The following is a 113,483-nucleotide window of genomic DNA, read 5'->3' as shown; positions in this document are numbered from 1 at the left end:
GACCCAAATCGGCCGCCATGGCGATAACTTCGTAGCCGTAGTTTTCTTTCAGCCAGGGAATGATGATGGACGTGTCCAATCCTCCAGAGTAAGCCAGAACAACTTTCTTAGACATTCCAAGTGCTCCTTTCAATTCTGAAACGATACCATCGATTATCTTATTAAAGCCGATTTGCCCTTATGGAATCAGCAGATGGACCAATAGAAACTGTATTAAAATAACGTTATAAAAGGAGTCCATTATGGTTCAAAAACGTCTCATATTAGATAAAGCTGGGGGTGCATTGGCACAGCGAGCGTTTTGGGCGGAGCGGCGTCGTGAGCGACGGTTGCTAAGCGGAAAAGCGCGCCACGGTTAACATGCAGAAAAGCCCAGAGGTTTGGCGCGCCCGCGAAGCAACCAAGCGAACAGCCGCGGAGCCTTTAGCGAGCGGAGCCAATGCACCCCCGCTTTCAGCACAACGTCACGCTAAAGACTTTTCGCTTATTCCAACACCAACATGAATACTAATTTCGCAAAAGAACACTTACAATAACGGATTACATATCGAAGGCTAGTCGCTACATCACAACCGCCATAATCGCCTTCTGTGCATGAAGCCGGTTCTCGGCCTCATCAAAAACGACCGAGTTCGGTCCCTCGATCACCTCATCGGTGATCTCCTCGCCTCGGTGCGCCGGTAGGCAGTGCAGGACGATCGTATCGGGCTTGGCTACCTTCATGATTGTACCATTGATCTGAAAACCTTGGAAGGCGTTAGCCCGCACATTGGCCTCCCCTTCTTGACCCATGGAAGCCCAAACGTCCGTATAGAGCACGTCTGCGTCTTTCGATGCTTCCACAGGATCGTTCATCAGCGTGATGGAGCCGCCGTTTGCATTCGCATCCTCTGTAGACAGGCGAACCACTTCCGGATCGGGCTCATAGCCTTCGGGCGTGCAGATGACCACATGCATGCCGGCTTTAGCGCCGCCGTACATGAGCTCATGGGCCATGTTGTTGCCGTCGCCGATGTAGGTCATCTTCAGGCCGTCCGTCTTGCCTTTATGTTCTACGATCGTCAGCAGATCGGCCAGCACCTGGCAGGGGTGCAGCAGGTCCGTCAGGCCGTTGATGACAGGGATATCGGCATACTTGGCCAGTTCGACTACGTCTTCATGGGCGAAGGTGCGGATCATGATGCCGTCCACATAGCGCGAGAGCACCCGGGCCGTATCCTTGATCGGTTCGCCCCGGCCCAACTGGATGTCAGCGGAGCTCAAAAAGAGCGCCGAGCCGCCAAGCTGGTACATGCCCACTTCAAAGGACACGCGGGTCCGGGTAGAGCTTTTTGTAAAGATCATGCCGAGCGTCTTGCCTTCGAGCAGGCGGTGCGGCTTGCCCGCTTTTTGCAGGGCTTTCAATTCCTTCGCCACGTCAAGCAGGTAGAAGATCTCATCACGGGTGAAGTCGTGGAGGGAAAGAAAATCCCGCCCCCGCATCCGTTCATCCAGTTCAACCAGGTTAGTTTCCGTTGTCATTGGTAAAAAACCCTCTTTCTTTTTTGCAGTGTCGATATGTTCGATGGCAAGGGTTCTTAATGTAGCCGGGGCAATATTGGGGGTATCCCCTGCCCCGGCGATTATGCGGAATCGGCGATGATTTTCCCGGCTGGAATACTTCGCCCCTTACCCGGCCAGTTCCTTTAGCTTATCCCACCAGGCCGCTGAATTTCCGTCCTGGTAGCTTCCCATTGCCTGGTAGCTCGGCGGGTTGCCATCGCGAATCATGCGGATGGCCTCTAAGAGCGCCCCAGCGGTGTCGAGGGAAGTCAAGCAGGGCACGCGGTATTCCGAGGCAGCCCGGCGAATGCGGAAGCCGGGACGGCCGGCCACCTTGCCCCGGGTCGGCGTGTTGATCACCAGTTGAATGGCGCCGTCTTTGATCTGATCCAGGAGCAGTTGCAGCGAGTGGTCTGCCGTATTGACAGTGGTGACGGTGATGCCTGCCCGTTTCAAGGCTGATGCGGTCTGCTGCGTGGCGATGATCTTGAAGCCGAGGTCGGCATAGTCCCGGATGAGGCCGGCCACTTCTTCCTTATCGCGCTCAGCGACGGAGACAAGCAGCGTGCCGCTCGTGGGGATCTTCATGCCGGCGCCGGTCATGGCTTTGTACAGGGCCGACGACAGTTCGAAGTCGACGCCCATCACTTCACCGGTGGACTTCATTTCCGGTCCTAAGGAAATATCTACATCGGTCAGCTTTTCAAAGGAGAAGACCGGTGCTTTGACGATCGTATAAGCCGTTTCAGGCCAGAGGCCGGTGCCGTAGCCCAGTTCAGCCAGGCTCTTGCCGAGCATGATCTGCACGGCCACTTTGATCATCGGTACGCCGGTGACTTTCGAGAGGATGGGTACCGTCCGGGAAGCCCGGGGGTTCACTTCCAGCACGTACACTTTGCCCTGGTTGTCCACGACGTACTGGATGTTTAAGAGGCCCACCACCTGCAAGGCCTTGGCGATGCGCAAGGTGTAGTCGACGATGGTCTCTCGCTCGGCCGTGGTGAGCGTCTGCGGCGGGTAAACGGCCATGGAGTCGCCCGAGTGAACGCCGGCCCGCTCGATGTGTTCGAAGATGCCGGGGATGAGGGTATCGGTGCCGTCGCTGATGGCGTCCACTTCCACCTCTTTGCCCCGGATGTACTTGTCGACTAAGATGGGGTGTTTCGGGCTGATGCGGACAGCCGTCTCCATGTAGGACTCTAAGTCTTTGACATTTTCCACGACTTCCATGGCCCGGCCGCCGATGACATAGCTCGGGCGGACGAGGACCGGGAAGCCCAGTTCTTCGGCGATGGCTTTCGCTTCGGCGGCGCTCGTCGCCGTTTTTCCTTCCGACTGGGGAATGCCTAGGCTTTTTAGGAGCGCTTCAAACTTCTTGCGGTCTTCGGCGGCGTCGATGCCCTCTAAGGACGTGCCCAGGATCTTCACGCCGTGCTCGCGGAGGCCTGCTGCCAGGTTGATGGCCGTCTGTCCGCCGAACTGGACGACGACGCCTTCGGGCTTTTCCTTCTCGACGATGTTCAAGACGTCTTCCAAAGCCAGTGGCTCGAAGAAGAGCTTGTCGGCCGTATCGAAGTCGGTTGAGACCGTCTCGGGGTTGTTATTGATGATGATTGATTCGACACCGCAGTCGCGCAGCGCCCAGGCGGCGTGAACCGAGCAGTAGTCAAATTCAATGCCCTGGCCGATGCGGATCGGGCCGGAGCCGAGGACGATGACTTTTTGGCCCTCCGTTTGACGGACCTCGTCTTCTTCCTCGTAGGTGGAATAGTAATAAGGGGTGGCCGCTTCAAACTCGGCGGCGCAGGTGTCGACCATCTTGTAGGTCGGCAGGATGTCATAGGTCTTCCGGGCTTCCCGGACGAGTTGCGTGGAGATATTGGCGATTTTAGCGATCTGGTAGTCGGAGAAGCCGAGCACCTTCGCCTCGCGGAGCACCTCTTCGTCGACAGGCCACTTTTCGAGCTGGGCTTCGAAATCGACGAGGCCTTTGATCTTGACCAAAAACCAGGGGTCGATCTGGGAGATTTGGTGGATCTCCCGGACGGACCAGTCCCGGCGGAACGCTTGGGCGACGGCAAAGAGGCGCTCGTCGTCGGCTTTTTTCAGCTTGTTTTCGATCTCGATGTCGGTCCAGGTGGCCGCGCCGGGCAGGCGCAGGCCGTAGACGCCCGTCTCTAGAGAACGGACCGCTTTTTGCAGCGCCCCTTCGAAGGTGCGGTCGATGGCCATGACTTCGCCGGTCGCTTTCATCTGGGTGGTCAGCGTCCGGTCGGCCGTGACGAACTTGTCAAAGGGCCAGCGGGGGATTTTGACGACGCAGTAGTCCAAGGTAGGCTCAAAGCAGGCCGTCGTCTTGCCGGTGACGGGGTTGGTGATCTCATCGAGGGTGAGGCCGATGGCGATCTTGGCGGCCATCTTGGCGATGGGGTAGCCTGTCGCTTTGGAGGCCAACGCCGATGAGCGGCTCACCCGGGGGTTGACCTCGATGACGATGTATTCACATTTGAAGGGATGGAGGGCGAACTGGACGTTGCAGCCCCCTTCCACTTTCAGTTCCCGGATGATCTTCAAGGCCGCCGTCCGCAGCATCTGGTACTCTTTATCGGTGAGCGTCTGTGACGGCGCCACGACGATGGAGTCGCCTGTGTGGATGCCGACAGGGTCGAAGTTTTCCATGTTACAGATGGTGATGCAGTTGTGGTTGGCGTCGCGCATCACTTCGTATTCGATCTCTTTCCAGCCGGCGACGCTCTGCTCTAAGAGGACTTGGCCGATCATGGACTTCTTGAGGCCCATGTCGCAGATGGTGAGCAGTTCCGTTTCGTTGTGGGCGATGCCGCCACCGGTGCCGCCTAAGGTGTAGGCGGGGCGGATGATCAATGGGTAGCCGGTCTTGTTGGCGAAGGCGACCGCCTGGTCTAAGTTGGAGACGATGTCCGAGAGCGGGATCGGCTCATTGAGGTCCTGCATCGTCTGCTTGAACAGTTCCCGGTCTTCAGCCTTTTTGATGGCTTCGATGGAGGTGCCCAAGAGGCGCACCTGATATTTTTCCAAGACGCCCGCTTGGCTTAAGGCCACCGCCAGGTTCAGGCCGGTCTGGCCGCCGAGGGTGGGCAGCAGGCCGTCGGGACGCTCTTGGTCGATGATGCGGGTCAGCGAGGGCACGTTGAGCGGTTCAATATAGACATGATCGGCGATGTTCGCATCGGTCATGATGGTCGCCGGGTTGGAGTTGACGAGAACGACTTCCAGGCCTTCTTCTTTCAAGGCTTTGCACGCCTGGGTGCCGGCATAGTCGAATTCCGCCGCCTGCCCGATGATGATGGGTCCCGACCCGATGACGAGGACTTTTTTCAGTGTAGGGTCTTTCGGCAAGGGGTGTTCCTCCTCTTTCGTTACGCCAGGGCCTTCTGGGTGCGCTGGGCCATGTTGGCGATAAATTCGTCAAACAAGTAGGCCGAGTCTTCCGGGCCCGGGGCCGCTTCGGGGTGGTACTGCACCGAGTAGACAGGCAGATGGATGTGGCGCAAGCCTTCGACCGTGCCGTCGTTGGCGTTGCGGTGGCTGACGACGAGTTCTTTCGGTAAGGTAGCCTCGTCAATGGCATAGCCGTGGTTTTGGGACGTGATGAAGACCCGGCCCGTGCGCAGGTCCTTGACGGGGTGGTTGGCACCCCGGTGGCCGAACTTGAGCTTGTAGGCGTCAGCGCCGGCGGCGAGGGCCGTGAGCTGGTGGCCGAGGCAGATGCCGAAGATGGGCAGCGGCGCTGCCGTCCCGTTTAAGAAGGCCCGGACGGTTTCGATTGCTTCGGGCACGTCTGTCGGGTCTCCCGGGCCGTTGCTTAAAAAGAGGCCCTCCGGGGCGGCGCTGGCGATCTCTTCAGCCGGTGTATCGGCCGGGAAGACCATCAGGTGGCAGTCGAGCGCTTTGAGCATGCGCAAGATGTTTTCTTTGATGCCGAAGTCGAGGACGGCGACGCGGTAGCCGTCGCCGGGGATGACGTAGGCTTGCGGTGTCGTGACAGATCGAACCAGGTGGGGTCCGGCGACGAGGAGCTTTTGGACCGATTTCAGTTGTTCCGTCCAGTACTCCCGGGCAGACGCTTCCATCTGTTCCTGCAGTTCTACGAGGTTCACCCGGCCGCCGCGGCGGAGCGTTTGCAGGGCTTCCCCTTCCCAGCCTTCCTCACGGGCGGCTTGGTTGATGATGGCGCCTCGCAAGGTGCCGTACTCGCGGATGCGGCGGGTCAAGGACCGGGTATCGATGCCGGCGATGCCGGGAATCCCATACTGGGCTAAGTAATGGTCCAGCGTTTTTTCGGACCGGTAGTTCGACGGGCGGGCGCAAGCCTCCCGGACGATAAAGCCCCGCACCTGCGGGCGGACCGATTCGGCATCGCCTGAGTTGATGCCGTAGTTGCCGATGAGGGGATAGGTCATGGTGACGATCTGTCCGGCGTAGGACGGGTCCGTGAGGACCTCCTGGTAGCCCGTCATGCCTGTATTGAAGACGACTTCGCCGGAGTTGCTGCCGCCCCGGTAGCCAAAGGGAAGGCCTTTGTACAAGGTGCCGTCTTCAAGCAGCAGGTAGGCGGCGGGACCTTTGCCTTTCGTTCCGACGCCATGGGTCATGCCGGGGTCCCTCCTGCATTGGCCTCGACAGCGGCAAGGACTTCTTCTAAGATGCCTACCGCTTGGTCGATATCCTCTTTGGTGATGATCAGCGGCGGCAGGAAGCGCAGCACGTTGACAGCGGTGCAGTTGATGATCAAGCCTTTTTCCAGGCAAGCAGCGACGATGTCGGCGCCGGGGCGGTCGAGCTCACAGGCTAAGATAAGGCCAAGGCCGCGCACTTCCTGGATGAAGGTGTATTTTTCCGCGAGGCGGTTTAAGTGCCCTCTGAAGTAGGCGCCCATTTCGAGGCAGTGCGCCAGGAGGCCGCCCTGGACGAGCAGATCCATCGTGGCTACACCGGCAGCGGTGACGAGGGGGTTGCCGCCGAAGGTGGAGGCGTGGTCTCCCGGCTCAAAGGCGCTGGCCACTTCGTCCGTGGCCAGCAAGGCGCCGATGGGGGTGCCGCCGCCGAGGGCTTTGGCCAAGGTCATGATGTGGGGTGTGATGCCGTAGTGTTCGTGGGCGAAGAGTTTGCCTGTCCGGCCGAGGCCTGACTGGACTTCGTCAAAGATGAGGAGCAGATTCTTCTCTTTGGCCAGTTTGGCCAACCCTTCCCAGAAGGCCGGTTCGGCCAGGTTGACACCGCCTTCGCCCTGCACCGGTTCGACCATGATGGCGCAGGTGTGCGGGCCGATCGCTTTTTCCAGAGCTTTCAAATCGCCGAAGGGCACGTAGCGGAAGCCTTCCGGCAGGGGGGTAAAGGCTTTTTGGTATTTCGGCTGGGCCGTGGCGGTCACTGTGGCCAAGGTGCGGCCATGAAAGGATTTTTCCATGGTGATGATCTCGTATTTATCGGGGCCCATGTGCAGTTTGGCGTACTTGCGGGCCAGTTTGATGGCGCCTTCGTTCGCTTCGGCGCCGGAGTTGCAGAAGAAGACTTTGTCGGCAAAGCTGTTTTCGACGAGGCGCTGGGCCAGTTCAATCTGGGGCTCGATCCAGTAGAGGTTGGACACGTGGATCAATTGATCGACTTGGGCTTTGACAGCTTCCGTCACTTTGGGATGGCAGTGTCCCAGGGAATTGACGGCCAGACCGGCCAGGAAGTCCAGGTATTCCCGTCCGTCGGCGTCCCAGACTTTGGCTCCTTCCCCTTTGACGAAGGCGATTGGGAGCCGGCCGTAGGTGTTCATCACATATTTCTTGCCCAGTTCGACCAGTTGGGCGTTGCTTTTTTCAGTCATGGCTCGTTCCTCCCGTATGGATGATTTTATCTCTTTCGAATAGGTGCTATGAAGCTGCATTTAACGAAAACTGGGGTGGAATGACAGAGTGAGCGATTTGGGCGAAGAGGCGGAACTACTTAACAACCATAGTCCCGACACCCTTGTCCGTAAAGACTTCCAAGAGCAGCGAGTGGGGGATGCGCCCGTCGATGATGTGGGTCTGTCCCACGCCGCCTTGGAGGGCGTCGACGCAGCACTGCACTTTGGGAATCATGCCGCTGGCGATGACGCCCGATTCGACGAGGTTGGGCACTTCGTCGATCTGCAGCGATGAGATGATGCTCGATTTATCGTGAAAATCTTTGAGAATGCCTTCCACATCGGTGAGCAGGACCAGTTTGTCAGCTTCTAAAGCTTGGGCCAGTTCGCCGGCAGCCGTGTCGGCGTTGATGTTGTAAGCTTCGCCTTTTTCCCCAGCGCCGATAGGAGCGATGACGGGGATATAGCCTTGGTCAGACAGTTCCCGCACCAGTTCCGGGTTGATTTTGACGACGTCGCCTACAAAGCCGATGTCGGTGGGAACCCGTTCGCCAGCTTCGTTTTTGACGAGTTCAAAGCGCTTCTTCGCTTGCATGAGGCCGCCGTCTTTACCGCAGAGACCGACGGCGCGGCCGCCGAAGCGCTGGATCAGGGCGACAATCTCTTTATTGAGCTTGCCGGCGAGGACCATTTCAACGATCTCCATGGTCGCTTCGTCGGTGACGCGCAAGCCCTGGATGAAGTGGGACTGGATGCCGAGGCGCTTGAGCATGTTGTTGATTTCCGGTCCGCCGCCGTGGACGAGGACGGGATGGATGCCGACGAACTTCATCAGAACGATGTCCATGATGACGGCTTCTTTGAGCTGGTCGTTGACCATGGCGGCGCCGCCGTATTTGATGACAACGGTCTTACCGTTGAACTTTTTGATGTAGGGCAGGGCTTCGACGAGGATGCCCGCTTTTTCCAGGGCTTTCAGCAAGTGGCTCTCTCCTTCTATCTCTCTAGCTCCGGTAGTCGGCGTTGATCTTTACATAATCATAGGTGAGGTCGCAGCCCCAGGCGGCGGCGGAAAAGTCGCCGTCGTTCAGTTGGACCGTGACGACCACTTCTTTTTGTTTGAGCGCTTCTGTCGCTTCCGCTTCGGAGAAGTTCAGGGCCATGCCCTGCTTTGCCGTCTGGATGGATCCGAGGTAAACGTCCACCTTGTTCGGGTCAAAATTGGCTCCCGAATAGCCGATGGCACACATGACCCGGCCCCAGTTGGCGTCGTTGCCGAAGACGGCCGACTTAAAGAGGCTCGATTTGACGACAGACATGGCGGCTTTTTTCGCATCCGCTTCGGTGGCGGCGCCTTCGATGCGCACTTCGATGAGCTTCGTCGCCCCTTCGCCGTCCCGGGCGATGGCTTTGGCCAGCTCGATGGAGAGAGCCGTCAAGGCAGCCGTGAAGGCTTCATAGTCGGCGCCTTCACTGTCGATGGACGGTGCGCCGGCGCAGCCGTTGGCCAGGATGAGGGCCATGTCGTTCGTGGAGGTGTCGCCGTCGACAGAGATCATGTTATACGAAACCTGGACCGAGCGGGTCAAGGCTTTTTGCAGCAGTTCCGGAGCGATGGCGGCATCGGTCGTGTAGAAGGCCAGCATGGTGGCCATGTTGGGATGGATCATGCCAGAGCCTTTGGCCATGCCGCCGATGGTGACGGTCTTGCCGCCGATGACCACTTCCACCTTCCCTGTCTTGGGGACGAGGTCTGTCGTCATGATGGCCCGGGAGGCCACTTCGCCGCCGTCCGGCGACAGGGCGCTGCCGAGGCTGTCGATGCCGGCCAAGATCTTTTCCATAGGCATGGGCTGGCCGATGACACCGGTTGAGGCAACGGCGACGGCTTGAGCGTCGATGCCGAGGACTTCCGCTGTCTTGGCGGTCATCTGGCGGGCGTCAACGAGGCCCCGCTCGCCGTTACAGGCGTTGGCGTTGCCCGCGTTGACGACGACCGCTGTTAAGGGGCCGGCGGCGATATGTTCTTTCGTCACTTGCAGCGGCGCCGCTTGGACTTTGTTCGTCGTATAGACGGCAGCGGCAGCAGCAGGCACGTCGCTGACGATGAGGGCCATGTCAAGGATGCCGGGCTTTTTGATGCCGGCGGCGATACCGGCTGCTTGAAATCCCGCAGGGGATGTGACGTTGCCTTGCAGTACAGGCGGAAGTTGCATCGGGGTTCGCTCCTATCTATCGGTTCAATGAAGTTGGTTGCACGGCTGAATGGGTAAAGGAGTGACTCGGTTTCTTGTTTTCTGACTGCCTTTTCGGGAAGGGACGTTCCCTGTCTGCGGGCCCCCCCGCCTTAGGGGAACATCCCGGGAGCTTCAATGGCCGTTTTTTCAGGCAGTCCGAAGAGGATGTTCATATTCTGAATGGCCTGGCCGGAGGCGCCTTTGACCAGGTTGTCGATGGCGGTGGAGACGATGATGCGGCCGGTGCGCTCTTCGACGGTGACACCGATAAAGGCGTGGTTCGAGCCGTAGCTCCATTTGGTGTGGGGCCAGACGCCTTCTTTCATCACGTGGACGAAGAATTCGCCGGCGTAAAATTCCTGGTACATCTGCCGCAGTTCATCGGTGGTGATCTTGACCCCTGCTTGGATATCGGCATAGACCGTGGCCAAAATGCCCCGGGTCATGGGGGTCAGGTGCGGTGTGAAGGAGATCGCCATTTGGTCGGCCTGCAGGCCGGCCCGCTCGGCGATCTCTTGCTCGATCTCGGGGATGTGGCGGTGTTTGCCCACGTTGTAGGCGTTGATATTTTCATTCGCTTCCGCATAGAGGGAAGGCGTGTTCAATTTTCGTCCCGCTCCCGATACACCCGATTTGGCGTCGATGATCAGGCGGCCTTCGTTGATGATGCCTTTGCCCAGGATCGGCGCTACACTCAGGACGGATGCCGTCGGGTAGCAACCGGGGTTGGCGACGACGCGGGCTTTCGCCACGGCTTCCCGTTTGAGTTCCGGCAAACCGTAGACGGCTTCGGCCAACAGTTCCGGTGCGTCATGGTGCGTGCTGTACCACTTTTCATAGACATCGGCCCGGCGAAAGCGGAAGTCTGCGCCTAAGTCGATCACCTTTTTGCCTTGGCGTAGGCTTTCGACGACCCAGGGAACAGACAAGCCGTGTGGGACAGCTAAAAAGAGCACATCGGCATCCGCGACGATTTCCTCGATATGTTGAGGGCTGCAATGTAAATCGACCTGATCGGCAAAGTGATGAAAGACGTTTTCATAGGGTTGACCGGCATATTGCTGGGAGGTCAAGCCGACAAGCTTTACTTCCGGATGCCGGGAGAGCAGGCGGACCAGTTCGGCCCCTGTATACCCGGTCGCGCCAACGATGGCTGCACGTATCATATCTGCTAGACCTCCTCATACTTCTGTATAACGATAGAATAATTATACGTTATACTGTATATTCATTCAATCATTTTTTAGTTCCCGTCCGCTTTTTCCTAAAGCCCCTGTTCTCCTTCGAAAAGGGCTTCGCCTTCGGCTGGCTCCACCTGCTCCTCCTGGCTTCCGACGAGTTCCGCCGTCACGATGCCGGCCAGCACGAGCAGGCAGCCGATACCGCCGCGGAAGGTCAGCATTTCACCGGCCAAGAGGATGGCAAAGATTAGCGAAAAGACAGGCTCGGTGGCAAAGATCAGGGCCGTTCGCGTCGCCGTCGTGTACTTTTGCAGGTGCATCTGCGCTAAGAAGGCCAGCGACGTGGCCGGGATGGCCGTCAGCGCCAAGGCCAGCCAGACATCATATTGGAAGTTTCCCGCCGCCAGGGGCGGCTCCCAGATGGAGGAAAAGACGGAACAGGCGATGGCGACGACGATGAGCTGGCTTAGGGTGAGCAGGATCGGATCATGGCGGCGGGTCACTTGACCGGCCAGGTAAATATGTAGTCCGAAACAGACGGAACAGCCCAGGACGAGCAAGTCGCCGGGGTTGATCTGCAGGGTATCGGTGAGAGTGAGAAAACCGAGTCCTGCGATGGATAGGGCCACCCCGGCGAGTACCCCACTCCGTGGTCTTTCCTTTAAGATCACCCAGGTGATGAGCGGGACCATGACCACAGACAAGCCGGTGATAAAACCGGCGTTGGAAGAGGTCGTGTACTGTAAGCCGATCGTCTGCAGCGCATAGCCGCCGAAGAGGCAGCCGCCTAAGAGAAATCCGTCCCGGCCGGTAGCCCGGGTCATCCGGGACCACCGGCCGGCTGTAAAGATCGCGAGAAAGAGGGCGGCGATGAAAAAGCGGATCGCTAAAAAGGCGTAGGGCGGGATGACGGCGATGGCGTTTTTCACAGCCACAAAGGTTCCGCCCCAGATCGCTGCGACGGAGAGCAATACGATGTCAGCGGCAAGGGGAGAGATTCGCCAAGATTTCTGGTGCATTCCGTTTTTCTATCCTTTCAACGGGTCCTGGTTCGGTTCCTGGTTCGATTCATGATTCACTGTTCTATTTCGAATTCGCGCTTACATTTGCGTGGTAAAGCGTGGTAAAGTTCATGGCTGCAGTCCGTCCTGGTATCTATGGATTAGTCAGCCCTAGATAATATTCCTAATCTACGGTAAAGGGCAATTGAAGATCAAAGGAAAATCGGGGCTGTAATGACAGAACGCTTTCGCTGTGGCGTCATTAAAGCCTATTTGAGCACATGGTTTCACTTAATAAGACTGTGTAACCTGAGGTTTCACTTAATTTTCGCTTCGGGGGATACGCGAAAAGCTCAAGTGTACGCCCTTTAGATATTGCCCAAATAAACATAGTCCAGCCGCTCCCGTGCCAGCTCACCGGCCCGCAGCATCGTCTCCCGCGGTGTCGGCTGTTCCTTGAATTTGTACTGGGGGAAATAGCGGCTCAGGTGAATCGGTGTGTCCCTGCCCAGTTCCCGGGCAACCCAGTCGAAGAGTTCCACCAGTTCCTCTTCTCGGTCGTTGTGTCCGGGCACAACGAGGGTGGTCACTTCCAGGTGGCAGGCTGACTTGTATAGCTTAGCCGCCGTCAGCACCGGTTCTAGGCGGCCTTTGCACACGCCATGGTAGTAGTCTTCGGTGAAGCCTTTGATATCCAAGTTGACCGCATCGATATAGGGAAGCATGTCCTTGATCGGTTCGGCCTCCAGGTAGCCGTTCGTCACGAGGACGTTTTTCATCCCCGCCTCATGAATGAGCGGCGCCGTATCGATGATGTATTCATACCACACACTCGGTTCCGAATAGGTGTAGGCGATGCCGATATTTCCGTAGCCTTTCGTCTCCTCAGCGAGCCGGAGGGCTTCCTTCGGCGGAATCATCCGAAATTCGGCGTCGTCACGATGGGCGATGTGATAGTTCTGGCAGAATCCGCAGTCAAAGTTACAGCCGAGGCTGCCGAAAGAGAGGATCTGGCTGCCTGGTTGAAAACGCCGGAGCGGTTTTTTCTCGATCGGATCGATGCTGAGGCCAGTCACTTTGCCGTAGTTCAGGCTGTAAAGGGTCCCCTTCTCGTTCATCCGTACCCGGCAGACGCCGACCTTTCCTTCTGGGATATGGCAGTGCCAGGGACAGAGACGACAGTGTACCTTCGGCGGATCGGGGTCATAGAACAGGGCTTCCCGCAAGGGGCCCGCTTCCTCCATGACCAAACTCATTCCCCCTTTGGACGTATTTCGACGGTACCGTGTCGACGGCATTCGACACCTCTATCCTATTGATACCTTTTCCATCTAAAATATGCAACCTTTTTGGCAAAAAAAGAACCCGGTTTTGACCGGGCACTATGAAACGTCTGTTGAACTTATGAGAAAGGACCTTAGTGATGACGAATCACTTCAAAGCGAGACAGTCTCATGGGAGCGCCCTCAGCGATACCGGCCTTCTGCCGGGCGATGTCCACCTGCTCTTCTACCGTGTCGACGCCATCGAGCATGGGAAGCAGCAGCCCTTGGCGGCCCTGGTAACGGACGATGACCCCGTAACGCTGGGGATCGAGGGCATTCAGGCTGTCGATCGGTTCTTCCGGCGAGAGCACATCGACCGAATAGACCAGATCGTCGAGCTCTTCCGCCTCGACCGGGAAAAAACGGGGATCGTTGACGCCGGCACTGATGGCGTTGTTCCGGATCTCTTCGCCTAAATTATCCTGGGTCGGGGCGATCGTGCCGATGCAGCCCCGCAGCTGGCCTTTTTTCTTGATGGAGACGAAAGCGCCGGCCGGGGACGATGCGCTCAGTTCGGCCGGGATGGGCGGCAGCTCTTCCTCTCGGACGTAGGCTTCTAAAGTCTGCCGGGCGAACCGGACATAGATCGATTCATTTTGACGAACTTGTTGCAAATGACCTTGCTGCTGGCGGCGGTACTTGGTCAGCCGGTCTTCCGACGGGGGCTGCTTCTCCCCCTCGCCGGTGATGGAGGCGACCATGTAACCGACGCCGAAGGGGCCTTCATAGCTGTAAACATGGCTCTTGACCCCAGAGGTATCGAAGGCACCGGCGAGCATGAGCAGCGGCCGAAAGCCGCATTCCCCTGCCGTTTCACAGAGGTTTTCGTCCATGTTCAACATGGCGTCGATATCCCACCGGGCGAAGGCCTGCTCCACCGCGGCGTCAAATTCCCGCCCCAATGGATTGTATCCTGCCGGCGCATCGGGGCTAAGGCGGTGAGACAGATCTCCCGACGCCACCAGCGCGACGGCCTGTTCCACTTTCCCCATGGCCTCGCGAAGTGCCATGCCGAAGGCGTAGAGCTGATCCCGAGGGAGGAGGCCCATGGCGATGGGCAGCACTTTTCCCTGAAAACCCGCTTCGCTGAGAAAGTACAACGGGACCATGGAGCCATGATCGAGGGTCAGGGGGATGTCAAACTCTTTCGCCAGATCCTGGTCAAGGACGCCGATGCTGATGTCCCGCCGGCGAGCCTCCTCGGCGATCGCCTGGACGAGGGACAAGTCGTTTTCGGTGTCGACACGGACATCAGGTGCGCCGAAACCGCTCAAGCTTCCCGAAATGCGCCGATAAGCGGTGATCATGATGGCATCTTGAAAGACCGGTCCATGCGGGCTGATGATGACGATGGTGTCAGGCTTATGGGCCACACACTCCCGGGCCCAGGCCCGCATCCCTTCCACGGTGTTCTTCGCTTTAGCCAGGTTGTTTTTGCCGACAGCCGGCACGATAATCGGAGGATGAGGGACGAATCCACCAAATACGACGCCCATAGACGACCTCCAACCATACGAAACTATATTCCATCGAGTTCATTTATATTTTCAGCCATGATCATACTGTTCGATGCACTTGCCTATCGGGAGTTATTTCCTGTATTCCCTTGTCTCCATTTTAAAGGCAGCGGAAGATCCCGACAAGGGGATCTAGTGCCGTCGACGTCGGCAAAAGGACACTTCGGAGAGTGCCGCTACATAGGTAACCGTAAACAGGAACAGCAAAAGATACGGGAAAGAATAGTTTAGGATGAACTCACCGACTCGATCTTGTAGATCTTCCACTCCCCGCCTTGGATCCGCAGGGAGTAAATGAGCGTGCCGTCGACAACATTCTGTTTCTCCAGGTCGGGGGCCGTCACTGTGATTTCATAGGTGAAGTGATAGCGCACTTGAGCCGTTCGCTGTCGTTTTTGCGAGACCACAGCATTCTGGGTTTGGGGAACGATGTTCAATCGGGCGCCGCTCGCTCCATAGGCCGCCAGGTCGTCGGCTTGGCTGATGGTCATCGCCCGGGCTTGCCCGATCGTGTACTGCAACGATTTCGTCATGCTGTAGTCTTGATGGTTCATCTCGTCGATCCCGGCCCCTTCCGAGGCGATCACTTGGGCCGTCAACTGTTGATCATCGGGCTGCTTTTCCGGAACCTGCATGGCATATAAGGCGCGCAGCATGACAACAGCCGCTTCGGCCCGGCTCGCCTGTTTATCCGGGTAAAAACGCCCGTCGGCATACCCACCGACGATGCCGGACTGAAGCGCCTGTCGTACCGGTTCGGTCATCCAACCGTCAGGCACATCGGGGAATGTGGAGCCCGCCCGTAACGGAGACAAATCCTGCCGGGCCGCTCGGACGACCATGGCTACCATTTCGGCCCGGCTGACACCCTTAGTAGGGCGAAAAGTGCCATCGGGATATCCTCCGGCGATCCCTGCCTTTTGCGCCGCCTCTAGTTCCGGCAAGAACCAATCTCCCTTTTTCACGTCAGGAAAGGTTACTTCCTCTGTCCCCGCCGGGATGTCAAAGGCACGGACCACCAGGGCGAGAAATTCGGCGCGGCTGATAGTGGCGTTCGGCCGGAAAGTGCCGTCGGGATTTCCCCGGACAATAGCCATATCGACACACTCCTGAATGGCTGGTGCGGCCCAGTGACCTTGGATGTCGGTCATCGATACATACGGTGCTTCTGCGGCCATGACTTGTCCAGCAAAGAGGAACAAAGAAAATAGGGACAAAGCAGGAAAGAGCCTTAGCCACAGAGGGCTTTTTTTCTTCACAACTCTGGCTGGGACTTTTCTATCTACGAAGTTAGCTCGAGGTTCCCGATCTTTCCGTGGGTCATTATTTATACGTGGGTGATTATTTTTACTCGGGTCATCATTTATGCGTGAGTGACTATTTTTACGTAACTCATTATTTTCACAAGAAAAATTCTCTTCCTTGGAAAAGTGATTAGATTGTAGTGAACTATCTTCCTCTATAGCCAACGACGGCTGTGGAAGACGTCCTTGCAAAGGGTTGCTGCGAAAAAATCTGCATTTTAGTGGCATGTCGATCAGACACTCCTCCACATTTTCTTTCTATCGTACCAGAAAGTGCAAAAGAGCGTCTATCGACAATATTTTACTCAACCCTCTGCGGAGCGTCCGCCTTCTCTTCCGTCGTTTCGGAAGGATTCAGGCCGGGGACTTTTCCTTTTTGTTGCGGCGCTGCTTCCGGCTTTGTGTTTCCCTTATCGCCGGGGGCCGGTTCTCCCGACATGTAACGGACGAGACCGACGTAGATCCCGTCAGCCACTTTTTCCTGATAATCTTCCGTCTTCAACAGCGCTTCTTCGGCCGCATTGGAGAGAAATCCGACTTCCACCATCACCGCCGGACAAGCGGTCGTGCGCATGACAAAATAATCTTCTGCTTTGGCCTGCCGTCCGTCCCGGTTTCCGAGCCGCGTATCCAACTCGTGTTGAATATGAAGGGCCATCCGTTTCCCTTCCTCCGATCCGTACTGGTAAAAGGTTTGATGCCCTGTTGACGGTGCGTAGGGGAAACTATTGGCGTGAATCGAGACGTAGGCCTGAGCCTTCGCCTCCTTGGCGAGTTCGACCCGTTTCGATAGTTCTGCTCGCTGGCTCCATTCTCCCTCATAGATATTCTGGTCTGTCTCCCGGGTGAGTACTGCTTTCGCTCCTACTTTTTGCAGTCGCTCTGCCACTTTTTTGGCGATCTGCAGGTTGAGCTCTTTCTCCAGGGTTCCTCGGACACCGACGGCGCCGCCGTCCTCTCCCCCATGGCCGGGATCGATGGCGATCACTTTTTCGTGCATCGTCGATGCGGCCATCGCTAATACGGCTCGCTCCTCTAAGAGGTCTCGTACGCCCGTGTAGATCAATCCCAGCGTGGCCAGCATGAACATGGTCATCCACATGCGCTGCTGTTTGCCGAAGACAAACACAAATGAACGCAAACCCTATCCCCCCTCCTGCCAAAATCCTATGCAGGAAGGCGAGAAAAAAGAGGCTGCTGACGTCGATATGTCAGCAGCCTCTTTGCACTTTTTGCTTGAAGCGTTCTAGGGCCAGTGGGCTTACATGCCCATGTCCATGCCGCCCATGCCAGGCATTCCGCCGGGCATTCCGGGAGCTTCTTTTTTCTCGGGCTTGTCGGCCACGATAGCTTCGGTCGTCAACAGCATGGCTGCGATGGAAGCCGCGTTTTGCAGTGCCGAACGAGTCACTTTCGCAGGGTCGACGATACCGGCAGCGATCATGTCTTCGTAGACTTCGGTGGCAGCGTTGAAGCCTTGGCCTTTCGGCAGGTTCTTCACTTTTTCTACGACGACAGAGCCTTCGTAACCGGCGTTGTTGGCGATTTGACGGAGCGGTTCTTCCAGGGACCGTTTGATGATGGCCACACCGGTGGCTTCATCGCCGGCAGGAACTTCCACTTCATCGAGAGCTTTCTGAATGCTGACGAGAGCGGTGCCGCCGCCAGGGACGATACCTTCTTCTACAGCAGCACGGGTAGCGTTCAGAGCGTCTTCGATGCGCAGTTTCTTCTCTTTGAGTTCGGTTTCGGTGGCCGCACCGACTTGAATCACAGCGACACCGCCAGCCAGTTTGGCCAGGCGCTCTTGCAGTTTTTCTTTGTCGAACTCAGAGGTGGATTCTTCGTATTGACGACGGATTTGAGCGATCCGTGCTTTGATGTCGTCTTGGGAACCAGCACCGTCGACGATAATGGTTTCTTCTTTGCTGATGCGGACTTGACGGGCACGGCCCAGCATATCCATGGTGGCGTTTTCGAGCTTGAGGCCCACTTCTTCGGAGACGACACGGCCGCCGGTGAGGATGGCGATGTCTTCCAGCATGGCTTTGCGGCGGTCGCCGAAGCCAGGAGCTTTTACGCCGACGCAGGTGAAGGTACCGCGCAGTTTGTTGACGACGAGGGTCGCCAGGGCTTCGCCTTCGATATCTTCGGAGATGATCATCAGCTGCTTGCCGCTTTGAACGATGCGCTCGAGGACAGGCAGGATGTCTTTGATGGCGGAGATTTTCTTATCGGTGATCAAGATGTAAGGATCGTTGAGGACAGCTTCCATCTTGTCAGGGTCGGTGATCATGTAGGGGGAGATGTAGCCACGGTCGAAGTTCATACCTTCGACAACTTCCAGTTCGGTGGAGAAGCCTTTGGACTCTTCGACGGTGATGACGCCGTCTTTGCCGACTTTCTCCATCGCTTCGGCGATCAGGCTGCCGATGGTAGCATCAGCGGCGGAGATGGAAGCAACTTGAGCGATCGCTTCTTTGCTTTCGACAGGCTTGGAGAGGTTTTTGATTTCCTCAACGCAAGTGGCGACAGCTTTTTCGATACCGCGCTTGAGCACCATGGGGTTAGCGCCGGCAGCGACGTTTTTCATGCCTTCGCGGATGATGGCTTGAGCCAGGATGGTGGCGGTGGTGGTACCGTCGCCAGCGACATCGTTGGTCTTGGTAGCGACTTCTTTGACGAGTTGGGCGCCCATGTTTTCAATGGGGTTTTCCAGCTCGATTTCTTTGGCGATGGTAACACCGTCGTTGGTGATCAGGGGAGAACCGAATTTCTTTTCCAGAACGACGTTACGGCCTTTGGGTCCTAAGGTCACACGAACGGCTTCCGCCAGGGTGTTGACGCCTTTTTCCAGGGCACGGCGGGCTTCTTCGTTAAACACGGTCATTTTAGCCATAAGGTATGGAATACCTCCTTACATCTTCCTAAGGTTCCTTCCCCCTTGAAACCGCTATGTTTGAAGCCGAAAGGATTCACATCACAGTCCGGGAAGGATTGATATATAAGTAGGGATGCTATCTAGGGATAAATCTTGCCGACGGGTTCGGCTTAGAGTTTCGCCAGGATGTCCCGTTCGTTCAGGATCAGGTACTCGGTGCCATCCAGTTTGATTTCAGTGCCGGAGTATTTGCTGTAGATGATTTTGTCACCGACAGCGACTTCCATAGCAGCGCGCTCGCCATTGTCCAGCAGGCGGCCAATGCCGACAGCAACGACTTCACCTTGTTGGGGTTTTTCTTTGGCGGTATCCGGTACGATGATACCGCTAGCGGTTTTGGCTTCCGCTTCGATGGGCTTCACGACGATCCGATCAGCTAGAGGTTTGATGTTCATACGAAACGGTACCCTCCTTAAAGTATTTTGTTTTTTACTTATATTCGCTTGGATGTTTGTTAGCACTCACTATGATTGAGTGCTAACACCCAAGTAATATAATAGGGAGCGGCCCAATAGGATGCAACCGCCCTCACGGTCGTTCTCGGCCGATTATCTCCCGAAAATAAATATTTCCCGTACTTCTTGCCAATATACACCTTCAAACATTTTTTTTGGGCCTGATTCCATTCTTGTCCCCCAGGAAGTTTGAAATTGCCTGAAGCCGGTGACTTTACCCATTCGGGAACTGTTTTTTTACGAATCGAGGAACTGTTTTTAACTTGCTCCTCTATTTCTGAAGGATTCGACGAACAGGGGAAGAAATTAGAAGATAAACTACAGAGGATCCTTTGACTAATCGGAGGGAACGGGATGGAGACAGAACTTTTTCCTCAGTTTGATTCGGTAAAAAACTGCCAGCCTTACTGTAACGTGTTCTTTGATCTCGTCGACTCGGCACTGTTGAAAAAGCTGTTAGGGGCGATGGAAGGTGTGTCGGTCGCCCTGCGTCACAATGAACTCTGTGCGCGAGTCGTTCAAAAATACGGCGGCCAGGTGGTAAAGCATATTGGCGATGCCATCTATGCGGTCTTTCCCAACCCGCTTCCCGCAGCGTTAGCGGCGCTGGAAGTCAAGCACATGATCCATAAACAAAATTTGACCTACCGGACGAAAATCGGCATCAGTTTTGGTCTCGTCATACCGGTCTGGACACCGGCGGCAGACTATTTAGGCGCCTCGGTGGACTTGGCGGCACGGCTTTGCGGTTATGCCGGCCCCTCTCAGATCGTGCTCGACGAAGCCACCTTTTCGATTCTAAAACCTCTGTTTAAAAGCTTTGATAATATCATCTACCAGTTTCTTGGACTCCGAGAACTGAAAGGTTTCTCGACGATGGCGCTTTACGAGCTTTCCCTCGGCGCTCTCGGTTTCGCTGACGAGTTACCTTCTGAATCGCCGCAGAAATCGCCGTCCCCGTCGATCCCTTCCATCTCTCCCATCGCATTGTCACCGTTGGTCAAGACCTATCTCGAACCGATGCAGTCGTCCGATGAGCTCTTTGAGCGCTTTCTCCGCCGTATCGCCTTAAAGTCGGAAGAGGTCGAGAGAAACTACGCCACACTGCAGAATGTGTCCAATGCGCTGCAGGATACCTACGATTTTCCCTTTAAACGGGTTACCTTTAGCGGTTCTTTCGCCCGTGGGACCATGATCCGCCCGCAAAAGGCGATCGATATTCTGCTCTTTATCCCGGGACAAGAGCCCAAAGTCCCCCCGGTGACCGATTTGCTGTTAAAGGTGCAAAATGCACTAGCGGAAACGGGCTTTAAGGAACTGCAGATGCACCGGTTGTACCTCTCCATCGGTGCGGAAGAAGAGTACCGGATCCACCCTGTGTTGATATCGACCGTCGACGATCGCGATAGCTATTATGTTCCCCTCGGACCGGATATGTGGGTGCCGCGAGATCCGACCGCCTCCGATAAGTGGATGGAAGGGGCGCTGCAGCGAAACGGCAGCAGCTTTTTGGCCCTGATCCGGCTCTTGAAGGCATGGCAGCGAACGAACTGCCGGATCCTTCACGCCCTCCACCTGGAAATGCTGACCGATCTACTATTGCGAAAAGTCCAGTTGGAACCGACCCCGGAAGGGGTATATACCTGGTTCCGTTATGTCCACCAGATCTTCAGTCAACATAAAAAACCCTTTATTCCCGATCCGGGCGATCCCGTCTCCTACCTAGACGGTTACCTCTGGACGAATCCGACCTCCTTCAATCAGTTTGGACGCTTGCTCACATCATCGCTGCAAACGGCTACCGAGGCGGTGACGCTAGCCCAGCAAAACCAGCCCTTCCAATCGAGGGCGAAGTGGCGGGCGCTGCTCGGCACGAGTTTCGGCAATTAGTCTGCTCCTGCCTATCCATCCAGAAAAGGAATCATAGTTATTCCCCGATGGTGCCGGTACAGCGGCATAAGCGTCTATATCGGTAAAAAAACCAATCTCATTCCCGGTAAAAGCCCCAGTGCTCTCGCCCGGCCTGCCGACAGTTCGAGACAGTGATCGCAACCTTCCCGAAGGCGTCCCCATTTGCCCGGTACCATCTGGATGTCCATGTCGAGAATGTAGCCTTCCGAGGTAAGATAGATAACATCGATGGGAAAGGCCATTCCAACGGTGTGGATCTGACTGCAAGGGGTCAGCAACAGTCCCCGCTCCGGGGGAAGGGCCCACTCTCCCAGCAGTCCCTTTTGCCGTTCCTCTACTGAAGTAGCATGAGTGACCCATATGTCAAGTTCTCGATAGCCGTGGACCCCTAGAAAGACGGCGGCACGGTACGTCGGTCCCATGCCCATGGGCTTCTCCCCCAATTCAATAGCGATTTGCGTAGCATAAGAAAAAAGCATGCCCCTCGGCATGCTTTTTTCTTATGCTTAAACTCTGTATTTTGCTGCTGCAGACTGCAAATCGGTAGCCAACTGGGCCATCGACTGAATCGCGCTGGCCGTCTCCTGGGCACCGGCCGAGGACTGCTCGGCGATGGCGGCCACGTTTTGGACAGCCCGGGAGGCCTGGTCTGTCGTCGCCGCCTGTTCTTCGGAGGCGGCAGCGATTTCGCCGACTTCCACGGCCGTCCGTTTGACTTGATCCTCAATTCGCTGGAACGCCTCTCCGGCGGCACCAGTCAATTCCCGGCCGCTGTTGGCCGCATCGACGGCTTTCCCGGTGACTGCCTGGATCGTTTTGATCAATGCAGCAATCTCTTTGGTCGCCGTGCCGGACCGTTCGGCCAGTTTGCGCACTTCATCGGCGACGACGGCGAAGCCTTTGCCGGCGTCACCGGCCCGGGCCGCTTCGATCGCTGCGTTGAGGGCTAAGAGATTCGTCTGGGCGGCGATATCATCGATCATCTCAACGATTTCGCCGATTTTTTCGGAGTTTTGACCGAGCAGCAAGACGTTATCAGAGATCTGATCCATCCCTTTCACGGTCTGTTCGATGATCTTACCGCCGTCCAAGGTGGCCTGGGCAGCTCCTTCTGACGACTGGGCCGCTTTTTGCGCCGAATTGGCCACCTGTGTGGCCGCTCCGGACATGTCATTCATCATGGCGGTCAGGGACTGGGCTTCCTGGGCTTGGGCTTGAGCGCCGCTGGCCACTTCCTGGGACGATGCAGAGATCTGCTGGCTGGAAGCGGCGACCGTTTCGGCGCCCTGTTGCACATGGCGGACGAAAGCCCGCAAGTTTTCAGCCATCTGCTGGATCGACCGGGACAGGGAAGAGATCTCGTCCGAACCGTCTCGTTTTGCAACCTCGTTCGTCAGATCGCCTTTGGCGATTTGGCTGGCCACATGCTCCAATTCACCGAGGGGACGCGATAAGCTGCGAGACAGAAGGACTCCGATGCCCAGGGAGAGGGCGAAGGCGGCCAGAATGACTACAATCGTTGTCGTCCGTGCCGACGCATATTGTTCATCCGTTGCTTTTTTTGTCTTGTCAGCGAGTTTTAGTTGAAAGTCGACGAGTTGTTCCACTTTTTCATCTAAGGCGAGCGCTTTCGTTCGTCCTTCGTTACGGGCTAAGGAGAGTGCCTGAGCGTTAGCTTCATTCGTGCCGATAAAACTCGTCTGAAATATTCGTTCGCAAACTTCCATATATGAGGCCCACGTATTGTTTACGTCATTGAGCATCCGCTTTTCGTCATCAGTCAAATCGGTCTTACCGTACGCAGCCAGGTTATTTTCCACGTTTTTGGAGTACTGTTTCGAGCGGGCATACCAATCGTCCATTTCCCGCTTGTCTGTGGAGATGATGTGGTTGTAGACGGAGACACGGAACTGCTGGATGCTGGACTTCGCTTCCCCTAAATATCGAACCGGCAACAGGGAGTTTGCATACATATCATTGAGTTGATCGTTGATTTTCCCAAGATTTGAAAGTCCATAGGCTCCGACAGCCATCGTAATGAAACAGACAAAAACGATGACACTGAGAATCCGCGTTCCTACCTTCATGCGTGAAAGGGCGTTCATACGCTTACCCCCCTGACGATTTGTTCCGGTACTATATTTTTTCGGTTAACATAGCAATCGCTGCTTCCTCCGAATCGACGAGGGGAAGCAATTTATCGAGTCGGGTGATTTCCAACACTTGGCGTACCGATTGGGAAAGGTTGCAGAGTACCATTTTCCCCCCTTTTTCTCGATAGCGCTTGTAGATGTAAATGAGATGACCAATGGCCTCACTGGTGATAAAGCTGACGCCCAGATTGATCACCAATTGTGTATTTCCCACAGGAAGCTGAAAGAGCGCTTCTTTGATCCGGTGGGCATCACCGACACCGATACTGCCAAAAAACCGGATGACCTGCACAGAACCGCGCTCTTTGATCTCATACTCTAACATTCATTAGTCACCTCGATTTATTTCCCCTCGACGAAACAAGCTGCCGATATTCAAAATCAGACTTACCCGTCCATCTCCAAGAATCGTCGCTCCGGCGAACTTATCGAGATTGAGCCAAGGGGCATGAATGGCCTTGATGACGATTTCTTTTTTCCCCAGCAAGGCGTCCACTTCCAGCCCGAGGCGCCGTTCGGCCAAACCGACCATGACGACGGACCGGTATTTTCGCCGCATTTTCTCACTATCGCGCGGTATCTGCATGGCCGACTGGAGGCGAAGGAGCGGCACTACGCGGCCTCGAACCGTAAAGACCTCCTTACCGCCGATCGACTCCACTTCACCTTCCCGCAATTGAAAGCTTTCCAGCACATTGTCGAGAGGGATGATCATCGTCTCCCCTTCCACTTTCACCAGTAAGCCTTGGATGATGGCTAAGGTGATCGGCAGTTGCAGGGAGAAGGTCGTCCCTTGCCCTACTTCCGATTGGGTCTCAATGATGCCGTTCAGCCCCGATATGGCCCGCTTGACCACATCCATGCCGACACCGCGGCCCGATACATCGGTCACTTTCTCGGCCGTGCTAAAACCGGGTGCAAAAAGCAGATCGAAGATCTCTTGGCGGGAAAGGGATTGGTCGTCCCGGACCAGTCCCAGCTTGCGCGCTTTGGCCAGAACTTTTTGTTCGTCAATCCCTTTACCGTCGTCGGCGACTTGGATCACGATGCGGCTTCCTTCATGAGTGGCTCGCAGCCGGACCGTGCCTTCCTCCGGCTTTCCGGCCTGAATGCGCTCCTCTGGCGTTTCAATCCCATGATCGACAGCGTTGCGGATGAGGTGCATCAGTGGATCACCGATCAGGTCGAGGACCGACTTGTCCATCTCCGTATCCTGACCTTCCATGACCAGGGTGATCTTTTTGTTCTCCTTTTTCGCCAAGTCACGAACGATGCGCGGATAGCGGCTGAAGACGCCGCCGATGGGCATCATGCGGGCTTTCATCAAGCCGTCCTGCAACTGTGTCGTCACCCGGCTGAGTTGGTGCGTCTCTTCAGCCATTTCAATCGCAAATGGGGTGTGCCCATGCTCCTCGACATAAGTCTCCTGCAGGCGAGAAAAACGGGCCTGGCTGATGAGCAGTTCTCCGATGAGGTTCATCAGCAGGTCTAATCGCTTAGCCTCAATCTTTATGTACTCGGCGCCTTTCGCTTCGGCCGTCTCTGGGTGATGCGGCTGAACCGGAGTGGACTCCGGGCGATGGGCCTGCTGTCGTTCTGTCTGTGGCTGTTGTTCTTGGGCATGGTCCTGTTCTTTGGCAGGTTGCCCTTCCGAATGGGACTCTTCGGGAACTGATCGCGACACTGCTTTTTGAATCGTCACCGTCTGGATATCGGTGATATTGAGGGCTCGTTCCAATTCGTCCCGGCTGCCCCGCTGCCATTCGAAAAAGATGATAACCTCGCCGTAGGCGGTTTCATTCTGCTCAAGCTCTTGCCACGTCGGCACGGTTTCGAGGACTTCCCCGAATTCTTTGAGGTTGTTCGTAAGGAGAAACGCTCGCACTGATTTCATAAAGCAGTCCGGCGTAAAGACCGCTTGGATTTCTGTCACCTTTTGGGAAAGAGCGCTTATCCGCTGACGGGCTTCCTCGATCCGCTCTGCCGTATCGGGAACGACCGGTTGTTCTGCGGGCTGCTTCATCGCTGTTTCCAGCGCGGCCGACAGCTCCGCCATTTTGGCCGGATCGATGCCATCGGGCTCAAAGATGGATGTTTGAATGAAATCGAGGGCGCTAAAAATCGTATCGATGTCTTTCGCGCCGAGAACTCGCTCCCCTTCCCGGACTTTTCCCAGCAGATCCTCTACTTTGTGGGTGATCTCCGTGACGTTGTTCAACCCTACCATCGCGCTGGCACCTTTTAAGGTATGGGCGGCTCGAAACATCTCGTGGATCATTTCCTGGTTCGATGCTCCCGATTCGATCGACAAGAGATCCCTCGAAAGAATATCCAATTGTTCCTTAGCTTCGGAATAGAACAAGTCCATGTACTCGTCCATAAAGTTATCGCCGCTCAACAGATCCTCCCCCCCAACAACGGTCAGCTTATCCGGCTTTTGGGTAGACCATGGCCTGTAGATTGAGAAGCACGGTCAAGCGCCGATCCGTTTTGATGACCTTATTGATAAATTCATCATCGATTTCACAGAGCATATCGGGAGTGTCGGTCAGCATATCCTCCTGGACCGTCATCACGGCGGAGACGGCATCGACCATCATACCGACGACCACCCCGTCGATGTCGACGACGATGATCCGGTTGTTTTTCGCCTCACCTTCTGGCGTGATGTGAAGTCGAAGGCGAAGGTCGATGACCGGTATGACATTGCCCCGCAAATTTAGCAGGCCTAACACATATGGGGGGGTATGTGGGATGAGCGTGATCGGCGTAGGGCGGATGATCTCGCGAACTCGTTCGATCGGTATGCCGTAGGATTCTCTACCGAGAGAAAAAGTGACGATTTGAAAGGGATCCAATGGGTCTCCTCCTTCCAACAGGCGCTTTTTATCCGACTAGTCGCTGGAGTACGGCTTTGACTCTTTCTTCTTCAAATGGTTTGATCACATAATCTTTCGCTCCAGCTCGGATTGCATCCATCACATACACCTCTTGCCCCATGGCCGTAACCATCACCACGGAAGCAGTCGAGTCGGAGGTGCGTATGGTTTTTAATGCCGCGATACCATCCATGTCCGGCATGGTAATGTCCATTAGAACGAGGTCTGGTCGTATACTCAGAAACTGCTCCACCGCATCTCGACCGTTAGCTGCCTCTCCGACGACCTGGTGGCCTAATCCTTCTACGATCCTTTTAAGCTTCATTCGCATGAATAAGGCGTCATCGGCAATGAGCACACGCTTAGCCAAAGTGTACTCCCCCTATGTTAAAGATATCGTTAATTTCAAGAAACAACAAGATCTAACTGTTCAGTTTTTTTCTTGTACGATGATTCCTACTCTTCTAACCCGAGGCGAACTTCGACCATACCCACAGAGGTCGCAATTTCCGTCATGAGCACGTTGTCCGATCCGGCCATGATGGCCAGCTTGCTGCCCGTGATCAGCGTTGGCGGCGTAATGTCGGCGGTGAGACCGGGGAGGTTACAGACGGAGGAACCAGCACACATATTGCCCAATTCACAGACAGCGCTTTTCACCATCTCGTCGAGGCCGGGAAGAGACATTCCTCCCATCATCTGACCGGCTAGGGCCAGCGCCGTCTCAGTGGCCATGCTGTAGACGACAGAACCGCGCAGATCCCGGGCCAACCCGACGATGATTGCCAGGTCATAGCGGCTAAAAAAAGAATCGGGCAGCGCCAAGGGAGCCTGGTGGACCGCCTGCACGCCTAAACTCGCTAAAACATCGCTCGATGCTTTGGCAAACACTTGCAGGTGTTCTCGGATCATAGGGTGGCGCCTCCTTCCGTGCTCAGGTGTATGTAGATAAGGCCGCCTTCCCAGAAGACAGAGGCCGTCTCGAGGTGGGCTCGTTCCCCGAATATCTCCAAGCCTTCGCCGACGAGAATGTTGGGCGGTGTGAGCCGGAGGCCAGGACGCCGAGGGCCGTTGTTGATCTGCGTGATCGCAGCACCGCAGAAGATATTGCTCAACTCCGATAGCGCATAAAAAATCATCTTGTCGAAGGGCCCCAGCTCCTCTTGGTTTAAGGCCTCCCCTACTTTTTGCGCTGTTTCAATATCCATCTCCATGACGACGCGACCCTTCTCTGCACCAGTGAAACCGAGCAGAGACACGACGGTGACCCCTTCGGTGATCGCCGGCAGTTGGGGCGCCTTTTCACTCCATTCACAGGTTAAACCGGCCATTTTATCCATCACGTTCACCAAGCTGTCCGCCAGATTGGCTAGGTATTCCCCTCCCATGATTCCGTTCCCCCTTGTGATATTGTTGTTTTACGTTGTGGTTTACTTGGTCAAATAATCGCTCACCGCAGCTAAGAGCTCTTCGTTGGCAAAGGGTTTTGTCATGAAGCCGAGCGCCCCTGCTTCTTTCGCCTCCGTGAGAATGTCTTCATCGCCCATGGCGCTCAACATGGCGATTTTCGCGCCGGGGTAGCGCGCCGTGATTTCCCGGGCCGCTTGGACTCCGTCCATGACCGGCATGGTGATATCCATGATCAACAGGTCGGGAAGCAGATTTCCGTATGCCTCTACTGCCTGTAGACCGTTGCGGAAGGTCCCACAGATTTCGTATCCCGCTGGAACTAAGGCCTTGGAGAGCGCTTTATGGATAAATGGGGAATCGTCCACCAGCATGATTCGCTTTTGTGTTTGATTTTCAGCCATCATTTTCGTCACCTTTCAGTATGTTTTTATGGATGGTTCCTGTCGCCATTTTGATCAGTTCGATGGGGTTCATGACCAAAGCGACTCGACCGTCGCCCATGATGGTGCCGCCGCCCATGCCGGGGAGCGACGACAGGTAATCGGGCAGCGGCTTGACCAGCACATCTTGTTCGCCGATCAACCGGTTCACGATCAATCCCACTTTCACATGTCCATCGGTCACGATGACAACGGGCGTTCGTTCGGTCAATTCTTCCTGCCCCATCCCGATAACCTCGGCTAGAGAGACGACGCCAAGGACTTCTCCCCGGTGATGAAGCAATTTACGACCTCGATACATCAGTAGGCGTTCGCCGGGCACTTTTAACGTTTCCAGTACGTTGTCTAAAGGCAAAATGAGCATTTGATCAGCAACTTCCACCATGAGGCCCCGCGATACGACCAAGGTCAAAGGAAGCTGCATGACTAACTTCGTCCCTTTTCCCAGTTGGCTCGATATGGAGATGGTTCCCCGCAGTGCGGTGATGTTGTTGCGGACGACATCCATACCGACGCCGCGGCCCGAAATCTCTGAAACGGCCTTGGCAGTGCTGAACCCGGGAAGGAAAATGAGCTGATAGGCTTGGGTCTCGTTCATGTCCTCAGCCTGGGCTGCCGTGATGAATCCCTTTTCGACGGCTTTTTCTTTTAAGGCCTGCGGATTCAACCCTTTGCCGTCGTCTTCGATCTCGATAAAGACGTATTTTCCACGGCTGTAGGCTCGCAACCAGACCCGCCCTTGCGGGTCTTTGCCCTTGGCGATGCGCTCTGATTCGGGCTCGATGCCATGGTCGGCAGCGTTCCGGACCAGATGCATGAGAGGGTCGCCGATCTGATCGATGATGGTCTTATCGAGCTCCGTGTCTTCCCCTTCCATTATCAGGCTGATGCGCTTGCCTGTCTGTAAGGCGATATCCCGGATCACGCGGGGGAACTTCTGAAAGACGGTGCGAACTTCTGTCATCCTCATCGCCATAATCGCGTCTTCCAGTTCGGCCGATATGCGGCTCACCCATTGACCGGCGTCTTTGACCTCCCGGGAAATGACAGGCAGGTTATGCTCCATCATCAGCTTGCGCGCAATCTGGCTGAAGGCGTTCTTGGTGACGGCCAGTTCGGCGATGGCGTTCATGAGGCGATTGATTTTTTCTTCACTCACCCGGATGGAATGACCCGTCGTGCCGTGGATGCTGTCGGAACCGGTCCGTTTTGAAGGACAACTCGGAGAACCGTCCTTGGCATTGTTTCTGCCGCCGCTGTCCCCTTGCGTTTTTTCAGAGGCGCGATTGCTCTTATCTTCGCCGGGGGTAGTGTTTAGGCTCCTATCACCACGATCTCCTGCGGATACCTGTTCAGAGGGAGATTTGTCAGTTTTATGGTCCGTACTATTCGTCATACCAATCGGTGATAGCTCCCGATCATTCTGCTTCGACTTTTCAGGTTCCCCAGGCGCCGCCAGGGTTGACTCGTTCTGCAAGGGGACCGTCGACGTTTCCGCGTCGAGACGTTCTCGGGCTGCGGCTAGTTCTTTCAGCAAGGGCGGGTTAGCTGGGTCCGCTTCCATCTGACCACTTCGCATCATCGCCATCAACCGTTGTAACGCATCCATACAGGCAAAGCAGATGTCGGTAACCCAAACCGGGACAGGGAGACGGAGGGTGCGCATCTTCTCTAGCAATTCTTCCATGCGTTGGAACACTTCCATCGTTTCTTTTGCTGCCGTCCGCAAGGGAGCATCGGGCCCTTGAAAACTGAGCAATAAGCCTAAGTTTCCCTTGAGGGTATGTACTCGTCGGAATAGATCGGCCAGGGCCGCCATGTCACCGGGGTTGCCGTCTAAGTCGATCAGCAGTTTGCCGCAAATGATCTCCGAATGTTCGTCGGCATCGGTGAGAAAGTTCTCTGCCGCCGCTGCGCTCGCCTGGCCCTTCACCAGCGCCATGAGTTCCCGATCTATATGGGTGTCTTGGTTCACGGTCACTAGGTTCCTATCGGAAGCGACTGGGAGATCTGATCCTTCTTGTACCACCGCTACATTCGGAGCATTGGGAGCATTAGATGCTTGTCCCACTGACGCTTCCGTTTCCGTCCCCTTTTCGGCATTCTCACGGTCAGAGGGCGTTCCCCCTTCAGGTTCTGAGGAATCCTGAACCGTTGTGGAAGCTGTTGCTCCACCGGAGGCGGAAGGTTTCGGCGGTATGATCGATTCTAAATCTTGGATCAGCTTCTCCACGTCTTGACTGCAGGTCAATTCAATCTCCAAGACGGTGCCGGCATTCCACTTTTCGCAGGATTCCTGCAGCAAGCGGATCATTTCCCCCAAAGCATCGCCGGCGTTCAACAGCAGTTCCACGATGGAACTATTCAGTTGAATCCGGTCTGACCGCAATGCGTCGAGTACATATTCGGCCTGGTGGCTGAGTCGAGTGATCTCGGCAAACCCAAAAAAGGATGCCAGCCCCTTGAGCGTATGAACCTGGCGGAATATATCGTTAAGTACCCCCGGTGTCCCATCGGACACTTCCAATTTCAGCAGTTCTTCTTCCACACGCTGCAGGTATTCGCCCGCTTCTTCGATAAAGGCTTGCAGCATTTCTACGTCATCCGCGCTAAAGCGATACTGCATCGTCTAGGCCTCCTTTCCGGACTTCCCATCCAGCAGGCGTCGAACCGAATCGACCAACTTTTCCGGTTCTGTCGGTTTGATGAAATAGACGTTTGCTCCCACTTTTACCCCACGATCGGCATCTTCTTGATGGTCCTGGGTGGTCACAATGATGACGGGTGTTTCCCGGTACGCGGGCATGCTCCGGATCTCTGCGATAAACTGAAACCCGTCCATACGGGGCATGTTGATGTCTGTGATGATCAGGTCTAAGGACTCTTTCAACATCGTTTCCAGAGCCAAACAGCCGTCTTCCGACTGGAAAACCTCGAATCCTAAAGAAGTGAGGACAAAAGCATGGTATTTTCTGACCATCGCGGAATCGTCCACCACAAGTATTCGCGCCACATCGTCACCCCCTACGGTTTGTAGTAAACGATGTTCCCATCGATACGCCGCATCTTAAAGGCTTCTGTGATTCGACCAACAGACTCCGAATGTCCTAAGTAGACATATCCCCCGCTGCGAAGGGAGCGGTAATAACTCTCCAGCACTTTCAGCCGTGATTCATTGCTGAAGTAGATGAGGACATTGCGGCAAAATATAAAATCAAACCCCACCTGGTCCTTCATCTCCTTTTGGTCCATGAGATTCAGGTATTTGAAGTTCACCATGCTCCGCACATTGAGGTTGAGCAGATACATGTCCAGGCGACGGGTGAAATATCGTTCCAGGTATTCCGGTGGCACATCTTTGACAGAACGGGAATTGTAGTAGCCTCGCCTTGCTGCCGCGAGGACCCGCGTATTGATATCGGTCGCTTGGATCTCAATCTTCCATTCATTCGGTTCTGGCAGCATCTCCAGCAAAATGATGGCCAGTGTGTACGGTTCTTCTCCGGTGGAGCAACCGGCGCTCCAGATCTTCAACTTTTTTTCACCGGAGGCAAGTTTTTCTCTTACCATCAGGGGCAGCACCGCTTCGGCAAATCCAGCCAGTTGGGGAAAATCACGAAAAAAGTAGGTTTCGTTGACGGTGATCCGGTTGATCAGCAGTTCCATCTCCGCCGGGTCGTTCGAGAACTTAAGAAATTGATAGTAATCGCGGTAACAGGTCATATTCAATTCTTCCATCCGCTCGCTGAGCCGCTTTTCGACATAATAGAGCTTATGGTTTTCAAACCACATTCCCGTCTTTTTGTAGATCAACTCTACATAGCGCCCATAAAGCTCAGCTGTTAGCGTCAAGGGTATAACCCCCGTTTCTGTCCAATTCCTGTCCGATGATTTGTTTCAATTCCTCCTCATCATTCGGCAGTGAATCGAGGAGCGCTTCTAAATAGTCCCGTCCTGCTGCCCCCATTTTCGTCATGCCGCGGACGGCAGCCAGTTGCAGCAATCGATCCGGTTGTTCCAGATTCTCTACCAGCCAGTCGAAGGTCTCTCGATGACGGTAGATCTCGGAACAGGTGAAGATGTAGTAGCGGTGGCTGGTACAAGGATCGTGTTCGTAGAGGTAGGCCAAGATCCGGTAGACCCCGTCACCGCTCCGGGCGGCCAAACTGGTGATGGCCATGCGGCGCACTTCTGGCTCGGGATCATTGGCCAGGGTCTCCATAACCGATAAAAAGGCATCGTCCCTGCGGATGAGCCGGCAAATGCGGGCTACCTGGGAGCGGATTTCCCGGTCTGCAACCAAAGAGGCCCGTAAAAAGGCTTCCGCTAGGGGAGCCTCTTCTTGCGCCGTCATCACTTCCAAGATGTCCGGCCAGAACTTTTCGGGACAATGATCCATTTGCCGCTTCAGTTCCTGATGTAAACCCGGCGTCCCGATCATCGTCAGCGTATCGACGGCTTGGCGCCGGATCCGGCTGTCGGAGTGTTCCAAAGCTTTCAGCAACAAGGGGTTCGCTTTTTCACCGCCGAGCAAGCCCAGACCGGATAAGGCTGATAAAACCGTTTCGGGGTCCCGATGGTGCGTCATTTCAGCCAGAAATTCCTCAGCTTCGCTGCCGCAGCGCCAAGCCTGCGCGACCGCTAACCGGACGATGGACAAGTCGGAATCTCCTGCAAAGGCTCTGAGCCGTTCTAGAGGAAGAATCAGCATCGACTTCTCCGCCACAGACAGGAGCAGTCGTTTCATCGACGAGTCTGCTCCGTCGAGCAGGGCCGTCACCCGGGATGCCGAAGGTCCTGCCTTCAACAGCGGAACAATCAGCTCATTGAGACCCTCTTCTTCTTTCCCGATACGCTCGCTTAACAGGGGTAAGTGTATGTACAACAGATGGGGGAGGTTCTGCGCAGCCAAGTGAGCCGCTGCGAGGCTTTCCTCCCGCCCGCCTTGTTCCAACTGCTGGGCGATAAGCGTCTCCATAGGCCCGTGGGACGGTCCGACATCGATCCCTCGCAGTTGCCATTGAGACATCAGCATGATCATCTCCCGGGAGGTCAGTTCCCCGCTGAGATACAACTCCCAGGCTTGCGGCAATTGCTCCCGAAAGCCCAATTTTCCGGCAGCAACCGCCCAAATCCCCGCTAAGGCGGCCCGCTCACGACTCGTACCGCCGCTCTGCCGCAGATAGCGATCGATATCTTCCATGGCTGCTGCGTCCCCTAACTGGGTCAGCGCTTCGATGACAGCAAAGGCCAGCCAGGCACTGATGCTTCTTTGGAGCAACGCTTGCAGGTACGGAACGGCTCGTCCATCGCCATGGCGTCCCAAAGACTCAACGGCGCTGGCCGCTACATTCGGATCGTCATCGCTCAGGGCCGTCACCAACAACGGAAAGGCTTCTTCGCAGGCAATCGCCCCTAAGGCCTCGACAGCCATCTTCCGTAGATCCCGCGATTCCTCTGTCATCAATTCCGCCAGGACCGGCAGTGCCACCTTTTGCAAGGAACAGAGAATTTCTAAGGCGCCGTTGCGTACCGCCGCTTCCGATGAGGACAGTAACCGACTCACCATCAACGCCGTCCGGTGGTTTCGCATTTCTCCCAGGGTGCGAATGATTCTGCGGCGCACATAGGCCGAAGTTTCCCTCTCTAGCTGCTGTACCAGCAGTTCAGTCCCGCTGACATGTCCCATTTGAGACAGCAGTTCTACGGCTTCACAGCGTTCCGATTCCCGCTCACTCTTGAGCCGCCGTTTCGCTTCTCGGATCACATGAACCACCCCATCCCTAGGCAAAGTTTCCCCGCATGCTTTCCCACCAGCGCCGCAGCTTCGCTTCGGACAACCGAACTGCTTCCATCACCCGGTCTAAGTCGGGGAAGGGTTTAAGCAGGTAATCATTCGCCCCTTTTTCAAGACATCGGACGGTCTTATCCATCGTGGAGTAGCCCGTCATCATGATGACCTGAACGAGCGGATCATAGGCCTTTAGGGCCGCCAGCAATTCAATCCCGTCCATCTCCGGCATGACGATATCGGCCAATACGATGTGGTATTTTTTTTCTTTAATCTTCTCAATCGCCGTCAAGGGCGACGTGGTGTAATCGGCCGAATAGCCTTCCAATTGGAGTATCCGTTGCAAACTCAGGACCAGCTCTTCTTCATCGTCCACCAATAGGATTTGGATCTCTGGATACATCCTGAACCCTCCTTACCGTTTCACCGTCTTTTCCAGGCTGCAGCAAGCTTCATAGGGATGTTTGAACAGGCAAAGTCCCTCAGCCAGTTCACCGGCCGCATCGAGAATGTTGTTATGGCGAGAGGAATAGAGGCCTTGGGAAAGAAGGACCATTTGCCCGCCTCGTGCGACAATCTGTCCCTGAAGCTGACGGAGCCAGTGAATATCCTTCCCTTCCAGGATTTCCTTCTCACTGATGTCCACGATGACCCGGCGCATCGTCCCCTCGTCGATCTTCCGGCAGACGTCATCGGCGATACCCTCTACGAGGGTCCCCTTCTCTAACGGCAGGCTGTAGAAATACCTTTGATTACAGAGCGCACCATATAGGCCGTCCCATAGGGTCTTTAAGTTGTTCCGGGCCATTCGGCAAAAACGCTCCCGATTTTTATCGGTCAACTCCACGGGGATCGTGTCCATCAACAGGTAGAGGCGAATTTTCCACTGCCGCTCCCCGCCTGGGTACCACTCATCGCCCTGAGAAAATCCATCCCACTGGGAAAGCCGGCCTACATCTTCCCGAAACCGGCTGGCCGTTCCGTCCGTCCGGGTAAGTTCTCGCCCCGCTTCCATCATCCAATGAACGAGCTGATCGATCTGCTCCAACGATGGATAGGGGGTGACCGCAGCAAGTTGTTCATTGAGTTCGGTCAAATAAATTTCGAGCACATCTCCCACATCACAAGCTTTGCGGACGTCATCGCGATGAGCCTTCGTTTGGATGAGGACCGACAAGGGGATTTCCCCATGGAAGCCCTCTTCCCAGTGCTTGGGATCGGGATGGCAGTGCAAGACGGCACCTAATTCCTTCAACCGTTCGACGATCAGGTAGTGGCGAACCTGCGGCATCGGTGTCTCTGTATCCACTTTCACCTGTAGGTAGAATAAAGGACCGCCGTCCACGATGCCTGCCGGGAGTTTACTTGGCGGTATTTCCTCTCCTCGGCTCAAAATGGCCACATCGACCATCACCTTATGGCTGCCCCATGCCCTTGTAGGCTTGACCGCTTCCAGCCGTGGCAGTTCCGATAAGAATTGCCTCTGTCGTTCCGCTACTGTGTCCCAGGAGCCACCGTGCTGATAGATATCCAGGTACGATTCCATTAAATCAGTTGCTTGTAAGACCCCGTTGACCATAGTGGTATCGGCATCGCCGATTCCTTGCCGGACCGGTTCCAGCCAATCTTCCATGCGATGAGCCAGTTCAGCCATTTGGGTCATCTCCAGCGATTGGGCACCGCCTTTGATGCTGTGAAAAGCTCGAAACAAGGCCGGTACGGCCTGAACAGGCGCCCCTGTTTTTTCGGCAGCGAGCAGTTGATCGACCGCATCGACCAACATCTCACGGGTCTCGGCAAAGAATACTTCGATGAACTCCGCTTCTCCTGGAGGAAAGTTCACGGTGAATCCCCCTCAGCCAGTCTTCCTGCTGGCAATCGAATCGTAAAGGTCGTACCGCTGTCCCCGTCGCTGGACACGGTGATCGTCCCCCCATGTTCCGTGATAATGCCCTGCACGATGGACAGCCCTAAGCCGGTTCCTTTGTTATCATTGGTGTAAAAGGGCTCAAACACTTTCGACAGTTCGGCTGCACCGATACCGCAGCCGTTATCACTGACTTCTATGATTACCCGGTCGTTCCGGTCTTCGTCATAACCGGCTCTTACGGTCAGTTCTCCCGCTCTTTGATCTCCCCGCTGAATCGCTTTCAGGCTGTTATGCATCAGATTGATCAGCACTTGCTCTAACTGCTGGGCGTTTCCCCGAACGATGAGTTCATCGGGGATATCCCCAATCAACCGGACATGCCTAGAAAGGGAACTATCACTGGATACAAGCATCCACGCATCCTGTAAGCACGAGGCCAATCGGACAGGCCCTTTTTCGCCTCGCTCTTGGCGGGAAAAATATTTTAAGCCGCTCACGATAGCGGCGATGCGATCGACACCTCGAAAAATGGCCTGGTTGGCCCGAAGAATTTCCTCTTCCAAGGGATCTCCTGTGCGTTGTTTGGCAAGATACCGGCGCAGTAATTCCGAGTTGACCTTGATGAAGGTCAGGGGATTGTTGATCTCATGAGCCACACCGGCCACCAGGCGACCGATCGTAGCGAGACGGTCGGCCTGCTGTAAAGCCTTCTCTTTTTCCTGGAGCCGTCGCACCAGTTCCTTATTCGCTTTTACCCGCTCTTCAAAAGTAGAACCGTCGGGGTTGCACTGCATCTCTTGAACCAGCGCAATCACTCCCTGGCTGGTGAGCAGCAGTTCTTGCGTTAAGTCGGCTACTTCTTTTTGCATCTGGTTCATGCGGCCGATCATCTGCTGCAGCACATCGACGATAATCGGCCAGCCTTCCGGTTCGCTTTTTTCTTCCCTGATCAGATTCCGCCTGTCCTCAGTCCCAAGGGAGATCTGCAGCTCCCAACTCCCTGTTTCGACGATGGAAGTGACTCCATTGGGACAACAGCTGTCGAATATCGGCGCTGATAGAGGCGGAAGGGAGCCCCTTTCCATATCGACGCGGCTCGTCAACAACAGCCGGTGTTGTTCTTTGCTGATTCTTCCTCGCCACGGCTCTTGCTTTTTTACCCCGGCCATGCTGAGCTGCCACAATACGATGACCGAACAGCGAAAGATCACCTCTGCCTCTATGCCGGAGTGCTGCAGCAGTTTCACCAGCTCGGGCATCACATCGCCGGCCTGGGCGGGCATTTTCAGATCCATACTGGTCATCATCGTTCATCCCGGGCGATCAATATGGTCGCCTCGTCATCATCTCGGCCCCACCGTTCCACCCATTGACGGCATAGCTGCCCCGGCTTGCCCCCTTGGATCGACCTATAGTGAACCTGCTCCCAATCGACCACCGCCCCTGCTGTGGTAACAGCCAAAATGGATTCGGCAGTCCACCTTTCTTGGTTGAGAGTCAGCGACAGCACATCCAGTCCCTTCCATCTTTCCGTTCGCTTCAGGGGTACGTGCCCATCTGGGGTCAGCAATTGAGCCTGTATCGGCCCCACCCCCACATAATTCAGGGTTTCCTGTCTGTAATCCACCTGGGCGAGGAAGAGAGCCCTCTCCGCTGCCCCCATCATTTGCCGGTGCGTCTCCCCCATGATCTCCAGCAAGGAAAGGCCTTGCAGGTCCCAAAGGGTTCGTTCCATCCGCAGCCTGTTCTGGTAAGCAGTCGTGCCGCGACCGCTTGCATCAAAAAGGGCTATCGTCGGCCGGTGGGCATCTTGCCGGACGAAAAATCCCTCCCCGCTGACGCCGTACTCCGGGTGGGGTCGAGAATAGACACCTACAGTCAGCCGCTGCGTGGGGATTCCTTCAACCCACTTTTTCACCGTGACGACCGTTCCCGATGGTTCGCTTTGGATCGAAAACTGGTCTGACAGACGCCGCATGGCGCCCAGGCCGCCGCCTAAACTGGCGGTTGACGGTGTCCCATCGAGAAGGGCCAGCGAAACATCTGGAATTCCCGGTCCCTGATCGCTCGATTGCAGGATCAACCCTTTTCGATCGCCGATCGTTTCTAAGCGAATGACCCCGCCGCCAGAGGCATGTTTGGCCAAGTTGGTCGCCAATTCGGTCACGATGATAGCGAGTTGCCCGAGTTCCTGCATGGTAAAGGGTAAAGAGCGGCAGTACTCGAGAACTTGGCGCCGGGCTGTGCCGACATCATCGGCACCGTGAACCCTAATCTCCGGCATCGTCCCCTCACCCCAGTTCGTTGTTTTACCCCAGCCATTTGACGATCCGAATGGTCGTTCCCTCGCCCAGGCGGGATTGAATCTCGAATTCGTCCATGAGACGTTGGCTGCCGCTCAGTCCCATGCCCAAGCCGCCGCCGCTGGTGTAGCCCACCGTCATGGCCAGATCGATGTCAGCGATGCCAGGACCTTCATCTTGAAAAAGAAACTCCAGTCCTTTCCCTTGATCGCTGCGCGCGACTTGCCGGTACTCCATCCAACCACGACCGGCATAGAGAAAGATATTGCGGGCGAGTTCACTGACGGCGGTGGTAATCCGGGTCTGATCAACCAGCGAGTAGCCCATTTCGATCGCCGCTCGCCGGGCCGCTTGGCGAGCCAGGACCACATCTGGCTCCCTCTGAATATCTACCCGGTTGGTCATCAACCATCCCTCCCCAAGGATGGAGCAGCGGCTCGTCCCCCCTTGAGTACCTCCAGCGCATCCTCCAGATTGAGTGCTGTTTTGACCCCTTCAATACTCAAACCCATCTCGACGATGGTGATCGCCACCATCGGGCGGAGTCCCACCAACAAGGTTTCCGCTCCCATCAGCCGGATCATCCGGGCCGTGTCCGACAGGATTCGTCCCATATATGAATCGACAAGCTTTAATTGAGAGACTTCAATGACGACTCCACTCACTTGGTGGTGAATGACCGATTGAAGGATTTCCTGCTGTAATTCCTGGGCGGAATGATCGTCAATATCTCCTTGCAGCGTCACGATGAGCACGTTTTGAATTTTTACAATCGATGTTTTTTCCACGTTACCCTCCTGCCGGCTCACCCCGCTGTGCTGTGGCTTTTCAGAACGATTTCCTTATCCAGCATGTCGAGCGCTAGGGCAATCCCGTCTTGCATCACCGCGCGAGTGATGACGGAGCTTAAATCGACTCCCATATAGACCATCGTCTGGGCGATGGCGGGACTGATGCCGGTGATGATCAGGCTGCCGCCGAGCAGGCGTACCGCTGCCGCTGTTTTCAAAATGTGATTGGCCACCAAGGTATCTACGGTCGGCACGCCGGTGATATCGAGGATGGTGACGCGAGCACCTGTATCGACAATCATATTGAGCAATTTCTCCATGATCTGCTGGGTCCGTTTGCTGTCCATGGTGCCGATGAGGGGAACAGCCAAAATCCCATCCCAGAGGCGGATGACCGGTGTGGAAAGTTCCAGCAGGTCTTGGCGCTGGTTGAGGATGACTGCTTCCCGGCTCTTTAAATACACTTCAAAAACATACAAGCCGGCTTCATCAAGCAGGGTCATGAATAGGTTGTCGCCTTGACCGCGAACCATATCCTCGATATAGGGGCGCATGGAAAAAACGAACTGGGCGGTTTCTGTGGGAGTCAAATGATTTCGGCTTCCCATCACCGAGATTTCTTGCAGCGTTTTTTGCAGCACTTCTGGGAGACAGCCTGTAGAGGCGGCCAGGAACATCCCTTCCCAAAGAGCGCGGCCCAACCGTTCCGTCTCTTCAATAGAGACCACACCCCGGGTGACCCAAGGGGTTTTTTGGACTGTCGATAACCAAAGGGTAAAGGCTTCTTGGCCTTTTACGCTCATCAATTTGCCTCCTATATTCGGTTTACGGCTTTGACAATCTCTTTGGCGATGTTGTAGGAAGGGGCGACGATTTCCGCTCCTCCCCGCTCAATCGCTTCGCGGGGCATACCGTAGACGACAGCCGTAGAACGATCCTCGGCGATGGTAATCCCACCGGCCTGCCGGATCCGAACCATCGCCTCGGCGCCGTCGGAGCCCATGCCAGTGAGCAGCACGCCGACGGTGCGCCGGCCAAAGAGCTCCAAGACAGAGTTCATGGTCACATCGACCGACGGGATAAAGAGGCTCTTTTCTGGCTGAGATGTGAGCCGGACCATGACATCATCCCGCAAGGCGTTTTTTTTAAGGACGAGATGGTAGCCCCCCGGGGCTACCATCCCCTCTCCCCGCGCTAGCTTGTCTCCCGCCTTGGCCTCCCGAAAGGACAAGGGGCAATAATCATCAAGTCGTTTGGCGAAGGAAGCCGTAAAGGTGGGCGGCATATGCTGGACGACGATGAGGGCGGCGTCTAAGTTCGCCGGAAGCTGTGGCAGGATTTCCATCAACGTACCCGGTCCCCCCGTCGAAACGCCGATGACGACGACTTTCCGAAAGGATGTTTCCCGATTTTCGCCGATAGGTACCGATTTTTTCACTGCCGGAGCAGGTCGGGTCAAGCCTAGAGCCGTTCGCCGCCGTCTGCGCTTCTGTTGCGCTGCTCCCTTTACCTTGGCGATCAGTTCCCGGCCTACTACGTGAAGGTTCGATGATACGGTACCGGACGGTTTGGCCACGTAATCGAATGCCCCCAGTTCCATCGCTTCAAAGGTCGTGATCGCCCCCTCTTGGGTCAGAGAACTGACCATGACCACTTGCACCTCGGGGTGCTGTTCGAGAAGAAGCGTTAACGAGGTGAGTCCGTCCATAACAGGCATGTTGATATCTAAGGTGATCACATCGGGGTGCAGTTCCTGGTCCTTGCGCAGGGCGTCCTCCCCGTCCCGGGCCGTTCCGATCACTTCGATATCGGGATCTGTCTCTAAGATTTGCCGGACTGCTTTGCGCATCATGGCTGAGTCGTCTACTACGAGAACTTTTATTCTATTCACTGTTCATCCCTGCCGCTGATCAATTCTCCAGTTGCAGCACCCGATCCAGTTCCAGAATCATGACCATGCGCTTGCCGTCATTGAGTTTCGCCACGCCGCGGATATACTCTGTATCAATCGCTTCGGAAAGGATGCGAGGCGTTGTCTCTACAAGGCTTCGATCAAAGCGCAGCACTTCTGAAACGGAATCGACGATGATCCCTGTTTTCCGGTTGTTGACGTCGACGATGACGATCCGTGAAGCGTCATCGCGGGTTCGCTCTTCCATATGGAATCGACGCCGAAGATTGAGGGCGGGAATGATGTTTCCCCGCAGATTGACGAGACCTTCGATATAGTGAGGAGCTCCCGGCATTTGGGTCACCTGGGTCATCCGGTTGATCTCTTGAACGTCTGTAATTTGAATCGCAAACTCTTCGTTTCCCAGGCGAAACGCCACCAACTGCTCTTCTTCAATCGCTCTGGCGAGGTTGCCCGCTTCGACGACTTCCCTGGCTTCTTCGCTGTCTTCCATCAGTTCTCTGACCATATCTGTCGATAAGAGGTTTGACGCGTTAAGGCACATCAACAGACGAGTCCCCTTGTTCAGCTTGGCCACACCGCGAATTTGTTCGGCTTCTCCGCTGAGGAAGATCGGCGGCGGCGGTTCGATGATGCTCCGGGGAACGCGAATGACTTCTTGCACCCGGTCCACCCGAAAGCCTGCCGTCAGGTGACCTAGATCGACGATGATGACCCTCGATTGATCCGTCAGCGCTTTATCCTGCATATGAAAAAAGCTCCGCATGTTGACGATGGGCAGGAGTTGGTTGCGAATCGATACAACTCCTTCAAGGTAAGGGGTCAAATTCGGCACTGCCGTGATCTCAGGCACACGGATGATCTCCTTGACATGCATGATGTCAAAGGCGTACTCTTCCCGACCGAGCAGGAATGTGACCAGTTGGTCTTCTTCCAATTCGGCTTTGATTCCAGTGCCACCGACCGCTGCGGCCGAGGCCGCAGCATGAGCTTCTTCAATGAGCTCGTCGGCTTGTTCCACCGTGAGCACTTGTTCTAAGTTCAAAGCCATAATCAGCCGTTTGCCTTGATTGAGTTTGACGACACCGTCTAAGTATTTTACGGCTTCACTGCGAATCACCGGCGGAGGCGGTTCAATATCGGAAGCGGCTACCCGAAGAACTTCCGATACTCGATCGACGACGATCCCTGTGACGCGACCGCTCACATCGACAACGAGTACTCGTGTGTTTTCGTCGCGCTGCCGCTTGTCCATGCCAAAGCGGCAACGCCCGTCAATGATGGGAAGAATGGTGCCCCGTAAGTTGCAGACGCCTTCCACGTAATCAGGGGCTTGCGGGATTTTCGTCACTTCGGTGAAGCGGATGATCTCCCGGACATTCATGATGTCGGCCCCGAATTCTTCATGGCCTAGATGGAAGGTGACTAACTGCCGCTCCGATAGGCCTCCTGCCCTCGTGGTATCGGCGATGGTCATTGCTTTGTGCTCCTTCCCTCCAGTTACATCGTTTGCAATTCGTCGGCGAGACCGGAGATCTCTTCGATGGCTTCGGCCAGTTCTTGCATCCCTTTGGCTTGTTCCTGGGCGGCTAGAGACGCTTCCCCGCTCGCCTTCTCTGCTTCTTGCGCAGCCGCGGCGATTTGTTCGACACCTTTTCTCGCTTGTTCCAAGGCGATAAGCGATTCTTCCGCACCCTTGAGTACTTCGCGAACACCGCCGAGGATAACGAGCATAGCTTCTTCCATCTCATTTATGTTGTGAGTAGACTTTTTCGCTTTTTCCACCTCTTGCGTTGCTTTTTTGGCAGACAGCTCGATATCCTCGGTGACTTTCTGGATTTGTCCTTGAATATTACGAACAAGGTCCTTAATTTTGTCGGCATTTTCAGCCGACTCATTGGCCAGGGTACGAATGTCACTGGCGACCACTGAGAAGCCTCGACCATACTCACCGGCCCGTGCTGCTTCGATAGAGCCGTTCACAGCCAGCATGTTGGTCTGAATGGTGACGTTGACGATAGCGTCGACGATCTTGTCGATTTTTCGGGTCGTCTCTTCGAGAATTTTGATATTTCGGGCTGATGTTAAGCTAGCTTCCGAAGCGGTGGCGATCCCTATGATCAGGCCATCGATGCCTTTTTTGTTCCCATCGAGCACTTTGCGCAGCTCGTCAACTTTTTCATCCGACTCAGAACTGCGTCTACGCATCTGATTTGCGGCGACAACAAGTTGCTCAGCGACGGCGGCGCCCTTCTGAGTTAACTCTCCCTGCGCCCGGGACCCTTGGGACAATTGTTCCATGGCCGTCATGATTTGGCGGGAAGCGCTGTTCGCTTCTTCTACGTTTGCCGACAGCTCTTCTGCTGCAGAAGCTAGTTCTTCTGACGATTTCTGGGCATCGGTAGATACTTTCAAGGTTTCGGCCAATTGGGCCAGTTCATTGGCGGCCATGCCCATTTCATTGAAGGCTTTGTTTTGTTCCGCTACAGCCCGATTCACTTCTTCGGCAGCGCTGCTTTGTTCTTCAGCGGCTGCGGCAATCTGTTCCGCCATGGTGAGAAACTCACCGGCCCCTTTGTTGGATTCCCGGGCACTTTGTGAGACCTCTGTAACGCCCGCTTGTACGGAGGCCATATCCCGTTCGATCCTTAACAAGTCCTCCGTGATTTTTTTTGCTTTATCGACTTCTGCGTTGGCGGCTACACCAGCTTCTTCCACGTCTTTGACGACGACCTTGACGTTTTCTTGGATTTCAGAGACAAGGTTGCGGATGTCTCGGGCCGACTTTTCTGAGATTTCCGCCAGATTGCGAACTTCGTCGGCCACCACGGCAAACCCGCGTCCATGTTCTCCTGCCCGGGCCGCTTCAATGGCTGCGTTTAAGGCCAGTAAGTTGGTCTGGTCGGCGATGCGAACGACGGCTTCGACGATATTACCGATCTCGATAGACTGCGTTTCCAACTCGTTGACTAGCTTGCTTGATTCCATATTTGTATTGGCCGTTTCCTTGATTCCGTCAATCAACTGGTCAATATCTGCAGTCGTAGTCCGGACTAATATTTGAGTGGCATTAACTTTCTCCAGGGATTCCTTGGCCCGGCTCTCTGCGATGACTGATGCTTTATCTATTTGGTTGATGGCGGCTCTGGACTCTTCGGCGGCAGAAGCGGCCTCGTCAGCGCCGGTAGCGATTTGAGCCATCGTCGATCCCAGTTCAATAGCGGCATTGCTGGCCTGTTCAATACCGGAGGCAAGTTGTTCCGTCGCGGTGGCGATTCGTTCGGCCAGTTGTTGCTGTTTGGCCAGGGTGCGAGCACGGACTTTCTCCATCGCTTTTCGTTTGGCTAAGTCCCGTTTCTGAGCGATATCTTCGGCCGTACCGGAATGATCATATTTGCTGTTGGCAACAGCGGCACCGTTTTTCGGTTCGGCAGAGGGCCGAGCCAGCTTCTTTTCCAAAGTAGTCTCCTCCTTTAATCTTCACGCAGGTGAGTTCCGCTTTTGACCGATGAGGACTTTGGTCCTACGCTAGGTACTAATGCAATATCCATGCCAACAGGGTGGACCCAATGTGGTTATACAAAGGTTAAACATTCATTTTTATAGTTTTTAACGGAACTTGCGAGTGTGAATGCCTTGTACTTCTGCGTACAGGGCGATTTGGGGAGACTGAATATGTGTACGTTTCCGTACACGAAGAGGTACAAGGTCCCTTTCATGGGTTAGTACTCGAAAAATGTAGTGAAGTAAGAGATAGTAAGAAGTAAGAGGTAAGAGGTAGCAAAAGGTAGCGATACAAAACATGTAGTAGTAAGTAGTAGCAAACGGAAATGAGTGGAATCAAGCGGTAGTCGAGATACGGGACATGTTTGGCCTCACAAAGCCTGCTGTAATGAGCTTTGTGAGAAAATAAGAGAGCGTACCAAGGTCGGTACGCTCTGCTTTTTAAAATACTTATTTATTTCGTTTCGTCCTTCCCTCGGATACGTTCCAAGCGGCAGTAGAGTGAGCGGCGGGAAATGCCCAGATAGCGGGCTGTTTCTGTCTTATTGCCCTTATGCATCGTCAAGGCCTGTAACACAATATTGTCTACGTATTCTTCCAGCATGATGCCTTTTTCCGGTAAGGTGAAGTGTTCTGGGCTGATCAGATTGACAGAACTTGGTTTGGTATGACTGGAATCAACTGAATTGCCGAGATCGCTGACAATGGTAGGATTGTTGGGAGTGCTGGGAGTTATGGGATTACTGGGATTACTGGGATTGGCGAGATCGAAGGGATTGCCGTGATTAATGGCTTTGCTGATTTTGCTTATTTTGCTTATTTTGCTGGGCTTTGGAGGTTGACTTGCACCGGCGGTTGTAATGGTCTTTTCGAGATGATCGGTTTTTCCAGGAATGGAGATATGCAACAGATGCTCCGGCTGCAGCTCTGCATCGTCATACATGAAAGCCACCCATTCCATGGTGTTTTGCAGTTCCCGCACGTTGCCTGGCCAAGTGTATTGTATTAAGATCCGAGCCGCTTCTTCTGTAATGCCTTTGAATCGCTTTTTCTTCTGTTTGGCTGCCCGTTGCAGCAGCATCCGGGCGAGGGGAACGACATCATCGGTTCGCTGTCGCAACGGAGGCAGCAATAAGGTTCCTACGTTCAAGCGGTAGTACAGATCTTTGCGAAACTTTCCTGCGGCTACCCGTTCATCCAAGTTCACGTTTGTCGCACCGATGATGCGGATGTCCGTGTGAATTTTTTTTAATCCGCCTACACGGTAATATTCCTTCTCTTGCAGCACCCGCAAAAGTTTACTTTGAAGTTCCAGAGGAAGTTCCCCCACTTCGTCCAAAAACAGCGTCCCGCCTTGAGCCAGATCTAATTTCCCCTTCTGTCCTTTGGTCAAGCCGCCCGTAAAGGCTCCACCTTCATAACCAAAAAGTTCACTTTCGAAAAGACTCGGCGTCAGTGCGGCACAGTTGATATCAATAAAGGGCGCCGACTCTTCGATGCTTCCGAAGTGAATAAGCCGTGCAATCATCTCTTTTCCGGTGCCCGTCTCTCCTTCGATCAGCACAGGAATAGTCCGGTCCGTATGGAATTTGAGGGCCGACTGGACGATCGTGCGCATGCTCTCGGAGAACACACCGATGCCACTGATCGCTGCAGAATGAACGGTCATGCGGTGATTCGTGGAGGGATCACTCCCCGTCTCGATGGCTTCCTTAACGGTTTGATCCGAGTTGTCCTCGAAAACCCGCCTTCCCTTCGGCTTGTCTCGTTTTAAGGCAATCCGTTCTGTAATGGCGGCTAGTTGTTCTATATCGATCGGCTTGAGCAAGTAATCGGTGGCTCCGGCTCGCAGGGCGGCTATAGCTGTTTCCATATCACCGTTTCCGGTGAACAGGATAATATCGGTACTTCTATGAACATCGACCTGGGACATGATCGTCTGGAGGAGATCGATTCCCGATAATTTGGGCATACAGATATCCGATAATACCATCGAATAGTTCCCTCGAAAAAAGAGCGTGATGGCGTCCTGCCCATTACCACATTCGTCGACTTCGTGTCCCAATTCCCGTAAAAACTCTCCGACACAAGTTCGGCTGTCGCTGTCATCGTCGACGAGCAGAATGTTCATCGGTCAAGCACCACCGTTTCCTCCATAGACGGAAATATCACCGTAAATGTAGCTCCATTCTCATCGTTCGTTTTCACCTGAATATGTCCCCGGAAAGAAGTGACGATGGAATGAGCTATCGACAGACCAAGTCCCATACCCTCACCGGCAGGTTTTGTCGTAAAAAAAGGTTCAAAAACTCTCCCATGGAGTTCCTCGGGGATACCGCTTCCGTTATCACCGATGTCTAGTTCGACCGTATTCCTTTTCGTTTCGCCGTCTCTCAACGTCGCCCCAGCACGTGTAGAAATCCGGACAATCTTGCTTTTTCGGTCGCTCACATCTAAGGCATGCATGGCATTGACCAGCAGGTTGATGATCAGTTCCTCCAGGCGGTTCGCTACCGCCTGGAGGGGCGGAAGTTGCGGGGCGAGCACAATCTGCACTTCGATGCCATGAGAAGAGAGTTGACTGCCCAGAAGGCTCAAGGCTCCCTCGACGGCCCTGTTGAGATCGCAAGCTACGAGTTGTTCTTTTTGCTCTGAATGTACGAAGGAACGGATGTGGGTGATGATGTCGTTAATCCGTCCTGCTTGCGAAGATATCTTTTGAATGTTATCGATTAGTTTGCTGACTTCAACTGTTTTCCCTTTCTTGTGCCAATAAAGCATGCTGTCAGCAGTCACTTTTAGGGAGTTGAGCGGCTGATTGATTTCATGGGCGATCCCTGCTGCCATTGTCCCTAGAGAAGCCATTCGTTCGGCCCGGTTAGCCCGCTCCCGTGCTTCAACCATTCGAGCATCCGCCTGTTTCCGCTCGGTCAGATCTCGAACGACGCTGAAGACCATCTTTTCCTCACCGATGATGGCACTGACTGTATTCACTTCCACCGGAAACAGGCTGCCATCCTTTCGCCGGTGAATAGTCTCGAATAAGCACCCCTTTGCCATGGCCTCTTCCAGTTGTCTCTGAATCAGTTCATGCTCACCGGGTTGCCGCAGTTGATGTATGTACAGCTCTAAAAATTCACTTCTATCGTATCCGTAGACTTTTTCGGCGGCACGGTTAACGTCAATAATTTTCCCGTCACTGTTCACAAACAACAGGATATCCCTTGCCCGTTCTGACAGCAGTTGATATCGTTGAAGCACTACTTCGGCCTCTTTGCGCTCCGTGATATCAAAACAATACCCGATGTACCCGGCAAATTGACCGTCAAAATCGCAAAAGGGCCTTCCAATATCGACGATCCATCGATACTGACCGTCATGGCCGCGAAGCCGGTATTCCATCTGAAAAGCTTCACGGCGCTCAAAGGCGGAGAGGTACGTTTGTATGCACCGCTCCCGGTCTTCCGAATAAATCCCTTCGGACCACCCGTCCCCTTTTTCTTGTTCCACGGTCCGGCCGGTAAATTGCAGCCACCCCCGATTGAAGTAATCGCTTTTCCCATCAGTGCCGGAACGCCAGATCATAGCGGGAAACTCATCAAAGAGGCGAATGCAAAAATCAAATGCTTGATCGAGAACTCCCCGGAGCCATTTCCGTTCTGACACATCACGAATCGTACAGATGAAATGGTTCTTTTCTCCCGGAAGGACAGCGAGAGTGAATTCAATCGCTATCTCTGACTCATCGCCACGACTCCCCATCGCTTCGATAGGGTTACCGATATACTCGGCATCGCCCATTTGCAAAAGATAATCTATGTATTTCTTTAATTGCTGTTGATAAGGTTCACTTAAAAGACAAGATACATCTTTTCCGCAGAGTTCTTCGGGATTATGTTGGAACATCTTGCCCGCAGCCCGGTTCACCGATAAGATTCGTCCTCCTTCGTCGAAGAGAACTATCCCATCGGGCGAATACTCAAAAACCTTCGCCCCCAATGAATCGTTGTCGTTTGGCTTAATCCTCTTGCTGTCCACGCTATTTCTGTCCCCCAACACAACAAGTTTCTTACGTCATTGGCGACTTTACCTGTCCCTTAAAGAATAATTCTTCCATGTGGTAGTCACATCAAGTACTTATTTATTCGTCATTTATCTATCCAATTCCTTTTCTCCCTTCCACCGTACCCACGAAACACCTTTTTCCAAAAGGTGTCGCAGAAAAGAAAAGGACGATCCTTGAACCCAAGGATCGTCCTTTTGTATGCGTAAATATTAGCGTTTGGAGAATTGAGGAGCGCGACGGGCGGCTTTGAGGCCGTACTTTTTCCGTTCCTTCATCCGCGGGTCGCGGGTCAGGAAGCCGGCACGCTTGAGTACAGGACGCAGGCCGATGTCAGCTTTGAGCAGAGCCCGGGCGATGCCCAGACGGATAGCTCCGGCTTGTCCAGTGGTACCGCCTCCATGAACGTTGCAGATCACGTCGAAACGGCCTTCACTCTTGGTCAGATCCATTGGCTGGCGGACGATCATTTCGAGGGTCCGCTTACCGAAGTATTCCATTAACGAACGGTTGTTCACCAGGAATTTACCTTCACCGGGTACGAGACGAACGCGGGCGACAGACTTTTTCCGACGGCCGGTTCCCCAATATTGTACTTGAGCCATTGGTTACTACCTCCTTCCCTATTCGCCGAAGTTCCAAACTTCCGGTTGTTGTGCTTGATGAGGATGTTCGGAACCTTGATATACTTTCAGTTTGCGATACATTTGAGCGCCCAGACGGTTTTTGGGCAACATGCCTTTGATGGCTTTTTCCATCGCCCGCTCCGGATTGGTCCGCAGCAAGGTGGCATAGTTGACTAGCTTCATTCCGCCGGGATACCGGGAATGATGGTAGTAGAGTTTTTGGGTCATTTTTTTACCAGTCAACACGATTTTCTCCGCGTTGAGAATGATGACATGGTCACCGGTGTCCACGTGGGGGGTAAAAATGGGTTTATGCTTTCCGCGCAGCAAGCGGGCCGCTTCCGAGGCTACCCGACCCAGGGGCTTGCCGGCCGCATCGATGATGTACCATTTGCGGTCGACTTCATTGGCCTTAGCCATAAAGGTGCTCATCGAATTCCCTCCTCAGGTGATTTCGTTCGTTCTATTCCTATTTCGAGGCGGTCCCGTCATCTTTGGTCTGGTCGTAACCTCCGATGCCGATTCCTGCCCATCCACTCCGCCTGGCGTATCCCTTTAAAAGAACGGCCTCACGGGGGTTTTTGTTCATATTCTCAAGTTCTTCATTCGCATACCTTCGGGGCTAGGGAAGGTTTATGCAAAAAACTCACTGTACTATTTTATGGGAGATTGAAAGGAAAGTCAAGCGGATTATACCAGACTTCCAGCAAAGCGAGTCCCTGCGGGGGGGCTGTCGTCCCCGCCTGAGTCCGATCGCGGGATGCGATAATTTGGGGGATACTTTCGGGGGCGATTTTCCCTTTTCCCACATCGACCAGCGTGCCCGTAATAATGCGGACCATATTGTAAAGAAAACCGTCACCCATTACGTCCATGAGCAGCAGGTTCTCTTCGGTCACGGTCATCGTACAACGCCAGATCGTGCGAACGAAGTCTTTCACGGGACTTCCGGTGGCGCAAAAGCCGCGAAAGTCGTGGGTTCCTACGAAGTACCCTGCTGCTTCCTGCATGGCTGCTACATTGAGCGGCGGATACACTTGATAGGAGTAGCGATGATGAAAAGGAGAATGGATGCGGTGATTGTAGATGCTATAGCGATAATGCTTGCCTAACGCGCCAAAGCGGGAGTGAAAATCTTCGGCCACCGTCTCTGCTTTTACGACAGACACATCTTTGGGTAATAGGGAGTTCATCGCCAAAGGAAACTTCTCGTCGGGGATGCGGGAAGTCGTCAAAAAGTCGACCACCTGACCTCGGGCATGGACACCGGCATCGGTGCGACCGGCACAGGTGATCTTTGCTTCCTCACCGGTAAGCACCTGAATGGCCCGCATCAGTTCATCTTGAATGGTAGGCAAGTTTGTCGGGTCTTCTTGTGTCTGAAAACCATGGTAGTTCGTGCCGTCATAGGCCACGATAAACTTGACCCGTCGCTTCTCGGTCATATTCCCTATCTCCAAACCACTAGAAGTATAAAGGCGAGTCCGGCGACCACTAATAGGGTATAATCGCTTCGCCTCATCATCAGAGGCCGAAAGCGAGTGCGACCTTCGCCGCCACGGTAGCAACGAGATTCCATCGCCATGGCCAGTTCATCAGCTCGACGAAAAGCAGAGAGCAGCAAGGGAACCATCAGTGGGACCATGCTCTTCGCTCGGCGTAAGATGTTACCGCTGTCAAAATCGGCGCCACGAGACGATTGGGCTTTCATGATTTTTTCGGTCTCTTCGATCAACGTCGGAATAAAGCGTAGGGCGATGGAGGTCATCATGGCAAACTCATGGGCCGGCAGTCCGATCCGCTTGGCTGGTGTCAGCAATTGTTCCATGCCGTCCGTCAAGGCGATGGGTGATGTGGTCAACGTCAAGAGCGTCGCTCCGGCATAGAGCCAAATCAATCGCAAGGTGACCGTTAGACCTTGCATCACCCCTTCCCGGGTGACCTCGAAGGGACCGAGACGGTAAAGGACCTCTCCCGGCGTACTCAAGAAATGCATGACGAGGGTAAAAACGATAAAAATCCACAGCGGCTTCAGTCCGCGAAAGATATAATGCCAAGGCAGTTTCGACAATAAGATGATGGCAAGAATAGGTACACCCGCTAAGGAAACGCTCGTCAAGCTCGAGAGTAAAAACAATGCTACCGTATATAGCAAGGTGATGATCACCTTTGTGCGCGGATCAAGACGATGTACCGGCGATTCAAGATGGACATATTGGCCTAAGGTGATATCTTTCAACATGATGCCCGTCCCTCCGGCCCGTTCCGGCTATGCCTAACCCACTCGTTGTCTTTACTCGCTTGCACTACCCGAAGGATTTCCTCGACAACGGCCTCGTTTTCAAAGATGCCTGAATTCACTGGCCATCCTAATTCCTTAAGGCGGTGCATCAGTTTTACGCAAAAAGGAATGTCCATGCCTAATTGGGCTATTTTTTCCGTCTGGACAAAAACTTCTTCCGGTCTTCCCTGTAAAGCCACCTTGCCCCGATCGAGCAGGACTAGACGACTTGCCATCCGGGCCACTTCGTCCATGTGATGGCTCACCATGACTATCGTCAGATTCCACTCCCGGTGCAGTCTCTGAAGCAACTTCAGCAGTTGTTCCCGTCCTCGCGGATCCAGCCCGGCTGTCGGTTCATCGAGGATGAGTTTTCGAGGGCGCATGGCTAACACCCCGGCTAAGGCCACGCGACGCTTCTGTCCGCCGCTTAAATGCAGGGGCGATCGCTGAGCGATCTTCTCTGCGTCGATTCCAACCATATCCATGGCCTGTAAAACCCGTTCCTTCGTCTCGGTAGCTGTCAAGCCCAGATTGCGCGGTCCGTAAGCGATATCGTCATACACCGTTTCTTCAAACAATTGATGTTCCGGGTATTGAAAGACAATGCCAACGCGCTCTCTCAGTATTTGAAACTTGGAACGTACATCCCGGTTTGCTTTACCTGCCGATGTACCTTGCACAACGATCTCATCAACGATCACCGTCCCAGAAGTGGGGGCCAACAGCCCGTTGAGATGCTGAATCAATGTGGACTTTCCAGACCCGGTCCGTCCGATGATGCCAACCAATTCTCCATCAGCGATCTGCAGATCCATGTTGAAGAGGGCCTGGCTCGCCAAAGGAGTGTCCCGTTTATATACGTAATTCAGTTTAGCGATTTCAATCGGCATAGGACATTCACCAGCTTATCCAAAGTCAGTACATCTGGGTCGATGGAGAGGCCCTTATCCCAAAGTCGTCTAGCGATATCCAAGGCCGGCGGCACTTCTAACCCTGCCTGTATGAGCAGATGGCTTTGTGAAAATACCTCTACCGGCGAGCCCTCCAAGAGTACACTTCCTTGATCCATGACGATGATCCGGTGAGCCAAGGCCGCTTCATCCATATCATGGGTGATGGTCACGACCGTCATGCCCTGATTTTCATGCAGGTGTCGTACCGTCTCGAGCACCTCCCTGCGACTGACAGGATCGAGCATCGATGTGGCCTCATCCAAGACAAGATATTCGGGACCTAATGCCAATACGCCAGCGATCGCCACCCGTTGCTTCTGTCCACCCGAGAGATCATGAGGGGGACGAGTACGCATCCCTTCGAGACCCACATCCCGCAGGGCTTTTTCGACTCGTTCCACGATCTCCCTTGGAGGCAACCCCAAGTTCTCCGGCCCAAAAGCGATATCTTCCTCCACCGTTGTGGCGACGATCTGGTTATCAGGATTCTGAAAGACCATGCCTACTGTACGGCGGATGTCAAACCAGCTCTCTTTGTCCGACGTATCAAGTTCGTTCACAGATACGCGCCCTTCCTTGGGCACCAATAAAGCGTTTAAGTGCTTCGCCAAGGTGGACTTCCCTGAGCCATTAGCCCCTAAGATCGCCACCCATTCACCAGGGCGAATCGTTAGGGAAACATTCTTTAAGGCGGGAATCGGCTGCCCCGAAGGGTCTGGATAGCTATAGCTGACATTTTCGACGGTAATCAGAGCCATCCCCCGTTTCTCTAAAACCGGACCAATACGGATAGCCGTAATTAGAAGCGTTTAATAAACGGAGCCAGCGCACCCCGGCTCGAAGGCACTTATTCCGCTATAATTCGCTTAAGTAAACTAACAACAGGGCAAGCTTGCAACAGGCTAGGGGTGCATTGGCGCAGTGAGCGTTTTGGGCGGAACGGCGTCGTGAGCGCAGGTTGCGGAGCGGATTAGCGCGCCACGGTTCACATGCAGAAAAGCCCAGAGGTTTGGCGCGCCCGCGAAGCAACCAAGCGAACAGCCGTGGAGCCCTTAGCGAACGGATCCGATGCACCCCGGCCCCCAAGCACTTACTCCGCCTTAATGCGCTCTAGTACACTAATTGCAGAGCGATTCCCTGCAACGGCCTAGGGGTGCATTGGCGCAGTGAGCCTTTTGGCGCGCATAAAAGGAAAGCCAGGAACCCTTGATCCATCGGATCATTGGCCCTGACCTGCTTTCATGCCACAGCATCGACAGCAACCACAAAGGGAAAACTGTACAACCTATATGGCTTATTCCTGACCCCAAAAGGGCCTCAAAAATCTAGGCTTTAAAAACCGGGAATGCCCCGGTCACGCCTTAAACCAGTTCGACGATGCACATAGGGGCGGCATCGCCACGACGGAAACCGGCTTTCATGACCCGGGTGTATCCGCCTTGCCGGTTGGCATATTTAGGGGCAATCTCACTGAACAGTTGAGTGACGACTCCCTCTTCCTGCAGGTAGGCCAGCGCTTGACGGCGGGCATGCAGGTCACCTTGTTTGCCAAGGGTGATCATTTTGTCCGCGATCCGGCGAAGTTCCTTTGCCTTAGGCTCGGTCGTCGTAATTTTTCCATGCTTGAGCAAGGATGTCGTAATATTACGGAGCAGCGCCCGGCGGTGACCGGTGGGACGGCTGAATTTACGGTAAGGCACGTGTTTCCCTCCTTTGCGGTAGGGTAGTATCAGTCTTCAGACTTACGGAGTGACAAGCCAAGAGCACTGAGTTTGGCATCCACTTCTTCAAGGGACTTACGACCCAGATTGCGAACCTTGATCATGTCTTCTTCGGTCTTCAAAGTTAGATCCCGAACCGAGTTGATCCCCGCCCGTTTCAGGCAGTTGTAAGAACGTACCGAAAGATCCAGTTCTTCAATCGTCATATCTAAGACTTTATCTTGCGGTCGTTCTTCTTTTTCGACCATGATTTCCACGTTCTCCGTGCTTTCGGTCAAACCGACAAACAGTTTCAGGTGGTCATTCATGATCTTTGCCGATAAACTGATGGCTTCCTCAGGGGTCAAACTCCCATTGGACCATACCTCAAGAATCAGCCGATCGTAGTTGGTAATTTGCCCAACACGGGTGTCTTCGACCCGGTAGTTTACCTTACGGACCGGTGAGAAGTTGGCGTCTACGGGGATGACCCCGATGACATGTTCCGACTTCTTATGTTTGGTCGCTGTCATGTAGCCGCGGTCTTTCTCCACAGTCATCTCCATAAACAGGCGACCGCCTTTATCTAAGGTGGCAATGGGCTGATCCGGGTTGAGGATTTCCACATCGGCATCACAGATGATATCTTTCCCTGTGACGACCCCTTCTCCTTCGGCTTCCACACGGATGATCCGAGGTTCGTCGGTATACATCTTGATGGACAAGAGCTTCAGGTTCAGGATGATATCCGTTGTGTCCTCTACCACTCCAGGGATGGTGGAGAACTCGTGAAGAACACCTTCGATCTTCACCGAAGTAACGGCCGCCCCGGGCAGGGAGGACAGAAGGATGCGACGTAGGGAGTTGCCCAGGGTCACCCCGTAACCGCGCTCCAGAGGTTCGACCACAAACTTTCCGTATGTGGCATCTTCACTCCGGTCGACACATTCAATCTTCGGTTTTTCGATTTCCAGCATGAACTGCTGAACCCTCCCTTGGCGAGAATCGGAGAAACCCTAATTACTACCGGGAGTACAATTCGACGATGAGGTGTTCTTGGACCGTGGTGTCAATGTCTTCCCGATTGGGTAGAGCGACAACCCGACCGGAGAGGTTGTTGACATCGAGTTCAAGCCAAGCCGGAGGAGTTTTCTGCCCGAGGCTCGCAACAATTTCTTTAAAGAGCGGGGTATCTTTGCTCTTTTCTTTCAGTTGGATCACATCGCCGACCCGCAGTTGGATGGAAGCGATGTTTACTTTGTGTCCGTTCAGGGTAAAGTGGTTGTGCAGAACGAATTGACGAGCTTCGTTCCGGGAGCGGGCAAAGCCGAGTCGGAATACGACGTTGTCGAGACGACGCTCGAGCAAGCGAAGTAAGTTGTGACCGGTAATGCCTTGCTGGCGATCGGCTTTGGAGAAGTACGTGCGGAATTGACCTTCCAAAATACCGTAGATGCGGCGAGCTTTTTGTTTTTCACGCAGCTGCAGACCGTATTCGGAGATCTTTTTCCGTCCTTGACCGTGCTGTCCGGGCGCGTAGGTCCGGCGGTCGACGGCGCACTTTCCGGTGTAACAGCGATCACCTTTGAGGTATAATTTAGCCCCTTCCCGACGGCACAGGCGGCATACAGGGCCGGTGTATCGAGCCATTCTGCGAATGCACCTCCTAAGTGAGTATTATACGCGGCGGCGTTTCGGCGGCCGGCAACCGTTATGCGGAATGGGAGTGACGTCTTTGATCATGCTGACTTCCAGGCCGGCAGCTTGCAGAGAGCGGATAGCCGCTTCCCGTCCGGAGCCAGGGCCTTTCACTAAGCATTCGACTTCCCGCAGGCCATGTTCCATAGCTTCTTTGGCGGCCGATTCGGCAGCCATTTGTGCCGCAAAAGGGGTGGACTTTCTCGAACCTTTGAATCCGAGAACACCCGCAGATGCCCAGGACAGGGTGTTGCCTGTGGTGTCGGTGATCGTGACGATGGTATTGTTGAAGGTGGACTTGATATGGGCGATGCCCCGGTCCACATGTTTGCGTTCTTTCCGTTTGGTACGGGTTACGCGACGTGCAGCCATTACCTAGCTTCGCCCCCTTACTTCTTCTTCTTACCAGCAACGGTCCGAGCAGGACCTTTACGGGTACGAGCGTTGGTTTTGGTGCGCTGACCACGGACAGGCAAGCCACGACGGTGGCGCAGACCGCGGTAGCAGCCGATTTCCATGAGCCGTTTGATGTTCAAGGAAGTTTCGCGGCGCAGATCCCCTTCGACGGTGATGTTTTTATCGATGTATTCCCGCAGACGGGCTACTTCGTCATCCGTCAAGTCCCGGGTCCGGGTGTCAGGGTTGACACCGGCGGAGGCTAGGATCTGTTGGGCAGTTGGGCGACCAATCCCAAAAATATAGGTCAGCGCGATTTCAATCCGCTTATCCCGGGGAAGGTCGATGCCGGCGATACGTGCCATATGGGTGAATGCACCTCCCGGTTGTTAACCTTGTTTTTGTTTGTGTTTCGGGTTTTCGCAAATGACCATGACTTTGCCTTTGCGTTTAATGATCTTGCATTTGTCGCAGATCGTTTTCACGGAAGGCCGTACTTTCATGTCAATTCCCTCCTCTGGGGGGGCTGTTACTTAAAGCGGTATGTGATTCGTCCCCGTGATAGGTCGTACGGTGAGAGTTCCACCGTCACCCGGTCGCCGGGGAGGATTCGAATAAAGTTCATCCGGATCTTGCCTGATACATGGGCAAGAACTTGGTGCCCGTTTTCCAGCTCGACAGTGAACATGGCATTTGGCAGAGGCTCGACGACTCGGCCCTCAACTTCGATAACGTCCGTCTTGGACATAAGGATTTCCAGCCTCCTTGATTTTACAGACCAACCTCCACCGTCTCCAGCAGTTGGCGAATAGCGCTGTCGACTTGGGTATTGGTAGGAGTTTTACCCTGTTGAAGCATTTCGCCGATTTCCGCGACCACCAACTCGGTCAACTGGAGGTGTTTCACCTTCTTCTTCTTCGGGGTGTCCACTTTACGATAGCGCCCATCTGCAATCAGAAGGTAATCGGGGTCGAGAATCTTCAACACCAGAAAATACCGGTTCTGATCCCTTCCGTTCCGGGAGAGAACCAGTTGGCCCGGAGTGACTTGCCCTACGGCCATGGATTAGGCTCCACGGGTGCGGGTGAGAATTTCCGGTCCATCATCGGTAATGGCGATGGTATGCTCAAAATGGGCAGACGGCTTCATGTCTTTTGTGACCACCGTCCACTGGTCCTCCTTGGTCTCGACCTCCCAGGTTCCGGCATTAACCATCGGTTCGATGGCGAGGGTCATGCCAGCCTGAAGTCTCGGTCCCCGGCCCGCCGGTCCGTAATTGGGCACTTGAGGTTCCTCATGCATCTTTTTACCGATGCCGTGCCCCACGAATTGGCGAACAACGGAGAAACGATTATCTTCGACGTATTCTTGAATCGCGTGGGAAATATCAAAGAGTCGATTACCGATGCGGGCTTGCTCGATTCCTACGTGCAACGACTGGCGCGTTACGTCCAGCAGTCGCTGCAGTTCTGCATCGATTTCACCGACAGGAACGGTAATCGCTGCATCTCCGTGGTAATCATTTACAGACGCACCGACGTCAATACTGATAATATCCCCATTTTCAAGTTTACGTAAACCTGGTATGCCATGGACAACTTGTTCGTTGATGGAGGAGCAAATCGTCGCCGGGAAGCCTTGATATCCTTTAAAGGAAGGCTTAGCCCCTTGTTGACGGATGTAGTCTTCGGCTTTCGCATCCAACTCGGCCGTCGTAACACCCGGCTTCACTGCTTTTTCCATCTCTTGTAGAGTTTCGGCCACAATCCGCCCGGCGTCCCGCATATAGGCGAGTTCCCGGGCGGTTTTCAAGACGATCATCTAAGCGTCTCTCCCCAGGGCCGCACAGATATCTTGAAATACTGCCGGCATCTCCTGTTCTCCATTGATCCGCTTGTACAGGCCTTTGGCCTGATAGTAGTCAATCAGAGGTTGAGTCTGTTTGTTGTACACATCGAGGCGGTTTTCCGCAGTTTCCCGGGAATCATCGCTGCGCTGGTACAACTCACCGCCGCATTTGTCGCACTTGCTTTCAGCTGCAGGCGGGTTAAAGACCACGTGATATGTCGCTCCACACTGGCGGCAGATTCGCCGTCCTGTCAACCGTTCAATCAGTTTTTCATGGGTGACCTGAATGTCGATGACGGCATCCAGATTCATGGTCAGCTGTTTGAGGGTTTCATCCAGGGCGTCTGCTTGGGGCACAGTGCGAGGAAATCCGTCCAGAAGGAACCCTTGTTGACAATCATCTTGGGCCAGTCGCTCCCGAACAATTCCAATGGTCACTTCGTCAGGAACCAGTTGACCGGCATCCATGTATGCTTTGGCTTTCTGACCGAGTTCGGTACCGTTTTTAATGGCGGCCCGAAACATGTCACCGGTGGAAATGTGGGGTATGGCAAAATGCTTAACCAACAATTCCGCCTGCGTTCCTTTACCGGCACCTGGCGGTCCCATCAGCAGTACTTTCACGGCTATATCCCTCCATGATACTCCCCAGCCTTACGGCTAGGGCCAATTTGTACGGGCACGTCCGGAAAGTCTTTTGCGAGGGTACGAAAGATGACGCTCCGGCTTGGGACATGCCCACATTTTATCTTCTATTTCATAAATCCTTGGTAGTTCCGCATCAACATGTTGGATTCCATTTGTTTCATCGTATCCAAAGCAACACCGACAACGATCAGCAGCGCTGTACCGCCGAAGTAGATGTTCGATATGCCCGTGAACTTGATGATAAATGTCGGCAGCAGTGAGATGACTGCCAAGAAAAGACCACCAACGAGGGTGATGCGGCCCATGACTTTACCGAAATAATCGGCTGTCGGTTTCCCAGGTCGAATACCCGGAATGAATCCGCCGTACTTCTTCAAGTTATCGGCCACTTCAACAGGGTTGAAGGTGATCGCCGTGTAGAAGTAGGCGAAGAAGAGAATCAATACTGCATAGAAGACACTATGCAAGAAGGAACCGAAGGCAAAATAGCTTTGGAACCATTGCCCGATCGGTGAACCAGGGAAGAAAGCGGCAATCGTCGTCGGGAAGGCCAAGATGGAGGAGGCAAAGATGACTGGGATAACCCCGGCCATGTTCACGCGCATCGGAATGTGCGTGTTCTGCCCGCCGTAGACTCGACGTCCCACTTGACGCTTCGCATAGTTGACCGGGATCCGCCGCTGACCTTCGTTGATGTAGATGATGCCGGCAATGGTCGCGGCGGCGATGAGCACAAACAACGCAGCGTTCAAGATGTTTGTGGTACCGACACGAACATATTCGACTAATGTCATAATCCCAGAAGGCAGACGAGATACGATCCCGGCGAAGATGATGAGAGAAATTCCGTTGCCAATGCCGTTTTCTGTGATCCGCTCACCGATCCACATGAGGAAGGCCGTGCCTGCCGTCAAGGTGGTGGCGATAAGCAGGTAACTCCAGATGTTCGGGTTGGATACGGCGCCTGTCAGGCCGTAGGACAAGCCGATGGCCTGAATGAAGGCGAGGACGATGGTAAAGTAACGGGTGTATTCGGTGATTTTTCTCCGACCGTCTTCCCCTTCTTTGGCCAGTTGCTCCAAACGGGGAATAACGACGGTCAGAAGCTGCATGATAATCGATGCGTTGATGTAGGGCGTGATGCTCATCGCGAATACGGAGAATTTCCGGAAAGAACCACCGGAGATTACATCGAAGAACCCGAAGAGCGATCCCGTGTTCATCAACTGCTCAATCGCTGCACGGTTAATGCCTGGTACCGGAATATGGGCGCCGATACGGAAGATAAGGAACATCACCAGCGTATAGGCGATTTTCGTCCGCAAATCCGAGATCTTCCAGGCATTTTGGAGGGTGCCCACGAGTGTGGACATGATTTACATCACCTCAACTTGGCCGCCCGCAGCTTTAATCTTTTCAGCGGCAGCCTCACTCACCCCGTGGAGTTTGACCGTCAGAGCTTTGTCGATCTCTCCGTTGGCCAAAAGCTTTACGCCGTCTTTGATTTTTTTGATGATTTTACATTCAAGCAGCAGTTCCGGTGTGACGACGGTTCCAGCATCAAAGACCGCTAGGTCCTGAATGTTGACAACGGCGTATTCTTTCTTGAACGGATAGTTGGAGAATCCGCGCTTAGGAATTCGGCGTTGCAACGGTTGTTGACCGCCTTCAAAACCAGGACGGACACCGCCGCCGGAACGGGCGTTTTGACCTTTATGGCCTTTACCGGCCGTTTTGCCATTGCCCGAACCGATGCCTTGGCCTTTCCGCCAGGGTTTTTGGCGAGAGCCCGCTGCAGGTTTCAGTTCATGGAGTTGCAAAGGGTACACCTCCTTGCCTTAGGCTTCCAGTTCTTCCACGGTCACCAGGTGCGAAACCGTTTTAATCATGCCGCGGATGGCAGGGGTATCGTCATGGATGACAGTGTGATTGAGCTTTTTCAGTCCCAGGGTGGCCACGGTGAGTTTCTGGTTTTTGGGGTAACCGATGGCACTTTTCACCCAGGTGATTTTCAGTTTGTTCGCCACGGATGCCCCTCCTTAACCAGTAATCTCTTCGACCGTTTTACCACGCAGTTTAGCGACGTCTTCAGCTCGTTTCAGGCTGCGCAATCCTTCGAAGGTCGCACGGACCATATTGTTTGCGTTGTTCGAACCGAGGGACTTGGTCAGGATGTCATGAATCCCGGCCAATTCCAGCACGGCACGGACAGGGCCGCCGGCGATAACACCGGTACCTTTGGAAGCCGGCTTAAGCAATACTTGTCCGGCGCCAAAACGGCCATTGATGGGATGAGGAATCGTCGTTCCTACGATAGGAACTAAAATCAGGTTTTTCTTCGCGTCTTCCACGCCCTTGCGGATCGCTTCAGGCACTTCACCAGCTTTTCCCAATCCGAACCCGACGTGGCCTTTGCCGTCACCGACGACCACCAGGGCACTAAAGGAGAAGCGGCGACCGCCTTTGACCACTTTGGCGACGCGGTTGATATAGACGACTTTTTCGGTAAGTTCCAGTCCAGTCGCGTCTATTCTTGCCATTCTTTTCCCTCCTTTATGCGAAGCTTAGAATTGCAGCCCCGCTTCCCGGGCAGCCTCGGCTAAGGCAGCAACCCGGCCGTGGTAGATGTATCCACCCCGGTCAAAGACCACCTTGTCAATGCCTTTCTCCAGGGCTTTTTTGGCGACGAGTTCGCCGACCTTTTGGGCCCCTTCGATGTTGCCGCCGGAGAGGTTGGCCTCCTTGAACTCGTTATCAAGGCTGGAGGCGGCCACCAGAGTTTGACCGGTGGTATCGTTGATGACTTGCGCGTAGATATGATTCAGACTGCGAAACACGGACAGGCGAGGACGTTCTTGGTTGCCTACAACCCGTCTGCGGATCCGCATATGCTTTTTCTGACGAGCGGCATCGCGGTCAATTCTTTTGATCACTTCGGGCTCACTCCCTTCGACCTGGGGTTAGGGCTATTTTTTGCCTTTTTTACCGCCGGTCTTACCAACTTTGCGACGGATTACTTCGGTATCGTACTTGATACCTTTGCCTTTATAGGGCTCAGGCTCACGTACGGAACGAATGTTGGCGGCGAGAGCGCCAACCTTTTCTTTATCAATGCCCTTGACGATGATTTTCGTCGGGGCAGGAACTTCAACTTCCAGTCCTTCACCAGGATCGATTTCAACGGGATGGCTGTAACCGACGGTGAGAACCAGTTTCTTGCCTTGTTTGGCGGCCCGGTAACCGACACCGACGAGGTCGAGGTTTTTGCTAAAACCTTGGGTTACCCCTTCGACCATATTGGCGACGAGGGTACGAGAGAGGCCGTGCAGGGCGCGGTGATTCTTTTCGTCGCTCGGACGAGTCACCTTAATAGTGCTCTCTTCCACCGTAACGGTCATATCTTTATGCAGTTCCCGGCTGAGCTGGCCTTTGGGGCCTTTTACAGCGACGACGTTTCCGTCGATCGTGACGGTAACACCGGCCGGAATCGGCACGGGCTTCCTGCCAATCCGTGACATGGTCACACCTCCTGCTGTGTGTGCTTCGTTAATCCTTGGTTGATTACCAGATGTAGCAGAGAACTTCTCCGCCGAGTCCGGCTTTGCGGGCGTCTTTATCCGTCATGATACCATGAGAGGTGGAGATGACGGCAGTTCCCAGTCCGCCAAGGACTTTCGGGATTTCTTCTTTCCGGCAGTAGACACGCAGACCCGGTTTCGAGATGCGCTTTACGCCGGTGATGACTTTCTCACGGTTGGGGCCGTATTTGAGGTAAAGGCGCAGCAGGCCTTGTTTATTATCTTCGATGTATTCTACATCTTTGATGAAGCCCTCGTTTTTAAAGATCTCAGCGACGGCGCGTTTGACCTTGGACGAAGGAACTTCTATTTTGTCATGGTAAACCATGTTGGCATTGCGGATGCGAGTCAGAAAATCCGCGATCGGATCAGTCATGACCATTGGGCTGGAACCCCCTTCCGTGTATCTTTACCAACTGGCCTTGGTCACGCCGGGGAGTTCCCCTTTGTAGGCCAGGTTTCGGAAGCAAATCCGGCACATCCCAAATTTCCGCATGTAGCCATGAGGGCGTCCGCAAATCTTGCAACGATTGTGCGCACGAACTGAAAATTTGGGGTCACGGCTTTGTTTCACTTTCATGGATGTCTTTGCCACGAGTTTCCCTCCTGTACTTGCCTTATTCGGCGCGGAATGGCATTCCGATCAGCCGAAGGAATTCACGGGCCTCTTCGTCGGTCTTGGCGGTTGTAACGAAGGTGACGTCCATCCCGCGCAGACGATCGATTTTGTCGTACTCAATTTCAGGGAAAATCAGTTGTTCTTTGAGACCCAGGGTGTAGTTCCCACGGCCGTCAAAGGATTTCGGGCTAACGCCGCGGAAATCGCGAACCCGGGGCAGGGATACGCTGACCAGTTTGTCAACGAAGTCAAACATGCGCTCCCCACGCAGGGTCACTTTGCAACCGATTTTCATACCTTCCCGAAGCTTGAAGCCGGCGATGGATTTTTTGGCCGTAGTTACGACCGGTTTTTGACCGGTGATCTTGGTCAGGTCGCCGACAGCGGCATCGAGGGCTTTCGGGTTCGCAATCGATTCACCGAGACCCATGTTGATGACCACTTTTTCCAGCTTGGGAATTTGCATGACGTTTTTATATCCAAACTTCTGCATCATGGCAGTGTTAACGTCGTTTTGGATTTTATCTCTCAGTCGGGCCAAACTGCTGACCTCCTCTCTGACGAGGGTTACTTATCTGTATCGAGTACTTCTCCGCAAATGCGGCAGATACGTACTTTTTCGCCGTTTTCCAGGAACTTCTTCGCAATCCGAACGGGCCGGTCGCATTTGGAGCAGAAGATCATCACGTTGGAGGCGTCCAGGGGAGCCTCTTTTTCAATGATGCCGCCTTGCGGGTTGGCTTGCGTCGGTTTGGTATGGCGCTTGACGAGGTTGATTTTCTCAACAACGACGCGATGTTTATCAGGAATCACTTGGAGCACTTTGCCCTTTTTGCCAGCGTCTTTACCGCTGATCACTTGGACGAGGTCTCCTTTTTTGACGTGCACTTTCACCTTCGGGTTGGCCACGGTGCATTTCACCTCCGCCCTACAGTACTTCCGGGGCCAGGGAGATAATCTTCATAAAGTCGCGGTCCCGGAGTTCACGGGCTACAGGCCCGAAAATACGGGTGCCCCGTGGGTTCTTTTGATCATTGATGATAACTGCGGCGTTTTCGCTGAAGCGAATGTAGGAGCCGTCAGGCCGTTTGATCGATTTGCGGGTACGCACAACCACGGCTTTGACGACATCCCCTTTTTTAACCACGCCGCCGGGCGTTGCTTCTTTAACGGAAGCGATAATGATATCTCCCACGGAAGCATATCTCCGGAAGGAGCCGCCCATTACACGGATGCATAACAACTCTTTCGCGCCAGTGTTATCACCCACGCGGAGTCGAGTTTCCTGCTGGATCACGAGGATCTCCTCCTATGCCGTGGTCTTACACGATAACTGCTTTCTCTACGATTCGGACGACCCGCCAGCACTTCTCTTTGGACAGGGGACGGGTTTCCATGATCTCTACGATATCGCCCATTTTGCACTCGTTGTTCTCATCATGGGCTTTGAATTTCTTGGTTTGCTTCACGGTTTTGCCGTAGAGCGGGTGTTGGATGCGGCTCTCAACAGCAACGACAACGGTTTTTTCCATTTTATCGCTGGTGACTTTACCGATACGAGTCTTGCGTTCTGCGCGTTCGGACACTGCATTTACCTCCTTACCAACCACGGCTAGGCCTTAATGGCTTGAAGTTCACGTTGACGGAGGACAGTTTGAGTCCGGGCGATGTTCTTGCGAACTTCGCGAATGCGCATCGGATTCTCCAACTGTTGGGTAGCAAGTTGAAAGCGGAGGCGGAAGAGTTCATCTTTGAAGTCAACAAGCTTCTTGTTGAGTTCTTCCGTGCTCAAATCTTGAAGTTCTTTAGCTTTCATTAGCTTCACCACCCACTTCCTCGCGTTTTACGAACTTGCATTTGATGGGCAGCTTGTGCATTGCCAAGCGAAGGGCTTCCCGAGCGATGTCTTCCGGTACGCCAGCCAGTTCGAACATGATGCGACCAGGCTTGACAACGGCGACCCAGTATTCAGGAGAGCCTTTACCGGAGCCCATCCGTGTTTCCGCCGGTTTCGCCGTAATCGGCTTGTCGGGGAAAATCTTGATCCATACTTTGCCGCCCCGTTTGATGTAACGGGTCATTGCAATACGAGCGGCCTCAATCTGACGGCTGGTGATCCATGCGGGTTCCAGGGCCTGCAGACCGTATTCACCGAAAGCTACGGCATTGCCGCCCTTGGATTTGCCTTTCAGGCGTCCCCGATGGACACGGCGCCATTTCACACGTTTCGGCAGTAGCATGGTCTATTTCCCTCCTTCCGCAGCGGCGTTGGCAGGAGCCCGGCGGTCGCCGCGATTCCGGCGGTCACGACGGTCGTGACGTTCGGGACGTTCGGCAGTTTCTGGGGCTTCCGCGGCTTTATTTCTGGCACCGGGCAGAATTTCGCCTTTGTAGATCCACACTTTGACACCGATGATGCCATAGGTGGTTTTCGCTTCGGCAAAACCGTAGTCGATGTCGGCGCGCAGGGTGTGCAAGGGCACTTTCCCTTCGTTATACCATTCGGTACGAGCGATTTCCGCGCCGCCCAGACGACCAGAGACCATGATTTTGATCCCTTCGGCGCCGAGGCGCATGGTCCGACCGACAGACTGCTTCATGGCACGACGGAAGGATACGCGCTTTTCCAATTGGGCAGCCACGTTTTCCGCAACCAGTTGAGCGTCCATTTCGGGTTTTTTGATTTCTGCAATGTTAATATTGACTGCGCGACCAGTCATTTTTTCCAACTCTTTGCGCAGGACTTCCACTTCTGCGCCGCCCCGACCGATGACGATACCGGGTTTGGCAGTGTGGATGGTCACTTTGACGCGGTTGGCGGCCCGTTCGATTTCGATCCGGGCGATACCGGCAGCGTACAGTTTTTTCTTGACGTACTTCCGGATTTTCAGGTCTTCATGCAGCAGTTCGACGTAGTTCTTTTGAGAGAACCACCGGGCATCCCAGTCTTTAATGACGCCGATCCGCAAACCTTTGGGATTGACCTTTTGACCCACTGGTTATCCCTCCTTTGTGCCGGCGTTAGCTTTCTTAGCGGCAACAGGCTTGGCGGGCTTTTCGGCCACAACGATGGTGATGTGGCTCATCCGTTTTTTGATGACATCCGCCCGACCTTGCGCGCGGGGGCTGATACGTTTCATGCTGGGACCTTGGTCGACGTAGCAAGTTTGTACGTAGAGGTCCGCAACATTCATTTCAAAGTTGTGTTCGGCGTTAGCGACGGCAGATTTCAGCACTTTGCTGACGTCTGCGGCACTTTTAACCGGTGTGAATTTCAAGATGGCAAATGCGTCAGCGACAGCCTTGCCCCGAATGAGGTCAACCACTTTGCGGACCTTCCGGGGAGAGGTGCGGACGTACTTGGCCACTGCTTGGGCGGTTTTGCTTTCCATTGGCCTTCCTCCTCTTCTCCGTTGGCCTAGCGCAGACGGCTGGATTTCTCCGAACCGGCATGGCCTTTGAAGGTCCGGGTCGGGGCGAATTCACCGAGTTTGTGTCCAACCATGTCTTCGGTTACATAGACGGGGATGTGTTTTCGTCCGTCATGAACAGCGAAGGTATGACCGACAAATTGCGGAAATATGGTCGACCGTCTGGACCAGGTCTTGATGACCTTTTTCTCGCCTTTTTGAGTTAATTCTTCAACCTTTTTCAACAGATAGCTGTCAGCAAAAGGTCCTTTTTTCAGAGAACGGCTCATGCGCGATCCTCCCTTCTGGTCTCAGGTGCAGTTGTGAAGCCATATATGGTCTTCACGAACACACCTTACTTACGGCGTTTAACGATGAGTTTATCGGAAGCTTTTTTCTTCTTGCGAGTCTTGCCGCCGATAGCCACTTTACCCCAGGGGGTAACAGGTGCTTTGCGTCCAATCGGTGAACGGCCTTCGCCACCACCATGGGGGTGATCGACGGGGTTCATGACGACACCGCGAACGGTCGGGCGAATGCCCATCCAGCGTTTCCGGCCGGCTTTACCGATGGTGATGTTTTCATGTTCCAGGTGGCCCATCTGACCGACGGTAGCGCGGCATTCGACGAGCACTTTGCGCATTTCGCCGGAAGGCAAGCGCAGGGTGGCGTAGTCGCCTTCTTTGGCCATCAACTGAGCAGCAGCACCGGCGGAGCGGCAGATTTGACCGCCTTTACCAGGGCGCATTTCGATGTTGTGGATCAAAGTACCGACGGGGATGTTTTTCAAAGGCAAGCAGTTGCCTGTTTTGATATCTGCATCAGGACCAGAGACGATGGTGTCGCCCACTTTCAATCCGTTGGGAGCGATAATGTAGCGCTTTTCACCATCGGCATAGTGGAGCAGTGCGATACGGCCAGAGCGGTTCGGATCGTATTCGATTGCGGCCACTTTAGCAGGGATGCTGTCTTTGGTCCGCTTGAAATCGATGATCCGGTACATGCGTTTGTGGCCGCCGCCTTGGTGACGAACCGTCAGTTTGCCTTGGTTGTTACGACCGGCATTCTTCTTAAGGGGTTCGACCAAGGACTTCTCCGGTTGGGTCTTGGTGATCTCGTTAAAGTTCGCAACCGTCATCTGACGGACGCCAGGCGAGGTCGGCTTGAACTTTTTAACAGCCATTGGATTTCCCTCCTTCAGTCCGGCCGAGCTTAGACGCCTTCGAAGATTTCGATCTTATCGCCATCGGCCAGCGTGACGATGGCTTTTTTCTTGTCGGAAGTCCGCCCGGCGTATTTGCCCATGCGCTTCGGTTTACCTTTGACGTTCATGGTGCGGACATCGAGGACTTTGACGTTGAAGAGTTTTTCCACCGCATATTTGATCTCGATTTTATTCGAGTTAGGGTCAACGACGAAGGTGTACTTGTTCTCGCCAGCCAAGTCCATGGAACGTTCGGTGATCACCGGTTTTTTCACCACATCATATGGGCTGCGCATTAAGCGAACACCTCCTCCACTTTGGCTACGGCATCCTTGGTGATGACTAATTTGTCATGGTTGAGAATGTCATAGACGTTGATTCCCACTGCTTCGACAGGAGAGACGCCAGGTATGTTGCGGGCAGACTTGAAGATGGTTTCATCGATGTCTGCAGTCACCAACAGTGCCTTGCGTTCCACGTTCAGCTTGTCGAGGATACCTGCCATGGCTTTCGTTTTCGGAGCTTCCATGTCCAGTGTGTCCACAACGATCAGATTGCCGGTTTTGACCTTGTCCGACAGGGCCGATTTCAGGGCCAAGCGGCGGGCTTTTTTCGGCATGGAAATGGTGTAGTCGCGAGGCTGAGGTCCAAAGATGATGGCACCGCCACGCCACAGGGGGGAACGGCTGGTACCAGCACGGGCTCGGCCAGTTCCTTTTTGTCTCCAGGGCTTTTTACCGCCCCCGGAGACTTCGCCACGGGACTTGACTTTGTGAGTACCCCGCCGCCAGGCGGCCAGTTGGGTCACCACAGCCTGATGCATCACATGTTCGTTCGGTTCAATACCAAAAATCTCGTCATTCAAGTCGAGTTCGCCGACTTGATTGCCTTCGACGTTATAAACGGCTACTTTCGGCATTTCAGGTCCTCCTTTCTCCGGGGGATGGTTACTTGGCTTTTACGGAACTCTTGATCATGACGAGTCCCCGTTTCGGACCGGGAATCGCACCTTTGATCAGGAGCAAGTTGCGTTCTGCGTCGACGCGAACGACTTGCAGTTTTTGAACGGTGACCCGTTCATGTCCCATACGGCCAGGCATTTTGCGTCCTTTGAAGATCCGAGCCGGTCCTTTTGCACCGGCAGAACCAGGACGACGGTGGTATTTGGAACCGTGGGCCATAGGTCCGCGGTTGAAGTTGTGCCGTTTAATGCCGCCAGCGAAACCTTTACCTTTGGAGGTTCCGACGACGTCAACCAGTTCGCCAGCGGCGAAGAGGTCGGCTTTCAGTTCTTGTCCAACCGTGTATTGATCAATGCTGTCGACCTTGAATTCGCGCAGAGTCCGCACGAGGCGTACGCCTGCTTTTTTCAGGTGACCTTTTTTCGGTTTGTTCAGGAGTTTCTCACGAACGTCACCGAATCCGAGTTGGATGGCTTCGTAGCCGTCCTTCTCCATGGTCTTTTTCGTTACGACGACGCAGGGGCCAGCTTCGATAACAGTTACAGGAACCGCCACCCCGTTGTCGGCAAAAACATGCGTCATGCCAATTTTCCGGCCGAGAAGTCCTTTTTTAGGCAACGATGACACCTCCCATCTCTAGACAAGCCATTAGAGTTTAATTTCAATATCCACGCCTGCCGGCAAGTCCAGGCGCATGAGCGCGTCGACAGTTTTCGAGTTCGGCTCGAGGATGTCGATGAGGCGCTTGTGGGTGCGCATTTCGAACTGCTCACGCGAGTCCTTGTTGACGTGGGGAGAGCGCAAGATGGTGTAGATGCTCTTCTCCGTCGGCAGCGGAATCGGACCGGACACGGCAGCGCCTGTCCGCTTGGCAGTTTCAACGATCTTTTCGGAAGACTGGTCTAAAATCCGATGATCGAATGCCTTAAGGCGAATCCGAATTTTTTGTTTACCCATTTAGGTAAGTCCCTCCTTTAGTCGCCCGATTAATACGGACCTTCTCCACGAAAATTACCCCAACAACGCCCTCGGGTGTGTCCTATTCAAATGACACAAAGGTAGTAGAGCCCATCTATCCTAGGGTTAGTTGGGCAACCTTTCGCTTCATCGCAAAGCCAACCCACAATATGAAAGTTTATCATCGATCGTTCTAAAATGCAAGAGTTTATAAAATAAATTTAGAAAAAATCACATTTTAGACGTAAATAAACGACCGGGCGCCTGGTGACAGGGTACCCGGTCGTTTTGAAAAGCCTATCGATTACTCGATAATACCGGTGACAACGCCAGCGCCAACAGTCCGGCCGCCTTCGCGGATAGCGAAACGGAGACCTTCTTCGATAGCGATGGTTTTTTGCAGTTCGATAACCATTTTGATGTTGTCGCCAGGCATGCACATTTCAACGCCTTCAGGCAGTTGAACAAAACCGGTGACGTCGGTCGTCCGGAAGTAGAACTGGGGCCGATAGCCGTTGAAGAACGGAGTGTGGCGGCCGCCTTCTTCTTTGGAGAGGACGTACACTTCGGAGGTGAACTTGGTGTGGGGTTTGATGGAACCGGGCTTAGCCAGAACTTGGCCGCGCTCGATGTCCTTACGGTCTACACCGCGGAGCAGGGCGCCGATGTTGTCGCCAGCTTGAGCGAAGTCGAGAAGCTTGCGGAACATTTCAACACCGGTGACAACAGTTTTACGGGTGGCTTCAGCAAGACCAACCAGTTCAACTTCTTCACCGACTTTGATTTGACCCCGTTCAACCCGACCGGTAGCAACGGTACCACGACCGGTGATGGTGAAGACGTCTTCCACGGGCATCAAGAAGGGCTTGTCGGTAGCACGTTCCGGAGTGGGGATGTACTTGTCGACTTCGTCCATCAGAGCCCAGACTTTACCGCACCATTCGCAGGAGCGTTGGCCGCAACCGCATTCGAGGGCTTTCAGGCCGGAACCAGCAACGATGGGAATATCGTCGCCAGGGAATTCGTAGGAGGAGAGGAGTTCGCGAACTTCCATCTCAACCAGTTCCATCAGTTCGGCGTCATCAACCATGTCGGCTTTGTTCAGCCAAACAACGATGTAAGGAACGCCAACCTGACGGGCCAGGAGGATGTGTTCACGAGTTTGGGGCATGGGGCCGTCAGCAGCGGAGACAACGAGGATAGCGCCGTCCATCTGTGCAGCACCGGTGATCATGTTTTTGATGTAGTCAGCGTGGCCAGGGCAGTCCACGTGAGCATAGTGACGGGTGTCAGTTTCGTACTCGACGTGGGCGGTGTTAATGGTAATACCGCGCTCACGCTCTTCCGGAGCGGCGTCGATTTCATCATACTTCTTGAAAGAAGCTCCACCGACTTTGGAGAGAACCAGGGTAATGGCAGCGGTAGTGGTGGTTTTGCCATGGTCAACGTGACCGATGGTACCAATGTTTACGTGCGGCTTAGTACGCTCAAATTTAGCTTTTGCCATTTTGCACTCATCCTTCCTTTTCAGGATTTCAGTGTTGTGGGGTGGCTGAGCCACCCTCTATCTGGCGAAAACCACCCGCAGGCGGTTTAGCCTTGCCGTTTTGCGATAATGCCTTCGGCGATGTTCCGGGGTACTTCTTCGTAATGGCTGATCTGCATGATATACTGACCGCGGCCTTGTGTCCGGGAACGGAGGTCGGTCGCATAGCCAAACATTTCAGACAGCGGCACAAAGCCTTTAACGATTTGGGTATTGCCCCGGGCTTCCATACCTTCAATGCGGCCACGACGAGAGTTGATGTCGCCGATGACGTCGCCCATGTATTCTTCAGGGACGGTGACGTCCACTTTCATGACGGGTTCAAGAATGACCGGTTTCGCCTTTTGGGCAGCTTCTTTGAAAGCCATGGAACCAGCGATCTTAAAGGCCATTTCAGAGGAGTCCACATCGTGGTAAGAACCAAAGACCAGAGTAACGCGGAAGTCGATGGTCGGATATCCAGCTAACACACCGGTTAAGGCCGCTTCGCGGATACCGTTATCGATCGGGGCGATGTATTCACGAGGAATGACGCCACCGACGATTTTATTGACAAATTCGTAGCCTTGACCGGCTTCGAGCGGTTCGATCTCGATGACGGCGTGACCGTATTGACCACGACCACCGGACTGGCGGACGAACTTGCCTTCGGCCTTCGTTTTGCCACGGACGGTTTCTTTGTATGCAACTTGAGGGCGGCCGACGTTCGCGTCCACTTTGAACTCCCGTTGCATCCGGTCTACAATGATCTCCAGGTGAAGTTCACCCATACCGGAGATGATCGTTTGGCCAGTTTCATGATCCGTATGCATCTTGAAGGTCGGATCTTCTTCCGAAAGACGCTGCAGGGCGATACCCATTTTGTCTTGGTCTGCTTTCGTCTTAGGCTCGATCGCCACAGAGATAACAGGTTCCGGGAAGTCCATCGACTCAAGGATGATGGGAGATTTTTCGTCACAGAGCGTATCGCCGGTGGTCGTATCTTTCAGACCGACCGCCGCGGCGATGTCGCCGGTGTAAACTTCAGCAATCTCTTCCCGGTGGTTGGCGTGCATTTGAAGAATACGGCCAATCCGTTCCTTTTTACCCTTTGTGGAGTTGAATACATAGGAACCAGCCGCTAATTTGCCGGAGTATACCCGGAAGAAGGCCAGTTTACCTACGTAAGGGTCAGCCATGATTTTGAAAGTCAGGGCCGAGAAGGGCACATCGTCCGATACATCGCGCTGATCTTCTTCCCCAGAGTCAGGGTTGACCCCTTTCACCGCAGGGATATCGATCGGCGCAGGCAGGTATTCGACGACAGCATCGAGCAGCGGCTGGACGCCTTTGTTTTTAAAGGAAGAACCGCAAAGAACAGGTGTGAATTTGACGGCAAGAGTTCCTTGGCGCAGGCCATTGCGAATCTCTTCTTCTGTCAACTCTTCCCCTTCGAGGTACTTCATCATCAGTTCTTCGTCGCTTTCGGCAACGGCTTCTACCATTTTTTCACGGTATTCGTTGGCGATCTCGAGAAGATCTTCAGGGATTTCCGAGACGTCACTGGTTTTACCCAGGTCGTCGACGTAAATCATGGCTTTCATGGTGACCAGGTCGATGATGCCTTTGAACTGGTCTTCTGAGCCGATGGGCAGCTGAATCGGTACCGCATTCGCTCCGAGGCGATCCTTGATCATGGAAACGCCGCGGAAGAAGTCAGCGCCGGTCCGGTCCATCTTGTTGATATAGGCAATACGGGGTACACCGTATTTGTCAGCTTGTCGCCACACGGTTTCCGACTGAGGTTCTACGCCGCCGACTGAACAAAATACGGCGACGGCCCCGTCCAATACCCGCAGGGAACGTTCGACTTCTACAGTAAAGTCCACGTGGCCGGGCGTATCAATGATGTTAATCCGATGCCCGCGCCATTGGCAGGTGGTTGCCGCAGAGGTGATGGTGATGCCGCGCTCTTGCTCTTGCACCATCCAGTCCATGGTAGCAGCGCCATCATGAACTTCACCGATTTTGTGCACCCTGCCGGTATAAAACAGAATCCGTTCGGTAGTGGTTGTCTTACCGGCATCGATGTGAGCCATGATACCGATGTTACGAGTTTTGTCTAAAGGAAACTGCCTTGGCACGTTCGTTCCCCCTTTCTATAGGACTTCAGGTCCTGGCGGGACGTATATCTTTTCTTACCAGCGATAATGAGCAAAAGCCTTGTTGGCTTCAGCCATTTTATGTGTGTCTTCTTTTTTCTTCACGGCACCGCCGGTGCTGTTAGCGGCATCCATGATTTCGGCAGCCATTTTATCGGTCATGGTCTTGCCGGCCCGTTCACGGGCATATTTGACGAGCCAACGGATAGCCAGGGTCTGACGACGGTCAGGACGAACTTCGATCGGAACCTGGTAGTTAGCACCGCCAACCCGACGAGCTTTTACTTCCAGAAGCGGCATGATGTTTTTCATAGCAGCTTCAAGGACTTCCATCGGGTTTTTATTGGTTTTTTGTTGAATTACGTCGAAAGCGCCATACAGGATTTGCTCCGCAGTGCTTTTCTTCCCATCAAACATAACCTGATTGGCCAGCTTGGTGACCAATTTCGATTTGTAGATAGGATCGGGGAGCACTTCGCGCCTTGCGACAGAGCCTCTACGCGGCATTCAGTTTTCCCCCTCTTACTTTTTACCTTTGGCTGCGGTGGCAGCACCTTTTTTGGGACGTTTCGTTCCATATTTCGAACGGGCCTGGTTGCGGTTTTGGGTACCGGCTGTATCCAGAGCGCCACGAACGATGTGATAACGGACACCCGGAAGGTCTTTTACCCGACCACCGCGGACCAGAACAACGGAGTGTTCTTGAAGGTTGTGCCCGATACCGGGAATATAGGCGGTGACTTCCACCCCGTTGGTTAAACGGACCCGGGCTACTTTACGAAGAGCAGAGTTCGGCTTCTTCGGCGTCGTGGTATAAACACGAGTGCAAACCCCACGTTTTTGGGGGCACTCTTTTAACGCCGGAGCAGTCGATTTCTCTACGAGAACTTCTCTGCCTTTCCGAACGAGCTGGCTGATTGTCGGCATGAACATGCACCTCCTTCCCGGAATTCTTACAACTCACCCATGCGTATCGTCAGTGAAGAAATCTGTCTTATTCAGCCATGATGGCAGCAGAGGCACAGCCAACTTTAATATGACAAGCCTGGCCCAAAGCCTCCATCGTATCTACATTGACGACTGGGATCGCTTTTTCTTCACAAAGCTTCATTAAAGGATTTATCACATAAGGGTCAGCATCGACGGCAACAAACACCTGCTTTGCTTGCCCTTTCTCTACGGCCTTCAGGGTTTGCTTGGTCCCGACGGTTCGCTGCCGTGCCGATTTCAAGCGCTCTAAAGGCATAGTTATCCTCCTTTAACGAATCACACACTAGCTTATAGTATCACTTCTGAATGGGCGTGTCAACAAAAAAGCTGTTAACATCGCTTTTATATCAGCATAGAGGAAACGAGTTTTCAAAAAGGCCGGGAGCGTGTACCGATTGTTACCGCTCGCCTTAAGCAAGCAGCGAACAACCGATACCCGCACCTTCTTTACTGAGAAACTACCGGACCATTGTGCTCGTCGCAGTTAGGGGCTGCGAACAGAGCTGCTTAGGCTGGATATTCGTCCGTTTCGACTTCGTCGTTTTCCAATACGTCTTCTTCACCGGTGACAACTTGAATATTGCGGTAGCGGGACATACCCGTACCGGCAGGGATCAGTTTGCCGATGATGACGTTTTCCTTGAGGCCGAGCAGCGGATCGACTTTGCCTTTGATGGCGGCTTCCGTCAGTACCCGTGTCGTCTCTTGGAAGGACGCCGCCGACAAGAAGGAGTCCGTCGCCAAGGAGGCTTTGGTGATCCCCAAAAGGATCGGTCGAGCCGTTGCCGGCTCTTTGCCCAGTTCGATCGCTTTTACGTTCTCCGCTTCGAAATCAGCAATATCGATGAGACCGCCTGGCAGCAGTTCCGTATCGCCCGATTCTTCCACTTTGACTTTGCGCATCATCTGCCGGACCATGACTTCAATGTGTTTATCATTGATGTCAACACCTTGCAAACGGTACACGCGCTGGACTTCCCGCAGCAAGTACGTTTGCACGCCTTGAATACCGCGCACCCGCAGCATGTCGTGGGGGTTGACAGAGCCCTCGGTCATCTCCGTACCGGCCGGTACCCTTTGTCCGTCTTCCACTTTTAAGCGGGAATTGTAAGGGATCCCGTAATGATGGGTTTCGCCGTCATCCGATTGGATATCGATGTCTTTCCGCCCTTTGTTATCGACGATTTTGACGATACCGTCCGTTTCGGCGATGATGGCCAAGCCTTTTGGCTTCCGGGCTTCAAAGAGTTCTTCAACCCGCGGCAAACCTTGCGTGATGTCATCACCGGCAACACCACCGGTGTGGAAGGTACGCATCGTCAGCTGCGTTCCCGGTTCACCGATGGACTGGGCGGCTATGATACCGACGGCTTCCCCGATCTCAACGGTACGACCGGTCGCTAAGTTACGTCCGTAGCACTTCCGGCAGACACCGTAACGAGTTTTACAGGTGAGGACGGAGCGAATATATACAGAGTTGTGAGGCAGTTTTTGCTGCTTGATCAGTTGTTCAATCCGGTCGGCCTGATCTTGAGACATTTCTTCGCCGATCTGAGCCAGTTGTTCACCGGTCTCAGGATCGATGATATCTTCCATGGCATAGCGACCGGCTAAGCGGTCTGATAGGCGTTCAATGACTTGCTTGCCATCGACAATCGCTTCGACAGGAATGCCCTCGTGGGTGCCGCAGTCGACTTCACGGACGATGACGTCCTGCGAAACGTCGACGAGACGACGGGTCAGATAACCGGAGTCAGCCGTCCGTAAGGCTGTATCAGCAAGACCTTTCCGGGCGCCGTGAGTGGAGATGAAGTATTCCAACACGGTGAGTCCTTCCCGGAAGTTCGCTTTAATGGGCAAGTCGATGATTCGACCGGAAGGGTCGGCCATCAAACCGCGCATCCCGGCGAGCTGACGGATCTGCTGGATGTTACCGCGGGCACCAGAGGTGGCCATCATGTAGACGGGATTGAATTTGCTCAACGTGTTGAGGAGCGCCTGGGTCACATCATCGGTCGTCCGGTTCCAGATGTCGATGACTTTCTGATACCGTTCTTCTTCGGTGATCAAGCCACGGCGATACTGTCCTTCGACTTTTTCAACGGTGGCTTCAGCCTCTTTGAGGAGACGTTTCTTTTCTTCGGGAACATCGACGTCCGTAATGCCGACCGTGACGCCGGCCCGTGTCGAGTACTGATAGCCGAGCTTTTTGATGCCGTCGAGCATCTTGGCTGTCTCGCCGATGCCCAGCTTGTCATAACAGCGGGCGACGATGACACCGAGCTGCTTCTTGCCAACGACTTCGTTGATATAGCCGACTCGAGGCGGGATAACGTTATTGAAGATAAGCCGGCCGACGGTCGTGGTAAAGCGGCCCCGCTCATCGACAGTCCGCGCTTCCGGCTTCGCATACTCCAGGGCTTCCCGAACACGGTCGTTAAGGCGGATGCGAATTTTCGCCTGCAGATGAACCGATTTGGATTCATAGGCGGCGATCGCTTCCTCCATGGAAGCAAAGACCATGCCTTCGCCCCGGGCACCTTCCCGTTCGAGCGTCAGATAGTAGGAACCGATAACCATGTCCTGGGTCGGGGTGACGACAGGGCGGCCGTCTTTTGGGTTCAAGATGTTCTGGGCCGACAGCATCAGGTTCCGCGCTTCTGCCTGGGCTTCCGCTGACAGAGGGACGTGAACAGCCATCTGGTCACCGTCGAAGTCGGCGTTATAGGCCGTACAGACAAGGGGGTGAATCTGCAGCGCCCGTCCTTCAACAAGGACCGGCTCGAAGGCTTGAATGCCTAAACGGTGCAAGGTTGGGGCGCGGTTCAAAAGAACAGGATGTTCGGCGATGACGTCCTCCAGGACATCCCAGACTTCATTTTTGACGCGTTCTACCATCCGTTTGGCACTCTTAATGTTATGGGCATGGCCGTCTTCGACCAGCTTCTTCATGACAAAAGGCTTGAATAATTCCAGGGCCATTTCTTTGGGCAACCCGCATTGGTGGAGATTCAAGTCAGGACCGACGACGATAACGGAACGACCGGAGTAGTCGACCCGTTTTCCGAGTAGGTTCTGACGGAAACGACCTTGCTTGCCTTTGAGCATATCGGACAAGGACTTTAAGGGGCGGTTCCCCGGTCCGGTGACAGGACGTCCGCGCCGTCCGTTGTCGATGAGTGCGTCCACGGCTTCTTGCAGCATCCGTTTTTCGTTGCGGACGATGATATCGGGGGCGCCCAAATCGAGAAGACGCTTCAAGCGGTTGTTCCGGTTGATCACGCGCCGGTACAAATCGTTTAAGTCCGATGTGGCAAAACGACCGCCGTCGAGCTGAACCATGGGGCGCAGTTCTGGCGGAATGACGGGGACTACGTCCATGATCATCCAATCAGGACGGTTGCCGGAGTTTTTGAAGGCTTCAACCACTTCCAGGCGGCGTATGGCCCGCACCTTGCGTTGGCCTGTCACTTCTTTCAGTTCCTGGCGCAGCTCTTCACAGAGTTGATCCAGATCCATCTCACTGAGCAGATCTTTGATCGCTTCGGCGCCCATTCCGGCTTTGAAACGGCTGCCGTACTTTTCCCGGTGCTCCCGGTACTCCGTCTCTGTCAGCAGTTGTTTCTTCATCAGCGGTGTGTCACCGGCATCGATGACGATGTAGGCGACAAAATAAAGCACCTTTTCCAGGGAACGCGGCGACATGTCTAAAAGCAAGCCCATACGGCTGGGAATGCCTTTGAAATACCAAATGTGAGATACCGGTGCAGCCAGATCAATATGACCGAGCCGTTCACGGCGGACTTTCGAACGGGTTACTTCCACACCGCAGCGATCGCAGACGATGCCTTTATAGCGGACCCGTTTGTATTTGCCGCAATGACATTCCCAGTCCCGGGTCGGTCCAAAAATCCGTTCACAGAACAGACCGTCCCGTTCCGGTTTTAGGGTTCGGTAGTTGATTGTCTCCGGTTTTTTTACTTCTCCACTCGACCATTGCTTGATCAGCTCCGGTGAGGCCAGACCGATACGCATACGGTCAAAATTATTGACGTCGAGCAACGGTTTCTCTCCCTTCCGGTTCGTCACCCGCGGGCTTACTCTTCCTCCAGCTCATCCAAGGCGTCTTGCAGGAAGCCAGCCGCAAAATCCAAGTCTTCCTCGTCGTCCGATTCCTCAGGGATCGGATTGGGTACGTTGTCAGCCTCTGGTCTTTCTTCACCTTGAATGTCGATGCCCAGTTCTTTGGCTGTCTCCGCTACGTCTTCTTCCACTTCTTTGATCTCGATTTCCCGCTCGTCTTCGGACAGGATTTTTACATCCAACCCGAGGCTCTGCAGTTCTTTGATCAAGACTTTGAAGGATTCAGGCACACCCGGTTCAGGGATGTTTTCACCCTTCACGATGGCTTCATACGTTTTCACCCGACCGACCACGTCGTCAGACTTGACCGTAAGGATTTCTTGCAGGGTATAGGCGGCACCATAGGCTTCCAAAGCCCAAACTTCCATCTCGCCGAAACGCTGTCCGCCGAACTGAGCTTTACCGCCGAGCGGCTGCTGCGTGACGAACGAGTAAGGACCGGTGGAACGAGCATGGATCTTGTCGTCGACAAGGTGAGCCAGTTTCAACACATACATGTATCCGACCGTAATCGGGTTGTCAAAGGGTTCCCCTGTACGACCATCAAAAAGGATAGTTTTACCCAGCGGAATGGTCGGGAAGATCTCCCGCATGTGTTCGGTCCGCGCGTCAGACATGGCTGTCTCCGCCAATTCAGGCAGACGGGCTTGTGTCAGGAATTCGTAGATATCTTCTTCGGTGGCGCCGTCGAAAACAGGCGTGGCCACACGGATGCCTCTTTCACCGCTCGGTTCGCCGTCGGCGAGCAAGCCCCGATCGATGTTTTTCGATGCCCAGCCGAGATGACACTCCAAGACCTGCCCGATGTTCATCCGGGAAGGAACGCCCAGCGGATTCAAGACGATTTCAACAGGCGTGCCGTCGGGGAGATAAGGCATCTCCGCTTCGGCCATGATGCGAGAGATAACCCCTTTGTTTCCGTGACGACCGGCCATCTTGTCGCCTTGGGAAATCTTCCGTTTTTGGGCGATGTAGCAGCGCACCAGTTGGTTTACACCCGGTGCCAGTTCATCACCGTTTTCACGGGAGAATACTTTCACGTCGACGATCTTGCCGGCTTCGCCGTGAGGTACGCGAAGGGATGTATCGCGGACTTCGCGAGCTTTTTCACCGAAGATGGCCCGCAAGAGCCGCTCTTCTGCCGTCAGTTCCGTTTCGCCTTTCGGCGTCACTTTACCGACGAGGATATCGCCCGGTCGAACTTCGGCTCCGACACGGATAATTCCGCGATCGTCTAAGTCCTTGAGAACTTCTTCGCCCACGTTCGGAATGTCACGGGTGATCTCTTCGGGACCGAGCTTGGTATCGCGAGAATCGCACTCATATTCTTCAATATGAATAGAGGTAAAGTAATCTTCTCTGACGAGTTTTTCGTTGACTAAGATAGCGTCTTCGTAGTTGTACCCTTCCCAGGTCATGAAGGCGACAAGGACGTTGCGACCGAGAGCCAGTTCGCCCTGGTCGGTGGAAGGTCCGTCCGCGATGATGTCGCCGGCTTCCACCCGCTGCCCTTTCCGGCAGATGGGCTTCTGGTTGATGCACGTGCCTTGGTTGGAACGCAAAAACTTGAGCAGCTTGTGCTGTTCCAGCGTGCCGTCATCAGAGCGGATGATGATTTCATCACCAGTGACCCGTTCGATGACACCGGGTTTCTTGGCTATGGCTACGACGCCGGAGTCTTTCGCTGCTTTGTATTCCATACCGGTGCCCACGTAGGGAGCATCGGTCCGGAGCAGAGGCACGGCCTGACGTTGCATGTTGGCACCCATGAGGGCCCGGTTCGCGTCGTCGTGTTCCAAGAAGGGAATCAAAGCTGTCGCGATCGATACAACCTGCTTCGGTGACACGTCCATATAATCGACCATTTCCACAGGCACCACGAGGATGTCATGGCCATGGCGTGCGTTGACCTTGTTTTGAACGAAGCGTCCTTCTTCATCCAAGGGTGCGTTCGCCTGAGCGACGATGAATTTATCTTCTTCATCAGCGGTCAGGTAATCGATCTGCTCGGTCACGGCACCCCGTTCTTTGTCGACTTTCCGGTAAGGTGTCTCGATGAAACCGAATTCGTTGATCCGCGCGAATGTGGACAAGGAACCGATCAAACCGATGTTCGGACCTTCCGGCGTCTCAATGGGGCACATCCGTCCGTAGTGGGAGTGGTGAACGTCCCGCACTTCGAAACCGGCCCGTTCCCGCGAAAGACCGCCAGGACCGAGGGCAGAGAGACGGCGTTTGTGGGTCAGTTCGGCGAGAGGGTTCGTCTGATCCATAAACTGCGACAACTGGGAAGATCCGAAGAATTCCTTGATCGCCGCCACGACAGGACGAATATTGATGAGCACCTGCGGGGTGATAACTTCTACGTCTTGAATGGTCATCCGTTCTCGGACGACCCGTTCCATCCGGGACAGGCCGATGCGGAACTGGTTTTGCAGCAGTTCGCCGACGGAACGCAAGCGCCGGTTACCCAGGTGATCGATATCATCGGCATGGCCTTCGCCCTGCATCAGCTTGAGCATTTCACGGACTGTGGCGATGATATCATCCTTGGTGAGATGGCGAATCTCTTTTTCTATTTGCAAGCCAAGGCGTTTATTGATTTTATAACGGCCTACTTTGGCTAGGTCATACCGTTTCGGGTCGAAGAACAGCGTATCTAGCAACGAGCGGGCGCTGTCCACTGTCGGCGGTTCACCGGGACGGAGTCGCTTGTAGATCTCGACGAGCGCCTCTTCGGTGTTTTCCGTGTTGTCCCGTTCTAAGGTGATGCGGATACGCTCGTCACCATCGAAGAGCTCATGGACCTGAACGTTGTTCGAATAGCCCAGCGCTCGGATCAATACGGTAGCCGGCAGTTTTCGAGTCCGGTCGATACGGACATAGACGTTGTCATTGGCATCGGACTCAAACTCCAACCATGCACCACGGTTGGGGATCATGGTCGCCCCATAGACTTTTTTGCCGCTCGTCGGGTCTGTCGTCTCATTAAAATAGACGCCAGGCGAACGGACCAATTGGCTGACGATAACCCGCTCGGCACCGTTGATGATGAAGGTGCCTTTTTCGGTCATCAGTGGGAAGTCGCCCATGAAAACTTCCTGTTCCTTGACCTCGCCCGTCTCTTTATTGATCAGACGGACTTTGACGCGCAGCGGAGCAGCGAAAGTGACATCGCGCTCTTTACACTCTTCTACGCTATACTTGGGTTCCCCCAGGGAATAGTCGATGAACTCCAGGATCAGGTTTCCGGTGAAGTCCTGAATGGGCGAGATATCGCGAAACATCTCGCGCAAGCCCTCGTCAAGAAACCAGCGATACGAATTTTGTTGGATTTCTATCAGGTTGGGCATGTCCATGACTTCCTGGATGCGGGCGAAGCTCCAACGCTCTCGTGGCCCACATTGCACAGGATATACCATCCGTATTCACCTCTTGATTCGTGATAGCAAAACAAAAGAAACACCAGCGAGAGGGTCTATCCCTACCCTCTAGTCAAACTGGGTTTCTTCTTTAACATGCGGCAACAGACTCCCTCCCCGGCGAGTCCCAATCGGCATACCCTTAGGTTCCCCCTCATATCCGGGTATTCTAACCTGTCAACCATCAAAATATTCCAGATTATGTACTTGCTGTTGGGAAAGGTCGCCCAAAACACAAGTACGATCGCAAGATATAATTTTAGCACAAGAGGTACCATTTGTCAACGAAAGGAAAGCTTCGGCGAGGTAAAAAAAGCAGGACGGTTGGGTCCGCCCTGCTTTTCTGGTTTGTCTATGATGCTGAAATTACTTAACTTCGACGGAAGCGCCGGCTTCTTCAAGTTTCTTCTTGATGCTTTCGGCTTCTTCTTTAGCGATTTTTTCTTTAACGGCTTTAGGAGCGCCATCGACGAGGTCTTTGGCTTCTTTCAGGCCGAGGCCGGTGATTTCACGAACGACTTTGATGACGTTCACTTTTTTGTCGCCAGCGGCTTTGAGGATAACGTCGAATTCGGTTTGCTCTTCAACAGCAGGAGCAGCAGCAGCAGCAGCAGGCATTGCAGCCATAGCTACAGGGGCAGCGGCGCTTACGCCAAATTCTTCTTCGAAAGCTTTGACCAGTTCGGCCAGTTCGAGGACGGTCAGGCCTTTGACCGCTTCGATGATTTCAGCGATTTTACTCATGGTAATGAATTCCTCCATTTGATAATATCAAATTTTTTTAGAACTATGTTGACGGCTAACCGTCAGGCAACTAGGCGATTTCTTTTTGCTTGCGCAGGTCTTCCAAGGCGTAACCCAGCTTGCGAATCGGACCTTGGAGCACGTTGACCAGGCCGACCAGGGGACCTTGAATTCCGGCCAGGACTTGAGCCAGCAGAACTTCCCGAGAAGGAAGATCGGCCAAGGCTTTGACTCCATTGGCATCGATGACTTTTCCGTCAACGACACCGCCTTTTACGGCGAAGTTTTTGTTTTTCGTGGTTTTGGCGAACTCAGTCAGGACTTTGGCCGGAGCCACGGCATCGGTCAAACCGAAGGCAATGGCAGTGGGGCCAGCGAGATATACATCCAGTCCTTGAATTCCCAGTTCAGCAGCAGCGATGCTGGTCAGTGTGTTTTTGCAGACTTTGAAGTCAACACCGACTTCGCGGCATTTGTTACGCAGGTCCGTAGCTTCTTTCACCGTCATACCCCGGAAGTCGACCAGTACACAGGACTGGGCTTGACCGAGTTTTTCTTTGATTTCCACCAAGGACTCTGCTTTTACAGCTTTCGTGGTCATACGGGCTATTTCACCCCCTTTTTCGGGAAAAGCGGAAAAGCCTCCGCTTTCAACAGCAGAGGCTTCGACATGACAAATCAATCCCAAGTAAGAAATCTATATCTCTCACCGGTTTATTTCGTCAAATCACCTCGGCAGGCGCTTGCGCCTTAAGCCGTAAGATTACGGCACCTGCTGTCTTCAGCGAATCTTTTCAATTTCAAATTATCAGCACTATCTATACTAACCAGTAGTCATCCACTTGTCAAGTTTAAAAACTACTGAGCTTGTACGGCATGGGGTTTGAGCGGGTTGATCCGCACACCAGGGCTCATGGTAGAAGACAGGGTAATGCTCTTGATGTACTGGCCTTTAGCAGCAGCCGGCTTGGCTTTCAACAGGGTGTCGAGCAGCACCTGATAGTTTTCCAGCAACTTCTGCGCATCAAAGGAAGCCTTTCCAATGGGAGCATGGATGATACCCGTCTTGTCAACGCGGTACTCAATCTTACCAGCCTTGATCTCTTGAATGGCGCGAGCCACATCAAAAGTAACCGTGCCGGTTTTGGGGTTGGGCATAAGGCCTTTGGGACCGAGCACACGGCCCAGTTTACCGACCATACCCATGACATCGGGAGTCGCAACGGCTACGTCGAAATCGAACCAGCCGCCTTGGATCTTTTCTACGAGGTCTTCCGCGCCGACAAAATCAGCACCTGCAGCCTCAGCTTCTTTGGCTTTGTCGCCTTTGGCGAAGACAGCCACTTTGCGGGTTTTACCGGTACCGTGGGGAAGAACAACAGCGCCGCGGATCATTTGATCGGCATGGCGGGGGTCAACACCCAAACGGAAAGCGGCTTCAATGGTTTCGTCGAACTTGGCCGTAGCCATTTTCTTGACGACTTCCATTGCTTCCGGAGCATCTACAACCGTATCCCGGTCCACCATTTTTGCGTTTTCCAGGTACTTCTTACCGTGTTTCGGCATGATTTTTCCTCCTTGTGGTTAGGCGGAACCTAGCGGCCCCTCCCACAATCTTTTCGACCGATAGACAGTACGCTTAGACGATTTCGATACCCATGCTGCGGGCAGTACCCTCAACCATGCGCATCGCCGCTTCGACGCTAGCTGCGTTCAGGTCTTTCATTTTCAGTTCAGCGATCTCTTTGACTTTGTCTTTCGATACTTTACCCACTTTTTTCTTGTTGGGGGTACCGGAAGCTGTCTCAACACCGGCGGCTTTTTTCAGCAGAACTGCTGCCGGAGGAGTCTTCGTGACAAAAGTGAAAGAACGGTCCTCGTAAACGGTGATTTCAACGGGAATGATCAGGCCTGCTTGGGAGGCCGTAGCTTCGTTGTACTGTTTACAGAAGGCCATAATATTAACCCCGTGCTGACCGAGAGCCGGACCGACCGGGGGAGCAGGGTTAGCTTTACCTGCAGGACATTGCAGTTTTACGACTGCGACAACTTTTTTTGCCATTGTATAATGCCACCTCCTTAACTTGATCTGTGGTAGTTTTATTGATTATGATAATTTTTCAACCTGTGCAAAATCAAGTTCCACAGGGGTTTCCCTGCCGAACATGGAAACAAGCACTTTCAGCTTGCCTTTTTCCGGTTGAATATCTTCGATAATCCCAATAAAATCTTGAAAGGGACCAGAGATGACGCGTACGTTCTGCTTGAGTTCAAAATCATGGCGCGTTTTCGCGTCTTCAAGACCCATCGATTTCAAAATGTAGGCCATCTCACCGGGTTGCAAGGGGATCGGCTTCGTTCCCGGGCCGACAAACCCTGTTACCCCTGGTGTATTCCGCACTACATACCAGGAATCATCGGTCATAATCATCTCAACGAGGACATAACCTGGAAACACTTTGCGCTTGGTGACTTTGCGCTTGCCGTTTTTGATCTCGACTTCATCTTCCATGGGAACAAGGATGCGAAAGATCTTGTCCTCCATGTTCATCGATTCTACCCGGCGTTCCAGGTTGGCTTTCACTTTGTTCTCATAGCCGGAGTAGGTGTGTATTACATACCACTGTTTGTCCATGCTACTTGATCAACTGCCCTAAGGCGAGTCCCAATGCTTCATCCACCAAGAAAATCACGACACCGACGATGACGACAGATGCGATAACTACCCCGGTGTATGAGATTACCTGCTGGCGGGTGGGCCAATGCACTTTTTTCAGCTCATTTGCTACACCCTTGGCAAAGTCCTGGGATCGAGCCGACGAACTTTGAGCCGCTGCCGGCTTCTTGGCAGGTTCCTTGGTCGAGGTACCTTTTGTCACCTTTTCACTTTTCTCGACCTTTTCAGGCTTCTCCAGTTTCTTTGTTTCGCCCACAGGAACTCCCTTCCTTTTGACCGATTACCATCAAGGGCACCGCGGTCAACATATCGTCATCCACGGTCTGACTCTTGAGGGACAAAAACACCGTCAGAAGGTCTGTACTGCTTCAGTTAAGTAAAAACTACTTCGTTTCTTTATGAACCGTTTGGCTTTTGCACCACTTGCAGTATTTCTTCAGTTCAATCCGATCGGGATCGTTCTTCTTGTTTTTGTTGGTCATGTAATTACGGCGCTTGCATTCGGTGCAGGCCAGAGCAACTCCGACACGCATCTGCGACACCTCCCCTGCTTGATTAACAAAACCACCCAGCCGGGTGGTCCGAATTTACCCATTACCCAAATTACTTTAGCATAAGCAAATCCGGAAGTCAACAACGTTCCCTGGTGCTTCTGCAACTTCCGGATTATGGGCGGAGAGGTATTCCTACACATTATGTCCCGCTTCCCCTCGAGATATAAGGACGGCCAGAAAAAAACCACCCTGTACAGGGTGGTCTTACTTCGTCACATCAACGATGTCTTTGCTTAAAAAGCGAATGTCGCGGTTCGGGCTTTTATCCTTAACTCCGTTGGCCGCAGCAGCTCGTTCTTCATCGCGGTTTTCCAGGTACTTTTCCAGTTTGCGTTTGACCCGCTGGAGTGCATTATCGATGGATTTGACATGCCGCTTCAGGTCGACAGCGATCTCCTGGTACGACTTGCCCTCCAGGTAGGACATCAAGACTTTCCATTCGAGCGAACTTAGGATTTCGCCCATTTTTTCTTCAATATCATCAAACTCTTCCCGGCTGATGATCAATTCTTCGGGGTCCGTGATTTTCGTTCCCGAGATGACATCAAGCAGGGTGCGATCGGAATCTTCGTCGTATATGGGCTTATTCAGCGATACATAGGAGTTCAAGGGTATGTGCTTTTGCCGCGTCGCCGTCTTGATGGCCGTGATGATCTGACGAGTGATGCACAACTCGGCAAAGGCGCGAAACGAAGAAAGTTTATCACACCGGAAGTCTCGAATCGCTTTATAGAGTCCGATCATGCCTTCCTGAATGATATCTTCCCGGTCAGCCCCGATTAAAAAGTAGGAACGGGCTTTGGCACGAACGAAGTTCTTATATTTATTGATCAAGTATTCCAGGGCTTCTTCGTCGCCCTCTTTGGCCAGTTCTACGACTTCTTCGTCCACGAGTTGCTCAAAGTCGTCCAACAATTCTCTCTGGGCATTCACACTCACGCCTATCGCCCCCACCTATAGAGTTTCCCCGTAATATCACCGGTTGGTGTGAAGCCCTGTTCCACCTGGAACGGGTTGTCCCTTCGGAACAACCTCATTATACCCGAAGGAGTTTTTGACCGTCAAGGACTCGGCCCGGATCTAGCCACTTTTAGGACAAAAGGCCCCGTCGCATCCGTTCCAGTTTCTGCCGGACATCCTCACTGATGCGGCTGTCCAGACTGTTATCGCCTTTGCTGCGCTCCACAGCAGAGTCGGTCATTCGCCGCCGATCACGGGTCGCTGTTTCCACTTGGTGATACAGCTCTCGAACAGGCAAACGGCAGGCACCTCTTCCTAAGGCCATGAACTGTTCCACGGCGTCACCCGTCGCCACCCATATGTTGGCTCTTTTGAGTCGCCCCAGCACTCGCTCTATGTACCGATCGGCCGTTTCATCCTCCCGGGTATAGACGACCTGTATACCGGGCCTCTGTTCGACCCGTTCTACCCCTCCTTTAACGAGGTGGGCGTCAAAAACGATGATGACTTCCATCCCTTTTACCGCCCCGTACTCGGCCAATGCATCGATCAAACGGTCGCGGGCGTGTTCAAAATTATGGGTACGCAGGCCGGCCAGGTTGGGCCATGCGTTGAGGGCATTGTACCCGTCCACGATCAGGATGTCTTTCATAGAGCTATGCCCCTTATTGGGGAGTGCCGGCGCCTACCTGTTTCTGGCGTACCCGTTCGTACATCAGCAATGCCCCAGCCACGGAAGCGTTGAGCGAGCCCATCTGGCCGCCCATGGGGATGGAGACCAGGAAGTCACATTTATCGGCGAGCAGGCGGCTGATGCCTTTTCCCTCACTGCCGACGATCAATCCGATGGGTCCGGAGAAATCCTGCATATAAAAGGGTTTGGGAGCCGATACGTCACTGCCAACGATCCACAGACCGGCTTTTTTCAATTGGTCTACCGTCTGCACAAGGTTGGTCACCCGTGCGATGGACACGTGTTCGACAGCGCCGGCGGACGCTTTGGCCACGGTGCTCGTAATCGGAACACCGCGCCGTTTCGGAATGACGACGCCGTGTACACCAGCGCTTTCGGCTGTCCGCAGCAGAGCGCCTACGTTATGAGGATCTTCTAATCCGTCGAGGATCAAAATAAAAGGCGCTTCGCCGTTGGCTTTAGCCTTTTCCAGCATATCCTCAACGTCCACATATTTGATGGGAGCTACGTGGGCCGTAACCCCTTGGTGATGGCGCGCTTCCTTATCCAAAACAAGCCGTTCCACTTCGACGATGGGGATCTTCCGCTCTCGGGCGAGGGCGATGATCTCCCGAATGGAGCCTTCCCGAGTCCCTTTAGCGACGACGAGCTTGTTGATGGCACGGCCCGACTTCAGTGCTTCCAAAATCGGTTGGCGTCCGGCTAGCAAATCCTCCCGTTCTTCCACAGGAGGGAACTTCTTGTCTCTGTCTCTATTCATTCTACTTCGGTCCCACTTTCTTCATGCCCAGAGATTTTAGTTTCCCGCAAGACATGGCCCCTTCCGGGCAAATCCCCTTCATTTCACAAGGGGCTCCGGCACCGGCAAAGAGCCTCGGTGCCACCCTTCGGACTTCTTCGAGCATTTTCTCGGCCACCTGGCGAATCTCCCACTGGGCCCGCCGGCAAAGCCGGTGCTCGAAAAAGTTGTATAAACTGCGCGTGTTAAAGGTGCATACGATGGCAGTCGTACAGGCATTCGGCAGCACATAGCGGGCATCTTCCGGCGGAACGAGCGACGCCAGTTCGGCGTAGGCGCCGGCGATCGTGCCCATCAGTTGGTCGAACTTGTCCCGCGCTTCCGCTTGCCGGGCGATGGACGGGGGCATGACATAATCAAAATCATTTTCCCGAACATAGCGCTGAGACCGCTGGCTGTAACTGGCGATACGGTGCCGGACCAGCTGGTGGCTCGTGGCGCGGGAAATGCCGCTGACCGAGAAGGTAAAACTGGCATGCTCTAACGGCGACAGATGACCCATCGCCACTAGTTTGTCCAGCAAAGCTAAAGCTCTTGCTTCGTTCATACCTTCGAGCAGTGCCTGGGGATCATCGGGCGAATAGCAGAGCCGGGCCGCCGCAGCTACGGTTCGCTCCGGCTCTGGTGTATGAGCGATAAGGCTGACTTCCATAAATTAATTGCTCCGTCCAATTTGGTTTTCTAACTAAATATTACCATCAAACGCTTATTTATGCCACACTTATTGCCGATTATTCCCGAGCCGAGACTCGAAATATGTCTGGAGCAGTTCGAGCTTGTCCGGGCAGGTGAGGGTCCAGTAACCGATCAAACATTCGAAGCCGGTGGCCAGTCGATAGGTGGTGACGTCAGTCGATTTGGGGCAGCGGTTGGAGTTGGCGTTACGGCCTCGGCGGACCCATTCCATTTCTTCTTCGGACAGTTGGGGTTCCAGCCAGCGTAGGAGTTCAACTTGGGAGGGAGCCCGGACCAGTTCGACGGCGAGCCGATGCAGGTCTTTGACTTTAACAAGGCCGGCGTCGATGAGAAAACGGCGCACCCACAGTTCATAGGCTGCATCGCCCAAGTAAGCCAGCGCCAGAGGAGAGGGCAGTTCAGCTGGGAGTCGGTTTGTCCAGTCCTTATGAATGCGGCTCACGTCAGCCCTTCTTCCAACGGGCCCCTTGGGGCGTGTCTTCGATGATGATCGCCAGCTCTTTTAAGCCGTCTCGAATCTTGTCGGCTGTGGCCCAGTCCTTTTTCTTCCGCGCTTCGCCACGCAGGCTGATCAATAAGTCCATCAGCCCGTCGACGAGAGAGTCGTCGGCTGCTTCGGCCGTTTCGGCTAGTTCAATTCCCATCACGCCGGCCAGTTGATCGAACGTTTCTGCCACATGGCGGAGCAGTTCCAGATCCTCCGCCCCTAGGCCTTCCCCGCCGTGGAGAAAAGCGTTCGTCTCCCGGGCTAAGTCAAAGAGCAGCGATAGGGCGAGCGCCGTGTTGAAATCGTCGTCCATCGCTTCGCAGAAATCATGTTTCGTCTTTGTCCACTGGTCGGCCAGTTTCTCCCGCTGCGCAGCAGGACGACGGTTGCCGCTTTGGCGAGCAGCGTCTTTTAAGGCCTCTTCTAGCAGGCGACGGCCTGTGCGCAAGCGTTGTAAGCCTTTTTGAGCCGCTTCGAGTTTGGTATCGTCAAAATCCAAGGGGCTGCGGTAATGGGTCGAGAGCAAGTAGAAACGAACCACGTCGCCGGAGAATTTTTTTAGGATCTGGCGAAGGGTGAAAAAGTTGCCTAAAGACTTGGACATCTTTTCCTGGTTGACGGTGATGAAGCCGTTGTGCAGCCAGTAACGGGCCATCGGTGCGTTGCCAGTGCAAGCTTCCGATTGCGCGATTTCGTTTTCGTGGTGAGGGAAGATCAAATCCTGCCCGCCGCCATGAATGTCGAAACTGTCTCCCAAGTATTTCTGTGACATGGCCGAGCACTCGATATGCCAGCCGGGTCGGCCTTTACCCCAGGGACTGTCCCAGGAAGGTTCGCCAGGCTTCACTTTTTTCCAGAGGGCGAAATCCATGGCATGGCGTTTGCGCTCGTCCACCTCCACCCGGGCACCGGCCTGCATATCCTCTTGGGAACGACCGGAGAGCTTCCCATAGTCTTTGAAACTGGGGATGGAGAAGTAAACATCGCCTTCCATCTCATAGGCATGCCCTTTTTCTTCGAGCTTGCGAATCATGGCGATGATATCACCCATATGGGTGCTCACTTTCGGGTGAATCGTAGCCGGGCGCACGTTCAGCGCTTTAGCATCTTGAAAATACTCTTCCACGAACCGGGCTGCCAGTTGTATCGGATCTTCCCCGACCTCGTTGGCCCGGTTGATGATCTTGTCATCGATGTCGGTAAAGTTTTGAATATAGTCGACTTCGTACCCCGAATATTCGAGGTAACGGCGAACCGTATCGAACACGACTAAGGGTCGGGCGTTGCCCAGGTGGATAAAATCGTAGGTAGTCGGTCCGCACACATACATGCCGACCTTGCCTGCTTTAAGCGGAACAAATGTTTCTTTCTCCCGCTTCAACGTGTTGTACACTTTGAGAGTCACTTGTATTTCCCTCCAATTGAGCGATGCGTTCCTCTAGATGAGAGATCTTCCGCTGCATACAGAAGAGCATTTCCGCGACCGGGTCAGGCAGGTGATTATGGTCTAGATCGATAGGGTTGCGGTCTTTTACGTTGACACCGTCACGGATGACGATTCGTCCAGGCACACCGACGACAGTGCAGTTCGGCGGCACTGGTTTGAGCACAACCGAACCGGCGCCGATCTTCACGTTGTCGCCGATGGTCATGGATCCTAAAACCTTGGCTCCCGAAGATACGACCACGTTATTGCCGATGGTGGGGTGGCGCTTGCCTTTTTCCTTCCCTGTCCCGCCTAAGGTCACCCCTTGATAGATGGTGACGTTATCGCCGACTTCCGCTGTCTCCCCGATGACGACGCCGGTGCCGTGGTCGATGAACAGACCTTCTCCGATCTTCGCCCCAGGGTGAATCTCGATGCCCGTGATAAAGCGGCTAACCTGCGAGATGAACCGGGCCAATACAGGCCATTTTTTCTTATAGAGCCAGTGTGCGACGCGGTGGATTAAAATCGCGTGAAATCCCGGATAACAGAGGATGACCTCCCATACGGATTTTACTGCGGGATCTCGCTCAAATACCACCTGAATGTCTCTGCGGATTCGACCCAGCATGTGTCAGTCCCCCCTGTCAATCTTGAAAAATATAAAAACCCTCCACCTCTGTCTTAGGACAGAGGCGAAGGGTCTTTCGCGGTTCCACTCTGCTTGACGCACAAGCGCCAACTCGTTCGGCGCGCCCCGTTACAGGCGTTCCGAAGGCGGATAACGGGGCCAATCCGGCCGGATTTACACATGGTCGTCACCATGGTTCAATCGGGCGATTCCCGGGCGCACAGACACCGCTGTTCACCCCGGTCGCTTCCAGCCAATGGCGACCTTCTCTGGTGGGGATCCACGATGGTTCCTCCCGATCTTCATCGGTATCCTTGTTCAGTTATCTCGATTATGGCCTATTATACGTTTTTTCCGAAAGCGGTGTCAATGTGACTTGTCACAGCGACAAGCCCAGCTGGGCCGCCGAATGGCGAACCCGGGCGACGACCGATTCCTGGCCCAGCGCAGTGACGATGTAGTTGAGATCGGGTCCGTGCTGTTGGCCTGTCAAGGCGACACGAACAGGCATAAAGACTTTCTTTCCGCCTTGCTTCGTCTCCTTGGTGACTTCCTTCAGCAACGCTTTTACCGAATCAGGCTCAATCGCCCGGCCATCGGTGATTTTTTGCAAAAAGGCGTTCAAGACCACAGGTACTTGCTCTTCTGCCAAAACTGCCTTGGCTTCGTCACTCTCGAAGGTCACTTCGTCCCCGAAGAAGAGCGGAGCAAAATCGGCGACCTGCCCCATAGAGGATATTTTCTCCTGAACGGCCTGCATCATCCACCGGACCTTCTGCATTTGCTGGTCATCGAGCTCTTCCCCGATGTATCCCGCTTCCCGCAGGTGCGGCAACGCTAACTCGATCAGCCGGTCGATCTCTGCTTTGCGGATGTAGACGCCGTTGATGTAGTTCAGTTTATCCGAGTCAAAAACAGCCGGGTTTTTCGCCACCCGGTCCAGGGAGAAGCGGCTGATCAACTCATCCAAGGTAAAGATCTCTTCTTCCCCTTCCGGAGACCACCCGAGCAGGACGAGGAAGTTCACCAGTGCTTCAGGAAGATAGCCTTGAGACTGGTAGGCGACAACAGAGGTGGAACCGTGACGCTTGCTCATCTTGGTGCGGTCTTTGCCGAGGATCAACGATACATGGGCAAATTTCGGACGGGATATTCCCAGCGCATCATAGATCAATAGCTGCCGAGGTGTATTGGAGAGATGCTCTTCACCGCGGATGACATGGGTGATATCCATCGATGCATCGTCGAGGACGACGGCGAAGTTATAGGTCGGAATGCCGTCCGACTTGACGATGATAAAGTCGCCGATACCGGCACAATCGAAGCTGACTTGACCGCGCACCAGATCATCGACGGTGACGGCCCCTTCATCAGGCACCCGGAATCGAATGACGGGCTTCCGTCCTTCCGCCTGATAGCGGGCTTCATCTTCCAGGCTGAGGCAGCGGCAATTACCGGCGTAGCGCGGCATTTCTCCTTTATCGATAAATGCCTGCCGTTGCGCTTCCAGTTCTTCTTCCGAACAATAGCAGCGATAGGCTTGTCCCGACGCGAGCAGCTTCTCGGCCGCCTCGGTGTAGATAGAGAGACGCTCCGTCTGCCGGTATGGGGCATGAGGTCCGCCGACACGGATGCCTTCATCCCAGGTGATGCCGAGCCACTCTAAGGAGTCGAGAATGTTCTTCTCGCTCTCCAGGCTGGAACGCTCAAGGTCGGTATCTTCGATCCGGACGATGAATTGTCCGCCGAAGCGGCGGGCCAGCAAAAAGTTAAACAGGGCCGAACGGGCACCGCCGATATGTAGCGGACCTGTGGGGCTCGGGGCGAAACGAACGCGGACGTTTTGCACGAGGTCATGCTCCTTTTCTCTGTTTATATAAAAACTCGTCCACAGAACAAGCGAAAGTATCTAGTTTTTGACTACGGTAGCCACGGCGTAAGCGGCGATCCCCTCACCGGTGCCGGTAAAACCAAGCCCCTCTGTGGTCGTCGCTTTCACATTAATCCGATCCACCGGGATACCTAAAGCCTGACTGATCTTTTGTTGCATAGCCGGGATGAAAGGCGCCAGCTTGGGGCGCTGAGCCACGATGGTCGCATCGATGTTGACGACGGTCCAGCCCTGCTCTTTGAGCTTACTGTCGACGGCTTCTAAAAGCAGGATGCTGGAAATTCCTTTGTAGGTCGGATCGTTATCGGGGAAATGACGGCCGATATCACCCATGGAGGCGGCACCGAGCATGGCATCTTTGATCGCATGGAGAAGCACATCGGCATCGGAGTGACCGAGCAGCCCTTTTTCATAGGGCACGTCGACACCACCGAGGATCAGTTTTCGCCCTTCTACCAGCTTATGCACATCATATCCCATACCGGTCCGTACCCGAAGCAGCCATTGCAGCGGATCTGATGAAAGTTCCGTCGCCCGTTCCTGCGCTGCCGCAGCCTCGCCAGCTGCAGCGTCCGATTGCTCTCGCCTCCGCTTGAGGATGGCTTCCGCCAGCACCAGGTCTTCGGGCGTGGTCAGCTTGACGTTTTCGTACTCCCCTTCGACCAGATAGACCGGGTAGCCAGCCATCTCCATAACCATGGCATCATCGGTGGGAATGCCACGATAGCCACGGGAACGAGACTCATTTAGACGGTCATAGGCATGAATAAGATCTTCTACGGCAAAAACCTGCGGTGTTTGGACGGCGTACATGCCGGAACGTTCCGGTGTCTCGATCACTTTGCCGCCAGCCGATACTTTTTTGATCGTATCTTTGACCGGCACAGCGACGACTGCGGAGCGGCAGGCCGTCACCTTCTGGATACATCTGGTAAGCAAGGCGGGCGTGAAAAGGGGCCGTGCGCCATCATGCACGGCCACCCATTCACATTCTTTCTCGCCCAAAGCTCTAAGCCCTTGCTGTACCGAATCCATTCGCTCTTCGCCGCCCTCGACGACTCGGATGCGTTCCGCCCAGCCGTTCCCTTCTACCATCCCCTGCATGTAGGCCATGTCCTCTCGACCGGTCACCAACAGGATCGGCTGAAAGTGATCCGGGTGGTTGACAAATCCCTGCAGCGTCCACCAGATGATCGGTTTGCCTGCCAAGGGTAAGAGAACCTTGTTCTTGTCGGCACCCATGCGCTTGCCGCGCCCGGCGGCGACGATAATGGCTGCACAGCACCCATTAGACAATTGCATTCACCTCATTCAAGGTCGGAGAAGGCGAAGACGTGGTCGCCTTTTTTCCATCACTAGCTTTGGGTTTGGCAAAGATCATACGGCCTGCCGCCGTTTGCAGCACCGACGTCACCAAGACGGTAATCATCTGACCGATAAAGCGTTTGCCGCCGTCGACGACGATCATCGTGCCGTCATCCAGATAAGCCACACCTTGGCCCAATTCCTTCCCGTCCTTGATCACCTGTACGGTCATCTCTTCGCCCGGTAGAACGACCGGCTTGACGGCGTTGGCCAATTCGTTGATATTGAGTACCTTCACTCCCTGCAGTTCGGCCACTTTGTTCAAGTTATAATCGTTGGTGACGATCTGTCCGCCCACTTCCCGGCAGAGCCGGACCAGTTTAGAGTCAACTTCGGTCAAGTCGTCATAGTCGCGTTGGTCAATCTGGACAACAACATCCAATTCCTTGCGAATCTTGTTGAGTATGTCCAACCCCCGTCGTCCCCGGTTGCGTTTCAGCAAATCGGACGAATCGGCGATATGCTGCAATTCTTCCAGCACAAAAGCGGGAATGACCAAGGTGCCATCGATAAAACCGCTCTTGCAGATGTCGGCGATCCGACCGTCAATGATGACGCTCGTATCGAGGACTTTGAGAGAAGGGTTTTTCGGGGGATCCCCCTTCGGCTGGCTTCGTTCCTTCCCACCGAGTCGAGGAATGACACTTAACACTTCTTCACGCTTTTTGACACCGACACGCATACCGACATATCCTAAGATAGCTGCCACAAAAATAGAGATATAACGACCCAAACCAGGAATCTCAGATATTGGAGACACCAACAGGTTGGCAATGAAAAGGCCAACGATAAGTCCAAAGGCCCCGCCGATCAATTCTTGTGTGGGAGTTCGTTGCAGTCTGTTTTCCAACCAACCGGTCAGAACGACGACTCGCTTTATCAATGGGGGGGCAATAAAAAAGCCAAACAAACCGGGAAGCATCGTCACTATGGCCAAAAAGGAATGCTTCGCTGGGTAAGAGGAAAGGTCAAAAACTCGGTTCGCCCCGGAAATTAACGAATACCCGAAGGAAAAGCCTGCAGCGGCAAATGCCAGCGCGATGGCGTATCTCATGATATTCCTAAACATCCAATCACCTCCTTTTCTAATATTTTTGCTAAGTTTCATTAACATTATACGGGAAAAACATATGTCCTGGCAAGGAGATGGGTATTTTTAGAACTTTTTTCGTTAAATTTCCTTGAATAATGTAAAAAGCCCGTGTGACCTGTTTATTTTAGGCCAGTACCCGGGCCAAAAGGTCTTCAATCTGCTCCGGCTGGGAGTCGAAGGCCAGGACGAGCTCACTGATCAGGATTTGTTTCGCATTTTCCAGCATTCGTCGTTCACCGGTGGACAAACCTTTGTCTTGGTTGCGGTGAACGAGGTTACGCACAACCTCTGCGACGGCCAAGATATCGCCGCTTTTCATCTTATCGAGATTGGCCCGGTAGCGGTGATGCCAGTTGGCGGAAGCGGTGTTTCGTTTCTGCTGCAAGACTTCCATCACCTGAGAGATTCCCTCTTCGCCAGCGACCTGCCGCAACCCGATATCGTCGGTGTTGCCGATGGGAACCATGATGCGCATATCGCCGATGGAAAGCTTCATCACGTAGTACTTTCGCTTTTTACCTAAGACCTCTTTTTCTTCAATCGCTTCGATCACACCTGCACCGTGCATGGGATAGACCACCTTATCGCCGATGGAAAACATAGGCCCCCTCCTTTGCCGTTAAACCCAAAATTCGAATTTTATCCGACATTAGGTTGGCTTAAGTGCCATCTTTCCCCATCCCCCTTTGATTGACAATCGCTGGCGGACCCCATTATAATGGGGGCAAACATCCGGTTGGGAAAGGACGGGAGCATTGGAGCATGAAAGACTTGGTGTGCGAACAGTTTCAGGATACAGTATCCCAATTTTTAATCCGTCATCAAAGTATCTTGGACATACTCTCCAAGTCTCAGGAATCCAATGCCCGGGTAAACCGGGCGGTCATAAAAGCCGTGACTAGTTGCGGCTGTGTGAAGATAAAAGCGGAAAAGCATGATATTCCACCTGAGGCTACCCTTGCAGATCTGAAAACCCTGTTGAGCACTCATTTGGAAGGCGAACTTTGCCCCAACTGCCGCGATATCATCGTCGGCGAGATGGGAAAATCGATCTTCTATATGACGGCCTTATGCCATAGCTTAGGTTTAAACTTGTCAGATGTACTGCAACGGGAAAACGAGAAGGTATCCACGTTAAGAGTATTCAATTTCACTTGACCTCATGACTTGCACGCGGTCGGCTCATTGCCGGTCGCTTTTTTATTGCCCTTTTTCGGGCTTTCGGGAAATCGAATGAAGTGACTGGCACCCGCGCAAACTGAAACCATCATACTGCCCAAGGAAGGGATCTAGCTTGCAAACAGACCAGTCATCACCCGGCAATCAACCGGGCATTCCCATCGGGGCGGCACCTGTCATGATTTATCCCCCCATGACCGATCCGGCCTATTGGGCAAAGCCGTCACCACCGACAGGCTTTCAAAGCTCTGCCCCATCGTCATCCCAACCAAGGCAATCACAGAACCAAGGGCAGAGTCAACGAGGGAGCGGCAACCGGCAACAGAATTCTGGATCGAATTCCAGCCAAGGCTCAAGTCAAAAGCAGAATGCCAAACAAAACACCAATTCACAAGGGGACGGTCAAGGACAAGGGCAACCGGATTCGAAAAACAACTCCGGTAGGAACCCAAATCAACAGAACGCTTCCCAGGACGGGGGGCAACAGCAACCAGGACAGGGACAAATGGGAGCGACAGCACCTCCTGGCTATTACGGCTATCCCTATCTGCGTCCAGCTTCACCCTATCCCTCTTATCCACCACCGATGTACAGCGCTCCGCCAGCCATGATTCCCCAAGTCAATCTAGCCGTTCCACCGATGACCGATAAGGACTTGTTGCTCATCGTCGATCTGATGGCTCATGAAATGAACGTCGCTAAAAAGAGCCGATCCTTTGCCCAAACTTGCGGCAACAGTCAGGTCAAATCGGCATTGGAACGAATCAGCCAGATGCACCAGCGCCATTGTAAAATGCTGCTTCAGCACTGCCAATCGGGCGGGATACCGACAACCATGTGGTCATAAAAGGGGGCACTCACCATGGCCGGCGCCATGAAAATGCGCAAAACCGCCCGGCAGCAAGGCGGCCGCAACAATCTATCGCCTTCGAATCAAGAGGGGCAATCCTCCGGTAACGAGCAAGCTTCGTCCAGTTTTCTCAGTGATCAGGAAATGCTCTGGGACATCATCAATACGGAAAAACATTTGGCCCATATGTACAACGTAGCCGCCTTGGAAGCAGGTCAGGTGACACTCTATCAGGACCTGATGGTCTGTTTGAATGAAACGCAAGCCAGTCAGCGCGAACTTTTTCATATCATGCTCCAGCAGGGATGGTATCACCTGCACCCCGCCGACAGTTGGCAGCTTCAACAGGTTTACCAACAGTTTCAGGGCATGATGGAGCAACTTTCATCGCCCTCATCTTCGGGTTCCGAATCGTCCGGCGGCGGTTCAAACAGCGGGGGAACTAACAACGGAGGCGCCTCTGCTGGAAGCAACAGCTGACCTATAAATGCCCGTCCAGCAGCACTTGCTCCCGCATCCGGCGAAGACCTTCGCGAATCGCCCGGGCCCGCACTTCGCCGATCCCTTCCACTTCATCGAGTTCTTCGATGGTCGCGCGGTTGATGTTCTGCAAACTGCCGAAAGTGGCCACGAGGTTTTCCACGACCGCGTAAGGAAGGCGGGGAATTTGGGAAAGGATCCGGTAGCCCCGGGGGGAAACAGACATATCGAGTACGCCTAAGCCGCTTCCATAGCCTAAGATCTTGGCGATGGGGATTAAATCAGGCGTATCTTGACAAGAGTGGCGAATTTCCTCCCGGATTTGGCTAACGGCACGGTTTTCCGTGGTCCGGTAATCTTCGATGGCCATCCGTCCCCGCTCTTCCACGTTGTCCACCAGTTCAGCCAACTGCATGCTGACAAGCCGGCCTTCGTTGCCCAGTTCGCAGATGTACTGCTGCATCTCTAAGTACATACGGGAGAACATCTCGATCCGTTGCAGGATTTTTGCGACGTCGAAAACGGTCACCAACTCTTGAAACTCCAGCGCCGTCAGCGTGACCAGCGCTTTGTCGATGACTACCTTGTATTTTTCCAAGGTCTGCAGACCTTGATTGGCTTTCGTTAAAATCGTGGCGATGTCCCGCAAGCTGTAGCGGATCGTCCCCAGATAGATCGTAATGATGCCTCGGCGCTGCGAGATGGAGATGACGATTTCTCCTGTCTGGCGTGCCACCCGCTCAGCCGTCCGGTGGCGAATGCCCGTTTCACTCGAGGGAATCGACGCATCCGGCACAAGTTGCGTGTTGGCGTATAAGATCCGGGTAGCGTCATGGTTGAGGACGATGGCCCCGTCCATCTTGGCGAGTTCGTAGAGGGCCGCCGATGAGTAAGGGCAATTGATTAAAAAGCCTCCTTCAACGAGACCCAGCACCTGAGGGCTGTCGCCGATGACGATGAGCCCCCCCGTCTTCGCCCGCAGGATGTTCTCCATCCCCTCGCGCAGCGGCGTGCCGGGTGCAAGAAACCGCAAGGCTCGAAATAATTTTTCATCGGTTTCTTTAACCATCTTTATCCTCCCAACACGGCAGCGAGGGCTTCATCGACCGTCTCTACCGCGATCACTTCCATACCCGTTTCTTCTCTCAAGTATTTCCTGTTTTGTTTCGGACAAACACACCGGGAAAAGCCTAATTTGACCGATTCATTGATTCGTTTTTCCAGATGGGTAACGGCTCGCACCTCTCCGGTCAAACCGACTTCGCCGATGACGACCACTTCCGGGTCGGCGGGCCGGTTGCGCCAACTGGAGGCGATAGCCGTCACGACCGCCAAATCGGAGGCCGGTTCAGCCAGCTTCAATCCTCCCGCTACATTTACATAAATATCCTGTTGACCTAAGTGAAGTCCCACTTTTTTATCCAACACGGCTGCCAAGAGCACCGTCCGGTTGTAATCCATCCCTGTGGCCATGCGACGAGGCTGTCCAAAGGTGGTTGGTGTCACCAGGGCCTGCACCTCGACGAGGACAGGGCGAGTCCCCTCCATACAAGGAACGACAACAGAACCGGCCACCCCTTGGGTCCGTTCGGCCAGGAAAAAGGCCGACGGGTTTGGCACTTCTACCATGCCTTGACCGAGCATCTCGAAGATCCCTAGCTCGTTCGTGGAGCCAAAGCGGTTTTTCACCCCCCGCAGCACCCGGTAAAGATAGTGCCGCTCCCCTTCCAGGTAGAGGACGGCGTCCACCATATGTTCCAGCAGGCGTGGACCGGCGATCGCGCCGTCTTTGGTCACATGACCGACCAGAGTCATCGCCACCGGTAAATCTTTGGCTAATCGGAGCAGTTGGCCCGTACACTCCCGAACCTGAGCCACGTTCCCGGGAGCTGAACCGATTTCATCCCAGTACATGGTTTGAATCGAATCGATGATCACCCAAGCCGGTTTGCACTCCCGGATGGAATCGCAAATCATCTGGATGTTTGTCTCTGCCAGGAGGTAGAGCTCCACCCCCTGCACCCCGAGCCGGGCGGCTCGCAACTTGATCTGCTGCACCGATTCTTCGCCGGACACGTAGAGGACCCTGCCGCCGCTGTCGGCGATTTTCTGGGCCGCCTGCAACAACAGCGTCGATTTTCCGATCCCCGGATCACCGGCCAGCAGTGTTAAGGAACCGGCCACAAGCCCGCCACCGAGGACCCGATCCAATTCGGAGATGCCCGTCGATAACCGGATGTTCTCTGTGACTTCTGCTTTATCCACATGAACGACAGCGCCTTTGGCGGCAGCGCCATATCGCTGGCTCAGCGCACCATCGCCGCTCGACTTCGCTATCCGCTCTTCCACTAAGCTGTTCCAAGCGCCACAGCCGGAACAGCGTCCCATCCACTTTAACGACTCTTGACCACATTCGCTGCAAAAGAACCGTGTTTTGGCTTTTGCCATGGACAACGTACCTTTCCTACCATGATGATGATTCTTCCGCGCAAATACATCGGAGTTAAATTTAATTTCGGGAATTCTCCGTCAATACCTGCTCTCGGATCAAAAAAAGAGGTTACGGTCCTATCATTCATAGGCCCTAACCTCTTCTTTCATTTGAGAAGTTTATTTGGACTGCAAGGTGATTTTTCCGTCGACCACATCGACGACGACCCGATCGCCGGCTTTAAAGTCGCCTCGCAGCATGCCTTCGGAGAACTGATCTTCCACAAACCGCTGAATGGAACGACGCAAGGGGCGGGCGCCAAAGTTTTCGTCATAGCCTTCTTTGGCGAGAAATTCTTCAGCTCCATCGGTCACTTCCATGGTTATGCCCGTCTCCATTAGCCGCTTATTCAGCTCTTTAAGCATCAGGCTGACGATCTTGCGAATGTCTCCCGTCGACAGAGCGTGGAAGACGATCGTCTCGTCGATGCGGTTGAGGAATTCGGGGCGGAAGCTTTTCTTCAACTCTTCCATCACGCGGGATTTCATGCCCTCATATTGCGCTTCCCGAGCTTTGGTCCCTTCCGCATCGCCTGTCTTAAAGCCCATGACGCCGGAGCGCTTGATCGTCGATGCGCCTACGTTGGAGGTCATGATGATCACTGTATTGCGGAAGTCTACGGTCCGGCCTTTCGTATCGGTGAGTCGACCATCTTCCAGCACTTGCAGCAGGATATTGAAGACTTCGGGGTGGGCTTTTTCGATCTCATCGAGCAGGATCACACAGTAAGGCTTGCGGCGGACGGCCTCGGTCAACTGGCCGCCTTCGTCATGGCCGATGTATCCGGGAGGGGCTCCCACGAGACGGGAGACGGTGTGTTTCTCCATGTACTCGGACATGTCGATACGTACCATGGCGTCTTCCTGACCGAATAGAGCTTCCGCCAGAGCTCGAGCCAGTTCCGTTTTCCCAACACCGGTCGGACCCAAGAAGATAAAGGAACCGATGGGGCGCTTGGGGTCTTTCAATCCCGCTCGAGCCCGCCGAACAGCCCGGGACACGGCGGCAACGGCTTCCTCTTGACCGATCACCCGTTGATGGATCACTTCCTCTAGCTTCAGCAAGCGGGCGCTCTCGTCTTCGGCCAGCTTTTTCACGGGGATGCCGGTCCAACTGGCGATGATATGGGCGATATCCTCTTCACTGACGACCGAATTGGCGATGCCTCGCTTTTGGCTCCAGGCATCTTTCTCTTTTTCTAACTGGTCTTTCATCTGCATCTCTTGATCCCGGAAGGCCGCCGCTTTTTCAAACTCTTGGGACAAGACGGCTGCTTCTTTTTCCTTGCGCACCTCTTCGAGTTTCGCTTCCAATTCTTTCAGGTCCGGTGGAGCCGTATAGGCCTGCAGACGGACGCGAGAAGCAGCCTCATCGATAAGGTCGATCGCTTTGTCGGGCAGGTGCCGGTCAGAGATGTAACGATCCGATAACTTGACGGCAGCGGCGATCGCCTCGTCGGTGATTTTCACCCGGTGATGAGCTTCGTAGCGATCGCGCAGCCCATGGAGGATCGCGATCGCTTCTTCCACTTTCGGCTCTCCTACGGTAATCGGTTGGAAGCGCCGCTCCAACGCTGGATCGCGCTCAATATGCTTGCGGTATTCATCGAGGGTTGTTGCGCCGATGCACTGCAGTTCGCCTCGAGCCAAAGCCGGTTTCAGGATGTTGGCGGCGTCAATGGCACCTTCGGCAGCACCGGCGCCGATGAGGGTATGCAGTTCGTCGATGAACAGGACGATATTCCCGGCCTGGCGAATCTCGTCCATCACCTTTTTCAGCCGTTCTTCGAATTCCCCGCGATATTTCGATCCAGCCACCACAGAGGACAAGTCCAGCGTGACGACCCGTTTGCCGACGAGCGTTTCGGGCACCTTTCCATCCACAATCCGCTGGGCCAAACCCTCAGCGATAGCTGTTTTCCCGACGCCTGGTTCGCCGATCAAGACGGGGTTGTTTTTGGTCCGGCGAGATAAGATCTGGACGACCCGCTCGATTTCCGGTTCCCTTCCGATGACCGGGTCTAACTTGCCATCCCGAGCCGAGACGGTCAGTTCACGGCCAAACTCATTCAGCGTCGGCGTGTTCTGCCCCATGTCGGCCGTCGAACCACCACCGGGTGCGCCGGAATGGACCGGCCCGCCACCGAGCAGAACCATGACCTGCTTACGCACTTTATCCAGGTTCAAACCGAGGTCGGTGAGCACTCGTGCGGCCACACCTTCCCCTTCACGTATCAGGCCGAGCAGGATGTGTTCGGTGCCTACGTAGTTGACTCCTTGGCGGCGGCCTTCATCATTGGCCAGTTCCAACGCTCTTTTGGCGCGCGGTGTAAAACCGATCTCTGCCGGTACACCGTCGCCCTGTCCGACCAGTTTGATCACTTGCTCCCGAACCTGTTCTAAGTCGATATTTAAGCTCATCAACGCTTTCGCCGCGATGCCTTCCCCTTCCCGGATGAGACCGAGCAACAAGTGCTCTGTTCCCACAGCAGGGTGTTTTAAGGCATGGGCCTCCTCTTTGGCTAAGAGGAGAACTTTTTGCGCTTTTTCGGTAAAACGTCCTAACATGACTAGTCCTCCTCTACTCTTCCATCCGGAAGCGCTCCCGGATTAGAGATGCTCGTTGCACATCCCGCTCGAAAGCGCTCAACTCCCGCCCAGCCATTTTCTGCAGGAAAGCAGGCCGGGTCAGGACGAGCATTTCATTCAACACTCGTGGCGATATTCCTTTAATGATCCCCAGATCGATGCCTAACCGTACGTTCGAAAGCAAGGTCATGGCTTCGTTCGTCGTCATGATGCGAGCATGGGCCAATGTGCCAAAGGCACGGCAGACGCGGTCTTCCAACTGGTCCTTCGTTTCCTTCAGTAGAACTTGGCGGGCCATCCGTTCATGGTCGATCAGTTGCGTCGCGATGACCATGAGGTTGGAGATGATCTCTTCTTCGGAGCGTCCCAGGGTTACCTGGTTGGAGATCTGAAAGAGATTGCCCGTCGCTTCGGTACCTTCTCCATAGAGGCCCCGGACGGTCATCCCCAGTTGAGAGAGGGAAGCCAGTGCCCGGGTCGCCTGATTGGTGAGCACCAGCGCCGGCAGGTGCATCATCACCGATGCCCGCAGGCCCGTACCGACGTTGGTCGGACAGGCGGTGAGATAGCCGAGTTTTTCGTCAAAGGCAAAATCGAGCTTCGATTCGAGCACATCGTCGATGCGGCTGGCTAGAGCCCAAGCCTCTTCCAACTGTAGGCCCGGGTAGATGCACTGGACCCGCAGATGGTCTTCTTCGTTGATCAACACCGATACGGCCTCGTCTGGGCTTAACACCAGGCCCTTGCCTCGCGTTTCCTCGGCGTGTTGCGGGCTGATCAGGTGCTTGTCGACGAGGACGGCCCGATCTAAGGGATTTAAATCTTGCAGTTCGACCGAGACCAACCCTCCGGAAGCTTGTTGGACCTGGGGATCATTGATAGCTTGCTCTACTTCACGGACGACGCCTTGCAACTGTTCTTCTTTGGCCCCATGGGGAAAGGGAACGGCACAGATGTTGCGGGCGAGGCGTACCCGGGAACTGATGACGATATCTGATTCTTTTCCGGTGCCCTCCATCCATTTGGTCCGGGCTTGATTGACAAAACGCTCTTGCATCAGGCACACCCCCTATTCCGACAACTCTTTTTCCAGGTCCCGAATCCGGTCCCGAACGCGAGCGGCCTGCTCAAATTCTTCCAAGGCCACATGCTGCTGCAGCTTTGCCCGAAGCTGTTGGATTTCCCGTTGTACGCGAATGGTACCGCCGGTGCGTTGAGGCACTTTGCCCGTGTGGCGGTTGGAACCTTGAACACGACGGAGGAGCGGCTCCATTTTATCCTTAAACTGAATAAAGCAGTGGTTGCAACCGAGTCGTCCGGTCTGGCTGATCTGGTTGTAGGTAGCACCACAGTTCTCACATTTTTCGGGCGGGGCAAAGCCAAAATTCACCTGTTTGGCCTGCTGCTGATGGGCGTCAAAGCCGAGCAGCCCCGCTAAGAATTTGTTGATCGGAAAGTCATCGTCAAAGGCCATGCTCCACTCTTTATGTTGCGCCCGGGCGCATTCTTCGCACAAATTGACTTCCGATTTTTCCCCGTTGATGATCTTCGTCAGGTGAACCGTAGCTGGTCGTTTTTTGCATTCATCACAATACACCGGAAAGCCCCCTTTACCCCAGTATAGGGTCATTCAATTTCGCTCAGTCGTCGGCTGACTCTTTTTCCTGATCTTGCCGCATGAGATTATAGAGCATAGCTTTCACCAACCGGGCTCGCAGCGCGTCCCGTTGGGGATAGGCTCCTTGCAACACGTCCCGTTGCACAGCGGCCTGCATCAGCAGCCCCTCTCGTGCCGTCAGCATCTGGTCATCAACCAGGCGGGAGATGAACCGTTTCGCCTGATCTTCTGAAATCAAATCGCCTAGCTGTGTCGATAAGAAATCCCATAGATCGTCACCCTCGTCGATCGACAGTTTGACGATGCGAACGAAACCGCCGCCGCCACGGCGGCTCTCGATGACATATCCCTGTTCCGTGGCGAAGCGGGTCGTCAATACATAGTTGATCTGCGACGGAACACAGCCGAAAAGAGCGGCCAACTGCTGCCGTTGCACCTCGATGGTGCTCTCCCGGCTTTGCTCCAGCAGTTCTTTAATGTAACGTTCGATCTGGTCGGCTAGATTGGCCATGTTGTCTCACCACCGCTATGGTTTTTTGTGCTACATCACAAGCCGGCCCTCGTGAACATCAAAGCGAATCGTCCCGCCATTCGATACGGTCCCAGCGATGAGTGCCCGGGCAACCGGGGTCTCCACATGACGCTGCAAGTACCGCTTCAAGGGACGAGCGCCGTAGACGGGGTCGAAGCCTTCCCGGGCGATCTGCGCTTTCGCCGCCTCGGTCAGTTCCAGGCGGATAAAGCGCTGTTGCAACCGTTCTTGCAGTTCAGACGTCATTATATCGATAATCGCCGTGATCTCCTTGAGTGTGAGCGGCTTGAAGAGGACCACATCGTCCACACGGTTCAAAAACTCCGGCCGGAAATGAGTCCGCAAACTGCTCATCACCTGGTCGCGAGCGGTCGGACGGATCTCTCCGTCATCAGTCACCCCGTCCAGCAAAAACTGCGACCCGATATTGGAGGTCATGATGATCACTGTGTTCTTAAAGTCCACCGTCCGTCCCTGAGCGTCGGTCACCCGGCCGTCATCGAGGATCTGCAGCAGTACGTTGAACACGTCGGGGTGTGATTTTTCAATCTCATCAAAGAGAATGACTGAATAAGGTTTGCGCCGGACCGCTTCGGTCAGTTGTCCGCCTTCCTCATACCCCACATAGCCGGGAGGTGCACCGATGAGCCGGGCTACTGTATGCTTCTCCATATACTCGGACATGTCGATGCGGATCATGTTCTCTTCACTGTCAAAAAGCGCCCGAGCCAGTGTCTTGGCTAACTCGGTCTTTCCGACACCAGTGGGACCGAGGAAGATGAAAGAACCGATCGGGCGGCGGGGATCTTTGATGCCTGCTCGAGCCCGGAGGACGGCATCTGTCACTAGGTCGACAGCTTCCTCTTGACCGATCACCCGTTCATGGAGGATGTCGCTCAACCGGAGTAATTTTTCCCGTTCCCCTTCCACTAATCGCGTGACCGGGATCCCGGTCCAACGGGCGACGATATCGGCGATCTCTTCTTCGGTCACTTCTTCCCGCAGCAGCCGGTTTTCACCAGACTTCCGGGCCAGTTCTGTTTCTTCTTGTTGCAGCTGCTGCTCCAGCTGCGGCAGCCGGCCGTATTTGAGTTCGGCCAGCCGGTTGAGGTCATAATGGTATCCCCGCTCTGCCTCGTCGACATCGCGGCGGACTTTATCGATCTCTTCACGCAAGGACTGCACCTTGCGGATCGCTTCTTTTTCCAAGTCCCAACGGGCACGCATCTGGTCTTCTTTTTCCTTGAGATCGGCCAGTTCTTTGCGCAGCGCTTCCAACCGTTCGAGACTAGCCTTATCTTTTTCCTTTGCTAGCGCGGCCTCTTCCACTTCGAGTTGCATGCGCCGCCGACTCACTTCATCGAGTTCTGTCGGTAAAGAGTCGATCTCTGTGCGGATCATGGCGCAAGCCTCATCGACGAGGTCGATCGCCTTATCGGGCAGGAAACGGTCGCTGATATAGCGGTTGGATAAGGTCGCTGCAGCCACTAGCGCATTATCGTGGATCTTCACGCCGTGGTGGACTTCAAAGCGCTCTTTTAAGCCCCGAAGGATCGAGATGGTATCTTCCACGTCGGGAGCCTCGACGATGACCGGTTGGAAGCGCCGTTCCAAAGCCGCATCCTTTTCAATGTACTTGCGGTATTCGTCCAAGGTCGTCGCGCCGATACAGTGGAGTTCCCCCCGGGCCAGCATCGGCTTGAGCATATTGCCGGCATCCATGGCCCCCTCGGCTTTACCGGCACCAACGATGGTGTGCAGTTCGTCGATGAAGAGCAGGATCCGGCCGTCGCTTTTCTTGATCTCCTGCAGCACTGCTTTGAGCCGTTCTTCAAACTCGCCGCGGTATTTGGCGCCGGCGACCAGGGCACCCAAATCGAGAGCGAAGATGGCCTTATCTTTTAATCCTTCGGGAACATCGCCCCGGACGATCCGAAGAGCCAAGCCCTCGACGATGGCCGTCTTGCCGACGCCAGGTTCGCCGATGAGGACAGGGTTGTTCTTCGTCTTTCGCGATAGGATCCGTACGACCCTGCGAATTTCGGCGTCGCGGCCGATGACTGGATCGAGACGTCCCCGCCGGGCTTCCTGGACCAACTCACGTCCGTACTTTTCCAGCACCTCATAGGTCACTTCCGGGTTGGCGCTCGTGACGCGCTGGTGGCCGCGAATGGCCGTCAATGCCTTTAAGAGGCTCTCCCGGGTTAACTTGAACTCGTTGAAAAGGCGCTTGAGCGGCATATCGAGAGCCGGATCCAAAAAAGCCAGCAACAGGTGTTCTACGGAAATATATTCGTCTTTCAGGCCCCGCGCCTCTTCTTCGGCTTTTACCATGAGACGTTGCATCCGGGGTGTAATATATACCTTGCCATGTTCCATGCCCGGTCCGGTCACTCGGGGCTTTCGCTCCATTTCCCGACGGACCTGGCTGCGGAAGGCGTCACTGTCTATTCCCATCTTGTCCAGGAGTCGACGAGTCAACCCTTCTTCCTGGTCGACAAGGGCCATCAAGAGGTGTTCCCCATCGACTTCCGGATTTCCCTGCTGTACCGCCAGCGATTGGGCTGCCATAAAGGCTTCTTGACTTTTTTGGGTCAGCTTATTGAAATCCATGATCCCACCTCCAAAAATTCGTAGTAGTTTTTTCCTCTGTCATTGACTAACTTTGACCTTTGTGAGCTTATTATATCACCATTTTGCTAAGTTTATTCAAGAAGCACTTTTTTGAAATAGTCGTCAATAGGTTCGATAAATAGAGATTAAGTTTGATTATCTAGGAAATCCGCTAATTTTCAAGAGCATACACTATCGTATGAAATGTCCCATTCCGGTAGTTGACAACGCCTACACTCAGTGTAAAATTACACTATAGTGTGAAATTTTACACTCAATTGCCTAGGAGGGATGCCGATGAAGCGAGAAGACCCCGGTGTGCTGACACAGGAAACCTTTGACCAATTGGTTTCCGCAAAGCTGCGGCCCATTCGTACGGATGCTGATTTGACGCAGGATAAAATGGCTGAAATCATCGGCATATCGAAAAAAACATTAGTCGATGTGGAAAAGGGCCGAAAGACCTTAGGCTTTACAGCGGCGTCACTGACAGCCATATTATTTCGCCGAGGTGAGCCCGTTCAGTCCCTCTTTGGCGACATGACTATCGATGTCGTTGAATTCGTCTCCACTCGAGCGAAGTCTCGTGCCTGGTACAAAACCTTGGGAGGCCCGGTATGGTGGATCGAAGAAAGCCGGCAGGGGCCTTTCATCGTCCAAAAACACCGCTTCACTCCCTATTACCGGATCATCGACAGCGATCATTACCTCCATTATTACAGCCTCAACCGGGAAGAGACCTTCCAGCGATTGGCTGAACTCACCACGGGTACTATCGCTGAAGAGCCAAACCGGTAAGAATGTCCGAGAACGGCTACTCTGCTGTCGAATCGTGACCGGAAAGTCCCAACGAGTCCTAAACAGCTTCGTCTCGTCTATAAAGTTGATAAAGTCGTTCCCGACCTTTAACTGTCTCTATGGTGATCTAGAAAGGACGGTGAGAGTCAATGATGCTTCGGTACAAGTGGTTACGCAGCGAAATCGATCAGTGGTACACAGAGGGCCTGATTACATCCGAGCAGAGAGAACGGCTGCAAGAGCGTTATATCCCTTCGGAATGGCGTTCATCCCAAATCATTTTGTGGCTCGCCGGGTTGCTCGTCGGTCTGGGGATCATCTTGATGGTCGCCTCTAACTGGGACGAGATCAGCAGGTCGATCCGGCTGGGCCTGATCTGCAGCGTCATCATCGCCGCCTATACCACTGGGTATGTTCTTGCCTACGGCAAAGGCAACTACCCTCGTGTCGGCTCAGCTTTTTTGTTGCTGGGCTTGTTCGCTTACGGGGCCGGGATCTGGCTCGTCGGTCAGATGTATCATATCAGTTCCTATGACGCCACCGGCCTGGGGTTATGGTTTCTCGGGGCCATCGCTGTGGCTTACCTGACCGGGCACCCTCTCTTTTTCCTTTCAGCGTTAGTTCTTCTGACCACCTCCAATCTCAGCGATGCTGTGGACCATACCCTGTCTCTCGTCACCGGGCCCTGGTTTTACGGCGCCTTCATTGTGCTCGTTCTCCCTTTTCTTTGGCGGCACAACCGACCTGTACACCGTTATGGGGCTACCATCGCCTTCTTCTTCTGTATCCTCGCTCAATTGCTGGAATCGGAACAGAGTCTCATCTGGTTCTCCCTGTTCCCACTATGGGGGCTGATCTACGACCGCATCGCGGAAAAAGGCAATCGTCCCTTGCCACCGCTGCTGTTCACACCGTTGCTCTTCTGGGGCGCCTTTTTGGTAGAGATCCTATCTCTTATGAATCCGCCGCCGCTTGCACCCTTTTGGCCTTGGCTTACCGCCTTTTGGCTATTGTCGGCAGTGGCCATTCTATGGTTGGGTGCTCGAAAGCAAACCTCGCTCGAATCACTCGCTATGATCGCCTTGACCTCACCCCTTCCCTATGTCGCCAAGTACATTGAACCGGGAAAAGAGCTGATCGGCAACGGGAGCCCCATAGGAAGCAGCACCTTCTTGATGACCTACACGGAAGTTGCTGCCTTGTCGATTCTCTTTGTGGGAGCCATACTGCTGATCCAAAGCGGGAGCCGGCTCCGTGAAGAATGGCAGATCAACAGCGGGACCCTCTTTTTCCTGGTCTGTGTTCTTTACGCCTATGGTCGATACGCCTGGGGACTATTCGACAAGTCGCTATTCTTTATCGGCGGAGGCCTGGTCCTCTTTGTTCTCGGCTATACCCTGGAACGCAAACGGCGTCATCTTGTGGACGCCAGTCGCAAGGAGGTGTAATTCATGCGCCGCTTTGCCTTTATCGCCGTGGTTGCCTTGCAGGTGATCGTCTTGCTCCTGATGGCAGGCAGCCGGGCCGCCATCGTTTCATCCGGTCAAGAGATCCTCTTGAAAGCGGAGCCTGTCGACCCCCGCCATCCCTTCATGGGCGATTATGTCCGCTTGAGCTACAACATTTCCAACATCGATCTACGTCTCGTTTCTACCGATATCGCCGAAGAAAACTTCGACTATGGAAGCAAGGTGTACGTCGTCGTCGAAGACCAGCGAGGGCTGTACCACGCAGTTGGCCTTTATCAAAAGGAACCTGCAGCCGCTCCGGGACAGGTCGTCTTACAAGGACGTTACGACGGTTTTCACGATCAGGAACCTTCTGCTCGCGATCCTCTAGCCGCTCCCCTTGAAAAAGATCCCGTCCGTGACGGCAGACCGAAATTCGCTCGGATTGAATACGGCTTGGAAGAGTACTACCTGCCTGAGGGAAAGGGCCTTGAGTTGGAGCAAACTCTTCGCGAGCAAAAGAATCTCTACGCCCGCGTGAAAGTATGGCGAGGGGACAGCGTGCTCACGGGCCTGGTGCAGGCGGAATCCCTTTAGGAGGAAAGGAGGAGTAATCAATGGCTTCCTTCTGGCGTCAATGGAGTCATTACGCTCGCTTTGCCCTTCCCTTCTTACTCGGTCAGCAAGATGTGCCACTGATCTTAGGCCTTGTCGTCACTGACCGCTGTAACCTAGCCTGCAAGGATTGCCGGGTAGCGAATACGGGCCGCTCCGATATGACTTTTACGCAGATACAGGAAAAACTCCTTTCCTGCTATCGACGGGGCTTTCGAGAGCTGTACATCGAAGGCGGCGAACCTTTTTTATGGCGGGATCATGACTACCGGTTGGATGATGTCGTGGAAGAGGCACGGCGAATCGGCTTCTTTCACGTCCACATCTATACAAACGGTCACTTCCCCCTGCAGAGCCGGGCTGATCTGCTTTGGGTCAGCGTCGACGGCTTACGGGACCATTACGCCCGGATCCGTGGAGATCACTTTGAAAAAGTTCGAGCCAACATTTTTGCATCACCGATGCAAAAAAAGTCGATCGTCTATACGGTCAATCAACTCAACCGCGATCATATTGAAGTATTTCTCCGGACCGTAGCCCAGGATAAATGGCCGGTAGCCGGTGTGATGTTCTATTTTCATACCCCCTATTACGGCATCGACGAGTTGTTCATCCCGGCGAAAGAACGATCGTCGATCATCGACGAACTCATTCAACATAAGCAAAAGGGCCTTCCGGTCTACAATTCCATATCCGGTCTCCGCCTGCTGCAAAGCGGCAACTGGCGAAGACCAAGTCGTACTTATGCCATTATCGATCAAGACGGAGAATACCTATGCTGCCGCTATAACCGCCCCGAGATCTGCCGCGAATGCGGCTACGGCGCTTGTACAGAGGTGGCTGCCGCTCAGCAGTGGCATGTCGACGCCTGGCGTAACTTAGCCGGCTTTCTCTAAGCTTCTTCGATAAGGAGGATGGTCATGGTTCCCTCGTCAAGTCCCTGGTGGACTCGTTGGCTGCGTCGATACCTTGTCGGCGCCGAGCAAGAGTTCACCTTTCATCCGGTCCGCGATGTCCAGTTGCCTCAAATAAAGTCTGCCGGTTTGTACCTGCATGTTCCTTTTTGTAAAAGTCTGTGTCCCTACTGCCCTTATAACAAGATCGCCTACGCCGATTCCTGGGTAGAGCCCTATGTGCAGGCGGTGCTCCGTGAAATCGAAGAAGTCTATCGGCGATTGGGTTCGATCGATATTACCTCTATCTATATCGGCGGCGGAACACCGACCCATATCGCCGACAAGTTAGGGACCATTCTGGAATATGCCGCTTATCGCTTTCGTCTCACCGGTCCCGTCTGTATTGAGACAAATCCCATGGATCTCGAAAGCGGTTTTGTTGCAGCAGAGCAATTGAAGTCGATGGGCATAAAGCGGATCAGTTTAGGCGTTCAAAGCTTTGACGAACGATGTTTGTCCCTCTTAGGCCGCAAGTACTCGGCGCAAATCTTGCCTCCCACTTTACGCTCCCTGGTCCAGGCCGGTTTCGAAACGGTCAATGTCGATCTAATGTTTGCCCTGCCTGATCAAAGGGAGGAGGATGTACTGACTGATATTGCGAAATCCATATCTCTCGGCGTAGATCAAGTCACCTTATATCCCTTATTCACCTTTCCCTATACGACGGTGGGGAAATACCGGGCCATCAAAAAAGTAAAAATGCCGGACCTAACTGTCCGGCGGCGCATGTATAAACGTATCCATGATTACTTCTTACAACAAGGTTGGCACCGGGTATCGGTCTGGGGCTTTGCCAGAGAGCAAGCACCGCGTTATTCCTCCGTGACTAGAGACGAATATATAGGATTAGGTCCAGGTGCCGGCTCTCACTTACCAGGTTTGTTTTACATAAACACGTTTTCTGTAGAAGCATATATTCAAGCGATGAAACAAAAGGAGCGGTTACCGGTCGCGATGTCGCTACGACTGAACGACTCCCTAAGCTTTTATCACTGGTTGTATTGGCGGTTATACGATACGGCGATACCCATAGGCCCCTTAGAGAAGCAGCGAGAAAAAGGAGACCGAAGACCCTTGGACCTCGTTCGTTTTCTTCAGTGGGTAAAATGGGCCGAGGTAACAGAGGATTTCGCTATCTTAACGGAACCGGGAGCCTTCTGGCTGCACTTGATGCAAAATTATTTTGCTCTCGACTATGTAAACCGGATCTGGTCGACGGCAGGAGAAACACCATGGCCTGAAGCGATAAACATCTGATACTCTTGATACTCTTCTAAAAAGCAAAAACCTCAGACGTTTCCGTCTGAGGTTAACTCTCTTATTGGCTCCTCGAGTAGGATTCGAACCTACAACCTACCGGTTAACAGCCGGTTGCTCTACCGTTGAGCTATCGAGGAACGGTATTCAGGACATTGATTTGTCCCTTGAAAACTACACAGGTGATAATTTTATTTGATTCCGTTACGGACGGTTCCCACGTCGTTTCGGCGCTTAAGCGCCGACGACTGAGGTCACCCAGTCCCGCTGCATCAAATAAAATTATCTGGAAGTAAAGCTTGTAAGGTCAAGTCCTCGACCAATTCGTACCCGTCGACTGAACACCTCACGGCGTGTACATCTCGGGCCGATCGACCAGGTCATCTTCCTGGGGTCTTACCTCTTTCGAGTGGGAAGTCTCATCTTTGGGTCGGTTTCGCGCTTAGATGCTTTCAGCGCTTATCCGCTCCCGACATAGCTACCCAGCGCTGCCGTTGGCACGACAACT

General features: G+C 54.1%; 120 protein-coding genes, 1 tRNA gene, 1 rRNA gene and 1 other annotated feature. Of the genes, 10 read left to right on the top strand and 112 right to left on the bottom strand.

Annotation, left to right across the window (positions count from 1 at the left end; genetic code table 11):
- The 15 genes from H1S01_RS12495 to groES form a co-directional block, all read right to left on the bottom strand.
- Positions 1–115: argininosuccinate synthase domain-containing protein (locus H1S01_RS12495; protein WP_188040789.1), on the bottom strand; the 115-nt coding region annotated here is incomplete at its 3' end.
- 446 nt (positions 116–561) lie between these two features.
- Positions 562–1,521: an ornithine carbamoyltransferase gene (argF, locus tag H1S01_RS12490; RefSeq protein ID WP_188040788.1), complete on the bottom strand. Its 960-nt coding sequence runs from the start codon at positions 1,519–1,521 to the stop codon at positions 562–564.
- A gap of 147 nt (positions 1,522–1,668) precedes the next feature.
- On the bottom strand, positions 1,669–4,920 hold the full coding sequence (gene carB / locus H1S01_RS12485; RefSeq protein WP_188040787.1) for a carbamoyl-phosphate synthase (glutamine-hydrolyzing) large subunit: 3,252 nt from the start codon (positions 4,918–4,920) through the stop codon (positions 1,669–1,671).
- 20 nt (positions 4,921–4,940) lie between these two features.
- Positions 4,941–6,176, bottom strand: a complete 1,236-nt coding sequence (gene carA, locus H1S01_RS12480; RefSeq protein ID WP_188040799.1) for a glutamine-hydrolyzing carbamoyl-phosphate synthase small subunit — start codon at positions 6,174–6,176, stop codon at positions 4,941–4,943.
- Complete coding sequence (locus tag H1S01_RS12475) at positions 6,173–7,399, bottom strand: acetylornithine transaminase (RefSeq protein WP_188040786.1); 1,227 nt, start codon at positions 7,397–7,399, stop codon at positions 6,173–6,175. The genes carA and H1S01_RS12475 overlap by 4 nt, the downstream gene beginning before the upstream one ends.
- A gap of 115 nt (positions 7,400–7,514) precedes the next feature.
- Positions 7,515–8,402 carry an acetylglutamate kinase gene (argB, locus tag H1S01_RS12470; RefSeq protein ID WP_188040785.1) on the bottom strand — a complete coding sequence of 296 codons (888 nt, stop codon included), beginning with the start codon at positions 8,400–8,402 and terminating at the stop codon, positions 7,515–7,517.
- A 22-nt stretch (positions 8,403–8,424) separates the two neighbouring features.
- The gene (gene argJ, locus H1S01_RS12465; RefSeq protein ID WP_188040784.1) at positions 8,425–9,636 is read right to left on the bottom strand and encodes a bifunctional glutamate N-acetyltransferase/amino-acid acetyltransferase ArgJ; all 1,212 of its coding nucleotides are present in this window, start codon (positions 9,634–9,636) and stop codon (positions 8,425–8,427) included.
- Positions 9,637–9,767: 131 nt separating this feature from the next.
- On the bottom strand, positions 9,768–10,823 hold the full coding sequence (gene argC / locus H1S01_RS12460; protein WP_188040783.1) for an N-acetyl-gamma-glutamyl-phosphate reductase: 1,056 nt from the start codon (positions 10,821–10,823) through the stop codon (positions 9,768–9,770).
- Positions 10,824–10,921: 98 nt separating this feature from the next.
- Entirely contained in the window at positions 10,922–11,857 is a 936-nt protein-coding gene (locus H1S01_RS12455; RefSeq protein ID WP_188040782.1) for a DMT family transporter, read from the bottom strand.
- Between the two features lie 350 nt (positions 11,858–12,207).
- Positions 12,208–13,137: an AmmeMemoRadiSam system radical SAM enzyme gene (amrS, locus tag H1S01_RS12450; protein ID WP_243237272.1), complete on the bottom strand. Its 930-nt coding sequence runs from the start codon at positions 13,135–13,137 to the stop codon at positions 12,208–12,210.
- 119 nt (positions 13,138–13,256) lie between these two features.
- Positions 13,257–14,660, bottom strand: coding sequence for an AmmeMemoRadiSam system protein A (gene amrA / locus H1S01_RS12445; RefSeq protein WP_188040781.1), 1,404 nt, complete (start codon positions 14,658–14,660; stop codon positions 13,257–13,259).
- Between the two features lie 248 nt (positions 14,661–14,908).
- The gene (locus H1S01_RS12440; protein ID WP_188040780.1) at positions 14,909–15,859 is read right to left on the bottom strand and encodes an S-layer homology domain-containing protein; all 951 of its coding nucleotides are present in this window, start codon (positions 15,857–15,859) and stop codon (positions 14,909–14,911) included.
- A gap of 427 nt (positions 15,860–16,286) precedes the next feature.
- Entirely contained in the window at positions 16,287–17,126 is an 840-nt protein-coding gene (locus H1S01_RS12435) for an N-acetylmuramoyl-L-alanine amidase (RefSeq protein WP_188040779.1), read from the bottom strand.
- Between the two features lie 120 nt (positions 17,127–17,246).
- Positions 17,247–18,884: a chaperonin GroEL gene (gene groL / locus H1S01_RS12430; protein WP_188040778.1), complete on the bottom strand. Its 1,638-nt coding sequence runs from the start codon at positions 18,882–18,884 to the stop codon at positions 17,247–17,249.
- Between the two features lie 152 nt (positions 18,885–19,036).
- On the bottom strand, positions 19,037–19,321 hold the full coding sequence (groES, locus tag H1S01_RS12425; protein ID WP_188040777.1) for a co-chaperone GroES: 285 nt from the start codon (positions 19,319–19,321) through the stop codon (positions 19,037–19,039).
- A gap of 255 nt (positions 19,322–19,576) precedes the next feature.
- Here groES and H1S01_RS12420 point away from each other — a divergent pair, with 255 nt between their 5' ends.
- Together H1S01_RS12420 and H1S01_RS12415 are read left to right on the top strand one after the other, a co-directional pair.
- Positions 19,577–19,717: a hypothetical protein gene (locus H1S01_RS12420; RefSeq protein ID WP_188040776.1), complete on the top strand. Its 141-nt coding sequence runs from the start codon at positions 19,577–19,579 to the stop codon at positions 19,715–19,717.
- A gap of 18 nt (positions 19,718–19,735) precedes the next feature.
- On the top strand, positions 19,736–21,271 hold the full coding sequence (locus tag H1S01_RS12415; RefSeq protein WP_188040775.1) for an adenylate/guanylate cyclase domain-containing protein: 1,536 nt from the start codon (positions 19,736–19,738) through the stop codon (positions 21,269–21,271).
- Between the two features lie 74 nt (positions 21,272–21,345).
- Here the strand turns inward: H1S01_RS12415 and H1S01_RS12410 are convergent, their stop codons facing one another.
- From H1S01_RS12410 to H1S01_RS11975, 88 genes are all read right to left on the bottom strand, one after another.
- The gene (locus H1S01_RS12410; protein ID WP_207732312.1) at positions 21,346–21,771 is read right to left on the bottom strand and encodes a DUF192 domain-containing protein; all 426 of its coding nucleotides are present in this window, start codon (positions 21,769–21,771) and stop codon (positions 21,346–21,348) included.
- A gap of 27 nt (positions 21,772–21,798) precedes the next feature.
- On the bottom strand, positions 21,799–23,397 hold the full coding sequence (locus H1S01_RS12405; protein ID WP_188040774.1) for a methyl-accepting chemotaxis protein: 1,599 nt from the start codon (positions 23,395–23,397) through the stop codon (positions 21,799–21,801).
- Between the two features lie 31 nt (positions 23,398–23,428).
- Positions 23,429–23,770: an STAS domain-containing protein gene (locus H1S01_RS12400; protein WP_188040773.1), complete on the bottom strand. Its 342-nt coding sequence runs from the start codon at positions 23,768–23,770 to the stop codon at positions 23,429–23,431.
- 3 nt (positions 23,771–23,773) lie between these two features.
- A complete protein-coding gene (locus H1S01_RS12395; protein WP_188040772.1) occupies positions 23,774–25,843 on the bottom strand; it encodes a chemotaxis protein CheA in 2,070 nt (689 codons plus the stop codon).
- Between the two features lie 28 nt (positions 25,844–25,871).
- A complete protein-coding gene (locus H1S01_RS12390; protein ID WP_188040771.1) occupies positions 25,872–26,303 on the bottom strand; it encodes a chemotaxis protein CheW in 432 nt (143 codons plus the stop codon).
- Positions 26,304–26,331: 28 nt separating this feature from the next.
- Entirely contained in the window at positions 26,332–26,694 is a 363-nt protein-coding gene (locus H1S01_RS12385; protein WP_188040770.1) for a response regulator, read from the bottom strand.
- A gap of 86 nt (positions 26,695–26,780) precedes the next feature.
- Positions 26,781–27,236, bottom strand: a complete 456-nt coding sequence (locus tag H1S01_RS12380; RefSeq protein ID WP_188040769.1) for a chemotaxis protein CheX — start codon at positions 27,234–27,236, stop codon at positions 26,781–26,783.
- Complete coding sequence (locus tag H1S01_RS12375; protein ID WP_188040768.1) at positions 27,233–27,712, bottom strand: chemotaxis protein CheX; 480 nt, start codon at positions 27,710–27,712, stop codon at positions 27,233–27,235. The genes H1S01_RS12380 and H1S01_RS12375 overlap by 4 nt, the downstream gene beginning before the upstream one ends.
- Positions 27,713–27,754: 42 nt before the next feature.
- Positions 27,755–28,135: a response regulator gene (locus H1S01_RS12370; RefSeq protein WP_188040767.1), complete on the bottom strand. Its 381-nt coding sequence runs from the start codon at positions 28,133–28,135 to the stop codon at positions 27,755–27,757.
- Positions 28,128–30,800 (bottom strand): chemotaxis protein CheA, encoded by a 2,673-nt coding sequence (locus H1S01_RS12365; RefSeq protein ID WP_188040766.1) that lies wholly within the window; start codon positions 30,798–30,800, stop codon positions 28,128–28,130. Before H1S01_RS12365 ends, H1S01_RS12370 begins: the two co-directional genes overlap by 8 nt.
- Before the next feature lie 3 nt (positions 30,801–30,803).
- A complete protein-coding gene (locus H1S01_RS12360; protein WP_155476537.1) occupies positions 30,804–31,187 on the bottom strand; it encodes a response regulator in 384 nt (127 codons plus the stop codon).
- Positions 31,188–31,198: 11 nt separating this feature from the next.
- Positions 31,199–32,026, bottom strand: coding sequence for a CheR family methyltransferase (locus tag H1S01_RS12355; protein ID WP_155476538.1), 828 nt, complete (start codon positions 32,024–32,026; stop codon positions 31,199–31,201).
- Positions 32,010–33,941 carry a HEAT repeat domain-containing protein gene (locus tag H1S01_RS12350; protein WP_188040765.1) on the bottom strand — a complete coding sequence of 644 codons (1,932 nt, stop codon included), beginning with the start codon at positions 33,939–33,941 and terminating at the stop codon, positions 32,010–32,012. Before H1S01_RS12350 ends, H1S01_RS12355 begins: the two co-directional genes overlap by 17 nt.
- 16 nt (positions 33,942–33,957) lie before the next feature.
- Positions 33,958–34,368 (bottom strand): response regulator, encoded by a 411-nt coding sequence (locus tag H1S01_RS12345; protein ID WP_155476540.1) that lies wholly within the window; start codon positions 34,366–34,368, stop codon positions 33,958–33,960.
- Positions 34,369–34,380: 12 nt separating this feature from the next.
- A complete protein-coding gene (locus H1S01_RS12340; RefSeq protein WP_188040764.1) occupies positions 34,381–35,808 on the bottom strand; it encodes an Hpt domain-containing protein in 1,428 nt (475 codons plus the stop codon).
- Entirely contained in the window at positions 35,805–37,139 is a 1,335-nt protein-coding gene (locus tag H1S01_RS12335; RefSeq protein ID WP_188040763.1) for a sensor histidine kinase, read from the bottom strand. Before H1S01_RS12335 ends, H1S01_RS12340 begins: the two co-directional genes overlap by 4 nt.
- Positions 37,139–38,119: an anti-sigma regulatory factor gene (locus H1S01_RS12330; protein WP_188040762.1), complete on the bottom strand. Its 981-nt coding sequence runs from the start codon at positions 38,117–38,119 to the stop codon at positions 37,139–37,141. The genes H1S01_RS12335 and H1S01_RS12330 overlap by 1 nt, the downstream gene beginning before the upstream one ends.
- Before the next feature lie 25 nt (positions 38,120–38,144).
- Positions 38,145–38,543, bottom strand: coding sequence for an ATP-binding protein (locus tag H1S01_RS12325; protein ID WP_188040761.1), 399 nt, complete (start codon positions 38,541–38,543; stop codon positions 38,145–38,147).
- A complete protein-coding gene (locus H1S01_RS12320; RefSeq protein ID WP_207732311.1) occupies positions 38,543–38,926 on the bottom strand; it encodes an STAS domain-containing protein in 384 nt (127 codons plus the stop codon). The genes H1S01_RS12325 and H1S01_RS12320 overlap by 1 nt, the downstream gene beginning before the upstream one ends.
- 17 nt (positions 38,927–38,943) lie before the next feature.
- Positions 38,944–39,732, bottom strand: a complete 789-nt coding sequence (locus H1S01_RS12315) for an STAS domain-containing protein (RefSeq protein ID WP_188040759.1) — start codon at positions 39,730–39,732, stop codon at positions 38,944–38,946.
- Between the two features lie 11 nt (positions 39,733–39,743).
- Positions 39,744–40,820: a chemotaxis-specific protein-glutamate methyltransferase CheB gene (locus H1S01_RS12310; protein WP_188040758.1), complete on the bottom strand. Its 1,077-nt coding sequence runs from the start codon at positions 40,818–40,820 to the stop codon at positions 39,744–39,746.
- A 19-nt stretch (positions 40,821–40,839) separates the two neighbouring features.
- Positions 40,840–42,318, bottom strand: a complete 1,479-nt coding sequence (locus H1S01_RS12305; protein ID WP_188040757.1) for a chemotaxis protein CheW — start codon at positions 42,316–42,318, stop codon at positions 40,840–40,842.
- Between the two features lie 23 nt (positions 42,319–42,341).
- Complete coding sequence (locus tag H1S01_RS22000) at positions 42,342–44,300, bottom strand: methyl-accepting chemotaxis protein (RefSeq protein ID WP_207732310.1); 1,959 nt, start codon at positions 44,298–44,300, stop codon at positions 42,342–42,344.
- Between the two features lie 499 nt (positions 44,301–44,799).
- The gene (locus H1S01_RS12295; RefSeq protein ID WP_207732309.1) at positions 44,800–46,476 is read right to left on the bottom strand and encodes a sigma-54-dependent transcriptional regulator; all 1,677 of its coding nucleotides are present in this window, start codon (positions 46,474–46,476) and stop codon (positions 44,800–44,802) included.
- On the bottom strand, positions 46,473–48,383 hold the full coding sequence (locus H1S01_RS12290; protein ID WP_188040756.1) for a PAS domain S-box protein: 1,911 nt from the start codon (positions 48,381–48,383) through the stop codon (positions 46,473–46,475). The genes H1S01_RS12295 and H1S01_RS12290 overlap by 4 nt, the downstream gene beginning before the upstream one ends.
- 237 nt (positions 48,384–48,620) lie before the next feature.
- Positions 48,621–49,013: a 30S ribosomal protein S9 gene (gene rpsI / locus H1S01_RS12285; RefSeq protein ID WP_155476548.1), complete on the bottom strand. Its 393-nt coding sequence runs from the start codon at positions 49,011–49,013 to the stop codon at positions 48,621–48,623.
- Positions 49,014–49,031: 18 nt separating this feature from the next.
- The gene (gene rplM / locus H1S01_RS12280; protein ID WP_155476549.1) at positions 49,032–49,466 is read right to left on the bottom strand and encodes a 50S ribosomal protein L13; all 435 of its coding nucleotides are present in this window, start codon (positions 49,464–49,466) and stop codon (positions 49,032–49,034) included.
- A 227-nt stretch (positions 49,467–49,693) separates the two neighbouring features.
- Positions 49,694–50,479, bottom strand: a complete 786-nt coding sequence (gene truA / locus H1S01_RS12275) for a tRNA pseudouridine(38-40) synthase TruA (protein WP_188040755.1) — start codon at positions 50,477–50,479, stop codon at positions 49,694–49,696.
- A gap of 5 nt (positions 50,480–50,484) precedes the next feature.
- Complete coding sequence (locus H1S01_RS12270; RefSeq protein WP_188040754.1) at positions 50,485–51,276, bottom strand: energy-coupling factor transporter transmembrane component T family protein; 792 nt, start codon at positions 51,274–51,276, stop codon at positions 50,485–50,487.
- Positions 51,270–52,208: an energy-coupling factor transporter ATPase gene (locus H1S01_RS12265; RefSeq protein WP_188040753.1), complete on the bottom strand. Its 939-nt coding sequence runs from the start codon at positions 52,206–52,208 to the stop codon at positions 51,270–51,272. The genes H1S01_RS12270 and H1S01_RS12265 overlap by 7 nt, the downstream gene beginning before the upstream one ends.
- A complete protein-coding gene (locus tag H1S01_RS12260; RefSeq protein WP_188040752.1) occupies positions 52,184–53,029 on the bottom strand; it encodes an energy-coupling factor transporter ATPase in 846 nt (281 codons plus the stop codon). The genes H1S01_RS12265 and H1S01_RS12260 overlap by 25 nt, the downstream gene beginning before the upstream one ends.
- Positions 53,030–53,632: 603 nt before the next feature.
- The gene (rplQ, locus tag H1S01_RS12255) at positions 53,633–53,971 is read right to left on the bottom strand and encodes a 50S ribosomal protein L17 (protein WP_170291873.1); all 339 of its coding nucleotides are present in this window, start codon (positions 53,969–53,971) and stop codon (positions 53,633–53,635) included.
- Positions 53,972–54,000: 29 nt separating this feature from the next.
- A complete protein-coding gene (locus H1S01_RS12250) occupies positions 54,001–54,948 on the bottom strand; it encodes a DNA-directed RNA polymerase subunit alpha (protein WP_188040751.1) in 948 nt (315 codons plus the stop codon).
- Between the two features lie 46 nt (positions 54,949–54,994).
- A complete protein-coding gene (rpsD, locus tag H1S01_RS12245; protein WP_155476555.1) occupies positions 54,995–55,621 on the bottom strand; it encodes a 30S ribosomal protein S4 in 627 nt (208 codons plus the stop codon).
- A 27-nt stretch (positions 55,622–55,648) separates the two neighbouring features.
- Positions 55,649–56,041, bottom strand: coding sequence for a 30S ribosomal protein S11 (gene rpsK, locus H1S01_RS12240; protein WP_155476556.1), 393 nt, complete (start codon positions 56,039–56,041; stop codon positions 55,649–55,651).
- Between the two features lie 17 nt (positions 56,042–56,058).
- Complete coding sequence (gene rpsM, locus H1S01_RS12235; RefSeq protein ID WP_155476557.1) at positions 56,059–56,430, bottom strand: 30S ribosomal protein S13; 372 nt, start codon at positions 56,428–56,430, stop codon at positions 56,059–56,061.
- 24 nt (positions 56,431–56,454) lie between these two features.
- Complete coding sequence (gene rpmJ, locus H1S01_RS12230) at positions 56,455–56,568, bottom strand: 50S ribosomal protein L36 (RefSeq protein WP_012282496.1); 114 nt, start codon at positions 56,566–56,568, stop codon at positions 56,455–56,457.
- A 26-nt stretch (positions 56,569–56,594) separates the two neighbouring features.
- Positions 56,595–56,813: a translation initiation factor IF-1 gene (gene infA, locus H1S01_RS12225; protein WP_155476558.1), complete on the bottom strand. Its 219-nt coding sequence runs from the start codon at positions 56,811–56,813 to the stop codon at positions 56,595–56,597.
- A 23-nt stretch (positions 56,814–56,836) separates the two neighbouring features.
- Positions 56,837–57,127, bottom strand: coding sequence for a KOW domain-containing RNA-binding protein (locus tag H1S01_RS12220; protein WP_188040750.1), 291 nt, complete (start codon positions 57,125–57,127; stop codon positions 56,837–56,839).
- Positions 57,128–57,130: 3 nt separating this feature from the next.
- Positions 57,131–57,886 carry a type I methionyl aminopeptidase gene (map, locus tag H1S01_RS12215; protein ID WP_188040749.1) on the bottom strand — a complete coding sequence of 252 codons (756 nt, stop codon included), beginning with the start codon at positions 57,884–57,886 and terminating at the stop codon, positions 57,131–57,133.
- Positions 57,887–58,537, bottom strand: coding sequence for an adenylate kinase (locus H1S01_RS12210; RefSeq protein ID WP_188040748.1), 651 nt, complete (start codon positions 58,535–58,537; stop codon positions 57,887–57,889). It lies immediately after the preceding gene.
- Positions 58,538–58,665: 128 nt separating this feature from the next.
- Entirely contained in the window at positions 58,666–59,934 is a 1,269-nt protein-coding gene (gene secY / locus H1S01_RS12205) for a preprotein translocase subunit SecY (RefSeq protein WP_188040747.1), read from the bottom strand.
- A gap of 3 nt (positions 59,935–59,937) precedes the next feature.
- Positions 59,938–60,381, bottom strand: a complete 444-nt coding sequence (gene rplO, locus H1S01_RS12200; protein ID WP_155476562.1) for a 50S ribosomal protein L15 — start codon at positions 60,379–60,381, stop codon at positions 59,938–59,940.
- A gap of 18 nt (positions 60,382–60,399) precedes the next feature.
- Positions 60,400–60,588, bottom strand: coding sequence for a 50S ribosomal protein L30 (rpmD, locus tag H1S01_RS12195; RefSeq protein WP_188040746.1), 189 nt, complete (start codon positions 60,586–60,588; stop codon positions 60,400–60,402).
- A gap of 12 nt (positions 60,589–60,600) precedes the next feature.
- Positions 60,601–61,101 (bottom strand): 30S ribosomal protein S5, encoded by a 501-nt coding sequence (gene rpsE, locus H1S01_RS12190; RefSeq protein WP_155476563.1) that lies wholly within the window; start codon positions 61,099–61,101, stop codon positions 60,601–60,603.
- 24 nt (positions 61,102–61,125) lie between these two features.
- Positions 61,126–61,494 carry a 50S ribosomal protein L18 gene (gene rplR, locus H1S01_RS12185; RefSeq protein WP_170291876.1) on the bottom strand — a complete coding sequence of 123 codons (369 nt, stop codon included), beginning with the start codon at positions 61,492–61,494 and terminating at the stop codon, positions 61,126–61,128.
- 33 nt (positions 61,495–61,527) lie between these two features.
- Positions 61,528–62,079 carry a 50S ribosomal protein L6 gene (gene rplF, locus H1S01_RS12180; protein ID WP_155476564.1) on the bottom strand — a complete coding sequence of 184 codons (552 nt, stop codon included), beginning with the start codon at positions 62,077–62,079 and terminating at the stop codon, positions 61,528–61,530.
- Positions 62,080–62,122: 43 nt separating this feature from the next.
- Positions 62,123–62,521, bottom strand: a complete 399-nt coding sequence (gene rpsH / locus H1S01_RS12175) for a 30S ribosomal protein S8 (RefSeq protein WP_170291877.1) — start codon at positions 62,519–62,521, stop codon at positions 62,123–62,125.
- A 27-nt stretch (positions 62,522–62,548) separates the two neighbouring features.
- Positions 62,549–62,734, bottom strand: a complete 186-nt coding sequence (locus H1S01_RS12170; RefSeq protein WP_170291878.1) for a type Z 30S ribosomal protein S14 — start codon at positions 62,732–62,734, stop codon at positions 62,549–62,551.
- 22 nt (positions 62,735–62,756) lie between these two features.
- Positions 62,757–63,299: a 50S ribosomal protein L5 gene (gene rplE / locus H1S01_RS12165; RefSeq protein WP_188040745.1), complete on the bottom strand. Its 543-nt coding sequence runs from the start codon at positions 63,297–63,299 to the stop codon at positions 62,757–62,759.
- A gap of 26 nt (positions 63,300–63,325) precedes the next feature.
- Positions 63,326–63,667: a 50S ribosomal protein L24 gene (rplX, locus tag H1S01_RS12160; RefSeq protein WP_341479097.1), complete on the bottom strand. Its 342-nt coding sequence runs from the start codon at positions 63,665–63,667 to the stop codon at positions 63,326–63,328.
- A gap of 19 nt (positions 63,668–63,686) precedes the next feature.
- Complete coding sequence (gene rplN, locus H1S01_RS12155; RefSeq protein ID WP_188040744.1) at positions 63,687–64,055, bottom strand: 50S ribosomal protein L14; 369 nt, start codon at positions 64,053–64,055, stop codon at positions 63,687–63,689.
- Between the two features lie 25 nt (positions 64,056–64,080).
- Complete coding sequence (rpsQ, locus tag H1S01_RS12150) at positions 64,081–64,344, bottom strand: 30S ribosomal protein S17 (protein ID WP_170291880.1); 264 nt, start codon at positions 64,342–64,344, stop codon at positions 64,081–64,083.
- A 26-nt stretch (positions 64,345–64,370) separates the two neighbouring features.
- Positions 64,371–64,574: a 50S ribosomal protein L29 gene (gene rpmC / locus H1S01_RS12145; protein WP_155476567.1), complete on the bottom strand. Its 204-nt coding sequence runs from the start codon at positions 64,572–64,574 to the stop codon at positions 64,371–64,373.
- The gene (rplP, locus tag H1S01_RS12140; protein ID WP_155476568.1) at positions 64,564–64,998 is read right to left on the bottom strand and encodes a 50S ribosomal protein L16; all 435 of its coding nucleotides are present in this window, start codon (positions 64,996–64,998) and stop codon (positions 64,564–64,566) included. The genes rpmC and rplP overlap by 11 nt, the downstream gene beginning before the upstream one ends.
- Before the next feature lie 3 nt (positions 64,999–65,001).
- Entirely contained in the window at positions 65,002–65,754 is a 753-nt protein-coding gene (gene rpsC / locus H1S01_RS12135) for a 30S ribosomal protein S3 (RefSeq protein ID WP_188040743.1), read from the bottom strand.
- A 3-nt stretch (positions 65,755–65,757) separates the two neighbouring features.
- Complete coding sequence (rplV, locus tag H1S01_RS12130) at positions 65,758–66,150, bottom strand: 50S ribosomal protein L22 (RefSeq protein WP_155476569.1); 393 nt, start codon at positions 66,148–66,150, stop codon at positions 65,758–65,760.
- A gap of 26 nt (positions 66,151–66,176) precedes the next feature.
- Positions 66,177–66,458 (bottom strand): 30S ribosomal protein S19, encoded by a 282-nt coding sequence (rpsS, locus tag H1S01_RS12125; protein WP_155476570.1) that lies wholly within the window; start codon positions 66,456–66,458, stop codon positions 66,177–66,179.
- Between the two features lie 65 nt (positions 66,459–66,523).
- Complete coding sequence (gene rplB, locus H1S01_RS12120) at positions 66,524–67,351, bottom strand: 50S ribosomal protein L2 (protein ID WP_188040742.1); 828 nt, start codon at positions 67,349–67,351, stop codon at positions 66,524–66,526.
- A gap of 29 nt (positions 67,352–67,380) precedes the next feature.
- The gene (gene rplW, locus H1S01_RS12115) at positions 67,381–67,668 is read right to left on the bottom strand and encodes a 50S ribosomal protein L23 (RefSeq protein ID WP_155476572.1); all 288 of its coding nucleotides are present in this window, start codon (positions 67,666–67,668) and stop codon (positions 67,381–67,383) included.
- Positions 67,668–68,291 (bottom strand): 50S ribosomal protein L4, encoded by a 624-nt coding sequence (rplD, locus tag H1S01_RS12110; RefSeq protein ID WP_188040741.1) that lies wholly within the window; start codon positions 68,289–68,291, stop codon positions 67,668–67,670. Before rplD ends, rplW begins: the two co-directional genes overlap by 1 nt.
- Before the next feature lie 28 nt (positions 68,292–68,319).
- The gene (rplC, locus tag H1S01_RS12105; protein WP_155476574.1) at positions 68,320–68,952 is read right to left on the bottom strand and encodes a 50S ribosomal protein L3; all 633 of its coding nucleotides are present in this window, start codon (positions 68,950–68,952) and stop codon (positions 68,320–68,322) included.
- 30 nt (positions 68,953–68,982) lie between these two features.
- Entirely contained in the window at positions 68,983–69,291 is a 309-nt protein-coding gene (gene rpsJ, locus H1S01_RS12100) for a 30S ribosomal protein S10 (protein WP_155476575.1), read from the bottom strand.
- Between the two features lie 304 nt (positions 69,292–69,595).
- Positions 69,596–70,798, bottom strand: coding sequence for an elongation factor Tu (gene tuf / locus H1S01_RS12095; RefSeq protein WP_188040740.1), 1,203 nt, complete (start codon positions 70,796–70,798; stop codon positions 69,596–69,598).
- A gap of 86 nt (positions 70,799–70,884) precedes the next feature.
- Positions 70,885–72,960: an elongation factor G gene (gene fusA, locus H1S01_RS12090; protein ID WP_188040739.1), complete on the bottom strand. Its 2,076-nt coding sequence runs from the start codon at positions 72,958–72,960 to the stop codon at positions 70,885–70,887.
- A gap of 54 nt (positions 72,961–73,014) precedes the next feature.
- Positions 73,015–73,485 carry a 30S ribosomal protein S7 gene (gene rpsG, locus H1S01_RS12085; protein WP_155476577.1) on the bottom strand — a complete coding sequence of 157 codons (471 nt, stop codon included), beginning with the start codon at positions 73,483–73,485 and terminating at the stop codon, positions 73,015–73,017.
- Between the two features lie 15 nt (positions 73,486–73,500).
- A complete protein-coding gene (gene rpsL, locus H1S01_RS12080; RefSeq protein ID WP_155476578.1) occupies positions 73,501–73,905 on the bottom strand; it encodes a 30S ribosomal protein S12 in 405 nt (134 codons plus the stop codon).
- A gap of 67 nt (positions 73,906–73,972) precedes the next feature.
- Complete coding sequence (locus H1S01_RS12075; protein WP_155476579.1) at positions 73,973–74,224, bottom strand: L7Ae/L30e/S12e/Gadd45 family ribosomal protein; 252 nt, start codon at positions 74,222–74,224, stop codon at positions 73,973–73,975.
- Positions 74,225–74,475: 251 nt separating this feature from the next.
- Positions 74,476–78,030: a DNA-directed RNA polymerase subunit beta' gene (rpoC, locus tag H1S01_RS12070; protein ID WP_279287001.1), complete on the bottom strand. Its 3,555-nt coding sequence runs from the start codon at positions 78,028–78,030 to the stop codon at positions 74,476–74,478.
- A gap of 35 nt (positions 78,031–78,065) precedes the next feature.
- Positions 78,066–81,533: a DNA-directed RNA polymerase subunit beta gene (rpoB, locus tag H1S01_RS12065; RefSeq protein ID WP_188040738.1), complete on the bottom strand. Its 3,468-nt coding sequence runs from the start codon at positions 81,531–81,533 to the stop codon at positions 78,066–78,068.
- A gap of 366 nt (positions 81,534–81,899) precedes the next feature.
- Positions 81,900–82,277: a 50S ribosomal protein L7/L12 gene (gene rplL, locus H1S01_RS12060; protein ID WP_188040737.1), complete on the bottom strand. Its 378-nt coding sequence runs from the start codon at positions 82,275–82,277 to the stop codon at positions 81,900–81,902.
- Between the two features lie 70 nt (positions 82,278–82,347).
- The gene (gene rplJ / locus H1S01_RS12055; RefSeq protein WP_188040736.1) at positions 82,348–82,878 is read right to left on the bottom strand and encodes a 50S ribosomal protein L10; all 531 of its coding nucleotides are present in this window, start codon (positions 82,876–82,878) and stop codon (positions 82,348–82,350) included.
- A gap of 24 nt (positions 82,879–82,902) precedes the next feature.
- Positions 82,903–83,080: a sequence feature (ribosomal protein L10 leader region), on the bottom strand.
- A 55-nt stretch (positions 83,081–83,135) separates the two neighbouring features.
- Complete coding sequence (gene rplA, locus H1S01_RS12050) at positions 83,136–83,843, bottom strand: 50S ribosomal protein L1 (RefSeq protein WP_188040735.1); 708 nt, start codon at positions 83,841–83,843, stop codon at positions 83,136–83,138.
- A gap of 73 nt (positions 83,844–83,916) precedes the next feature.
- Positions 83,917–84,339: a 50S ribosomal protein L11 gene (rplK, locus tag H1S01_RS12045; protein WP_188040734.1), complete on the bottom strand. Its 423-nt coding sequence runs from the start codon at positions 84,337–84,339 to the stop codon at positions 83,917–83,919.
- Positions 84,340–84,384: 45 nt separating this feature from the next.
- A complete protein-coding gene (nusG, locus tag H1S01_RS12040) occupies positions 84,385–84,912 on the bottom strand; it encodes a transcription termination/antitermination protein NusG (protein WP_188040733.1) in 528 nt (175 codons plus the stop codon).
- 1 nt (position 84,913) lies between these two features.
- Entirely contained in the window at positions 84,914–85,210 is a 297-nt protein-coding gene (gene secE, locus H1S01_RS21995; protein WP_341479096.1) for a preprotein translocase subunit SecE, read from the bottom strand.
- A 127-nt stretch (positions 85,211–85,337) separates the two neighbouring features.
- Positions 85,338–85,487, bottom strand: coding sequence for a 50S ribosomal protein L33 (rpmG, locus tag H1S01_RS12030; RefSeq protein ID WP_155476586.1), 150 nt, complete (start codon positions 85,485–85,487; stop codon positions 85,338–85,340).
- 225 nt (positions 85,488–85,712) lie between these two features.
- Positions 85,713–86,447 carry an RNA polymerase sporulation sigma factor SigH gene (gene sigH, locus H1S01_RS12025; RefSeq protein ID WP_341479095.1) on the bottom strand — a complete coding sequence of 245 codons (735 nt, stop codon included), beginning with the start codon at positions 86,445–86,447 and terminating at the stop codon, positions 85,713–85,715.
- Between the two features lie 151 nt (positions 86,448–86,598).
- Complete coding sequence (locus tag H1S01_RS12020) at positions 86,599–87,120, bottom strand: NYN domain-containing protein (protein ID WP_188040731.1); 522 nt, start codon at positions 87,118–87,120, stop codon at positions 86,599–86,601.
- Positions 87,121–87,133: 13 nt separating this feature from the next.
- A complete protein-coding gene (gene rlmB, locus H1S01_RS12015) occupies positions 87,134–87,922 on the bottom strand; it encodes a 23S rRNA (guanosine(2251)-2'-O)-methyltransferase RlmB (RefSeq protein WP_188040730.1) in 789 nt (262 codons plus the stop codon).
- A 1-nt stretch (position 87,923) separates the two neighbouring features.
- Positions 87,924–88,613 carry an FAD-dependent thymidylate synthase gene (gene thyX / locus H1S01_RS12010; protein ID WP_188040729.1) on the bottom strand — a complete coding sequence of 230 codons (690 nt, stop codon included), beginning with the start codon at positions 88,611–88,613 and terminating at the stop codon, positions 87,924–87,926.
- A 69-nt stretch (positions 88,614–88,682) separates the two neighbouring features.
- Positions 88,683–89,099 (bottom strand): Mini-ribonuclease 3, encoded by a 417-nt coding sequence (locus H1S01_RS12005; RefSeq protein ID WP_341479094.1) that lies wholly within the window; start codon positions 89,097–89,099, stop codon positions 88,683–88,685.
- Position 89,100: 1 nt separating this feature from the next.
- Positions 89,101–90,549 (bottom strand): cysteine--tRNA ligase, encoded by a 1,449-nt coding sequence (gene cysS / locus H1S01_RS12000; protein WP_188040728.1) that lies wholly within the window; start codon positions 90,547–90,549, stop codon positions 89,101–89,103.
- Positions 90,491–91,201, bottom strand: a complete 711-nt coding sequence (gene cysE, locus H1S01_RS11995; RefSeq protein WP_188040727.1) for a serine O-acetyltransferase — start codon at positions 91,199–91,201, stop codon at positions 90,491–90,493. The genes cysS and cysE overlap by 59 nt, the downstream gene beginning before the upstream one ends.
- A 379-nt stretch (positions 91,202–91,580) precedes the next feature.
- Positions 91,581–93,050: a glutamate--tRNA ligase gene (gltX, locus tag H1S01_RS11990; RefSeq protein ID WP_341479093.1), complete on the bottom strand. Its 1,470-nt coding sequence runs from the start codon at positions 93,048–93,050 to the stop codon at positions 91,581–91,583.
- A gap of 60 nt (positions 93,051–93,110) precedes the next feature.
- A complete protein-coding gene (gene ispD / locus H1S01_RS21990) occupies positions 93,111–94,388 on the bottom strand; it encodes a 2-C-methyl-D-erythritol 4-phosphate cytidylyltransferase (RefSeq protein ID WP_207732308.1) in 1,278 nt (425 codons plus the stop codon).
- Positions 94,381–95,526, bottom strand: a complete 1,146-nt coding sequence (locus H1S01_RS11980; RefSeq protein WP_188040725.1) for a PIN/TRAM domain-containing protein — start codon at positions 95,524–95,526, stop codon at positions 94,381–94,383. Before H1S01_RS11980 ends, ispD begins: the two co-directional genes overlap by 8 nt.
- 148 nt (positions 95,527–95,674) lie before the next feature.
- Positions 95,675–96,151, bottom strand: coding sequence for a CarD family transcriptional regulator (locus H1S01_RS11975; RefSeq protein ID WP_188040724.1), 477 nt, complete (start codon positions 96,149–96,151; stop codon positions 95,675–95,677).
- Between the two features lie 161 nt (positions 96,152–96,312).
- On the opposite strand from H1S01_RS11975, the gene H1S01_RS11970 reads away from it, so the two are divergent.
- The 3 genes from H1S01_RS11970 to H1S01_RS11960 all read left to right on the top strand — a co-directional run bounded on the left by H1S01_RS11970 (position 96,313) and on the right by H1S01_RS11960 (position 98,059).
- Positions 96,313–96,708, top strand: a complete 396-nt coding sequence (locus H1S01_RS11970; protein ID WP_188040723.1) for a nucleoside triphosphate pyrophosphohydrolase family protein — start codon at positions 96,313–96,315, stop codon at positions 96,706–96,708.
- Between the two features lie 136 nt (positions 96,709–96,844).
- Entirely contained in the window at positions 96,845–97,576 is a 732-nt protein-coding gene (locus H1S01_RS11965; RefSeq protein WP_188040722.1) for a hypothetical protein, read from the top strand.
- 15 nt (positions 97,577–97,591) lie between these two features.
- On the top strand, positions 97,592–98,059 hold the full coding sequence (locus tag H1S01_RS11960; protein ID WP_188040721.1) for a spore coat protein: 468 nt from the start codon (positions 97,592–97,594) through the stop codon (positions 98,057–98,059).
- Position 98,060: 1 nt separating this feature from the next.
- On the opposite strand, the gene disA is transcribed toward H1S01_RS11960, so the two are convergent.
- The 7 genes from disA to clpB all read right to left on the bottom strand — a co-directional run bounded on the left by disA (position 98,061) and on the right by clpB (position 107,901).
- Positions 98,061–99,128 (bottom strand): DNA integrity scanning diadenylate cyclase DisA, encoded by a 1,068-nt coding sequence (disA, locus tag H1S01_RS11955; RefSeq protein ID WP_188040720.1) that lies wholly within the window; start codon positions 99,126–99,128, stop codon positions 98,061–98,063.
- A gap of 2 nt (positions 99,129–99,130) precedes the next feature.
- Complete coding sequence (gene radA / locus H1S01_RS11950; RefSeq protein WP_188040790.1) at positions 99,131–100,507, bottom strand: DNA repair protein RadA; 1,377 nt, start codon at positions 100,505–100,507, stop codon at positions 99,131–99,133.
- Between the two features lie 162 nt (positions 100,508–100,669).
- On the bottom strand, positions 100,670–103,117 hold the full coding sequence (locus tag H1S01_RS11945) for an ATP-dependent Clp protease ATP-binding subunit (protein ID WP_188040719.1): 2,448 nt from the start codon (positions 103,115–103,117) through the stop codon (positions 100,670–100,672).
- Positions 103,118–103,130: 13 nt separating this feature from the next.
- Complete coding sequence (locus H1S01_RS11940; protein WP_188040718.1) at positions 103,131–104,195, bottom strand: protein arginine kinase; 1,065 nt, start codon at positions 104,193–104,195, stop codon at positions 103,131–103,133.
- A 12-nt stretch (positions 104,196–104,207) separates the two neighbouring features.
- A complete protein-coding gene (locus H1S01_RS11935; protein ID WP_170291887.1) occupies positions 104,208–104,735 on the bottom strand; it encodes a UvrB/UvrC motif-containing protein in 528 nt (175 codons plus the stop codon).
- 43 nt (positions 104,736–104,778) lie between these two features.
- On the bottom strand, positions 104,779–105,267 hold the full coding sequence (locus H1S01_RS11930; protein WP_188040717.1) for a CtsR family transcriptional regulator: 489 nt from the start codon (positions 105,265–105,267) through the stop codon (positions 104,779–104,781).
- A 30-nt stretch (positions 105,268–105,297) separates the two neighbouring features.
- Positions 105,298–107,901 carry an ATP-dependent chaperone ClpB gene (gene clpB / locus H1S01_RS11925; RefSeq protein WP_188040716.1) on the bottom strand — a complete coding sequence of 868 codons (2,604 nt, stop codon included), beginning with the start codon at positions 107,899–107,901 and terminating at the stop codon, positions 105,298–105,300.
- A gap of 297 nt (positions 107,902–108,198) precedes the next feature.
- On the opposite strand from clpB, the gene H1S01_RS11920 reads away from it, so the two are divergent.
- From H1S01_RS11920 to H1S01_RS11900, 5 genes are all read left to right on the top strand, one after another.
- Positions 108,199–108,699: a helix-turn-helix transcriptional regulator gene (locus H1S01_RS11920; RefSeq protein WP_188040715.1), complete on the top strand. Its 501-nt coding sequence runs from the start codon at positions 108,199–108,201 to the stop codon at positions 108,697–108,699.
- Between the two features lie 149 nt (positions 108,700–108,848).
- Positions 108,849–110,147: a DUF2157 domain-containing protein gene (locus H1S01_RS11915; RefSeq protein ID WP_188040714.1), complete on the top strand. Its 1,299-nt coding sequence runs from the start codon at positions 108,849–108,851 to the stop codon at positions 110,145–110,147.
- A gap of 3 nt (positions 110,148–110,150) precedes the next feature.
- The gene (locus H1S01_RS11910; protein WP_188040713.1) at positions 110,151–110,744 is read left to right on the top strand and encodes a GDYXXLXY domain-containing protein; all 594 of its coding nucleotides are present in this window, start codon (positions 110,151–110,153) and stop codon (positions 110,742–110,744) included.
- 20 nt (positions 110,745–110,764) lie between these two features.
- Positions 110,765–111,658, top strand: a complete 894-nt coding sequence (locus H1S01_RS11905) for a radical SAM protein (protein WP_188040712.1) — start codon at positions 110,765–110,767, stop codon at positions 111,656–111,658.
- Positions 111,659–111,682: 24 nt separating this feature from the next.
- Entirely contained in the window at positions 111,683–112,975 is a 1,293-nt protein-coding gene (locus H1S01_RS11900) for a coproporphyrinogen-III oxidase family protein (RefSeq protein WP_188040711.1), read from the top strand.
- Positions 112,976–113,040: 65 nt separating this feature from the next.
- Here the strand turns inward: H1S01_RS11900 and H1S01_RS11895 are convergent.
- A tRNA-Asn gene (locus H1S01_RS11895) sits at positions 113,041–113,115 on the bottom strand.
- A 163-nt stretch (positions 113,116–113,278) separates the two neighbouring features.
- A 23S ribosomal RNA gene (locus H1S01_RS11890) occupies positions 113,279–113,483 on the bottom strand; the annotation flags it as partial.

Origin of the sequence: Heliobacterium chlorum (assembly GCF_014502795.1) — a bacterium.
GTDB classification, from domain to species: Bacteria; Bacillota; Desulfitobacteriia; order Heliobacteriales; family Heliobacteriaceae; genus Heliobacterium; species Heliobacterium chlorum.
This window is presented reverse-complemented; position numbering and strand designations above follow the sequence as displayed.

Excerpts from the sequence above, each read along its gene's own strand:
- H1S01_RS12415 (WP_188040775.1), top strand. The coding sequence starts at position 19,736 with ATGGAGACAGAACTTTTTCCTCAGTTTGATTCGGTAAAAAACTGCCAG.
- rplK (WP_188040734.1), bottom strand. The coding sequence starts at position 84,339 with ATGGCAAAAAAAGTTGTCGCAGTCGTAAAACTGCAATGTCCTGCAGGT.
- H1S01_RS12400 (WP_188040773.1), bottom strand. The coding sequence starts at position 23,770 with ATGTTAGAGTATGAGATCAAAGAGCGCGGTTCTGTGCAGGTCATCCGG.
- rplW (WP_155476572.1), bottom strand. The coding sequence starts at position 67,668 with ATGCGCAGCCCATATGATGTGGTGAAAAAACCGGTGATCACCGAACGT.
- H1S01_RS11930 (WP_188040717.1), bottom strand. The coding sequence starts at position 105,267 with ATGGCCAATCTAGCCGACCAGATCGAACGTTACATTAAAGAACTGCTG.
- rpsK (WP_155476556.1), bottom strand. The coding sequence starts at position 56,041 with ATGGCTGCACGTCGCGTAACCCGTACCAAACGGAAAGAACGCAAACAT.
- argJ (WP_188040784.1), bottom strand. The coding sequence starts at position 9,636 with ATGCAACTTCCGCCTGTACTGCAAGGCAACGTCACATCCCCTGCGGGA.
- H1S01_RS12295 (WP_207732309.1), bottom strand. The coding sequence starts at position 46,476 with ATGAACATTCTGCTCGTCGACGATGACAGCGACAGCCGAACTTGTGTC.
- rpsM (WP_155476557.1), bottom strand. The coding sequence starts at position 56,430 with ATGGCACGTATCGCCGGCATCGACCTTCCCCGGGATAAGCGGATTGAA.
- H1S01_RS11940 (WP_188040718.1), bottom strand. The coding sequence starts at position 104,195 with ATGCAAGAGCGTTTTGTCAATCAAGCCCGGACCAAATGGATGGAGGGC.
- nusG (WP_188040733.1), bottom strand. The coding sequence starts at position 84,912 with ATGGACAAACAGTGGTATGTAATACACACCTACTCCGGCTATGAGAAC.
- H1S01_RS12330 (WP_188040762.1), bottom strand. The coding sequence starts at position 38,119 with ATGCCGGAGATTAGGGTTCACGGTGCCGATGATGTCGGCACAGCCCGG.
- H1S01_RS11970 (WP_188040723.1), top strand. The coding sequence starts at position 96,313 with ATGAAAGACTTGGTGTGCGAACAGTTTCAGGATACAGTATCCCAATTT.
- rpsE (WP_155476563.1), bottom strand. The coding sequence starts at position 61,101 with ATGGCAAGAATAGACGCGACTGGACTGGAACTTACCGAAAAAGTCGTC.
- groL (WP_188040778.1), bottom strand. The coding sequence starts at position 18,884 with ATGGCTAAAATGACCGTGTTTAACGAAGAAGCCCGCCGTGCCCTGGAA.
- rplA (WP_188040735.1), bottom strand. The coding sequence starts at position 83,843 with ATGCCGAAACACGGTAAGAAGTACCTGGAAAACGCAAAAATGGTGGAC.
- truA (WP_188040755.1), bottom strand. The coding sequence starts at position 50,479 with ATGACCGAGAAGCGACGGGTCAAGTTTATCGTGGCCTATGACGGCACG.
- H1S01_RS11960 (WP_188040721.1), top strand. The coding sequence starts at position 97,592 with ATGGCCGGCGCCATGAAAATGCGCAAAACCGCCCGGCAGCAAGGCGGC.
- amrA (WP_188040781.1), bottom strand. The coding sequence starts at position 14,660 with ATGGGCGTCGTATTTGGTGGATTCGTCCCTCATCCTCCGATTATCGTG.
- carA (WP_188040799.1), bottom strand. The coding sequence starts at position 6,176 with ATGACCCATGGCGTCGGAACGAAAGGCAAAGGTCCCGCCGCCTACCTG.
- rplV (WP_155476569.1), bottom strand. The coding sequence starts at position 66,150 with ATGGAAAGCAAAACCGCCCAAGCAGTGGCCAAGTACGTCCGCACCTCT.
- rplL (WP_188040737.1), bottom strand. The coding sequence starts at position 82,277 with ATGAGTAAAATCGCTGAAATCATCGAAGCGGTCAAAGGCCTGACCGTC.
- infA (WP_155476558.1), bottom strand. The coding sequence starts at position 56,813 with ATGTCCAAGACGGACGTTATCGAAGTTGAGGGCCGAGTCGTCGAGCCT.
- H1S01_RS11980 (WP_188040725.1), bottom strand. The coding sequence starts at position 95,526 with ATGTTTAGGAATATCATGAGATACGCCATCGCGCTGGCATTTGCCGCT.
- rplD (WP_188040741.1), bottom strand. The coding sequence starts at position 68,291 with ATGCCGAAAGTAGCCGTTTATAACGTCGAAGGCAATCAAGTCGGCGAA.
- H1S01_RS11945 (WP_188040719.1), bottom strand. The coding sequence starts at position 103,117 with ATGTTAGGACGTTTTACCGAAAAAGCGCAAAAAGTTCTCCTCTTAGCC.
- H1S01_RS12220 (WP_188040750.1), bottom strand. The coding sequence starts at position 57,127 with ATGGCCGTAGGGCAAGTCACTCCGGGCCAACTGGTTCTCTCCCGGAAC.
- rpsD (WP_155476555.1), bottom strand. The coding sequence starts at position 55,621 with ATGGCTCGATACACCGGCCCTGTATGCCGCCTGTGCCGTCGGGAAGGG.
- clpB (WP_188040716.1), bottom strand. The coding sequence starts at position 107,901 with ATGGATTTCAATAAGCTGACCCAAAAAAGTCAAGAAGCCTTTATGGCA.
- H1S01_RS12335 (WP_188040763.1), bottom strand. The coding sequence starts at position 37,139 with ATGACCAGTATGGATCTGAAAATGCCCGCCCAGGCCGGCGATGTGATG.
- H1S01_RS11975 (WP_188040724.1), bottom strand. The coding sequence starts at position 96,151 with ATGTTTTCCATCGGCGATAAGGTGGTCTATCCCATGCACGGTGCAGGT.
- H1S01_RS12260 (WP_188040752.1), bottom strand. The coding sequence starts at position 53,029 with ATGGCTCTGATTACCGTCGAAAATGTCAGCTATAGCTATCCAGACCCT.
- H1S01_RS12265 (WP_188040753.1), bottom strand. The coding sequence starts at position 52,208 with ATGCCGATTGAAATCGCTAAACTGAATTACGTATATAAACGGGACACT.
- H1S01_RS12305 (WP_188040757.1), bottom strand. The coding sequence starts at position 42,318 with ATGACCATCGCCGATACCACGAGGGCAGGAGGCCTATCGGAGCGGCAG.
- disA (WP_188040720.1), bottom strand. The coding sequence starts at position 99,128 with ATGGTTAAAGAAACCGATGAAAAATTATTTCGAGCCTTGCGGTTTCTT.
- H1S01_RS12475 (WP_188040786.1), bottom strand. The coding sequence starts at position 7,399 with ATGACTGAAAAAAGCAACGCCCAACTGGTCGAACTGGGCAAGAAATAT.
- groES (WP_188040777.1), bottom strand. The coding sequence starts at position 19,321 with ATGAACATCAAACCTCTAGCTGATCGGATCGTCGTGAAGCCCATCGAA.
- rpoB (WP_188040738.1), bottom strand. The coding sequence starts at position 81,533 with ATGGTATATCCTGTGCAATGTGGGCCACGAGAGCGTTGGAGCTTCGCC.
- rplP (WP_155476568.1), bottom strand. The coding sequence starts at position 64,998 with ATGCTACTGCCGAAACGTGTGAAATGGCGCCGTGTCCATCGGGGACGC.
- rpsL (WP_155476578.1), bottom strand. The coding sequence starts at position 73,905 with ATGCCGACAATCAGCCAGCTCGTTCGGAAAGGCAGAGAAGTTCTCGTA.
- H1S01_RS12405 (WP_188040774.1), bottom strand. The coding sequence starts at position 23,397 with ATGAACGCCCTTTCACGCATGAAGGTAGGAACGCGGATTCTCAGTGTC.
- rpmG (WP_155476586.1), bottom strand. The coding sequence starts at position 85,487 with ATGCGTGTCGGAGTTGCTCTGGCCTGCACCGAATGCAAGCGCCGTAAT.
- argC (WP_188040783.1), bottom strand. The coding sequence starts at position 10,823 with ATGATACGTGCAGCCATCGTTGGCGCGACCGGGTATACAGGGGCCGAA.
- rlmB (WP_188040730.1), bottom strand. The coding sequence starts at position 87,922 with ATGAATAGAGACAGAGACAAGAAGTTCCCTCCTGTGGAAGAACGGGAG.
- H1S01_RS12380 (WP_188040769.1), bottom strand. The coding sequence starts at position 27,236 with ATGATCCGAGAACACCTGCAAGTGTTTGCCAAAGCATCGAGCGATGTT.
- tuf (WP_188040740.1), bottom strand. The coding sequence starts at position 70,798 with ATGGCAAAAGCTAAATTTGAGCGTACTAAGCCGCACGTAAACATTGGT.
- H1S01_RS12020 (WP_188040731.1), bottom strand. The coding sequence starts at position 87,120 with ATGAAAGACATCCTGATCGTGGACGGGTACAATGCCCTCAACGCATGG.
- rpsS (WP_155476570.1), bottom strand. The coding sequence starts at position 66,458 with ATGAGCCGTTCTCTGAAAAAAGGACCTTTTGCTGACAGCTATCTGTTG.
- rpmJ (WP_012282496.1), bottom strand. The coding sequence starts at position 56,568 with ATGAAAGTACGGCCTTCCGTGAAAACGATCTGCGACAAATGCAAGATC.
- radA (WP_188040790.1), bottom strand. The coding sequence starts at position 100,507 with ATGGCAAAAGCCAAAACACGGTTCTTTTGCAGCGAATGTGGTCAAGAG.
- H1S01_RS12315 (WP_188040759.1), bottom strand. The coding sequence starts at position 39,732 with ATGAGCGTAAAAGGCCAAGAAGCCTTTACCCTTTGGTTATCGACAGTC.
- H1S01_RS11910 (WP_188040713.1), top strand. The coding sequence starts at position 110,151 with ATGCGCCGCTTTGCCTTTATCGCCGTGGTTGCCTTGCAGGTGATCGTC.
- H1S01_RS12075 (WP_155476579.1), bottom strand. The coding sequence starts at position 74,224 with ATGCCTTTAGAGCGCTTGAAATCGGCACGGCAGCGAACCGTCGGGACC.
- H1S01_RS12375 (WP_188040768.1), bottom strand. The coding sequence starts at position 27,712 with ATGGGAGGGGAATACCTAGCCAATCTGGCGGACAGCTTGGTGAACGTG.
- rplM (WP_155476549.1), bottom strand. The coding sequence starts at position 49,466 with ATGAGCACCTTTATGGCTAAGGCCAATGAAGTCGACCGCAAATGGTAC.
- H1S01_RS12345 (WP_155476540.1), bottom strand. The coding sequence starts at position 34,368 with ATGTATCCAGAGATCCAAATCCTATTGGTGGACGATGAAGAAGAGCTG.
- cysE (WP_188040727.1), bottom strand. The coding sequence starts at position 91,201 with ATGCTGGGTCGAATCCGCAGAGACATTCAGGTGGTATTTGAGCGAGAT.
- secY (WP_188040747.1), bottom strand. The coding sequence starts at position 59,934 with ATGTCCACACTCGTGGGCACCCTCCAAAATGCCTGGAAGATCTCGGAT.
- rpsG (WP_155476577.1), bottom strand. The coding sequence starts at position 73,485 with ATGCCGCGTAGAGGCTCTGTCGCAAGGCGCGAAGTGCTCCCCGATCCT.
- H1S01_RS12410 (WP_207732312.1), bottom strand. The coding sequence starts at position 21,771 with ATGCTTTTTTCTTATGCTACGCAAATCGCTATTGAATTGGGGGAGAAG.
- rpsJ (WP_155476575.1), bottom strand. The coding sequence starts at position 69,291 with ATGGGTAAACAAAAAATTCGGATTCGCCTTAAGGCATTCGATCATCGG.
- argF (WP_188040788.1), bottom strand. The coding sequence starts at position 1,521 with ATGACAACGGAAACTAACCTGGTTGAACTGGATGAACGGATGCGGGGG.
- amrS (WP_243237272.1), bottom strand. The coding sequence starts at position 13,137 with ATGCCGTCGACACGGTACCGTCGAAATACGTCCAAAGGGGGAATGAGT.
- H1S01_RS12270 (WP_188040754.1), bottom strand. The coding sequence starts at position 51,276 with ATGTTGAAAGATATCACCTTAGGCCAATATGTCCATCTTGAATCGCCG.
- rplB (WP_188040742.1), bottom strand. The coding sequence starts at position 67,351 with ATGGCTGTTAAAAAGTTCAAGCCGACCTCGCCTGGCGTCCGTCAGATG.
- thyX (WP_188040729.1), bottom strand. The coding sequence starts at position 88,613 with ATGGAAGTCAGCCTTATCGCTCATACACCAGAGCCGGAGCGAACCGTA.
- rplF (WP_155476564.1), bottom strand. The coding sequence starts at position 62,079 with ATGTCACGGATTGGCAGGAAGCCCGTGCCGATTCCGGCCGGTGTTACC.
- H1S01_RS12370 (WP_188040767.1), bottom strand. The coding sequence starts at position 28,135 with ATGGCTGAAAATCAAACACAAAAGCGAATCATGCTGGTGGACGATTCC.
- H1S01_RS12250 (WP_188040751.1), bottom strand. The coding sequence starts at position 54,948 with ATGCTGGAAATCGAAAAACCGAAGATTGAATGTGTCGACCGGAGTGAA.
- rplJ (WP_188040736.1), bottom strand. The coding sequence starts at position 82,878 with ATGACCACGAAAGCTGTAAAAGCAGAGTCCTTGGTGGAAATCAAAGAA.
- rpsH (WP_170291877.1), bottom strand. The coding sequence starts at position 62,521 with ATGGTCATGACTGATCCGATCGCGGATTTTCTGACTCGCATCCGCAAT.
- H1S01_RS12365 (WP_188040766.1), bottom strand. The coding sequence starts at position 30,800 with ATGCAGTATCGCTTTAGCGCGGATGACGTAGAAATGCTGCAAGCCTTT.
- H1S01_RS11920 (WP_188040715.1), top strand. The coding sequence starts at position 108,199 with ATGAAGCGAGAAGACCCCGGTGTGCTGACACAGGAAACCTTTGACCAA.
- rpmC (WP_155476567.1), bottom strand. The coding sequence starts at position 64,574 with ATGAAAGCTAAAGAACTTCAAGATTTGAGCACGGAAGAACTCAACAAG.
- H1S01_RS11915 (WP_188040714.1), top strand. The coding sequence starts at position 108,849 with ATGATGCTTCGGTACAAGTGGTTACGCAGCGAAATCGATCAGTGGTAC.
- H1S01_RS12325 (WP_188040761.1), bottom strand. The coding sequence starts at position 38,543 with ATGACCAACCGGGTAGATATTCAGAGGGAGCCAGATGTGGTCCTGGCT.
- rpsI (WP_155476548.1), bottom strand. The coding sequence starts at position 49,013 with ATGGCTCAAGTACAATATTGGGGAACCGGCCGTCGGAAAAAGTCTGTC.
- H1S01_RS11900 (WP_188040711.1), top strand. The coding sequence starts at position 111,683 with ATGGTTCCCTCGTCAAGTCCCTGGTGGACTCGTTGGCTGCGTCGATAC.
- H1S01_RS11905 (WP_188040712.1), top strand. The coding sequence starts at position 110,765 with ATGGCTTCCTTCTGGCGTCAATGGAGTCATTACGCTCGCTTTGCCCTT.
- map (WP_188040749.1), bottom strand. The coding sequence starts at position 57,886 with ATGATCGTCTTGAAAACCGCCCGGGAACTCGCCTATATGCGGGACGCC.
- H1S01_RS12455 (WP_188040782.1), bottom strand. The coding sequence starts at position 11,857 with ATGCACCAGAAATCTTGGCGAATCTCTCCCCTTGCCGCTGACATCGTA.
- H1S01_RS12440 (WP_188040780.1), bottom strand. The coding sequence starts at position 15,859 with ATGGCCGCAGAAGCACCGTATGTATCGATGACCGACATCCAAGGTCAC.